The sequence below is a fragment of the Hydrogenimonas thermophila genome (assembly GCF_900115615.1).
GTDB lineage: Bacteria > Campylobacterota > Campylobacteria > Campylobacterales > Hydrogenimonadaceae > Hydrogenimonas > Hydrogenimonas thermophila.
In genome coordinates this window covers 1-115,343 of sequence record NZ_FOXB01000003.1, presented here as the reverse complement: position 1 = coordinate 115,343, position 115,343 = coordinate 1, and the positions used below count along the sequence as shown (strand labels likewise).

General features: G+C 34.4%; 114 protein-coding genes and 1 tRNA gene (1 of these 115 running past the window's edge). 52 read left to right on the top strand and 63 right to left on the bottom strand.

The annotated features are described in order from the left end of the window. From BM227_RS01925 to BM227_RS01890, 8 genes are all read right to left on the bottom strand, one after another. A protein-coding gene (locus BM227_RS01925) for an OprD family outer membrane porin (protein WP_177201946.1) crosses the window boundary here: on the bottom strand, positions 1 to 904 show its 5' portion. The gene continues 437 nt to the left of window position 1, outside the view; the window shows 904 of its 1,341 coding nt (coding positions 1-904); it begins with the start codon at positions 902 to 904; its stop codon lies off the left edge, out of view. Positions 905 to 1,256: 352 nt separating this feature from the next. Further along, a complete protein-coding gene (locus tag BM227_RS01920; RefSeq protein WP_245756999.1) occupies positions 1,257 to 1,811 on the bottom strand; it encodes a TetR/AcrR family transcriptional regulator in 555 nt (184 codons plus the stop codon). A 40-nt stretch (positions 1,812 to 1,851) separates the two neighbouring features. Next, positions 1,852 to 2,454 carry a TetR/AcrR family transcriptional regulator gene (locus BM227_RS01915; RefSeq protein ID WP_092910595.1) on the bottom strand — a complete coding sequence of 201 codons (603 nt, stop codon included), beginning with the start codon at positions 2,452 to 2,454 and terminating at the stop codon, positions 1,852 to 1,854. 24 nt (positions 2,455 to 2,478) lie between these two features. Then, entirely contained in the window at positions 2,479 to 4,359 is a 1,881-nt protein-coding gene (locus BM227_RS01910; protein ID WP_092910591.1) for a hypothetical protein, read from the bottom strand. Then, the gene (locus tag BM227_RS01905; RefSeq protein WP_092910588.1) at positions 4,356 to 4,901 is read right to left on the bottom strand and encodes a HyaD/HybD family hydrogenase maturation endopeptidase; all 546 of its coding nucleotides are present in this window, start codon (positions 4,899 to 4,901) and stop codon (positions 4,356 to 4,358) included. Before BM227_RS01905 ends, BM227_RS01910 begins: the two co-directional genes overlap by 4 nt. 155 nt (positions 4,902 to 5,056) lie before the next feature. After that, the gene (gene cybH, locus BM227_RS01900; protein WP_177201945.1) at positions 5,057 to 5,746 is read right to left on the bottom strand and encodes a Ni/Fe-hydrogenase, b-type cytochrome subunit; all 690 of its coding nucleotides are present in this window, start codon (positions 5,744 to 5,746) and stop codon (positions 5,057 to 5,059) included. Positions 5,747 to 5,757: 11 nt separating this feature from the next. Further along, positions 5,758 to 7,494 (bottom strand): nickel-dependent hydrogenase large subunit, encoded by a 1,737-nt coding sequence (locus BM227_RS01895; protein ID WP_092910585.1) that lies wholly within the window; start codon positions 7,492 to 7,494, stop codon positions 5,758 to 5,760. Between the two features lie 3 nt (positions 7,495 to 7,497). Then, a complete protein-coding gene (locus BM227_RS01890; protein WP_092910582.1) occupies positions 7,498 to 8,649 on the bottom strand; it encodes a hydrogenase small subunit in 1,152 nt (383 codons plus the stop codon). A 414-nt stretch (positions 8,650 to 9,063) separates the two neighbouring features. Between BM227_RS01890 and BM227_RS01885 the strand changes: the two genes are divergently transcribed. From BM227_RS01885 to BM227_RS01870, 4 genes are all read left to right on the top strand, one after another. After that, positions 9,064 to 9,672, top strand: coding sequence for a TetR/AcrR family transcriptional regulator (locus tag BM227_RS01885; RefSeq protein WP_092910578.1), 609 nt, complete (start codon positions 9,064 to 9,066; stop codon positions 9,670 to 9,672). Continuing rightward, positions 9,647 to 10,537, top strand: coding sequence for an NADH-quinone oxidoreductase subunit B family protein (locus BM227_RS01880; RefSeq protein ID WP_245756996.1), 891 nt, complete (start codon positions 9,647 to 9,649; stop codon positions 10,535 to 10,537). The genes BM227_RS01885 and BM227_RS01880 overlap by 26 nt, the downstream gene beginning before the upstream one ends. After that, positions 10,530 to 11,828: a nickel-dependent hydrogenase large subunit gene (locus tag BM227_RS01875; RefSeq protein WP_092910575.1), complete on the top strand. Its 1,299-nt coding sequence runs from the start codon at positions 10,530 to 10,532 to the stop codon at positions 11,826 to 11,828. The genes BM227_RS01880 and BM227_RS01875 overlap by 8 nt, the downstream gene beginning before the upstream one ends. 163 nt (positions 11,829 to 11,991) lie before the next feature. After that, positions 11,992 to 12,663 (top strand): transposase, encoded by a 672-nt coding sequence (locus BM227_RS01870; RefSeq protein ID WP_092910572.1) that lies wholly within the window; start codon positions 11,992 to 11,994, stop codon positions 12,661 to 12,663. A gap of 14 nt (positions 12,664 to 12,677) precedes the next feature. Here BM227_RS01870 and BM227_RS01865 read toward each other — a convergent pair whose 3' ends face one another. From BM227_RS01865 to BM227_RS01820, 10 genes are all read right to left on the bottom strand, one after another. After that, the gene (locus BM227_RS01865) at positions 12,678 to 14,627 is read right to left on the bottom strand and encodes a methyl-accepting chemotaxis protein (protein ID WP_092910569.1); all 1,950 of its coding nucleotides are present in this window, start codon (positions 14,625 to 14,627) and stop codon (positions 12,678 to 12,680) included. Positions 14,628 to 14,700: 73 nt separating this feature from the next. Continuing rightward, complete coding sequence (hypF, locus tag BM227_RS01860; protein ID WP_092910567.1) at positions 14,701 to 16,959, bottom strand: carbamoyltransferase HypF; 2,259 nt, start codon at positions 16,957 to 16,959, stop codon at positions 14,701 to 14,703. Between the two features lie 5 nt (positions 16,960 to 16,964). Beyond that, positions 16,965 to 18,542: a single-stranded-DNA-specific exonuclease RecJ gene (recJ, locus tag BM227_RS01855; RefSeq protein ID WP_245756995.1), complete on the bottom strand. Its 1,578-nt coding sequence runs from the start codon at positions 18,540 to 18,542 to the stop codon at positions 16,965 to 16,967. Then, positions 18,535 to 20,169, bottom strand: coding sequence for a glutamine hydrolyzing CTP synthase (pyrG, locus tag BM227_RS01850; protein WP_092910565.1), 1,635 nt, complete (start codon positions 20,167 to 20,169; stop codon positions 18,535 to 18,537). The genes recJ and pyrG overlap by 8 nt, the downstream gene beginning before the upstream one ends. 45 nt (positions 20,170 to 20,214) lie before the next feature. Further along, positions 20,215 to 20,718, bottom strand: coding sequence for a DUF420 domain-containing protein (locus tag BM227_RS01845; RefSeq protein ID WP_092910562.1), 504 nt, complete (start codon positions 20,716 to 20,718; stop codon positions 20,215 to 20,217). Beyond that, positions 20,688 to 22,307, bottom strand: a complete 1,620-nt coding sequence (locus tag BM227_RS01840; protein ID WP_092910560.1) for a cation:proton antiporter — start codon at positions 22,305 to 22,307, stop codon at positions 20,688 to 20,690. Before BM227_RS01840 ends, BM227_RS01845 begins: the two co-directional genes overlap by 31 nt. A gap of 88 nt (positions 22,308 to 22,395) precedes the next feature. After that, positions 22,396 to 22,788: a DUF6858 family protein gene (locus BM227_RS01835; RefSeq protein WP_092910557.1), complete on the bottom strand. Its 393-nt coding sequence runs from the start codon at positions 22,786 to 22,788 to the stop codon at positions 22,396 to 22,398. A 25-nt stretch (positions 22,789 to 22,813) separates the two neighbouring features. Beyond that, positions 22,814 to 23,998 (bottom strand): NAD(P)/FAD-dependent oxidoreductase, encoded by a 1,185-nt coding sequence (locus BM227_RS01830; protein WP_092910652.1) that lies wholly within the window; start codon positions 23,996 to 23,998, stop codon positions 22,814 to 22,816. A 34-nt stretch (positions 23,999 to 24,032) separates the two neighbouring features. After that, positions 24,033 to 25,499, bottom strand: coding sequence for a cytochrome c oxidase accessory protein CcoG (gene ccoG / locus BM227_RS01825; protein WP_092910554.1), 1,467 nt, complete (start codon positions 25,497 to 25,499; stop codon positions 24,033 to 24,035). A gap of 24 nt (positions 25,500 to 25,523) precedes the next feature. Next, complete coding sequence (locus BM227_RS01820; protein WP_092910551.1) at positions 25,524 to 26,174, bottom strand: recombinase family protein; 651 nt, start codon at positions 26,172 to 26,174, stop codon at positions 25,524 to 25,526. A gap of 199 nt (positions 26,175 to 26,373) precedes the next feature. On the opposite strand from BM227_RS01820, the gene moaC reads away from it, so the two are divergent. The 3 genes from moaC to BM227_RS01805 are packed head-to-tail and all read left to right on the top strand — an operon-like array spanning position 26,374 to position 28,171. Continuing rightward, positions 26,374 to 26,808: a cyclic pyranopterin monophosphate synthase MoaC gene (moaC, locus tag BM227_RS01815; protein WP_092910650.1), complete on the top strand. Its 435-nt coding sequence runs from the start codon at positions 26,374 to 26,376 to the stop codon at positions 26,806 to 26,808. Further along, positions 26,786 to 27,055: an HP0495 family protein gene (locus BM227_RS01810; RefSeq protein ID WP_092910548.1), complete on the top strand. Its 270-nt coding sequence runs from the start codon at positions 26,786 to 26,788 to the stop codon at positions 27,053 to 27,055. Before moaC ends, BM227_RS01810 begins: the two co-directional genes overlap by 23 nt. Positions 27,056 to 27,064: 9 nt before the next feature. Next, positions 27,065 to 28,171, top strand: a complete 1,107-nt coding sequence (locus tag BM227_RS01805) for a DUF6781 family protein (RefSeq protein ID WP_092910545.1) — start codon at positions 27,065 to 27,067, stop codon at positions 28,169 to 28,171. 69 nt (positions 28,172 to 28,240) lie between these two features. Here the strand turns inward: BM227_RS01805 and BM227_RS01800 are convergent, their stop codons facing one another. From BM227_RS01800 to pseB, 12 genes are read right to left on the bottom strand one after another with little or no spacing between them, the layout of a single operon-like run. Further along, a complete protein-coding gene (locus tag BM227_RS01800; protein WP_245756994.1) occupies positions 28,241 to 29,512 on the bottom strand; it encodes a DUF4910 domain-containing protein in 1,272 nt (423 codons plus the stop codon). Further along, positions 29,502 to 30,767, bottom strand: coding sequence for an AAC(3) family N-acetyltransferase (locus BM227_RS01795; protein ID WP_092910541.1), 1,266 nt, complete (start codon positions 30,765 to 30,767; stop codon positions 29,502 to 29,504). Before BM227_RS01795 ends, BM227_RS01800 begins: the two co-directional genes overlap by 11 nt. Then, entirely contained in the window at positions 30,764 to 31,006 is a 243-nt protein-coding gene (locus tag BM227_RS01790; RefSeq protein WP_092910538.1) for an acyl carrier protein, read from the bottom strand. The genes BM227_RS01795 and BM227_RS01790 overlap by 4 nt, the downstream gene beginning before the upstream one ends. After that, complete coding sequence (locus BM227_RS01785; RefSeq protein WP_177201944.1) at positions 30,993 to 32,057, bottom strand: Gfo/Idh/MocA family protein; 1,065 nt, start codon at positions 32,055 to 32,057, stop codon at positions 30,993 to 30,995. The genes BM227_RS01790 and BM227_RS01785 overlap by 14 nt, the downstream gene beginning before the upstream one ends. After that, positions 32,050 to 33,090, bottom strand: coding sequence for an FkbM family methyltransferase (locus BM227_RS01780; RefSeq protein ID WP_092910531.1), 1,041 nt, complete (start codon positions 33,088 to 33,090; stop codon positions 32,050 to 32,052). Before BM227_RS01780 ends, BM227_RS01785 begins: the two co-directional genes overlap by 8 nt. Continuing rightward, entirely contained in the window at positions 33,087 to 34,517 is a 1,431-nt protein-coding gene (locus tag BM227_RS01775) for a class I adenylate-forming enzyme family protein (RefSeq protein WP_092910529.1), read from the bottom strand. Before BM227_RS01775 ends, BM227_RS01780 begins: the two co-directional genes overlap by 4 nt. Further along, a complete protein-coding gene (gene pseI / locus BM227_RS01770; protein ID WP_092910526.1) occupies positions 34,499 to 35,536 on the bottom strand; it encodes a pseudaminic acid synthase in 1,038 nt (345 codons plus the stop codon). The genes BM227_RS01775 and pseI overlap by 19 nt, the downstream gene beginning before the upstream one ends. Further along, the gene (locus BM227_RS01765) at positions 35,523 to 36,164 is read right to left on the bottom strand and encodes a formyltransferase family protein (protein ID WP_092910524.1); all 642 of its coding nucleotides are present in this window, start codon (positions 36,162 to 36,164) and stop codon (positions 35,523 to 35,525) included. The genes pseI and BM227_RS01765 overlap by 14 nt, the downstream gene beginning before the upstream one ends. Next, on the bottom strand, positions 36,161 to 37,075 hold the full coding sequence (gene pseG / locus BM227_RS01760; RefSeq protein WP_092910521.1) for a UDP-2,4-diacetamido-2,4,6-trideoxy-beta-L-altropyranose hydrolase: 915 nt from the start codon (positions 37,073 to 37,075) through the stop codon (positions 36,161 to 36,163). The genes BM227_RS01765 and pseG overlap by 4 nt, the downstream gene beginning before the upstream one ends. Continuing rightward, entirely contained in the window at positions 37,072 to 37,773 is a 702-nt protein-coding gene (gene pseF, locus BM227_RS01755; RefSeq protein ID WP_092910519.1) for a pseudaminic acid cytidylyltransferase, read from the bottom strand. Before pseF ends, pseG begins: the two co-directional genes overlap by 4 nt. Continuing rightward, a complete protein-coding gene (pseC, locus tag BM227_RS01750) occupies positions 37,766 to 38,896 on the bottom strand; it encodes a UDP-4-amino-4,6-dideoxy-N-acetyl-beta-L-altrosamine transaminase (protein ID WP_092910516.1) in 1,131 nt (376 codons plus the stop codon). The genes pseF and pseC overlap by 8 nt, the downstream gene beginning before the upstream one ends. After that, a complete protein-coding gene (gene pseB, locus BM227_RS01745; RefSeq protein WP_092910513.1) occupies positions 38,897 to 39,892 on the bottom strand; it encodes a UDP-N-acetylglucosamine 4,6-dehydratase (inverting) in 996 nt (331 codons plus the stop codon). It lies immediately after the preceding gene. Positions 39,893 to 39,967: 75 nt separating this feature from the next. Here pseB and BM227_RS01740 point away from each other — a divergent pair, with 75 nt between their 5' ends. The 4 genes from BM227_RS01740 to asnB are packed head-to-tail and all read left to right on the top strand — an operon-like array spanning position 39,968 to position 42,953. After that, on the top strand, positions 39,968 to 40,543 hold the full coding sequence (locus tag BM227_RS01740) for a class I SAM-dependent methyltransferase (RefSeq protein WP_092910511.1): 576 nt from the start codon (positions 39,968 to 39,970) through the stop codon (positions 40,541 to 40,543). A 55-nt stretch (positions 40,544 to 40,598) separates the two neighbouring features. Beyond that, positions 40,599 to 40,832, top strand: coding sequence for an AbrB/MazE/SpoVT family DNA-binding domain-containing protein (locus BM227_RS01735; RefSeq protein WP_092910509.1), 234 nt, complete (start codon positions 40,599 to 40,601; stop codon positions 40,830 to 40,832). Continuing rightward, positions 40,819 to 41,166, top strand: coding sequence for an endoribonuclease MazF (mazF, locus tag BM227_RS01730; protein ID WP_092910506.1), 348 nt, complete (start codon positions 40,819 to 40,821; stop codon positions 41,164 to 41,166). Before BM227_RS01735 ends, mazF begins: the two co-directional genes overlap by 14 nt. A gap of 11 nt (positions 41,167 to 41,177) precedes the next feature. Further along, entirely contained in the window at positions 41,178 to 42,953 is a 1,776-nt protein-coding gene (asnB, locus tag BM227_RS01725) for an asparagine synthase (glutamine-hydrolyzing) (protein ID WP_177201943.1), read from the top strand. A gap of 4 nt (positions 42,954 to 42,957) precedes the next feature. On the opposite strand, the gene BM227_RS01720 is transcribed toward asnB, so the two are convergent. Both BM227_RS01720 and dcd read right to left on the bottom strand, forming a co-directional pair. Continuing rightward, the gene (locus tag BM227_RS01720; protein WP_092910499.1) at positions 42,958 to 43,422 is read right to left on the bottom strand and encodes a c-type cytochrome; all 465 of its coding nucleotides are present in this window, start codon (positions 43,420 to 43,422) and stop codon (positions 42,958 to 42,960) included. After that, entirely contained in the window at positions 43,419 to 43,985 is a 567-nt protein-coding gene (gene dcd / locus BM227_RS01715) for a dCTP deaminase (RefSeq protein ID WP_092910495.1), read from the bottom strand. The genes BM227_RS01720 and dcd overlap by 4 nt, the downstream gene beginning before the upstream one ends. A 65-nt stretch (positions 43,986 to 44,050) precedes the next feature. On the opposite strand from dcd, the gene accB reads away from it, so the two are divergent. Together accB and BM227_RS01705 are read left to right on the top strand one after the other, a co-directional pair. Next, positions 44,051 to 44,506, top strand: a complete 456-nt coding sequence (accB, locus tag BM227_RS01710; RefSeq protein WP_092910492.1) for an acetyl-CoA carboxylase biotin carboxyl carrier protein — start codon at positions 44,051 to 44,053, stop codon at positions 44,504 to 44,506. Between the two features lie 4 nt (positions 44,507 to 44,510). Next, positions 44,511 to 45,848 carry an acetyl-CoA carboxylase biotin carboxylase subunit gene (locus BM227_RS01705; protein ID WP_092910489.1) on the top strand — a complete coding sequence of 446 codons (1,338 nt, stop codon included), beginning with the start codon at positions 44,511 to 44,513 and terminating at the stop codon, positions 45,846 to 45,848. A gap of 39 nt (positions 45,849 to 45,887) precedes the next feature. On the opposite strand, the gene BM227_RS01700 is transcribed toward BM227_RS01705, so the two are convergent. Continuing rightward, positions 45,888 to 46,649: a DUF481 domain-containing protein gene (locus BM227_RS01700; protein WP_092910486.1), complete on the bottom strand. Its 762-nt coding sequence runs from the start codon at positions 46,647 to 46,649 to the stop codon at positions 45,888 to 45,890. 23 nt (positions 46,650 to 46,672) lie between these two features. Continuing rightward, entirely contained in the window at positions 46,673 to 47,515 is an 843-nt protein-coding gene (locus BM227_RS01695; RefSeq protein ID WP_092910483.1) for a peptidylprolyl isomerase, read from the bottom strand. A 100-nt stretch (positions 47,516 to 47,615) separates the two neighbouring features. On the opposite strand from BM227_RS01695, the gene gltX reads away from it, so the two are divergent. The 5 genes from gltX (at position 47,616) to BM227_RS13115 (ending at position 51,085) form a co-directional block, all read left to right on the top strand. After that, positions 47,616 to 49,013 carry a glutamate--tRNA ligase gene (gene gltX, locus BM227_RS01690; RefSeq protein ID WP_092910648.1) on the top strand — a complete coding sequence of 466 codons (1,398 nt, stop codon included), beginning with the start codon at positions 47,616 to 47,618 and terminating at the stop codon, positions 49,011 to 49,013. Next, positions 49,006 to 50,286, top strand: coding sequence for a malic enzyme-like NAD(P)-binding protein (locus tag BM227_RS01685; RefSeq protein WP_092910479.1), 1,281 nt, complete (start codon positions 49,006 to 49,008; stop codon positions 50,284 to 50,286). The genes gltX and BM227_RS01685 overlap by 8 nt, the downstream gene beginning before the upstream one ends. A 192-nt stretch (positions 50,287 to 50,478) precedes the next feature. Continuing rightward, positions 50,479 to 50,733 (top strand): hypothetical protein, encoded by a 255-nt coding sequence (locus tag BM227_RS01680; protein WP_092910477.1) that lies wholly within the window; start codon positions 50,479 to 50,481, stop codon positions 50,731 to 50,733. Further along, a complete protein-coding gene (locus BM227_RS13120; RefSeq protein ID WP_143089675.1) occupies positions 50,730 to 50,858 on the top strand; it encodes a type II toxin-antitoxin system PemK/MazF family toxin in 129 nt (42 codons plus the stop codon). Before BM227_RS01680 ends, BM227_RS13120 begins: the two co-directional genes overlap by 4 nt. Positions 50,859 to 50,878: 20 nt before the next feature. Next, the gene (locus BM227_RS13115; RefSeq protein ID WP_143089674.1) at positions 50,879 to 51,085 is read left to right on the top strand and encodes a hypothetical protein; all 207 of its coding nucleotides are present in this window, start codon (positions 50,879 to 50,881) and stop codon (positions 51,083 to 51,085) included. A 303-nt stretch (positions 51,086 to 51,388) separates the two neighbouring features. Here BM227_RS13115 and BM227_RS01670 read toward each other — a convergent pair whose 3' ends face one another. The 6 genes from BM227_RS01670 to rsmA all read right to left on the bottom strand — a co-directional run bounded on the left by BM227_RS01670 (position 51,389) and on the right by rsmA (position 57,753). Continuing rightward, on the bottom strand, positions 51,389 to 52,585 hold the full coding sequence (locus BM227_RS01670) for a replication-associated recombination protein A (RefSeq protein ID WP_092910475.1): 1,197 nt from the start codon (positions 52,583 to 52,585) through the stop codon (positions 51,389 to 51,391). Positions 52,586 to 52,600: 15 nt separating this feature from the next. Then, positions 52,601 to 52,996: a secondary thiamine-phosphate synthase enzyme YjbQ gene (locus tag BM227_RS01665; protein ID WP_092910472.1), complete on the bottom strand. Its 396-nt coding sequence runs from the start codon at positions 52,994 to 52,996 to the stop codon at positions 52,601 to 52,603. Continuing rightward, positions 52,989 to 53,840 (bottom strand): pseudouridine synthase, encoded by an 852-nt coding sequence (locus BM227_RS01660; RefSeq protein WP_092910469.1) that lies wholly within the window; start codon positions 53,838 to 53,840, stop codon positions 52,989 to 52,991. The genes BM227_RS01665 and BM227_RS01660 overlap by 8 nt, the downstream gene beginning before the upstream one ends. Continuing rightward, entirely contained in the window at positions 53,837 to 54,802 is a 966-nt protein-coding gene (locus tag BM227_RS01655; RefSeq protein WP_092910466.1) for a KpsF/GutQ family sugar-phosphate isomerase, read from the bottom strand. Before BM227_RS01655 ends, BM227_RS01660 begins: the two co-directional genes overlap by 4 nt. A gap of 88 nt (positions 54,803 to 54,890) precedes the next feature. Continuing rightward, positions 54,891 to 56,948 carry a ribonuclease J gene (locus BM227_RS01650; RefSeq protein ID WP_092910463.1) on the bottom strand — a complete coding sequence of 686 codons (2,058 nt, stop codon included), beginning with the start codon at positions 56,946 to 56,948 and terminating at the stop codon, positions 54,891 to 54,893. Next, entirely contained in the window at positions 56,923 to 57,753 is an 831-nt protein-coding gene (gene rsmA, locus BM227_RS01645) for a 16S rRNA (adenine(1518)-N(6)/adenine(1519)-N(6))-dimethyltransferase RsmA (RefSeq protein WP_092910462.1), read from the bottom strand. The genes BM227_RS01650 and rsmA overlap by 26 nt, the downstream gene beginning before the upstream one ends. A 104-nt stretch (positions 57,754 to 57,857) precedes the next feature. Here rsmA and hisF point away from each other — a divergent pair, with 104 nt between their 5' ends. The 3 genes from hisF to rlmN are packed head-to-tail and all read left to right on the top strand — an operon-like array spanning position 57,858 to position 60,257. After that, positions 57,858 to 58,619, top strand: a complete 762-nt coding sequence (gene hisF / locus BM227_RS01640) for an imidazole glycerol phosphate synthase subunit HisF (protein WP_092910459.1) — start codon at positions 57,858 to 57,860, stop codon at positions 58,617 to 58,619. Further along, positions 58,616 to 59,203: a 5'-methylthioadenosine/S-adenosylhomocysteine nucleosidase family protein gene (locus BM227_RS01635; protein WP_092910457.1), complete on the top strand. Its 588-nt coding sequence runs from the start codon at positions 58,616 to 58,618 to the stop codon at positions 59,201 to 59,203. Before hisF ends, BM227_RS01635 begins: the two co-directional genes overlap by 4 nt. After that, entirely contained in the window at positions 59,184 to 60,257 is a 1,074-nt protein-coding gene (gene rlmN / locus BM227_RS01630; RefSeq protein ID WP_092910454.1) for a dual-specificity RNA methyltransferase RlmN, read from the top strand. The genes BM227_RS01635 and rlmN overlap by 20 nt, the downstream gene beginning before the upstream one ends. A gap of 66 nt (positions 60,258 to 60,323) precedes the next feature. Here the strand turns inward: rlmN and BM227_RS01625 are convergent, their stop codons facing one another. Beyond that, the gene (locus tag BM227_RS01625) at positions 60,324 to 61,259 is read right to left on the bottom strand and encodes an RluA family pseudouridine synthase (RefSeq protein WP_092910451.1); all 936 of its coding nucleotides are present in this window, start codon (positions 61,257 to 61,259) and stop codon (positions 60,324 to 60,326) included. Between the two features lie 238 nt (positions 61,260 to 61,497). Between BM227_RS01625 and purB the strand changes: the two genes are divergently transcribed. From purB to BM227_RS01590, 7 genes are all read left to right on the top strand, one after another. Further along, the gene (gene purB, locus BM227_RS01620; RefSeq protein ID WP_092910449.1) at positions 61,498 to 62,826 is read left to right on the top strand and encodes an adenylosuccinate lyase; all 1,329 of its coding nucleotides are present in this window, start codon (positions 61,498 to 61,500) and stop codon (positions 62,824 to 62,826) included. Between the two features lie 126 nt (positions 62,827 to 62,952). Next, on the top strand, positions 62,953 to 65,316 hold the full coding sequence (locus BM227_RS01615) for a ribonucleoside-diphosphate reductase subunit alpha (RefSeq protein WP_092910647.1): 2,364 nt from the start codon (positions 62,953 to 62,955) through the stop codon (positions 65,314 to 65,316). A 138-nt stretch (positions 65,317 to 65,454) separates the two neighbouring features. Further along, complete coding sequence (locus BM227_RS01610; RefSeq protein WP_092910447.1) at positions 65,455 to 66,477, top strand: ribonucleotide-diphosphate reductase subunit beta; 1,023 nt, start codon at positions 65,455 to 65,457, stop codon at positions 66,475 to 66,477. Then, positions 66,467 to 67,207, top strand: a complete 741-nt coding sequence (locus tag BM227_RS01605) for a carbon-nitrogen hydrolase family protein (protein ID WP_092910444.1) — start codon at positions 66,467 to 66,469, stop codon at positions 67,205 to 67,207. The genes BM227_RS01610 and BM227_RS01605 overlap by 11 nt, the downstream gene beginning before the upstream one ends. Beyond that, positions 67,200 to 67,835 carry a protein-L-isoaspartate(D-aspartate) O-methyltransferase gene (locus tag BM227_RS01600; protein WP_092910441.1) on the top strand — a complete coding sequence of 212 codons (636 nt, stop codon included), beginning with the start codon at positions 67,200 to 67,202 and terminating at the stop codon, positions 67,833 to 67,835. Before BM227_RS01605 ends, BM227_RS01600 begins: the two co-directional genes overlap by 8 nt. A gap of 61 nt (positions 67,836 to 67,896) precedes the next feature. Further along, on the top strand, positions 67,897 to 68,586 hold the full coding sequence (locus BM227_RS01595; protein WP_092910438.1) for a DUF3972 domain-containing protein: 690 nt from the start codon (positions 67,897 to 67,899) through the stop codon (positions 68,584 to 68,586). Positions 68,587 to 68,616: 30 nt separating this feature from the next. Next, positions 68,617 to 68,694: transfer RNA gene (locus tag BM227_RS01590), tRNA-Pro, on the top strand. Positions 68,695 to 69,405: 711 nt separating this feature from the next. Here BM227_RS01590 and BM227_RS01585 read toward each other — a convergent pair. Genes BM227_RS01585 through BM227_RS01575 form a run of 3 tightly spaced genes read right to left on the bottom strand, consistent with a single transcriptional unit; the run spans position 69,406 to position 70,035 of the window. After that, on the bottom strand, positions 69,406 to 69,627 hold the full coding sequence (locus BM227_RS01585; protein WP_092910435.1) for a hypothetical protein: 222 nt from the start codon (positions 69,625 to 69,627) through the stop codon (positions 69,406 to 69,408). After that, the gene (locus tag BM227_RS01580; protein ID WP_092910432.1) at positions 69,614 to 69,820 is read right to left on the bottom strand and encodes a hypothetical protein; all 207 of its coding nucleotides are present in this window, start codon (positions 69,818 to 69,820) and stop codon (positions 69,614 to 69,616) included. The genes BM227_RS01585 and BM227_RS01580 overlap by 14 nt, the downstream gene beginning before the upstream one ends. Continuing rightward, entirely contained in the window at positions 69,820 to 70,035 is a 216-nt protein-coding gene (locus BM227_RS01575; protein WP_092910429.1) for a hypothetical protein, read from the bottom strand. The genes BM227_RS01580 and BM227_RS01575 overlap by 1 nt, the downstream gene beginning before the upstream one ends. 159 nt (positions 70,036 to 70,194) lie before the next feature. On the opposite strand from BM227_RS01575, the gene BM227_RS01570 reads away from it, so the two are divergent. After that, the gene (locus BM227_RS01570) at positions 70,195 to 70,413 is read left to right on the top strand and encodes a helix-turn-helix domain-containing protein (protein WP_092910426.1); all 219 of its coding nucleotides are present in this window, start codon (positions 70,195 to 70,197) and stop codon (positions 70,411 to 70,413) included. Between the two features lie 330 nt (positions 70,414 to 70,743). Here BM227_RS01570 and BM227_RS01565 read toward each other — a convergent pair whose 3' ends face one another. The 9 genes from BM227_RS01565 to BM227_RS01525 form a co-directional block, all read right to left on the bottom strand. After that, positions 70,744 to 71,013 carry a hypothetical protein gene (locus BM227_RS01565; RefSeq protein WP_092910423.1) on the bottom strand — a complete coding sequence of 90 codons (270 nt, stop codon included), beginning with the start codon at positions 71,011 to 71,013 and terminating at the stop codon, positions 70,744 to 70,746. Between the two features lie 406 nt (positions 71,014 to 71,419). Further along, positions 71,420 to 71,692 (bottom strand): VRR-NUC domain-containing protein, encoded by a 273-nt coding sequence (locus tag BM227_RS01560; RefSeq protein WP_092910420.1) that lies wholly within the window; start codon positions 71,690 to 71,692, stop codon positions 71,420 to 71,422. Between the two features lie 46 nt (positions 71,693 to 71,738). Then, positions 71,739 to 72,965, bottom strand: coding sequence for a DEAD/DEAH box helicase family protein (locus BM227_RS01555; protein WP_092910417.1), 1,227 nt, complete (start codon positions 72,963 to 72,965; stop codon positions 71,739 to 71,741). Between the two features lie 188 nt (positions 72,966 to 73,153). Next, positions 73,154 to 74,377, bottom strand: a complete 1,224-nt coding sequence (locus tag BM227_RS01550; protein WP_092910414.1) for an AAA family ATPase — start codon at positions 74,375 to 74,377, stop codon at positions 73,154 to 73,156. Then, positions 74,377 to 75,417 (bottom strand): hypothetical protein, encoded by a 1,041-nt coding sequence (locus BM227_RS01545; protein ID WP_092910411.1) that lies wholly within the window; start codon positions 75,415 to 75,417, stop codon positions 74,377 to 74,379. The genes BM227_RS01550 and BM227_RS01545 overlap by 1 nt, the downstream gene beginning before the upstream one ends. Before the next feature lie 9 nt (positions 75,418 to 75,426). Further along, entirely contained in the window at positions 75,427 to 75,666 is a 240-nt protein-coding gene (locus BM227_RS01540; protein WP_092910408.1) for a helix-turn-helix transcriptional regulator, read from the bottom strand. A 147-nt stretch (positions 75,667 to 75,813) separates the two neighbouring features. Further along, entirely contained in the window at positions 75,814 to 76,329 is a 516-nt protein-coding gene (locus BM227_RS01535; RefSeq protein ID WP_092910405.1) for a hypothetical protein, read from the bottom strand. Positions 76,330 to 76,402: 73 nt separating this feature from the next. Further along, positions 76,403 to 77,023: a hypothetical protein gene (locus BM227_RS01530; RefSeq protein WP_092910402.1), complete on the bottom strand. Its 621-nt coding sequence runs from the start codon at positions 77,021 to 77,023 to the stop codon at positions 76,403 to 76,405. Between the two features lie 86 nt (positions 77,024 to 77,109). After that, the gene (locus tag BM227_RS01525; protein WP_092910399.1) at positions 77,110 to 78,210 is read right to left on the bottom strand and encodes a tyrosine-type recombinase/integrase; all 1,101 of its coding nucleotides are present in this window, start codon (positions 78,208 to 78,210) and stop codon (positions 77,110 to 77,112) included. Between the two features lie 411 nt (positions 78,211 to 78,621). Here BM227_RS01525 and BM227_RS01520 point away from each other — a divergent pair, with 411 nt between their 5' ends. The 3 genes from BM227_RS01520 to BM227_RS01510 are packed head-to-tail and all read left to right on the top strand — an operon-like array spanning position 78,622 to position 83,901. Next, positions 78,622 to 79,827, top strand: coding sequence for a TolC family protein (locus BM227_RS01520; protein ID WP_092910396.1), 1,206 nt, complete (start codon positions 78,622 to 78,624; stop codon positions 79,825 to 79,827). Further along, the gene (locus BM227_RS01515) at positions 79,820 to 80,833 is read left to right on the top strand and encodes an efflux RND transporter periplasmic adaptor subunit (protein WP_092910393.1); all 1,014 of its coding nucleotides are present in this window, start codon (positions 79,820 to 79,822) and stop codon (positions 80,831 to 80,833) included. Before BM227_RS01520 ends, BM227_RS01515 begins: the two co-directional genes overlap by 8 nt. Further along, entirely contained in the window at positions 80,830 to 83,901 is a 3,072-nt protein-coding gene (locus BM227_RS01510) for an efflux RND transporter permease subunit (RefSeq protein ID WP_092910391.1), read from the top strand. Before BM227_RS01515 ends, BM227_RS01510 begins: the two co-directional genes overlap by 4 nt. A gap of 5 nt (positions 83,902 to 83,906) precedes the next feature. On the opposite strand, the gene BM227_RS01505 is transcribed toward BM227_RS01510, so the two are convergent. The 4 genes from BM227_RS01505 to BM227_RS01490 are packed head-to-tail and all read right to left on the bottom strand — an operon-like array spanning position 83,907 to position 90,076. Further along, positions 83,907 to 86,510 (bottom strand): M14 family zinc carboxypeptidase, encoded by a 2,604-nt coding sequence (locus BM227_RS01505; protein WP_092910389.1) that lies wholly within the window; start codon positions 86,508 to 86,510, stop codon positions 83,907 to 83,909. A 10-nt stretch (positions 86,511 to 86,520) separates the two neighbouring features. Then, positions 86,521 to 88,041, bottom strand: a complete 1,521-nt coding sequence (locus tag BM227_RS01500) for a helix-hairpin-helix domain-containing protein (protein WP_092910386.1) — start codon at positions 88,039 to 88,041, stop codon at positions 86,521 to 86,523. 15 nt (positions 88,042 to 88,056) lie between these two features. Continuing rightward, on the bottom strand, positions 88,057 to 88,968 hold the full coding sequence (locus BM227_RS01495; RefSeq protein WP_342707879.1) for an ATP-grasp domain-containing protein: 912 nt from the start codon (positions 88,966 to 88,968) through the stop codon (positions 88,057 to 88,059). Further along, positions 88,961 to 90,076, bottom strand: a complete 1,116-nt coding sequence (locus tag BM227_RS01490) for a M20 family metallopeptidase (RefSeq protein WP_092910381.1) — start codon at positions 90,074 to 90,076, stop codon at positions 88,961 to 88,963. Before BM227_RS01490 ends, BM227_RS01495 begins: the two co-directional genes overlap by 8 nt. Before the next feature lie 61 nt (positions 90,077 to 90,137). Here BM227_RS01490 and BM227_RS01485 point away from each other — a divergent pair, with 61 nt between their 5' ends. Beyond that, positions 90,138 to 90,755: a hypothetical protein gene (locus BM227_RS01485; protein WP_092910376.1), complete on the top strand. Its 618-nt coding sequence runs from the start codon at positions 90,138 to 90,140 to the stop codon at positions 90,753 to 90,755. On the opposite strand, the gene BM227_RS01480 is transcribed toward BM227_RS01485, so the two are convergent. Further along, positions 90,716 to 91,402 carry a methyltransferase domain-containing protein gene (locus BM227_RS01480; RefSeq protein WP_092910372.1) on the bottom strand — a complete coding sequence of 229 codons (687 nt, stop codon included), beginning with the start codon at positions 91,400 to 91,402 and terminating at the stop codon, positions 90,716 to 90,718. The two genes, BM227_RS01485 and BM227_RS01480, sit on opposite strands and share 40 nt — an antisense overlap. Positions 91,403 to 91,476: 74 nt before the next feature. On the opposite strand from BM227_RS01480, the gene secG reads away from it, so the two are divergent. Genes secG through BM227_RS01450 form a run of 7 tightly spaced genes read left to right on the top strand, consistent with a single transcriptional unit; the run spans position 91,477 to position 96,392 of the window. After that, positions 91,477 to 91,815, top strand: a complete 339-nt coding sequence (gene secG, locus BM227_RS01475) for a preprotein translocase subunit SecG (protein ID WP_092910369.1) — start codon at positions 91,477 to 91,479, stop codon at positions 91,813 to 91,815. After that, positions 91,815 to 92,765 carry a polysaccharide deacetylase family protein gene (locus BM227_RS01470; protein WP_092910367.1) on the top strand — a complete coding sequence of 317 codons (951 nt, stop codon included), beginning with the start codon at positions 91,815 to 91,817 and terminating at the stop codon, positions 92,763 to 92,765. Before secG ends, BM227_RS01470 begins: the two co-directional genes overlap by 1 nt. A 29-nt stretch (positions 92,766 to 92,794) precedes the next feature. Beyond that, on the top strand, positions 92,795 to 93,358 hold the full coding sequence (frr, locus tag BM227_RS12675; protein ID WP_177201941.1) for a ribosome recycling factor: 564 nt from the start codon (positions 92,795 to 92,797) through the stop codon (positions 93,356 to 93,358). A gap of 3 nt (positions 93,359 to 93,361) precedes the next feature. Then, positions 93,362 to 93,970: an orotate phosphoribosyltransferase gene (gene pyrE, locus BM227_RS12670; RefSeq protein WP_177201940.1), complete on the top strand. Its 609-nt coding sequence runs from the start codon at positions 93,362 to 93,364 to the stop codon at positions 93,968 to 93,970. Between the two features lie 9 nt (positions 93,971 to 93,979). Continuing rightward, the gene (locus tag BM227_RS01460) at positions 93,980 to 94,468 is read left to right on the top strand and encodes an RDD family protein (protein WP_092910364.1); all 489 of its coding nucleotides are present in this window, start codon (positions 93,980 to 93,982) and stop codon (positions 94,466 to 94,468) included. Between the two features lie 13 nt (positions 94,469 to 94,481). Next, positions 94,482 to 95,570 (top strand): MFS transporter, encoded by a 1,089-nt coding sequence (locus BM227_RS01455; RefSeq protein WP_092910362.1) that lies wholly within the window; start codon positions 94,482 to 94,484, stop codon positions 95,568 to 95,570. Between the two features lie 54 nt (positions 95,571 to 95,624). Next, positions 95,625 to 96,392 (top strand): TIGR04219 family outer membrane beta-barrel protein, encoded by a 768-nt coding sequence (locus BM227_RS01450; protein ID WP_092910359.1) that lies wholly within the window; start codon positions 95,625 to 95,627, stop codon positions 96,390 to 96,392. On the opposite strand, the gene BM227_RS01445 is transcribed toward BM227_RS01450, so the two are convergent. After that, the gene (locus BM227_RS01445) at positions 96,389 to 97,018 is read right to left on the bottom strand and encodes an NAD(P)H-dependent oxidoreductase (protein ID WP_092910355.1); all 630 of its coding nucleotides are present in this window, start codon (positions 97,016 to 97,018) and stop codon (positions 96,389 to 96,391) included. The genes BM227_RS01450 and BM227_RS01445 overlap by 4 nt on opposite strands. A 10-nt stretch (positions 97,019 to 97,028) precedes the next feature. After that, positions 97,029 to 98,837 carry a translational GTPase TypA gene (gene typA, locus BM227_RS01440; protein WP_092910352.1) on the bottom strand — a complete coding sequence of 603 codons (1,809 nt, stop codon included), beginning with the start codon at positions 98,835 to 98,837 and terminating at the stop codon, positions 97,029 to 97,031. A 160-nt stretch (positions 98,838 to 98,997) separates the two neighbouring features. Between typA and fliK the strand changes: the two genes are divergently transcribed. From fliK to thyX, 5 genes are all read left to right on the top strand, one after another. Beyond that, a complete protein-coding gene (fliK, locus tag BM227_RS01435) occupies positions 98,998 to 100,776 on the top strand; it encodes a flagellar hook-length control protein FliK (protein ID WP_092910350.1) in 1,779 nt (592 codons plus the stop codon). Positions 100,777 to 100,785: 9 nt separating this feature from the next. Continuing rightward, positions 100,786 to 101,457: a flagellar hook capping FlgD N-terminal domain-containing protein gene (locus BM227_RS01430; RefSeq protein WP_092910347.1), complete on the top strand. Its 672-nt coding sequence runs from the start codon at positions 100,786 to 100,788 to the stop codon at positions 101,455 to 101,457. A gap of 5 nt (positions 101,458 to 101,462) precedes the next feature. Continuing rightward, positions 101,463 to 103,049, top strand: a complete 1,587-nt coding sequence (locus tag BM227_RS01425; RefSeq protein ID WP_092910344.1) for a flagellar hook protein FlgE — start codon at positions 101,463 to 101,465, stop codon at positions 103,047 to 103,049. A 56-nt stretch (positions 103,050 to 103,105) separates the two neighbouring features. Then, the gene (gene flgE / locus BM227_RS01420) at positions 103,106 to 105,391 is read left to right on the top strand and encodes a flagellar hook protein FlgE (RefSeq protein ID WP_092910340.1); all 2,286 of its coding nucleotides are present in this window, start codon (positions 103,106 to 103,108) and stop codon (positions 105,389 to 105,391) included. A gap of 149 nt (positions 105,392 to 105,540) precedes the next feature. After that, positions 105,541 to 106,200: an FAD-dependent thymidylate synthase gene (gene thyX, locus BM227_RS01415; RefSeq protein WP_092910336.1), complete on the top strand. Its 660-nt coding sequence runs from the start codon at positions 105,541 to 105,543 to the stop codon at positions 106,198 to 106,200. Here the strand turns inward: thyX and ruvC are convergent. Beyond that, positions 106,197 to 106,664, bottom strand: coding sequence for a crossover junction endodeoxyribonuclease RuvC (gene ruvC, locus BM227_RS01410; RefSeq protein ID WP_092910333.1), 468 nt, complete (start codon positions 106,662 to 106,664; stop codon positions 106,197 to 106,199). The genes thyX and ruvC overlap by 4 nt on opposite strands. Before the next feature lie 141 nt (positions 106,665 to 106,805). Here ruvC and dnaA point away from each other — a divergent pair, with 141 nt between their 5' ends. The 5 genes from dnaA (at position 106,806) to BM227_RS01385 (ending at position 112,877) form a co-directional block, all read left to right on the top strand. Next, entirely contained in the window at positions 106,806 to 108,143 is a 1,338-nt protein-coding gene (dnaA, locus tag BM227_RS01405) for a chromosomal replication initiator protein DnaA (RefSeq protein WP_177201939.1), read from the top strand. Between the two features lie 193 nt (positions 108,144 to 108,336). Next, complete coding sequence (gene dnaN / locus BM227_RS01400) at positions 108,337 to 109,404, top strand: DNA polymerase III subunit beta (RefSeq protein ID WP_092910328.1); 1,068 nt, start codon at positions 108,337 to 108,339, stop codon at positions 109,402 to 109,404. A gap of 29 nt (positions 109,405 to 109,433) precedes the next feature. Then, positions 109,434 to 111,752: a DNA topoisomerase (ATP-hydrolyzing) subunit B gene (gene gyrB, locus BM227_RS01395; protein ID WP_092910325.1), complete on the top strand. Its 2,319-nt coding sequence runs from the start codon at positions 109,434 to 109,436 to the stop codon at positions 111,750 to 111,752. 23 nt (positions 111,753 to 111,775) lie between these two features. Continuing rightward, positions 111,776 to 112,177 (top strand): preQ(1) synthase, encoded by a 402-nt coding sequence (gene queF / locus BM227_RS01390; protein WP_092910322.1) that lies wholly within the window; start codon positions 111,776 to 111,778, stop codon positions 112,175 to 112,177. A 94-nt stretch (positions 112,178 to 112,271) separates the two neighbouring features. Next, the gene (locus BM227_RS01385) at positions 112,272 to 112,877 is read left to right on the top strand and encodes a hypothetical protein (protein WP_092910320.1); all 606 of its coding nucleotides are present in this window, start codon (positions 112,272 to 112,274) and stop codon (positions 112,875 to 112,877) included. Between the two features lie 36 nt (positions 112,878 to 112,913). Here the strand turns inward: BM227_RS01385 and BM227_RS01380 are convergent, their stop codons facing one another. Together BM227_RS01380 and BM227_RS12665 are read right to left on the bottom strand one after the other, a co-directional pair. Beyond that, positions 112,914 to 113,249: a hypothetical protein gene (locus BM227_RS01380; protein ID WP_092910317.1), complete on the bottom strand. Its 336-nt coding sequence runs from the start codon at positions 113,247 to 113,249 to the stop codon at positions 112,914 to 112,916. A gap of 93 nt (positions 113,250 to 113,342) precedes the next feature. Continuing rightward, positions 113,343 to 113,492: a hypothetical protein gene (locus tag BM227_RS12665; protein ID WP_177201938.1), complete on the bottom strand. Its 150-nt coding sequence runs from the start codon at positions 113,490 to 113,492 to the stop codon at positions 113,343 to 113,345. Between the two features lie 186 nt (positions 113,493 to 113,678). Here BM227_RS12665 and BM227_RS01375 point away from each other — a divergent pair, with 186 nt between their 5' ends. Both BM227_RS01375 and BM227_RS01370 read left to right on the top strand, forming a co-directional pair. After that, positions 113,679 to 114,827 carry a hypothetical protein gene (locus BM227_RS01375; protein ID WP_143089673.1) on the top strand — a complete coding sequence of 383 codons (1,149 nt, stop codon included), beginning with the start codon at positions 113,679 to 113,681 and terminating at the stop codon, positions 114,825 to 114,827. Between the two features lie 237 nt (positions 114,828 to 115,064). After that, the coding region (locus tag BM227_RS01370) for a transposase (protein ID WP_177201937.1) at positions 115,065 to 115,343 on the top strand (279 nt) is incomplete at its 3' end.

Here is a 115,343-nt window from a genome sequence, read left to right as displayed (position 1 = left end):
TAGCTAATTTCATAGCTAAATAATATGAGTTAATTTTATCAAACTCTATATTTCCCAAACTTTTTGCTTCCTCTAAAGCATTGCCAATGTTATTCTCTTTAATATATTGAGTAGATGCATTCAGCTTAATTGAGCCTACAAAAAAACTATAATCTCCCTGTAAATAAATAGCATTTAAAATATTATGAACATAATAGTCCCAAATTTGCAACTGCACGTTTTTAAAATCTAAATATTTAATACCTATAAATGTTATACCATTAGTTTTAATGCCTACTGCATATTCACCAATATTTGAAAAAGTTCCCATATCAGAATTTATATAACTATATCCACCTGTAGCTGCACTTATCCCACCTAGATATGCATTAGCAAAAGTACCTGCTGCAAACTTTGTAATATGTGCAAAAGTAAAAGTTATATCTTTTATGTCATTACTGATAAAAAGATAAGCTTCATAAAAATTAGGAATCATACGTATATCATGCTCTCTTAGCATAGGAGTATTTATTTTTTGCCTACCAATTTTTAACATCATATTTTCATATTTATATTTTAAATATGCTTCACCAACAATCGTATAACTACTTAAGCCTTCACCAAAAAGTGTAGGATCTAAAACTTCTCCTGGTAAATTATCTGACCTTATTCCAAAATTGTTAGTAGAATAAAAAGAAATTCCACTACACATTCCTTGAAAAAAACCTGTTTTGTAGTTTAAATATCCACCACTGGCAAATGCTGACTTATGATAATTAGTATGTCCATTATAATTTCTATCAATATAAAATAATCTAAGCTGTCCTCTAAAACTCCCATCTTTTAGAGCTTCAGCAATTGATTTAGAGCCATAAACAGAATTTCCATATATAATAATTACAATTAAAAATAATATTTTTGCCATAAAACTCTTTTGAATTAAAATTATTAATAATACATATAAAATATGCATATTTTTAGTAATTATATGGCTTTTTTACTTAAGAAAGTTAATAAATAACAATAAGATTTAATGTATGAATATTTTTTATTATAGTTATCAAAGGCTGTAAAAGAGTAGTTGCCTAACAAGGAGTGGTAATATTTTTATGGAAGCAGGGATCAGCTATTTCCACATAGCAGAAATTAATGGCTCTTCTTACAACCTTTGATTATGGGATTCATTTTTATTATAGGAGGAGGTTGCATAAATTGATCATTATAAATGAATGCCCATTCAAAATAATATCTCTTAAGAGCTTTTACTTACCTTAAATCTAAGACAATCCTTTATATATTGCATCCGATATTTCTTTCTTATAAGATGAAACATCTCTATCTAAAACATTTTCTCCAGACAAAAACGTAAAAGCTCCCAAAATTCCTGTTAAAACACTAAAAGAGACAAAAAAATCTTGACTTTTACGAAATTCATAGTTTCTAATTCCATACTGGATCAACTCTTCTACCTCTTTAACAAAAGCTTCTGCAAGCTGAAATCCACCATCTTCATTCTCTTCAAAAAGATCTCTATTTGCAAGATATACTCTTAGAAAAAATTCTATAACTTCGGGTGAATGTTGAATTATTTCAAGATAATCTTGAACAAAAAGTTCTATCTTTTCTCTTGCCGGTATATTCTTTTTATTTATATCTTGAAGTGATGATGCTAAAATTCCTGAAGCAAACCTTATAGCACTTTTAGCTAAGTTTATCTTAGAAGGGAAATAATTATATATATTCCCTACACTCATCTTAAGCTCTTTTGCCAAAAGAGGTATTGTTGTATGGTAAAACCCTTTTTTTGCAAAAAGCTTTAATGAACAAGACAGGATTGAATCACGTTTTTTATTACTTTTTATGATGTTTCCTTTAACGTTTACTTAATGCTAAATAGATATTTTCAGCAATATCTGGAGCATATTTTATCACATTTTTTTCAAGTACATTCTCTCCGGTAAGAAAAGTAAAACATCCTAAAGGTCCCATAATCATACTGAAAGCAACATGAAAATCCTGCTTTTGTAAATCGCCAGCAGCAGCACCATTATCAAGTAATCGACCTACCTCTTCAATAAATTCAGAAGCACACTCATATCCATTATCACATCTTTTTGAAAAAACTTCCCTGTTTGCCAGATATACTCGTAAAAAGAACTCTGTCAACTCAGGGAACTTCTCAACAACTTCAAAGTAACCTTTTACAAAATGCTCTATCTTCTCTCTTGTAGTTATATCCATATTATTTATTTCACGCAACTTATTTGCTAAAACATTTGTACAGTATCGAATGGCACACTTTGCCAAATCTTCTTTAGATTTAAAATAGTTATATATATTTCCTGCACTCATACCTACTTCTTTGGCTATGTCAGGAACTCTTGTCGCATAAAAGCCATCACGAGAAAAGAGTCTTATTGCTGCTAATACAATATCAAATTTACGTTCTTCTTTAGCTTTTATATCTTTGGTCATAACCTTTTCCTTCCCGAATTTGTACTAGCGAAGAGTCAGTAATAATGATCCATATGCTATATTTATATCATCAAGAGGCATAGCTTTATTGAAATATACAGAGTGATTTTTTGCAATCAGCATATTACTTTTTTGTAAAATCTTCTTCTCTCCAAAAAGAGAACCACAAAAAACTACGCCATCTAACCCCATATCGGTCTCTATATCGTCTATCATCGTGCTTAAAAACTCTGAAAAGCTCTCTACAACTCCAAATGATAGAGTAAGATCATCTACACCTGCAAGTTTAAAACTCATTGCTGTACGAATGCTCCAAAGAGGATTTAGCTGTCTCTCCTCTTTTAATTTATAGTCTATTCTAGGGCCTTTTTTACCTTTAAACTCTGCAGCATTATCAAGAAGGTTTCTTGCAGCTTCTATATTATCTTCTCCAAATCCAAGAATAACTCCTATTACTCCAAATAGAGTCATTATGCTTGAACCATCTTTTTTAATAGTATTATCTGCTAGCTGTTCCAATCTATCTGGAAATTTCTTTTTAAAGTTAGAGAGAAGTTTAGCTCCGGTTTCATCCATATTTTCTATACCAGAAAAGATTTCATCAAATGTTTGATAATCAAAATCAAAACGAATAAAATCAACCAGACCAAACTTTTGAGAGTGAATCATAATAGCACTATCGTAAGACTTACTTATATATATACCTGCTAATTTCTTATCTAGAAGATTATGCTGCCCTAATACAGAGAAAAATGCTGCATGTCTATGAGAGTAACGAATAATAGGTGCTTTTGTTTCTGGAGCTTCTTCATTTTCACTTACAAGTAGTTCATCAACTTCTATATCTTTTCCAGCTAACTGATCTTGGTGTACAACTTCAGCAAAGTCACCTTCCATTATACCGACATATTCACTACAAAGACTCAAACTTTTTTTACCAAAACCTTTACCTCTCCAAGGCAATATAGTACGTTCACCTGATGCAACAATAGCATTACCTGCATCTGTAACAACAACATTAAGAGGTTTTAAAGAAGGTGTATTTGAACTAAAGGTAAAAGATATTGGCAATGACGGATCAACTCTTTTAGAGATATAAAAGAGTTCATCTCCCATTTTTTTCAATGCTCTCATAAGTAAAAAAAGTACCATATCATCAGGCAGTTTTACATTTGCAAATGCACTGTTAAAAAAAGGATATTTCTCTTTAAGTGCTGCTGTAATTTGTAAACGTATTCTTGGTTTTTCTATGCTTCCTAGTGCAAGTACTTCCCCTTTTTGCATCTCAAAGAAGCGTGATGCTGTATGAACATCATATGTTACTACTTCATCTACAGGAAACTTCACAATATTTTTTTGTGTCAATGCTGAAACAGTTACAGTGCCATTCATTGTAGTTACTGTTGCACATCCGCCATTATGTATGACTTTAGCTAGTGAATCAAAAATTTCATTATGATTCGAGTCTGCTGGAAGTTCTATCTCTTTAGCAAAATTTGTCAATTTTACATTAGCTGGCTCAACAGAATATCCGCATACTTCACAACTAGTAAAGATATTTCCAAACTGTTTACTTTCAGAATTTTCTACATCCAAAAGACATTTAGGACAAGGAGGTATTGCGTCAGGTTTAGAAAATTTATCTTCCCAATCCGGCAATTCTGGTATGCTTTCAACTGCTTCAACACTATAATCTTTCATAAATATAGAGTGAGGAACAGACAAAGCCAGTTCATTTGCAAAGTTTTCAAGCTCTTCTGCACTGTCACTCTCAACATAAAGTTCAGTATTATCATCTTTTCGTATCAAATGACCATTGCAAGACGAGTTTGATAAAGTACGAAGTAAAACTCTTTCTAAAACACCATTTTCTGTAATATTTACAAATTTAAAAACTAAAATCATCTTACTTCCCTAATATATGTCTCTTTAGCAACTTCTTGAAGCAAAGGAGATGCAATCTGTTTTGATTCCACTCCTAAAGTGGCAAGATGATCAATAATTGCTTTTTCCATTGTTTTAGATGCTTCAATAACTTCATTAGTTAATGAAAAAGTTGAATCTTCACCTATTACAAAAGGTACTACACCTACAATTTTTACAGGTGGCAAATCTCCAAACATTTCAATCATTTGCAGAGTTTGAAGCATTTCAACCTCATGTGCACTCCCTTGCCATGTAACACAAGATGGCACAGCATTAAAATCAAAAAAGTATACATCCCCTACTTCACCACCTTCAGTTGTAACACAATCTATAATAATGACATGATCATAATCTGTAATTATAGGAATCAATCTTTGAGCCAGTGTACCACCATCTACTAAATCTATTGTATGTTCATCTGATTTAAACTCATACTTCTTTTCAAGATAGTGCACCATATGTGGTCCAATACCCTCATCTCCAAATAGTATATTACCTATTCCTAAAATTAAAATTTTCATATATAAATATCTCCTTTTTTCTGAAGCAATTCTCCCTTCAGCGAATCAGAAAAAATTTTAAATCTCAAAATCTTTTATAATGCGCAGAAAGGAAGGTACTCCCCAAAAAAAGGGGGAGTAATTTATCGGAAGAATAGCATATGTAGCAGTTAAAATCAATGATCTTCGTGTTTCCACTTCATACCACTGAATACAGCGTCCATAGCCCCTTCTTTACCAAAGACAGCATTATAGACAGCCATATAGATATGTCCAACAACGAATATGATTATACCCCACATAAGAATATGGTGAATTTCACGAACATTTGCTAATCCACCCATCATTACTTCAAGTGAACGCATTGGTCCATAAAGCATATCACCAAGACCAAGATGTGTTGTATGCACATATAAAACAAGCCCTGTAACTATAATTCCAAAAAGCATTAAATAAAAACCTGCATATGCAACAAACTGTATAGGGTTATAAGTCCCTTTCAGCTTTGGATGCTTTGCTATAAGCATATAATATCCAACTTGCTGAATCCATACTTTTGGATCAACCAAATCTTTAAGTGAAGCCATCTCTCCACGATGTTCACGAGTAAATAGGAAAAGATATGACTTAAAGATAAAGACTGCTACCAAAACCCAGCCAATTATTTCATGCCATCCTCTCATTAATGCTTGCTGAAAGTTTGTAGGCTCAGCATTTGGTTCTGGAGTTAGAAAAGGATCCGCAATATAAAACCCTGTAAAGATTAAAGCAACAATAGAGAATGCTCTAATCCAGTGCTGCCATCGATATGAAGCGGAGAACTCTTTCTCACGCTCCATAAGATTTTTGTTTTCATGGTTTGCCATTTTGACTCCTTTCAGACAGAACAAGTGCCATAAAGTGGATCTAGCTTATACTCACTAAGTTTATTTCCTTTAGTATCCATTACATGTACGGCACAAGCAATACAAGGGTCATAAGAGTGGATAATTCGGATAATCTCAAGAGGCTGAGTTAGATCATGTATCTTTAAGCCTACAAGATCTGCTTCATATGGCCCTTGTCTTCCATTTGCATCCATCGGACCTGCATTCCAAGTAGAAGGAACAACTGCCTGATAGTTTTCAACAACACCATTTTTAATGCGAATCCAGTGGCTCAACATACCTCGTGGAACATCACCAATACCACGTCCTTTGTACTCTTTATTTTTATCAATAACATATGGAGCACAAGTTGTTTGGTCAACTTTTAGGTTCTCAACAAGGTTATTGAATGCAGTCAATCCATTTTCAGCAATAATTTTTGCTTGCAACATACGACCTGCTGTACGTCCAAGAGTTGTAAATAGAGCTTCAACAGGTAATCCTGTTCGCTTTAAGAAGTCGTTAACAGCTTTTTGTACTCGCTTATTACCTTTAGCATAGCTAACAACCATACAAGCTAATGGTCCAACTTCCATTGGTTGGCCATCATAGCGTGGAGATTTGATCCAGCTATATTTTTTACTCTCATCAATCAATTTAGAGTGTGCCATTTTACCATCAGGACCGACACTCTCTCCATCTCTCAATCCAGTATAGTTTGGATTTGTCTTTCCATCATATGGATGAAGCGGTTGATTATCTTTATACCAAGAGTGAGTTGCTTCTTCAGTAATCAAATCTTCATTAATATCAAAAGCTTTACTCAAATCTCCATTTAAAACATAACCTGAACTAAACAGATAATCACCACGTCCTATTAGCATATCTTCATGTGCCATGAAGTTTTTAACACCAATAGGCTTAGTTACAGATGGCTCATCTTTATACATTTCAGCTGCCATAATAATATCAGCCTGATAAGCATTAATAACAAAGTTTGCCATCTCCTGGAATTGAGCCATCCACTCACCCATACGTGCAGGATCTTGAAGGTCCATAATACAAGTAACACCACCAACAGTAAGACTTTGTGGGTGTGGGTTTTTACCACCAAAAATAGCCATCATACGTGCTGCTACACGCTGAAGCTCAAGTGCTTTTAGGTAGTGTGAAAGTGCAATTAAGTTTTGCTCAGGAGTAAAGCGATATGTTGGATGCCCCCAGTATGCATTGGCAAATGGTCCAAGACCTTGAGGATTTTCAGCAAATTTTTTAACTTTTTCCTGAACACGAATCAGGTCATTAACACCTGTAGCAATAGGATCATCAGCATATTTAAATGCTAACTCACTAGCTTTTTTAGGATCAGCTTTAAGCGCTGAAACAATGTCAACCCAATCAAGTCCATGAAGCTGATAAAAGTGAACAACATGGTCATGAAGGAAAAGAGAAATATTCATAAGGGTACGGGTTAGCTCAGCATTCAAAGGAATTTTGATTCCAAGTGCATCTTCTACAGCCATTGTACTTTTAAGATAGTGAGAAAATGTACAAACACCGCAGATTCTCTGCATCATAAAAGGTACATCTCTTGGATCACGACCTTTTGCAATTACTTCAAGTCCACGCCAGAGAGTAGAACTTACATAAGCATTTTCTACTACTCCCTCATCATTTACGACAACTTCTGCACGAAGGTGTCCCTCAATTCTGGTAATAGGATCTACTACGACTCTTTTTTTCCCCATCTACTACTCCTTAGGATTTTTAATAGCTGAAATGGCTGCATGCGCGGCAATACCGATACCAACTGCTGTTAAGACACCCATACCTATCTTATCTGCTGTTGCATCAGCTCCAAGACCGCCAAATACTGTTTCATAAAGTCTGTCTGCTAATGGCTCTTCATATGGCCCCATAGTATCCCAGAAATCTGGTTCACTACATCCAATACATCCATGTCCAGCTTGAATTGGCCAAGATGTGTGGTCATTAAATCGTTCTCTTGAGCAGTTATTGAATGTATATGGTCCTTTACATCCAACTTTGTATAGACAGAATCCTTCCATTGCATTTGCATCACCGAACTCTTCAACAAATTCACCAGCATCAAAGTGACCACGTCGTTCACATAGATCATGAATTCGAAGACCATAAGCCCATTTTGGACGATTGAATGCATCAAGTGCTGGAAGTGTTCCATAAAGAATATAGTGTAGAAGTGTTCCTACAATATTTTTCTCACTTGGAGGACATCCAGGAACATTGATAACAGGTTTATGTGTTACTTTACTCATTGGAACAGCGCCAGTTGGATTTGGTGCAGCTGCCTGAATACCACCAAATGCTGAACAAGTACCAATAGCAAAAATTGCTGCTGCATCTTCAGCTGCTTTCTCTGCTGAATGGAGTCCAGTATGGCCATGTGCCCCAATTGTCAAATAGTTACCGTGCATTCCGGTTGGGATACCACCTTCAACCATTAAAATGTAGCGTCCCTTATATTTTTCAATTGCTTGCTCAAGATTATGCTCTGCTTGCCATCCTGCAGCAGCCATAATTGTCTCATGATACTCAAGAGAGATATAATCAAAAATGAGACTGTCAATAGTTGGATATGATGTACGTAGTAAACTTTCACTACATCCTGTACACTCTGCCATATGCAACCAAACAATTGGTAATCTGTCAGCAACTTCTGCTGCTGCAGCTACAGTAGGTGCAAATGTAGCAGGAAGTGACAATACAGCTGTCATTGCACTTGCCCACTTCATAAAGTCACGTCTAGAGAAACCTTTCTCTTCCAATAACTCAGGGATTGATTTATTATCCTGAATTTTAGGAAGCTTTTTCAGCGCATTGATTCTTTCCGAGAATCGCTGAAGCAAACTTGATTCATTCATTGTTACTCCTTATTGAAAGTAGAGCGGCCGCTATTCATAATCATAATATTTAACTCTTAAACTTTCGCAAGTATAAATATTATGACTTTTATATGGCCTGTGAATGAATGATAATTCGTTTGAACTTAAATTTTTATGAATGAATGCTTATTTGCAATAATAATTTTTAAAAATATATTTTTTTGAAGTTTTATTTAAGTAACACTGCTTATTCTTCATTTTTTATTAAATAGTATTTATCGTCTTTGTATATAACATAATTATTGATGGAAATAATAATAAATTTTTTTCTTTATTATATTAATGCAACTCTTTTTATTCAAAATGTTATTTAAAAAAAGAAAAAACTTATTGTTCAAAGAAACAATTTGGTATTATTTAGAGCTAACAATTTTATTGGGATAAGAGACTAATATGAGAAAATCTAAAGAGAGAAAAAAAATAGACATTATAAAAGCTGCTCTTCGACTATTTTCAAGAAGAGGGTTTTATTCAACAACTATACCTGAAATTGCAAAATCATTAGGAATGAGTGCTGGAAATTTTTATAACTACTTCTCTTCAAAAGAGAGTCTGGCGGAAGAGATAATTCGTCATATTTCTGAATCATTGGGGGCAAAACTTCGTGTTATTAATGACTCACCAATATCTACAAAAGATAAAATCCGTAAAATTGTAAATGTCTATTTTCAAACAGCAAAAGAAGAGCCTGAGATGCTTGATTTTTTCCTTCGTGTTTATCTTTCCAATCGTGAAATATACAAAGAGCGGTGTGAAGGAATTACATGCATAACGGCTTTTGTTACAGAATTGATGATCTTTTTTGACAATGGTGTGCAATCTGGAGAACTAAGAAACCAAGACTTTTTCTCTGCATTTGGTCTTTTTATGGGATATCTTGGAGGAATGGTATTTTTAAATGGAGAGGCTATTTTACCCGAACCATTAGAGCATTACGAAGAGTCAATTGCAGAGAATATATATAGAGCTCTAAAAAATGATGAACTACCACAAAAAACCTAAAATTATATGGTTACAAGGTGCAACTTGTAATGGAAACAGTCACTCTTTCTTTAACTATCCCTACCTAAAAACTGTACTTAACTCATTTGACCTTATATATCATCCTATAATTCCTTCACCTATTTCACTTAAAAAAATTGTTAATGATAAATCAATACAATGTGATATTCTTATTATAGAAGGGACAATTGATCCAAATTTTTATAGAGCAGGAATTTCAATTGACAAACTTATAAAAAGATTTGATGGTAAGGTAGATACTGTAATTGCAGCAGGAACTTGTGCATCATTTGGTGGTATTTTCTCTCAAAATAAAAGAAATGCAACTGGAATTTTATTTAGACATGAACAAAAACTAAAAAATCCACATATTTTAAAAAGTAATGTTATTAATATACCTGGATGCCCTATACACCCAAAAAATCTTGCAACAGTTCTAATGGCTATAAAATCAAAACAACCAATTCCTCTTGACAACATGAAACGTCCAAAAGAGATATATGCCCATACAATTCATCACGGTTGCAGTCGTAATGAATATTTTGAATGGAAAGTGGATGCAAAAGATTTTGGACTTAAAGAAGGATGTCTCTTTTACGAGCAAGGGTGCAGAGGACCTATGAGTCGAGGAAACTGCAATATAACACTCTGGAATGAAACTAGCTCAAAAACAAGAACTGGTCAACCTTGCTTTGGTTGCACTGAACCCAACTTCCCTAACTTCTCCTTTTTCTATACTCCTAAAAATATGTCAATTCCAGCAGAAGTACCTCTTGGAGTATCCAAACGAATTTACCTTACAGTTAGTAGTGTAGCAAAAACATTTTCAATTCCTAGGTTAAAAAAGAGGTTACTAGATGATTAAACAATTAGTAGAACATATAGAAGGAGAAGCTGTACTAACTTTTCATAATCAATGGGGGAAAATCAGAGATGTACAGATAGATTTTCCAAATTTCAGAGGCATAGAATTAATTCTTAAAAGAAAACCTGCTCTTGATGCACTAGTAATCTCTCCAAGAGTTTGTGGTATTTGCGGTCATTCTCATCTAATGGCAGCAGTAAGGTCACTTGAATCAATTTTAGAAAACAGCTCTATTACTGTTGATTTAACTCTAAAAGCAAAAGTTATTAGAGATATTACTTTATATTGTGAAATTATACAAAATCATCTTAAATGGTTTTATCTTACTTTGTCTCCAAAACTGGCAAGTCTGACAAAAACTGAACCTCCTTCATATCTAAAAATGCATTATGCCGTTACACAAATTACATCTGTTATTGCCATTTTTGCAGGACAGTGGCCTCACTCATCTTATGCAATTCCTGGAGGGGTAGTATGCGATCCAACACCTCTTGAATTAATGCACGCAGATGCACTTTTATGCAGTGTTATTGAATTTTTCGAAGAAAAAATAATAAAAGATAGTTTAGATAATATCCTAAGTATGAAAAGATGCGAACAACTACTAAGATTAACTGGTGATCTACCTGATATGTTAAGACTATTAGAAAAAGAGGAGTTGGGCACGATTGGCAAAAGCCATGGAAGATTTATAGTATTAGGAGAACACTCTATTTTCTCAAAAGCAAAAATGGCAACAAATATTTACCATAGTTTAGATATTGATAAAATAGAAGAGGAAGAATCTTTATACTATGGAGAAAAGACATTTGCCAAAAAGGTTAAATTTAATGGAAAATTTTATGAAACAGGACCTCTTGCTAGAGCATTAACAAAAAAAGTTGCACTAATAAGAGACATGTTCCGTCGCAATAAAGATACTATAACTACACGCATTACAGCTAGAGTATATGAGATAGCAATACTTTTACATGAGTGCAGACGATTAATTTCCACTATAAATATAGATGAACCATCTTATATAAATCCAAAAATATCTTGGCAATCAATAAGTGGCAAAGGCATTGGAGTTATAGAGGCACCAAGAGGATCTCTTATTCATAAAATTTCAATAGAAAACGGTACAATAAAATCTTCTCAAATAATTACACCTACCCAATGGAACCTTAGCACCTCATCAGTACAAAATCCAGGTATTGCCCAAAAAGCAATGATTGGCTTGAAAGACACTGAAGTTGCAGAATTTGTTTTTAGAACTTTTGATGTATGCTCAGTCTGTACAACACATTAAGATGTATAAAAATGAGAAGATACCCCGGACGCTCGGAACCGTCCAAGGATACGTGCGGTGCTCTACTTTCAATATTGTAATAATAGTAACTTTTGACTAAAAATGAACTGATGAAACACTACTCTTAGCTAATTTCGGAACTAAACTATGTTAAAATGAGGCTATGATCACTCAATGTATATATTGCAATCATACTAAACTGTATAAACTAGCAAATGGTCATCTAAAATGTGCATTATGTAAGCGTAAAATAAGCCCAGCAAAAATTGAAAAAACTAAAAATATTATTAATGCATTCTGTAAAAACTTGACAGCCAGAGAAGCTTCAAAAGAGTGTAAATGCAGCTATATGACTGCTAAAACACATTATGATCAAATACGCTTACTTATAACACAATATTTAGAAGAGCAGTACAACAAACATGCAGGTGAGATTAAAGAATTTGATGAATACTTTTACCTTGAAAAGAGTAAAAAGAAGAGTGAAAATACAATTTTTGATATTCAAAACTTTTTGACATTCGATTATGGTGGAAAGGTTTATAATATCCTTATGCCATCCCTTAGAAAATATCGTACCCATCTTCTTGATGATGGAATGCAACATAAATATTACAATCAGCTTTCACGCTTCATAACCTTCAGGAGGGTTGCAAAACTTGAACATTTAGACAATACTATTATTAAATTCTGGAATTTTTTTGAAGAGAGTATTAAAAGATACAGAGGTGTAGATAAAGAATACTTTATCTACTACCTTAAAGAAGTTGAATTCAAATTTAATTACAATATTGAAGAACAAAAGAATATATTATATTCACTCTATTTAACTTAAAATAAAACTATTTATTAAACTTTAAATTTATTCATCTCAGAATTTAATGCATCTGTTATCTGCTGAAGTCTTTTAGATACTAATTCAAGGTTTTTTGCTAACTCTTCACTACTATTTGCAGCAAGAGATAACTTATCGTTTTCAGAAACTAACTTGTCTAGATTACTATCTACGTTTCTAGTCTCCTCAACAGCTTTTTTAGATAACTCTATAGTCTCCTGCATCCATTTAATGGCTTTTGTACTCTCATTTACGACATTTCCTGTAGTTTCACTTACTAACTCTGCATTATTAGCCATTAAGTTTATCTCTTGTTGAGCCTCTACTACACCTTGAACAATAACAGAAATTGCAGCATCAATCTCTGTAAGAGATTTCTGTGTACGTTCAGCAAGCTTTCTTACCTCATCAGCAACAACAGCAAACCCACGACCATGTTCACCTGCACGGGCTGCTTCAATGGCTGCATTAAGTGCTAAAAGGTTTGTCTGATCTGCAATATCTTTAATAATTTCTATTACCTCTTTTATCTGATTTGTCTGATCAGCTAGAGATGTAACATTTTGTGCTACCTCTTTAGCACCAATAGCATCCTCAACTATTTTGGATGCCATATCATTAAGAGTTTTTTGCATTTTTTCCAAAACAGTATATGCTTCCTCAATATTTTTAGATGTATCCAAAACTGATGTTTCAGCAGTTTTTAAATTCTCTTTAGCTTCTGCCGAAAGCTCTTTAGTGCTGTTTACAATACTGTTTTGTAACAATGTACTCTTAATTGTCTCTTCTGCATCTCTTTTTAACTCCCTAGAAGAACTGAGTGCATCTGTCGATAAACTTCTAATATTTACAATTACATCTTGGACTTTTTTAATAAACTCATTAATAAATGAAGCCGTTTCTCCTATTTCATCATTTGTATCTACTTTTATCCTCTTAGTTAAATCACCATCACCCTGAGATATCTCCCTTGTTCTATCTTTTAACTCATTTACAGGCTTTGTTATACCTTTAGAAATAATTAAAAGAAGAACCAAAAGCATAATAATGTCTGCTATCAACATTATTATTAGCTGATTTATTAATGCACTTGATGTTTCATCTATAATTGACTCTACTGTTTTAAGGTCTACCCCTACAAGAGCGTATCCAACTACAATATTACTAAAATCTTTAATAGGTAATGAGACAACAAAATATTTTGAACTTTTAAAAGTTGGTGTTAATTTTGCAACTGATGATATATCATCTACAAAATTTTTATTGTAAGCTCCATTTTTTGTAACAACTGCGTAACTTCCAAAAAGACTTTTTTGACTCTTTAAAAAGGTAGCAATACTTGAAAACTTTTTATCCATAATGGTAATAATCTCAAATCCATCTTTTCTAGCATCTTTTGAAATAGAGTTTAAACCTTGAATAAACTCTACGCTTCCAAGATAATTACCATTATCAAGAACAGGAGCCAGCCCTCTAAGAACTAAACCTGCCCGCCCTATTTCAATAGCACTAAAAGGCTTATGTGTTCTTTTAATCTCAACAATAGTTTTTCTAAAGCCACTTAAATCATCTCCATATTTTTTCAATTTCCAAAGTCTTGCAAAAGAGTGAAGATCTTTGGTATGAATATGTATTTTTATATTCTTATATTTTGTATAATTTTTGAAGTCATTGCTTAAACTTTTTAAACCATTTATTACTATCTCTCTATTGTTCTCTTTTAATGCTTTTTTTACATATAAATTATTTGCAATATTTATTGCATTTGTTAAACCTACATCTTTCTTTGCTTGAAACTTTTGCTCAAAATATCTAGTTAATATAATTCTCTCTTTTTCAAAGGCCTCTTTTTCAACTTTATTAATGGATATATATGAGTTAACCACAATGATAATTGATGTTGTCAGTATAGCAATAATTAATGGTATATGAACTTTTTGTGCTATTTTAAGATTTTTAAACATTTACAATCTCCTCTTTATCAATTTTATTGACAACATACTTAAATTATCATTAATAATAAATTTTCTTCATATTTTATATTATATACTGGTTTATTCCATACCAAACCTGTCCTAAAGCAACTGCACCATCATTTGGTGAAACTTTAGATGGAAAATAAAACTTTCTACCATCCTTTTTACATCTGGCTAAAATTTTCTCTATAAGTGTTCTGTTTTGAAAGACTCCTCCTGCAAAAAGTAAAGGTTTGTCTGGATATTTTGATGCTATAACAAAAACTATTTCAATAAGTGTTGCTAAAAATCTGGATGCTACAGTTTCTTGATCAGGGTTTTTAACTATTTCACACACCATGTTTTGCCACTTAATCTCTCCATCCTCTATGTTAAACGAATATGGTTTTGCATCTGGCACAGTTGCTGCTGCTTCTATGAGCATACCGCTCTCTCCTTCAAAACCACTTCTTTGACAGATACCGCAAAGACTGGAGATGGCATCAAATAATCGTCCCATAGATGAAGTTTTTGGTGAATTTATTCCTCTTTCCCACGCCTTGTAAAGCATCTTAATCTCACTACTGCTAAAAGCTTTTACTGTAGGCAATGATAATGCTAAAATCTCTTCAAGTGTAAATATTTCAAATAGAAGTGACAATGCTACACGTCTTGGCTCTTTTACAGCTCGATCAGCGCCTATGAGCTTAAATGGTGAAATAGTTGCTATTCGCTCAAAACCTTTTGCATCAGCAAGCATTACCTCACCTCCCCATATAGTACCATCATCACCATAACCGGTACCATCCCAGCAAAATGCCACTACCTGCTCATCATATAGTCCATACTCAGCCATTACCCCTAAAGCATGTGCATAGTGATGCTGTACTTCCAAAATTCCCAAATCTTTACTTTTGCTATTTTGCTCTTTTGCCCACTTAGTCGTCTCATATCCAGGGTGCTTATCGTGAACTATCGTATCAGGAGTAAAATCATAAAAGTTTTTGAAAGTATTGATAGTTCTCTCAAAATAATCCATTGCTTCAATAGTGTTTAAATCACCAATATGAGGAGAGAGAACTATACGATCACTAAAACCAAGTGCAATGGTACTTTTTTGATTGGCACCAACTGCAACTATTTTACGCTCTATTGGCTTTTTCAATGAAAAAGTTAACGGTGCAATTCCTCTGGCAACACGGAGCCACAGTGGTTGAGAACCAGCTACTTGCATTACAGAATCATCACAAGCATTGACTATATCACGATCATGATCTAAAACTGCATCAACAACAGATCCAAGTTTTTCAATAAGCTCTTTTGAATCTCGTATAATAGGTTCATCACTCAAGTTGGCGCTGGTAGCTACAAGCGGAAAATCAATATAATCAAAAAGAAGCTCATGCAGTGGAGTATAAGGAAGCATCACTCCTATTCGATCAATATTGGGAGCGACAGAAGGTGCAAGATTTGAGCCTTCTCTTTTTTTCAACAAAACAATAGGCCGCTCTTTGCTTGTTAGCCACTCTTTCTCTATCTCACTGAAATCTGCCAATATTTTGGCTTCTTTAACACCTTTAACCATAATAGCCAATGGTTTAGATGGTCTTCTTTTTCTCTCTCTTAAAAGTTGTACACTATTTTCATCGCAAGCATTACACATCAAATGAAAACCGCCTAAACCTTTAACAGCTACAATTTCACCATTTTTAAGCCGTTTGGCACTCTCTTTTATAGGATCATCACACTCTAAAATATTTCCAGAATTGTTCAGCAAAGATAGTTTTGGACCACAATTCCAACAACTGATAGGCTGAGCGTGATATCGCCTATTCATCGGATCCTCATACTCTTTCTTGCAGTCAGGACACATTTCAAATTTTGCCATTGATGTATTTGGACGATCGTAAGGTACCGTTTTTGTAATTGTATAGCGTGGTCCACAATCAGTACAATTTATGAAAGGATAACGATAACGGCGATTTGAAGGGTCACGCATCTCATTTAGACACGCTTCACAAAGAGTAACATCTGGACTTACGGAAGTTACTTTTTCATTTTTATCATCAGAAGAGATAATCTCAAATGTCTCAAATCCTGCTAACTCTAACTCTTTTGCAATGATATTTTCCACTTTTGCCAAAGGAGGAGGTTTTTGTTCAAGTGACTCTAAAAACTTATCTATTCTCTCTTTTGGACCCTCTATGTGGATTTTAACTCCCGTTGCTGTATTGCTTACACTCCCTTTTAAGCCAAGATTTTTGGCAACTCTGTAAACAAAAGGACGAAAGCCAACCCCCTGAACTACTCCTGTTACAGTTATATGAAAATGTTTTATCATAGTGTTTATTCTATGTAATCTATAAGAAACTGTATTGATCTTTGGTTATTAAACTCATTTATCTGTAATGTCCCTGTTACATTAACTCTTTGACCAATATCTACCATTTTGTCAAATCCAAACTGGATAGCCTGCAACCTTACATTCCCATCTGCCAATATAAGTCTTAAATGATTTTTATCAGCTCCAATTGCTTTAGACTCAACTACACTCAAATTTTTCATTAGAAACTTAGGCCTGCTGTTTGCCTCACCATATGGCTCAAAACTTGATAAAATCTCCATCAACTCCCAATCAACTTCACTTATTGGAAGCTCTCCCATTATCTGCTCTTTTGGTAAAAACATTTCAGAAGGAAGTTTTGAAGCCTCTTTACATATAGCTTCTCTAAAAAGATCTATCTTTTTAGCCTCTAAAGAGAGTCCGGCAGCCATTTTATGACCACCAAAACCGTCAAGATGCATTTTACATCTATCTAAAAGTTCAAAAAGATTAACATCTCCTATACTTCTTCCACTACCTTTTGCTCTATTTTCTTCTATAGAAAGTACAATAGCAGGCCTTTTAAAACGATCTACCAAACGTGATGCTACTATTCCTACCACCCCTTCATGCCAGCCATCTCCGGCAACTACTATTACCGGGTCTTCAGGATTCACCATAGATATAGCTTCTTCTGTAGTCTCTGATTCTGTCTGCCTGCGTATCTGATTAAAATTATCAAGAATAAGCCAATTGTTACTTGCTTCACTTAAAGTATGAGCTCGTAAAAACCGCAATGCTACAGTAGCATCTTCCATACGTCCTGCACTGTTAATACGAGGTGCTATTCCATAACCTATATCTTCAGCACTAAAATGGCTTTTTCCAAGATATGCCCTTACAGCTTCAAAAGCTGGTCGGTTTGACCTTGAGAGCATTTCAAGACCTTTTTGAACCAAAGGGCGATTAATAGAAACAAGAGGCATAACATCAGCAATAATTGCTAGTGCCAATAGATCAAGGAACTCAGCCATTCTGATAGACAATCCCATCTTGGCTTTAAGGGCTCCAATTAAAAACCAAGCAATCTGCGCTCCGCAAATTTCTGGATACGCAAAACTGCATACAGACTTTTTTGGATTTACTATTGCAAAAGCTTTGGGAAGCATGTCTCCGGGGGTATGGTGATCGGTAATTATTAAATCAATACCGCGCTGTTTACAAATATCAGCTGCCTCATGTGCAGAAATTCCATTATCTACAGTTATTATGACATTAGCCTCTATGCGCTCCAAAATTTTTGGAGAAATACCATAACCATCACTGAATCTATTTGGAATTATAACTTTGACAGGGTAGTTTATGATTTCAAAAAACTCTTCCATCAAAGCTGTTGAGACTACACCATCGACATCATAATCTCCAATCACAACTATTCGTTCTCTATTTTTTACAGCAAGAGCTATGCGCTCACTGGCACGATCCATATCATGAAGTTCAAAAGGGTTGGGAAGCTCTTTAAGAGACTTAAAACCATCGCTAAAACGCGACGCAAGTATAGCGGCAATTTTAGCTTTGGTCAGTCTTTGAAGATTACTCATTATCGGCGTTTTTTGCCGCCAGTGATGCCTTGGCAAATGCAAGAATTGATGGGTTTGGATTTTGTAATCGTGATGTAAACTCCGGATGGAACTGCACACCTAAAAACCAAGGGTGATCTTTAACTTCAACAGCCTCTATAAGTCCATTTGATTCACCTGAAATGGTCATACCAGCTTTTTCAAGACGCTCACGGTAAACTGGGTTTGCTTCATATCTGTGTCTATGTCGCTCATAGATAATCTTTTTACCATTGTAAGCTTCAAATAGTTTGGTACCCTCTCTTGTTTCACACGGATATGCACCCAAACGCATTGTTCCACCCAATGGACTCTTATGTGTACGTACCTGCTTTTGACCTGACTGATCTATAAACTCATCTATTAAATAGATAATTGGCTCTTTTGTTTCAGGATCAAACTCTACAGAGTTTGCATCTTTAATACCTAAAACATTACGTGCATACTCAATTAGACTTAACTGCATTCCAAGACATATTCCAAGGTATGGTATCTTATTTTCACGAGCATGTTGAATTGCCATTATTTTACCTTCAACACCACGCACACCAAATCCGCCAGCAACTAAAATACCGTCTACCTCTCCTATAGTCTCTTCAATACCCTTCTCTTCAATATCTTCACTGTCTACCCAGTGGATATTAATACGAGTATCAAGAGCAGCTCCTGCGTGAATCAGAGCTTCTGTAAGTGATTTATAAGACTCTTTTAGGTTTGTATACTTTCCTACAAATGCTATTGTGATCTCATCTCTTGGTGCAATAATGCGTTTTACCAAAATATCCCACTCTTGCATATTTGGCTCTTTATGGGTTAAGACAAAGCGTTTAGCAAGAGGATTCATAATGCCATCTTTTAAGAAATTCAAAGGAACCTGATAGATAGTTTGTGCATCTACACACTCTATTACACTCTCTAAATCGACATCACAACTCATTGCTATCTTTTTACGAACATCTTTAGGAAGGGGCTTTTCACAACGAGCAATGATCATGTGTGGAGTAATACCAATACGACGTAACTCTTGCACACTGTGTTGCGTAGGTTTGGTCTTCAATTCACCTGCCGCTTTAATAAATGGAATAAGTGTAACGTGAATATTGATTACCCTATCACTGCCAAGTTCGTGTTTGATTTGTCGAATTGTTTCAAGAAATGGAAGCCCCTCTATATCTCCAACGGTACCTCCAAGCTCTACAATCAGAACATCTTTACCTTTTCCTGCTTCAAAAATCCTCTGTTTGACTTCTCCAACGATATGAGGAATTACCTGTATTGTTTTACCAAGGTATTCACCTTTACGCTCTTTTGTCAAAACAGTATGGTAAACCTGCCCTGTTGTAAAGTTATTTTTTTTGCCAAGATCAACATTTAAAAAACGCTCATAATGTCCAAGATCTAGGTCTGTCTCTGCACCGTCTGCTGTAACAAATACTTCACCATGTTCAAGAGGACTCATAGTGCCTGGATCCATATTCAAGTATGGGTCCATTTTCAAAATAGAGACATCAAGTCCCGTCTGCTTTAGAAGTGTTCCTATACTTGCTGCCGTAATTCCCTTACCAAGAGAACTTAGAACTCCACCGGTTACAAAGATATATTTGGTCATGTACGCCTCATCAAAAGAAAGTTTTGTTATTTTAACAAACTACCGCTAAGAGATGCCTTGGACAAATAAAAGCCAGTATACTCCAACCCCCATAAATGATGTTATAGTCATACCTGTAAAAATAAAACGACCTACTACTTTATGATTTATATATACAGATTTTGTCTTAATAAACTCTTTAAAAGATCTAATCGTATGATAACCCCATACAAGTGTTGAAACTAAAGCTATAAATATATGTACAATCATATAAATTGCCATTTTATCTTTGGGAAGAGATGTTTTTTCAATATAAGCAAAATAACCACCATCCAATCTAACACCAATTTCAAAATACAATACTACTATAATTGTCAAAATAAATAGTCCCATCTGTGAATATGCATGAGCTTTAAATAATTTTTTTACTGCCAAAAGTACGGCCATTGCCATTAATACAGGCAATAGTGCAAAATATAGTGTTGAAAGGTCCATATAAAATGGTGCACTTGTTCCTAAAAATCCATTTTCAAACATTTTTATCCTCTCTTTTGTATTTTTAACTGACATCTCATTGCTTCAATTACTAATAACCTTGCCATTTCCCTACTCTGTATTAAAATATGATCTATTTTAAGATCACCTATCATTTCCCTCTCATCTTCACTTCTTAATTTAACAACAATATTTGCATTTGGGGCTACTTGAACCAAAGCTTCGCATATAAGTCGCAAATGTCTTATATGATCTACTGCCACAATGACAGCACTTGCTTTGCTTACATCAAACTGTTTTAAAACATCTTTGTTAGCAGCATTGGCAAAAAAGATAGGTTCACCCATCTTTCTACCACTCTCCATTCTGTGAATATTATGCTCAAGAATAACATAACTGACTCCTTGACACTTTAACTCTGCTGCTACTTTACGCCCCAATGGTCCAAATCCACAAACAATTATGTGATCTTTAAATCCTGTAGACTCCAATTTTGAAACTTCTGGCTCAGGCTCTGGAGTAAAAAGATCGGCTATATCACGTACACGGGCAAGAATAAAGACAGAAAAGATCATAGAGATAACAACTGCACTCAAAAGAATTTGAGACTGTTCATTATCGATAAGAAGATTTGATTGGGCTAGAGAAAAGACAGCCAACGCAAACTCACCTACCTGTGAAAGTGCAAGAGCAGTTTTTAACGCTACACGAGGTCTGGTAAAAAACTGCATAAAAAGTAGTATAATTCCAAACTTTGCAGCCATTACAACAAGTGTAACAAGGAGAATCAATCCAATGTTATCTGCAACAATATTTAAATTAATCTGCATACCTACAGTGGCAAAAAAGAGTCCTAAAAGCAAATCTCTAAAAGGTGCCAATTCTGCTTCTATTTGGTATTTATAGTGTGTCTCTGCAATCATCATACCTGCCAAAAATGCTCCTAGTGAGTATGTAAAACCAAACAGGTGCGCAAGTTCAGCTGATCCTATAACTAAAAAGAGAACTGTTCCTAAAAATATCTCTGATGAATCTGTTCGAGTAACCCACTGTAAAAGCCAATCTATAATATACTTACCAACCAGATAAATAATTATTCCAACTATAACAGCATCAATTGCTATTTTTTGTAACATCATAAAAATATCATTATTATTAGAAGAGAAAATTGTAATCATCAATAAAATAGGAATTACAGCTAAATCCTGAAATATTAAAATTCCTACAGATTTTCGTCCATAAGGGGTTTGTATATCATCATTTTCATTTAAAGTCTTTAGCACTATTGCTGTAGAAGAGAGACCTAAAGCCAATCCAGTAATAATTGCACCCTCTTGCTCCATACCAAAAAAATAGGCTACTGATCCAAAAACAAGAGCAGACAATCCCAACTGAAGTGACCCAAAAACCATTACCTCTTTTCTCATTGCCACAAGCTGACGGAAAGAGAACTCCAGTCCAATAGTAAACATTAAAAAGACAATACCAAACTCAGCAATCTCACTCAATTCATTATTATGATCATGATGAAGGCCAAAAACAGCAGAGATAGCTATACCAGTAGCAATATAACCTATAACAGTAGGAATACCTATTCGCTTAAGAAGTGAATTGATAGCAACAGATAGAAAGATACCTGCCAATATAATCGGTAAATAGGCCATTACCGGTCCTTTTTTTATACCGATTATATCAAAGGCTTGTAAAAAGAAAGAAGTGCCGAAAAGTTTCGACACTTATATTTAGGTTACACTAAATATTTTTAATAGATTTTGCCCAATTCTCCATAGTTTCATTTGCCTGTGGATTTGGAGCTTCCATAAAAATTATTACAAATTTATCTCCAATATCAGTTACACCAATTGAACGAGGACGAACAGCCATTACTTCAGGTGTAGGAAGCTCTTTTCCGAAACAAAAAACTATATTTTTAGCATCTTTAATATTTTCACTTATATTACCTACACTCAATGAACTGGTATGTGCATAGTGATCAAATATAGCAATATAAGCTGTTACCGGATGCTCTTCTATCTTTCCTTTAAAATAGTTTATTATCTCATCAACTGTTTTGTATGTAGTTTCACTCTTATCTATTATCAATTCATAGATAGGATACTTCTCTTTAAAGATTTTTTGTGTCATTCCCCCAACTCCTGTCTAAAATTTATTAAAGTCCTGGTATTCTTGGAATTTTTTCCAATTTTGAGTTTCTGCAATACCAACCCCAAGCCTTCTTGATCCAGTGACCTACAACAGGCATAGGGATCATTTTACCACCTTTGTCATTCCTGTAAACAAAAGCAGCCCCATCACCACTATCCATAACACAAAGAATGTTGATATGACTCATATAACCTTTGCGCTCTTCACTCCCTTTGGAGATAGCATCGATGTTAAACGCTACATTACGAGCCATTACTTCAGCAACATGTCCCTGTTTTGCACGCCAATCAGGACCATCAAGTGCAACAGAGTCACCAATAGCAAAAACATTGTAAAATTCCGGTGATTCATCATAGTCATGAATTACTTCACAATAGTCATTGATCTTAATTAAACCTGCTTCATTAAGTGGCAGATCAGAGTTTTTAAAGACAGGGTGACCATTTCCGGCAGGAATAAACATTGTAAAATCACTTTCTAATTTACTATCATCTTCAAAAATGATCCCATCACTCTCAAAACGTTTTATTTTTTTACCAAAATGGCGTTTGATATCGAGACGTTTGAAAAAAATATCCATCATTTTAAGAGCCTGTTCTCCAAGTCTTGCACCAGGCTTCTCCATAGGAGCAAAAAAAGTTAGTTCAAACTTATCACGAATACCCAGTTTTTTTAGATGGTTATGGACATTAAAAAGTACTTCAAAAGCTGGACCGCCACGAACGTTGCTTGGATCTTTTGGATTACCCCCAAAACCCATAGCAATCTTTCCACCACCCTTTTTTATTAGTTCATCTATACGCTCTTTTATCTTTATAGCCTCTTTTGGCTCCCCGCATATAGAAAGGAAATGTTCACTTCCCTCATGCTTCATTTTACCGCTGCCTATGGCTATTACTAGATATTCACATCCATACTCGCCATTGGCACAAACAACTCGTCGCTCTTTAGAATAAATCTCTTTTACCTCATCTACTATCAATTCAAATCCGTGAACATCTGAAAGCTCTTTAAGAGGTACACAAATATCTTCAAACTCAGCCTCACCTGTTGGGATCCAAATAGATGTAGGATAGATATAAAAATAGTCACGATTTGAAATCATCGTGACTTTAAAACCTTTTTTTCTTAAAAATATTGCTGCCTCAAGACCAGCAAACCCTCCCCCCAGAACCAATACACTCTTCATCTCCATATCTTCGAGTCCCCCTAGGAGTCTTTATCTACTCATCCATATTTTTCAATTTTTTCTGGACGATATCCCATCTTGGATAGACAAAGACAGTATTTCTTTCAACAACAATCTTTTCAGGATCATCAACTGCATATGCTTTTATTGTAACCGGAACAGGTGTATCTTTTCTTGAATCTTTAGCCAATGGTTTTACAGCTTCAAGCTGAACAATCTTTTTAGCTTTTTTACCTGCTGTCAATTTAAATGGCTTACTAGGTTTAATAATTTTAATCTCAGGACGATTCACTACTTCAAAATAGTATTTGTGATCTTTGCTGTCTGTATTTTGGAAAAGGAATGTATAGTCGTTTACTATTCGTCCATCATGAGTAAACCTGTAAAGCTGTGCTGTTTTATTGATGTTTAACAGCATATGCTCTTTCTTTGTTCCCATTACCAACAATGCTACAAAGACTATTGTCAAAGCTACTGAATATGCAATAGTTCTTGGGCGGATAAATTTAGTTTTACCCTCTTGCTTCTCTATCTCTCTTGGACTTGACCATACAACAAGACTCTCTTTGCCAAGTGCACCCATGACTTTAGTACAGGCATCAACACACTCTAAACAGTTAATACACTCAAGCTGCATACCCTGTCTAATGTCAATATGCGTAGGACAAACTTTGACACAACTTTCACAAGCCGTACACTCTGCTTCAGGCTCTTTCTCTTTCAACTCTTTGACACTGTTTACAATTTTTTTAGCATCTTGTCCTTCGTGATCATAAATATGTCCACCACGATGAGTATTGTAGATAGCCATAATTGTATCATCATCATACATAACAGACTGAACCCTGCTATATGGGCAGATATATACACAGAAATTCTCTTTTAACCATACAACATCTACAATCAAAAATAGAGCAATACCAATCCAAAAACCTATAAGAACAGTATGTTCACCTGGATTTTGAATATATTGAAAAAAATCTTCAGGTGGTACAAAATACCATACAAAATCAGCTGCCGCAATAAAAGCTAAAACAGACCACAATAAAATAGCAATACCCTGTTTAGCTCTATTTTGAGGCTTAGACCAGTCTGGTTCTTGCTGTTTATTTGTAATTCGTTTACGAAGATGTAAAAGTTTTGTCTCAAATAAATCACGATATATAACTCTGAAAATTGTCTGTGGACAAGCCCATCCACACCACACACGACCGCCAAGTGTTGTCATAAAAAATATACCCAAAAAGAGAAGCATCAACAAAAATGGCATCAAATATAACTCTTGCATATCAAATCTAACAAACAGAAAATGAAGCTGTTTGTGGTCAAAGTTAAGCAAAAAGAAGTGGTTACCGTTTATTTTTATAAATGGCAGCACAAGAGCTACAATTGTAACTATCCCAAAAAGCCAATATCTTTTTATACGATAAGGTATCCAATTTTTTAAATACTCTTTGGCACCTTTTTTATTTGACGCAGAAGCGCCGGCTGTTGCTTGCATCAGTTGACTCCTTTTAATTTAATTTTAACTTTTCTGTTCAAATGGACATATTAACATTTCATCGCTTATAATATCTGTTTGCAAAGGTTTTCCTATTGCAACAAATGTATTATCAATCAGTTCTTTTAGAGAACGTGACTCTATGTAATCTTTTAATGAACTTCTACTGACATTAAGTTCACGAGCAATAGCACTCACACTTAAACCATCTTTAAGCAGCTGTATAATTTTAGGCTGTAAAGCATCAAATTTTGAGCGTGATTTACTCCCTTTTGGTCTCCCAACACTAACTCTTTTCTCTTCTATTTCCTCCCTCTCTTCATTTAAAAGTGGTAAAACCTGTCCTAATTGCGTCTCTTTGGTAATCAGTATTCCCTGACTAACAATATGAAGGTTTATTTTTCGACTTATGGTGCAACATATTATTTTTATGATTTCATCAACTCTATTACTTAGAGTCCAAATTTCATTAACAATAAGATTATCACCCTCTTTTATTGAATGCATAAACTCTTCAAACTGTTTTCGCTCTTCAATCGGACGGTTTTTACTGGAGTGTTCAACAACCTCTTTGTCTATCTCCAGACCATTTGCCAAAGCATAACCAATGACATCTTTTTGCTGCAGTGTTAGACTTTTGGTTCCAGGTACCTGTCTAAGATATGCGTATGTCATAATCCTCCCGAATATTTTTTATAATCATACACTATAATGACGAAAATAGTCAATTAAATTTTTATTAAATCGTCAAAAAATGTCATAATTTCGTCACAAATAGTAATAAGTAATAAATTTATGCTAAAATTTAAATTAAAAAGGACTAGCAAAAGTGGACTTAAACTTAACACATCTTGATGAAAACGATCGTCCTAAAATGGTTGATGTAGGCTCAAAAGAACCAACCAAACGTGTAGCCGTAGCAAGTGGTATTATTAAAATGAGCCAAGAAGCATTCAATACTGTGGTTAATAATAAAGCAAAAAAGGGTCCTGTATTGCAAACTGCTGTTATTGCTGCAATACAAGGAACAAAAAAGACACCTGAACTCATCCCTATGTGTCACCCTCTTCTGCTTACTGGTATCGATTGTGATATAGAAGAGTTACCTGAGTTACCAGGGTTTAAGCTTTATGTCACAGCGAAACTAAACGGTAAAACTGGTGTAGAAATGGAAGCACTCACCGGTGTAAGCATTGGTCTTTTGACAATTTATGATATGGTAAAAGCTATTGACAAGGGAATGCAGATTTTAAATATACAACTCGAATCCAAAGAAGGAGGAAAAAGTGGTAATTATCAACGACAGTGATAAAAAAGTTGAAATAACCTATCCTTGTGAATGGAAATATAAAGTAATTGGTGAAGATAAAGATAAAATAGAAGAAGCAGTCAAATATGTTATGGGAGAGCGTCCACATACACTTGACTTTTCTAAAACATCTAACAAAGGCTCATACCACAGCTATGAACTTTGTACACTTGTTCACAATGAAGATGATCGTACAGAACTTTTCCGTCAATTAAAAAAACATGATGACGTAAAAATGGTACTATAAGGGAAAAAAATGGAACTTGAATTAAAAAGCTTTTATGATAAAGCAGTTGAAAATGGTAAAAGCAGTGATGATGCAATAAAAGAGGCAATAGAAAAATCTATAGAAAGCTATGTTCATTTGCATCGTGGTATATCTGTTCAAAACCTCAGCGAACAGGTATCTTCTGCACTATATAAAGAGCTTTCACTACTTGGTAAAAAAGATGAAGCACTTTTAAAATATGCATTTGAAATACTCATAGATACAGTCCAAAAGCCAAAAGAGAAAGAGATTGAGAGGCTAATTATTGAAATAGATCGTCTGCAAAGACATTTAAGCACAGAAGAGGAAGAGTTACAACGTACTCTACGTGCTCTATTTGCCGGTATTGAACGCAGTGCAGCTAGACTTGATCCTAACGAACGGGAGCTATGGCAAGAGGCATTAGAAAATACAGAGCTTGAACATGTAGAAGGGTTAGGTATCTTAAATGAAACAGTTGAAGCTGCTCTGATCGCAGCATATGAAGAGGCTGAAGAGATAGAGAGTGCCATTAGAGAAGTTATACGACAAATTACTCATAAAGCATTAAGTGAAGGATTGCTTAGTGCCGCTCGTGTTCGTGCAATCCTTACAACTATTTTAATGAAAGCATCTGAACTTGCAGAAGCAACACCAACCAATGCAAAAGATATTATTCATGGAACAGTTTATGGTATAAATGATGCTCTTATCTCTACTGTCAAACAGTTAAAAGAGCAGTTGAATTTTGCACCTGAAGAGATTAAAACAAGTCACGTAGCAAACTGGGAAGAGTTAATTAAAATGCTCTCTAGAAGTGATGAGCTTTATAAAGAGATCATAGATGATGTAGCTTCCAAAAACTCCACCTTTGTAAGTGAAATACTAACTCAAAGCGCAAATGTTATAGGTGATAATTTTGCCGAATTAAAACGCATTAGCAATGAAACAATAGAGCTCGCAAAGAAAAAATTAACCCTGCTTGCAAAAGAAGCAGCAATCAAAGGTGCAGAGATTAAAGAGCAGTTAACCAGTGAAGCAAAAAAATTAGGTACAAAAGCTTGGAAAAAAGCTATTAAAATGGCAGAAGCTTATAAAAATAAAATAGATAAATAGCTCTTTAGCTACAAGTTAGCCGCAAGGCAGCTTGTTAGCTCTTTTCATTTATGAATAAGCTATTTTTACTCATAAAATAAGCCCATAATTTTTAAATTTTTTTACAATTGGAATAAGAATATAGGCACTTACATTTATAATGTTGGCTATATCTATTAAATCATTTGCACCATCTGCATATGCTAGGAAATTTCGATATAAAAAGGCTTCACTATAGTCTGTATGGTTTGTTGTCATAGATGGGTAAAGTCCTCTTTTGCCTAGTTGTGGTTCTCCTATGGTTGTTGTTTTAAAATAGAAGTTATTTTCTAAAATATCGATCATCTTTGTATAAATATCAAAGCTACCTTCTAAACCTTTTGGAGTTACTAGCTCAAGATTATCAAGAGATGTATGGTACTCTGGAAATTCGGCATACTTTGTTCTCATTATGCTACAAACCGGAAGGTCAACACCCGGAGCACAGTATTGACGCTCATCACTTCCTCTTTTTAAAAAAGAGTACTCTTTAAATGCATCGACTTCATATTTCAAAACATTCACAGCTACTTTGTCAGCTAATGTATTTGCATATCTTGATGAAAGGTATGAATAGTTTCTGTCATCTCCAACGCAGGTTAAAATGAAACCGGCTTTTACTCTTTTCTTGAGATGATCTAAATGACGGCTAAGGTATATTAGTGAACCTATGGTTTCTGGTGCAAAAACAAAGCGGTAGGTATATCGCCTTTTTTCTAAAGATTTAACATATTTTGCTAAAAATGTGGCTAGAACTGGACCGGAGAGTTCATTATTTGCCATTGAAGGGTGGCAAATGTATGTAGAGAAAAATATTTCATCTTCACTCTCTCCTGGAATTACTAAGTCTGCATAGTTTAAAACCCCTTTTTTTAGTTCACTCTTTATAACTACTTTGTATTTACCAGGTTTTAGGTTTTGACGCTCTTTGTGTGATATGCAAAACCCCCATCTTGGTGTATAGTAGCTTGTAACGTAAGGTATGGCTTCTGGTAGTTCAGGCTGTGAGTAGAGATATTCTTGCAACTCTTCTAGCTCTAATTCAAGTTCTTGTGGTGTAGAGTATTGCACTATGTGTAGATTGTTGACGCTGTAGTCACAAATTTTCTCACCATCTGGTGTAATGATGTAAGCCTCTTTACAGTTCCACTCATCAGGTACTGTCCAATCAAAAACCTCTGTTCCACTCTTTATACTGTGAACTTTTAATTCAGGGTTCTCTCTTTGTAAAATCTTTAGAGTCTCTCTTACTCCATCTCCGCTTAGAGATCTGTTTATGGGGAAAAGCTCTTTGCAGAGATTATGCATTTGATTACCAATCATCATTACTCTTTAAATATATGGTACGTTTCAGTGATTTTCCATTTACTAAGTGAGTAATATCCTCAAGTTTTTCAAGGTAAGCGTAGTATCTGTCACCTTTTCTTGCTATTTTTACTACACCTTTTCCAAACTCGCTTTTTATGGAAATTTTATATCTATCTGCCGGTAACTCTTGTTTTTTTACAAACCCCCAGTCACGATTGAAAAAAAAGTTTTTCAACTCCTTGTGTGAGTGGGCTAACAACTCTTTAATACTAAGCTCTTTTTCAATACTCAAAGAGTGTATCATAGGGGTTATATTGATGCAACTATTTTCATTTTCGCTTAATGTAGCTCTGCTTACCCCCCAACGTTCTGGAACAAGAAAATTTCCAAGCCACTCACCTGTTTGCATTTCAAAAACTTCATCAAATCCATTTAGTTCAATATCTTTATATTTTACCCTTCTCTTCTCTTTTTCAATGACATTACAAGCCGGCCCTTTTGCAAGGTAAAAAGGATTGTATTGTAGTTTTTTCATTACAAAGTCAAAGTACTCTTTTGTATCAGCAGCATAAACTCTTGCTCTTCCAAGTGGCGCATATTTCCAAATTCCAGCTTTTTCAGCCTCTCTTCCTGCAATATGCGCATATGGGTAGGACTCCTCTCCAACAAATCTTACACTATAGATCCAAGGGGTAAAAAATTTTTCATTCTCAGTCTGAATATAACCCCAAAAAAGTTTGTCATAACGATGAGGTACTTTTGCCAGATAATCTGCATAATGGATGAATGGTGTCCAGTTTGGTCCTAACCCTATGCTACAGCATTTGCTTTTTGGAAAAGTTACAAACTTTTCAAAAAATGAGTTTTCACCGTAAGATATGTTTGAGATCTCATCTATCAACTCTTTGCAGTTTTTACCAATACAAACTACAGACATAAATGGGTCTAAACTTCTTACAGCATCTTTTTGTTTACGTACAAATTCAGGAAAAGGACCGATTTCAGCTTTGGTTTTCTCTACGTCAAAAACAGCTGGATTACTTGCTGTACTTTTACCAAACGTATATGAGTATGTAGGAACAATGATGTTGCCTTCGCTTAGCACTTCACGTATAGCATCTAGAAAGAGTTCATTCAGTGCATCTTGGCTCTTAATGTTTGATGGAGGCAGACCAACCATACCAAGAGAGGTAGAGAAAAAGACTGTATCATCTTTCTCTAATCCAGCCTCTAAAAGAGCGTTAATAATGTCATCTCTACTATATCTCATAACTCTTTCTTAGTTTCTATAATTTTTATAACACCTTCAATTGTTCTAAACTCTTCACTCTCTGTATCTTCAGGTAGAAGTGATATGCCAAACTCATCTTCTATTGCCATTATAAATTGAATGATTGCGAAGGAATCTAAATGGTTATCAAGATATCGATATTTTAAAAATGTATTATCATCCATCTCAATTGGTTTTATCTCATTTAGATAGTTCCTTAGAAAATCAATAGGCTTCAATCCACTCTCCTCTTTTGTAGCTTTGCATTGCAGATTCAAAAAATTTCAAATTATCGATCGTATGGTCAAGCCCAAAAACATAAGGGTTTTTACCATTTTCGTAAAATGAAGCTATGTCTATATAAAGATTTGCAAATGCTTCTATAAATCCAGCCGGATGTCCCGGTGTCATTCTGTTGTACTTTCTTTTTCCTGCTTCCAATAGATCGCAACTGCGGTTGATTATCTCTTTTTTACCATTATTGTAAGCTATAGTTAACTCTTCAGGGTTCTCTTGTGTCCATTTTGCACCAGCTTTTTCACCGTAAATCTCTATGCTAAGAGCATTGGCATTGCCTAAAGCTGTTTTACTTATCCAAAAGCTTCCTTTAGTGGAGTTTTCATAGCTAAACCATATCTTCATATCATCAACAACATCATATTTGGAAAATTTACTAACTTCTGTAAAAACTCTGTTTGGATTAATTTGAAGCAAAAAGTATGCCAAATTATAAACATGAACACCTAGATCTAGTGCTATTGTAGGAATTTTCCCATCTTGCAAACGCCATTTTTGCGGATATTTGATACTTTTTGGAGGTCTAAAAAATGACTCTTGAGGCATATTTACTATAATATTTTTAACTACTCCAAACTTTTGTTGTTCGATCAATGCTCTAAGCTCTCTAACCATCGGGTAGCCATTGTAGTTATGCGTTACAACTATAAATCTATTTTCATAAAGCTTTTTTATCTCTTCAGCTTCTTGCAGGTTTGATACCAGCGGTTTGTCACATATTACTCCAACATTATATTTTGAGAGCTCCAATAGATTTTGGTAGTGCATAGGCGTAGGCGTAAGTAAAACAACTATGTCAACCTCTTTGCACATCTCTTCCAAAGTGTCAAACTGTTTTACTTTATAAATTTCAGCACTCTCTTTTGAGCGTAAACTATTGTGGCTGAAGATTCCCCCGACTACTTCAAAACAGTTATCCATTTGTGATGCTATAAAGTGTACCGGTCCTGCGATGCTGTCATAACCACCGCCTAAAAATCCAAGTTTAATCACGATTTTTCCTTATACAGTAAAAGACAGTTTCTATTGCCAGATGAGCATGTACTCGAATATAAAAATCATAGTTAGGGTTTAATTCATTAATTAATAGAGGTAATTCCCATAAATCTTCAGGCTTGTGATAAAGAGAAATTGCTAGATTTGGAGTAAAATCTCTGATAATATTTTTTGCACCACAAAGAGCCTCTTTTTCAGCACCCTCTACATCCATCTTTATGTAGTTTGGTTTAAAACTATATACTGTTTCATCTAAACTTGTAACCGGTACAGATACATCACCATCTTTACTAATAGCCGAACCACTGCCAGATAGAGAAAACTTTAAAATCTTAGTTTCAGAGTAAACTCCCATTGGTATAACAACAGTATCAATATTTGGAAATTTTTTTATATTTTTCTGCAAAGTATTCAAATTGTTTGGATCAGGTTCAAATGAAACAACGCTAACTTTTTTGCTTTTTTGTACATTATTATTAATTAATTCAATAGTATCTCCAGTAAATGCTCCACAATCTATAAAACGAAGTTCATCAGTTTCAGGAATTACAGGCACATCTTTTGGAAAGTATTGTTCACTAAGTTTGGAGTTTGGGTATGGATAATACTCCATATTGAAACTTTTTCTAAACTCTACAATTTTGTTAAATATTTCCAAGCTTTCACTATCTTTTAATAGTTTTAAAACTTTATCTAGTTTTTCATCAATCAAACTCTTGGTTTCATCAAGCCATAAAAACCTTTTTTTTCTAAAAACAGAGAAAATTTCTGGAAACTCTTTTAGAGTCTCTGTAAAACTTTTAACTTCAAAACCTTCTGTTTTTAATAACTTTACGATTTCATCATCATGGAAGTGTACGGAGTTATAAACAGTAGCGGTTGGAGCATTTTCCGGTCTAAAAATCTGTTTACCGTATAATTCATCAGATGTAGTATATGCATCTATAAAAAAATCTATGCCTATCTTTTTATCTAAAATTTTAAAAAAGTAACGACCAAACTGACCGGCTCCATAAATAGCTTTTTTCATAATAGCCCTTTTAATCTTCTTCCCAAATCAAGGTTTTTATACTTTTCTTTTAGTTTAAATTTTTGCAGTTTGCCCAGACTGTTTTTTGGTAAAGCATCTACTCTATCGTAAAATAAGGGTTGTTGATAAGACAATAACTTCTCTTTTGCTACACTTCTAATATCGGCAATTTTTGCAGTACCGGTAAATACAGCAATAACAGCCTCTCCAAAGTAGCTGTCCTCTATACCAATAACTGCTACCTCATCCACTCCGTCAACCTCTTTTATAACCTTTTCAATGTCCATAGGATAAACGCTAATACCGCCGGTTTTAATCATCTCTTTTTTCCTGCCGGTATAGTAGAGAAATCCATCTTTTAATACTCCAAGATCCCCCGTTTTAAAGTAACCATCTTCAAAACTTTCATGTGTGATTTCTAGCAGTTCGTAGTACTCTTTAAATTTCCAAGGCGATTTAACTGCAATTTCTCCAATTCCCTGCTCATTTGGATCTAAAATTTTGATCTCAATACCATCCATAGGCTTTCCGACAGATTCAAGATGTTCATTCAAATCTTTTGGGGCTAACTCTGTTACACAGCCAACTTCGCTTGTTCCATAACATTCGTGAATATCAAAATAGTTTAATAGTCTGTTTTTGACTTCTGGTTTTATGGCATAAGAAGAAGAGACCATCTTTTTTATAGAACTTACATTATATTGATCAATGAAATCTACTATACTCTCTAATTGATTTGATACGGAAAAAGAGAATGTTGCACGTGTTAGCTCTATAGTCTCAAGGTATTTAGCAGGTGAAAAACGGTCCATCAGCACTACAGTTGCTCCAAGAGTAAGCCCAAGCAGTACGCCGCGTTGTGCTAGTGAATGGTGCATTGGTGTAGACACTAAAATAGTATCACTGCTATCTAATCCATAAGTTTTACAAGCTATCTCTATGCGTTTCAATTTTATTGACTGGGTTAAGACTATTGGCTTTGGTTCGCTTGTAGAGCCTGAAGTTGAGACTATTATGTAGTTATTGTCTATATCGTCATTTAAAATATCTGTTAGCGGTGGTTTTCTTTCTAAAATTTCAAGTTTTTTAATATCTTTAAAAGAGTGGTCACCTATAAAGAAATCAATAGAGTTTTTTTTAAAAAGGTGTTCAAGTTGAGAGGAACTCATAGTTGCCGGAAAAGGAACAAGGACTGCTCCAGTTTGTGCCGCAGATATGAGCAGTGCTGCAAACTCTATGGAGTTTTCCAGTAAAACTGCTATGTGGACATTTTTAGCATCTTTTATGTTTGCTGAAATTTGACAAACCATTTTTGATAGATCGCCATAGCTTATGGCATTGTCATTAAATATTAGAGCCGTTTTTTTAGGATTTTTTTGGACATTGTGAAAAAATAGTTTGGCTATACTCATTGCAGATGTTCCCATTTGAGTGCTGTTCCTTTTTCTAAATCTAAACGAAACCTTTTTCCAAGAATATCTTTGAAATATTTTGGGTGCAGTCCGAACCCTGGTCTTACAGAGCGTACATTTTTTGAAGTAACTATATTGCCAACTTTTACATCTTCAGCTATATAAAGGCTTCTTGCAAACTGTCTGCTTTTTTTCTTTTTGTCTGTCATAGAGTAGTCAACTTTTCCTAACAGTTTTTCTGTATCTCTTACAGCCTTTACCATTTGGGCAAACTCTTTTTTATCAAGAGAAAAGTCAGCATCCGGTCCGCCTATACTTTTATCAAGTATAAAATGTTTTTCTATTACTTTAGCTCCAAGTGTTACGGCGGCTATTGGAGCGGTTATTCCTAAAGTATGATCTGAAAAACCGGCTATTACTCCAAAAGTCTCTGCAAGGTTTGGAATTGTTCTTAAGTTTGCATCTTCAAGTGGAGCAGGGTAGGCACTGGTACACTTTAGAAGCACAATGTCATTGTTTCCTTCGCTTTTACAGATATCAACGGCATCCTGAATCTCATCAATCGTAGCTATACCTGTAGAGATGATCATAGGTCGTCCTTTTGATGCCGCATAACGAATAAGTTCATAGTCAGTAATTTCAAATGATGCTATCTTATAGGCACTTGGTTCAAACTGCTCTAAAAAATCGACTGCACTTTTATCAAAAGGTGATGAGAAGATATCGATCCCTATTTTTCTTCCATAATCAAAAAGCTCTTTATGCCACTCCCAAGGGGTATATGCTTTTTTGTACAACTCATACATAGTTTTACCATCCCAAAGGGTTCCACCTTTGATAATGAAATCTTTTTTATTACAGTCAAGTGTCAATGTATCAGCTGTATAAGTTTGTAACTTGATTGCATTGGCACCAACTTCTTTTGCTGCTTTAATTGTGTCTACAGCATTTTGTAAACTACCATTATGATTTGCACTAAGCTCTGCGATGATAAATGTCTTATTGCCATTAAGATCAAAATTACCTATTTTCACTGTCAGCCTTTTCGATTTTTAAAATATATCTATGACCATCTATTTCAAAAAAAGCGGGATATTCGGTATTATTGACAATACGGAGTAAATTAAATTGTTCTCTAATTGTTTTATCAATATCTAAACGACTATCTTTTGCTGTTCTTTTAGGATAAAAGGATTCCTCACCAATTTGAGGTTTTGGTGTCTTGTATTTTTCATAATTATTTAAAAATTCAAGGCACATTTCTATAGTAAAATTGGCTTGTTTTTTACGAAGCTCTTCATTTAGCTCAAATCCATCAAGCTGTAACGTCTTTTTCATATATACATCACCATCATCTACACCTGTACTTGCCTCAAACATAGTAAAAGGGATCTCATTTTTTCCTTCTAATATCTGCCAGAACATTGGTGCCCATCCTTTTCCTTTTGGTAGATCGCTTGCATGGATTACAATATTGTGACGATTTTTTTGTAAAATATTTTCAGGAATAATTTTATGGTAACTTAATATAAATAAAACATCAAATCCATCTTCTATTTCTGCATGACAAAAAAGTAATTTTGAATCTTTTATCTGTTTTGATAGTCGTTTGGCATAAGGTATAAACCATTGATTAGGTGAAGTTAAAATTCCAATCTTCATTTTATGCCTTTAATTACATTGGCTAAATATTTTTTTAAAATGGTATCTTCAAATTGACGTAATACAGCATAATTATTTTTTTCAAGGTATCTTGTCATTTCACGCTGATTGTCAGCTGTTTGAATGGCAATAAACGGCAACTCCATAAAAAAGACTTCATTAAGCGTTACGCTTGGAGTAACGATAGCAAGGTCGGATTTTGCCATAAGTTCAGCTATTTTGTCTGTATTTATATGAAGAGTTACATTGTTTTTAGAAGTGACGTACTCTTTTAGCTGCTCCAGATTTCTGTTTGATGTAGTGGTCACTACATTGAATTGTATATCGTCAAACTCTTCTAGTGCTTTGAGTATTTTGCTTGTTATATTACTGTGATCAGCACCGCCCATTGATATGAAGATGTTGAATGTTGAGTGTTGAATGTTGAATTTAGAAAGATTTTTCTTGGCTTCAATGAATTCATCTCTAAGTAGAGTATACTCTTTACCACATCTTAACTCACAATGATCTGGAACAAGGTCTTTGTAGCGGTTTGGATCCGCGTATATGTTATGATTTAGAAGTATGTCGCAGTAGTGTTTTTCATATGTGTCATCAAGTACCATAATCGTAACACCAGTTTTTTGCTTTAAAGCTTTTTCAAAAGTTTCATCTATCTCATAGTTGTCAATTATTACTATTTGAGCATTATATTTTTCAATCAGACCTATGAACTCTTCTAGAGAATTGGTTTTTAAACTTGCTAGTTCATAGCCGGCTTCTTCTATTTTGTAATTAATGTTCCCTGGTAGGTTTCGAGTAGCAAAAATGACTCTTTTATCTTTAAACTCTTTAGCCAAGACTAAGTCACGCATAATATGACCGGCACCAATTGTTGAAGAGCTGTCAGCACGGATTATTACTGATTTCATTGGATTTTTTCCATCTGTAAAATTTTGTATAACTTTTCAGCTCTTTCCCAATCTTCTAATGTATCAATGTCTTGTACTAAATGGCGTGGAAGTATGATAGGAATAGAGTCTTTACCAAATATCGGTTCATCAGATTTTTTGGAAAGCTTTTGCCAATAAAACTGTCCTGCATCCTGGTAAGCCTCTTCTAAATCTTGACTTCTTGCAGAGTAATATTCGGGAAAGAACATTTCACATCGACCATTTTTTGTAATTTTAAAAGTTCTTTGTATTGGGAAAGGCATAGAAGTAACTGAAAATGCATAAACAGCATCAGAGTGTTTCAGCTTTTCATATCCTTCTACTAAGTATTGTGCTTGCAGTAGTGGTGCTGTAGCATAAATTGTACAAACATAATCATACTTTTCACCTATGCTTTCAAGCCAACCAATAGCATGTTTTGTTACTTTGTCTGTTCCACTATAGTCATCTGCCAACTCTTTTGGACGCATAAATGGAACTTCTGCTCCATACTCTTTTGCAATTTTTGCTATCTCTTCATCATCTGTTGAGACGATTATTCGATCAAAAAGCTCTGATTGCTTTGCAGTTTCAATAGAGTAAGCAATTAGTGGTTTACCGTAAAAAGGTTTGATATTTTTTTTTGGAATTCGTTTACTTCCGCCTCTAGCAGGAATGATACATACCTTTTTACACATTCAGAGTCTCCAACAATTTGTTTATGACATACTCTTGGTTCTGTTCTGTAAGGGCTGGATATATCGGTAAAGAGAAGGCCTTTTTATAGTAGTTTTGCATTACTGGGTGTTTTTCATTTCCAAACCCTAGTTTACGATAGTATGGTTGTTTGTTTACTGGAATATAGTGCAGTTGAAGTCCAATACCCTGTTTTCTCATCTGCTTAAATAGCTCTTCTTTTGTTATGTTTAATCGATCAAACTCTACTAAAACCACATACAGATGGTAAGATGATCTATCATTTAATGGGTATAAAGGTTTGATAAAATCACTATTTTTAAAAGCTTTGTCATATCTGGAAGCTATTTTACGTCTTTTTGCAGTGAATTCATCTAACCTTTTTAGTTGCGACAGTGCAAGAGCACACTGAATATCTGTAATTCTGTAATTAAATCCAAGTTCTTGCATCTCATACTCCCAAGGAGCCATATTTTTCTCTTTTACCATACCGTGATTTCGCAAAATTTTAAGTTTTTCATAGAGTTTAAAATCATTGGTAGTAATGGCACCGCCTTCACCTGCTGTTATAGGTTTTACCGGATGAAATGAGAATATAGATAGATCACTGTTTGTGCAACTACCAGTTTTGATTCCATTATACTCTGCCCCCAAACTATGCGCGCAATCTTCTAGTATCAAAATACCATATTCGCTTTTTAGTCTTTCAAGCTTTTCTTTCTCTACTGGATTGCCTGAAAAGTGTACGGCATACAACGCTTTTATGCTATTGTCTTTTTTTAGTGCCTCTTCACACAGATCAAGATCAATATTTCCATTCTCTTGAATATCTATAAATATTGGTTTAGCACCAGCATAAAGTATGGAGTTTGCAGTAGCAAGAAATGTATTTGGTGTAGTTAAAACTTTATCACCAGGATTTAGAAGAGAGAGTGATGCCAAATGTAAAGCAGCTGTACCGTTTGAGACAGCAACAGCATATTTAGAACCGCAATAGTTTGCTAACGCCTTTTCAAACTCTTCTATTTTAGGACCAGTAGTTAAAAAATCTGCTTTTAAAACTTCAACTACTGCTTTTATGTCATCTTCATCAATGCTTTGTTTGCCATAAGGTATAAAACTCATTTACAAATATTCCTTTGCAAGTTCTAAAAACTCTTCATGCGTTAACCATTCACTGTTATTGCCTGAGTTATACTCAAATCCCTGTTTTACAGGCTTACCCTTTTCGCCAAGGCGGTTTGTAGAAAAGTCTGCCTTATCTGCAAACTGAATTGTTGGCTGAATGACATAGTGGTCTTCAAACTCCAGTGTCAAATGGCTGTCATCTGCCGGACACATGATTTCGTGAAGTTTTTCACCAGGTCTTATGCCTATGATTTTTTGCGGTAGATTTGGAGCCATCGCCTTAGCTAATTCTGTTATCTTCATAGAAGGAATTTTTGGAACAAATATCTCGCCGCCTTGCATTCTTTCAAAGTTTTTAAGCACGAAATTAACACCTTGTTCAAGCGTAATCATAAAACGCGTCATATCTGGGTGGGTAATAGGCAGCTCTTTTGCTCCCTCTTTGATGAGTTTTGAAAAGAATGGTACAACTGATCCTCTGCTTCCAATTACATTGCCGTATCTGACAACACTGAACTGAATATCTTGTTCACCTTTTATATTGTTTGCAGCAACAAAAAGCTTATCACTGGCAAGTTTTGTAGCTCCATACAGATTTATAGGGTTTGCAGCTTTGTCTGTTGATAGAGCAATTACCTTTTTAACTCCATTTGCAAGAGCTGCATCAATGACATTTTGAGCACCGTTTATATTGGTCTTTATACACTCCATAGGGTTATATTCAGCAATAGGCACATGTTTTAGTGCGGCAGCGTGTATGACATAGTCTACACCATTCATAGCTTTAATGAGTCGCTCTTTATCTCTTACATCTCCAATGAAGTAGCGCATACAAGGGTGATTAAACTCTTGTGCCATTTCAAACTGTTTAAGTTCATCGCGTGAATAGATAATAATCTTTTTTGGAGTATACTTTTGTAAAAGAATCTTGGTATATTTTTTACCAAAACTTCCGGTACCGCCGGTAATAAGTATGCTTTTATCGCTAAACATATCAGCCCTTCTTGGATAACAGAGTAGGTTTTTAAGAGATACAAGCAAATATCGTACCTAAAAGGAAAATTATTAATGGCTCGAATAGATCAAATACGTTTCTATGAAAATGCCATAAAAAGATATGGAAAAACTGCTAAAGGAGTAGCTTGGATTGATGAAGTTCGTCAAAAGAAGAGATTCAATGCACTTTTAAAGCCAATAAAGAGTATTAAAGAGATTACACTAGTAGATGCAGGATGTGGTTTTGGAGATCTTTACCTTTATATGAAAGAGCATAATCTTTTGCCAAAAAAATATATTGGAATAGATGCTTTGGATGTGATGGTAGAAGAGGCTAAGAATAGAACAGGGCAAACCATTTTAAAGTGTGATCTTTTAAAGAGTCCATTGCCAGAAGCTGACTGGTATGTAGCAAGCGGTTCGTTAAATCTTTTAACACGTTTTGAGACACTTTTAGCAATTAAAAGATGTTTTGATGTAGCAAATAAAGGAATTGTATTTAATCTTTTAAAGGGTAAAGATAGAAGTAAAACATATAACTACTGGATGCCTGATGAAATTAGTAAATCTTGTCGTAAGTTGGGAGATGTGAAGATCATAGAGGGCTATTTAGACGGCGATTTTACAGTTGTTATAAGAAGAGTTTGACAATGCTAAAAATTGCTAGTATTATTTTGTATATACATTTAAAAAAGGGTGGTATATGACAGTAGCATTGAAAAAGTGGGGAAACTCTCTTGCACTACGCATACCTAAAGATGTAGCTAAAACTCTTTGTATAGATGATAATTCTACCCTAGAACTTAAAGTTGAGAGTGGCAAGATTGTACTTGAGCCTAAAAGTAATACTTTATTAGAGAAACTTGTATCTCAAATTAACTCTGATAACTTACATAAAGAGATAGATACAGGCAAGGTAGGCAATGAAGAGTGGTAGTTATATTCCTGATAGAGGAGATATTGTTTGGTTAAATTTTACACCACAAGCAGGACACGAACAAAAAGGTAAGAGACCAGCTTTAGTAATATCTCCAAAAATCTATAATGAAAAGACTTCTTTATGTATCTGTGTGCCGATAACTTCTAAAGTAAAAGGTTACCCTTTTGAAGTAAGCTTGCCCAAAAAATTACCTATAGAAGGGGTTATTTTGTCTGATCAAGTAAAAAACCTTGATTTTATGGCAAGAGATGTAACTTTTATATGTAAATTACCAAACAGTGTAGTACAAAAGGTTCAAAAAAATATATTAGCACTTGTTGGAGACTTTTAGAAGGAATTTATGTGTGTGGAATATTTGGAATCATAGGCAAGTATGACAAAACCAAAGCAAAAAAAGCTTACGAAACTCTTTCTCATCGTGGACCAGACAGTTGTGGAGTGGTAGCCAAAGATAATCTTTTTTTAGGTCATTATCGTTTAAGCATTATAGATCCTTTGCCTGAAGCCAATCAGCCTATGCAAATCGATAATACAACCATCTTGATGAATGGTGAAATCTATAATTACCGTGAACTAAAGAGCAAGCTTGACACAGCTTTTAAAACCCAAAGCGATACAGAAGTTGCAGTAGCTGCATTTAAGCAGTGGGGTGAAAAGATGCCAAAACATCTTCGTGGAATGTATGCCATAGCAATCATAGAGGATGGTTTAGTGCATCTATTTCGTGATCCTTTTGGCAAAAAACCACTCTATTATGCAAAAATGGAAGATAGCTTTATATTTGCTTCTGAAATAAAGGCTATCCTTGCAATGTACCCTCAAATTAAATGGTCTAGAGATAGCATAACTTCCTATCTTTCATATCAATCCACAATCAGTCCAAATACATTTTTTAAAGAGATTCATCAATTAGAACCAGGTAGCTATCTTAAGTATGATGGCAAAGAGATTTATGTTAGTGTTGATGAGGAAGATATCTTTACATATGGAAGTGATAAATTAGATATTGATCAGCTTGAAAAACTCTTAATAGAGAGTATCAGATACAGGCTGGTAAGTGATGTAACCATCGGTGCACTTTTAAGCGGAGGTGTTGACAGTTCACTTGTTGCGGCATTGGCTTGTAAGCTTTCAAAAGATCCTCTTCCGACATTTACAGTAGGGTATAAAGGTTTTGAAAAGTATGATGAACGCAAGTTTGCTGAAATAGTTGCAAATCATATTGGAAGTGATCATCACTCATTTGAGATGGGAATGGATGACTTTTTGGAATCTAGCGAAGAGTTAATTTCGCATATGGATGAACCATTTGGCGACCCAGCGGCTATACCTCTTTGGTTTTTAACCAAAAAGATAAAAGAGCAGGGTGTTAAAGTAATTCTTAGCGGTGATGGAGCAGATGAACTCTTTTTTGGATATCGTCCATATTATGAGATGATCGACATTGAAAAGGCAAGAGATTTAAAATATAAAAACTGGCTGCGTAACTACTTTAGAAGCAATTACAGCCCAAACAGAGAGTGGGAGTGGTATAAACGCATTTTTGATGACTCAATTCTTTTTAGATCTTCAGCAGAACTATTTACAGATTTACAGCAAAACAGGCTTTTAAAGCAAAATGTAAAAGATGATCAGTCTCTTTTGTGGATAGAGCATTATGCTAAACGATCCAAAGAGGTGACTGGTCCCTGGTGGTATAGCTATATAGATATTAAAGTTCAACTTGGAGAGGTTTTTTTAAAAAAGCTAGATAGAGTTAGTATGGCACATGGTATAGAGGCAAGAAGTCCTTTTATGGACAGAGTGCTTGTTCAAAAACTCTTTTCTTGCGATCCTAAATGGCGAATTGGTGAAAAACCAAAATGGCTTTTAAAAAAGGTAGCAAAACGATACTTACCTATAGAGATAATAGAGCGAAAGAAAAAAGGATTTTCCTATCCTTTTATAGAGTGGCTAACTGCTGCTGGAGAGTTGGATAAGCTAAAACAAATTAATGCAAAACTGAAGCTTTTTGACAGTGAAGCTCTAAAATTTATGATAGAAAAATCAAAAAAGGGACGTTTTAAACACCACCTTTATGCGGTTTGGTTTCTTTGCCGGTGGATTGAAAAGCATTAGTTTTTCAGCGGCGTTCTATGCCAAGAAGAGTTTCTCTTGTAAGATCAGGAAATGTGCCGTGAATACCTTTGCCATCTTCGCCGTGGCACCCTCCGCAGTTGCTTATGTAGAATGTGTGTCCCTCTTTAACCCATTCTGGATGTGTTGGTTGTTTGCCAGAGAGTGTTACGACATAAGCTGCTATCTTTTTGGCAGCATCTTTGTCGGCAAAACCTGCTTGCATATCTCCATATGCAAATCCAAGTTTTTGAGATGAGCCGTTATTTATGACATCCTCTATATAGGATTCTAGATACTTTACTGAATGTATATCTTCAATCTTTTCTTTACTATTTTGGTGTAAATGTTTCTCTTTTTTATGGTCAATATGATTAAGGTTGCTTTGTGTAGTATGCAAGCGTGATCGGTTGATGAGGAATGCGACAGTAGCAAATAATATGATGAAAATTAGGATGAGGTTCTGTTTCACTCCCCATCCAAAATACGAGGCAGTGTAATGCCTGTTTGTGCTTGATATTTTCCTGATTTGTCTTTATAGCTTACTTCACACATCTCATCACCTTCAAAGAAGAGAACTTGTGCTATACCTTCATTAGCATATATTTTTGCCGGAAGAGGGGTGGTGTTTGATATCTCTATCGTGATGTGGCCTTCAAATTCTGGCTCAAATGGAGTAACATTGACAATGATTCCACAGCGTGCATATGTGCTTTTGCCCAGACAGATTGCCAATACATTTCTTGGAATTCTAAAGTATTCAACAGTCCTTGCTAAAGCAAAAGAGTTTGGTGGTACTATGCAGACATCACCTTTAAAATCAACAACATTACGCTCATCAAAGTGTTTTGGATCAACCACTTCAGCATTAACATTGGTAAAGATTTTAAACTCATCACTTACACGAATATCATAACCGTAACTGCTGAGTCCGTAACTAACTACACCTTTACCTACCTGATCTTCACAAAATGGTTCGATCATCTTCTCTTTAAGCGCAATTTCTCGTATCCAGCTATCGCTTTTAAGACCCATCAATTATCCTCTAAATTAAATTGTGATATTATAGTACACCTTACTTTAATTTTTGGAGAATGTTAATGAATTTGAAAGAGATAAAAGAGCTTATAAAAGTATTTAATAGTAGTGATTTGAGTAAATTGAAAGTTGAAAATGGCGACTTTGGATTGACTCTCGAAAAGGGTGGTGTAGCAGTTGCAACAGCACCTGTGCAGGCTGCTCCTGTTCAGCAAGTTCAAGCTTCAGCTCCTGTTGAAGCACCTGTAGCAGAGGCTGAAAAGAAAGTTGCAGACAATGCTGACAAAATAACTTCACCTATGGTTGGAACATTTTATCGTGCACCATCTCCAGACTCACCTCCATTTGTAAATGTGGGAGATACTGTTAGAAAAGGGCAGACTCTCTGTATTTTAGAAGCAATGAAGATTATGAATGAGCTTGAAGCTGAGTTTGATTGCAAAATTCTTGATATTCTTGTTGAAGATGGTCAGCCAGTTGAGTATGATATGCCACTCTTTTTAGTAGAGAAGGTTTGAGCCTATGGCTGAAATCAAACGTATTCTAATCGCCAACAGAGGTGAGATTGCACTACGGGCTATCCGTACAATTAAAGAGATGGGTAAAGAGGCAGTTGCAGTCTACTCTACTGCCGATAAAGATGCATCATATCTTCATCTTGCAGATGCAACTATCTGTATAGGTGGACCAAAAAGTAGTGATAGTTATTTGAACATTCCAGCCATCATAGCTGCAGCTGAAGTTAGTGAATGTGATGCGATCTTTCCCGGTTACGGTTTTTTAAGTGAAAATCAGAGTTTTGTAGAAATCTGCCAATATCATAATATAAAATTTATTGGTCCAAGCGTTGAAGTTATGGCTCTTATGAGCGATAAATCAAAAGCAAAACAGGTTATGAAAGAGGCTGGCGTACCTGTTATTCCAGGAAGTGACGGTGCTGTTAAATCTGTTGATGAAGCAAAGAAACTTGCAAAAGAGATGGGATTTCCTGTCATTCTTAAAGCAGCAGCAGGTGGCGGTGGACGTGGTATGCGTGTTGTTGAAGATGAAAGCTACATCGAAAATGCTTTTTTAGCAGCTGAGAGTGAAGCTATTACTGCATTTGGCGATGGAACTATCTATATGGAAAAATTTATTGAAAATCCGCGCCACATAGAGGTACAAGTACTTGCTGACAGTCACGGAAATGCAGTACATATAGGTGAACGGGATTGCTCTATGCAGCGTCGTCACCAAAAACTCATTGAAGAGTCACCAGCTCTATTTTTAGATGACGAAACACGTGCCAGACTACACGAAGCAGCAGTAAAAGCAACCAAGCACATAGGTTATGAGAGTGCAGGAACATTTGAGTTTTTGGTTGACAAGCATAAAAACTTCTACTTTATGGAGATGAATACACGCTTGCAGGTAGAACACTGTGTCAGTGAAATGGTAAGCGGTATCGATATTATTGAATGGATGATCCGCATTGCTGAGGGTGAAAAACTTTTTGATCAAAGTGCTGTTTGCTTAAAAGGGCATGCTATTGAGTGTAGGATTACAGCAGAAGATCCTGTAAACTTTATGCCATGTCCTGGAAAGATCAATAAATGGATCGCTCCAGGAGGAAAAGATGTTCGCATAGACAGCCATGCACATGCAGGTTATATCATTCCTCAGCACTATGACTCTATGATAGGCAAAGTAATTGTTTGGGGTGAAGATCGTGATCGTGCCATTAAAAAGATGCGTCGTGCAATGGATGAATTTGAGATAGGCGGTGTAAAAACTGTAATCGATTTTCATCGCCGTATGATGAGAAACCCTGATTTTATAGAGAATCGTTTCGATACAAAATATTTAGAATCTCACCTTTAATAAAAAAGCCCGGAAATCATCCGGGCTTTTAAAATAGTCCTAAAATTTCCACATAAGAGCTGTTTTTTGCGTTACATCATAATTTTTAATATCTGAGAATTTTGGTGGTCTTGAGTCATAGTTGGCTTTAATGCTGACTACAAGATGAAAGTTTTTATATATTGGAAATTGTACTTCTGCCATAGATATAATAGTATAGTCAGAAAATTCATTAATACATGGCTGATAGTAAGCAAATGCATTAAAAGTAGCTTTAGACTCAAACTTTTTAGTATAAAAAAGATAAGTACTTAAGCGAATATTATCTTCATTAGGATCAATTTGCGGATTTTTATATCGAATAGTTTCAAGTAAAGTACCTAAGCTTATGTAACCTTTTCCATATTTTGAGCTTGAAAAGAAGCGGTAACGTGCATCTGCTCCTATGAGTGAACGATTTGAAAGGTCTTTAAACTTATCCTGCTCTGTCTGGATAAATGCTTCGCCATAAAGCTCAGGTGTTAACACATGCAAATAACGCATATGTGCAAATGAACTATTTTCTATCTCAGTATCATGTGCCTTTGCATAATTATATCCACCAAAAAACCATAGAGCATATGTGCTATTACTATCATATCGTATATCTGCATCTACTGTATACTCATTAGTTTCCACATTGCCACGTTTAGTAGATAAAGAGAAAGCCAGTGAACCAGTAGTACCTGGCTCTTCTCCAACTTCAATAGGTGTTACATTTATATAAGCAAAAAGAGGAACAGCTACAAGCAGTGGGGCAATAAAACGTGTTAACTTTATCATTTACTATTTCCTGCTATCTTTTCTTAAGGCATTCTAAGTACTTTTATATTTGCAGCAGCACGCATCTTCTCAAAGTGGCTCTCTATAGCCTCTTTTCGTTTCTCTTCCATCCACTTTGCATAAACACGTTCTTTAACCTTCTCAAAAGGAATAGGCTTTTTGTTTACAAAGTCTTGAATAAAAAAAGTAACAAACTGACCACCTGCTGGAATGATTTGTGTAAATTCTCCTTTTGGAGTCTTTGTCAGCATAAATAGAAGTTGTTGATTTAGTTTTTCAGATGGAATCGTTTGTGCTTGCTGTGTAACTCCAGGAACAGACGCCATAGGGTTTTGCATAACCTGCTGTAAAGCTTGTCTGCTTGGTGCTGAATATTGTATAACATTTATTGCTTCAGGTATGGAAAACTCATCTTTATGGAGCTGATAATACTCTTTAAGAGTCTCTTCACTAGGTTGTTGTATTTTTGTACTTAAAATCTTTTGATAGAGACGTTGTTGCTGAAGTTTCTCTTTAATGCTTTGTTTGTATTTATCCCAGTCTACGCCTTTGTTTACAAGGATTGTTCTAAGCTTCAGAGAGTCTATTCCATTTTGCTGTGCAATACGCTCAATTTCCTGATTTACATCAAAATCATCAATCACAATTGCTAGGCGTTTAAGCTCTTTATCTTTAAGACGCTCTTTAATTAAGTACTCTACAGCTTTCTCTTTTGGCAATCCTGTCTCTTGTCCTGTTTTATAAACTTCATAAAGTGTAATTGGTTCACCATCAACTACAATACTAACAGCATCAACAAGCCCCCCAAAAGAGGTTGTAAATCCAAAAAGAAGCGAAATCGAAAAGAGTTTCAAAGTTTTTTTCATAATGATATGAACCTTTCTTGAATATATGAAAGATATTGTATCAGCTTTTTATCTAAAAAAAACTATAATGGAAATAATTTTTTTAGATGGAGAGATTAATATGGTTGTAACACGTTTTGCTCCGTCACCGACGGGATTTTTACATATTGGTGGACTAAGAACTGCACTATATAACTACTTGTGGGCACGCAGAAATGGTGGAAAGTTCAAACTTAGAATAGAAGATACAGACCAAAGCAGAAACTCTGCTGAAGCTACAAAAGCCATATTGGAGGCATTTGACTGGGTTGGAATGAATTATGACGGAGATGCTGTTTATCAGTCTGATCGTTTTGAGCTGTATAAACAGTATATTCAACAATTGTTGGATGAGGATAAAGCTTACTACTGCTACATGACAAAAGAGGAGCTTGATGCTTTGAGAGAGGAGCAGATGGCACGTAAAGAGCGCCCAAGATACGATGGTCGTTACAGAGATTTCAAAGGAACACCGCCTGCTGGAGTTGATCCTGTTGTTAGAATCAAAGCACCTTTAGATGGAGAGATTGTCTTTGAAGATGGTATAAAAGGAACCATTACCATAAAAGCAGATGAAGTAGATGACTTTATTATTGCCAGAAGTGATGGTACTCCAACATACAACTTTGTTGTTGCAATAGATGATGCGCTTATGGGCATGACAGATGTCATAAGAGGAGATGATCATCTCTACAATACTCCTAAACAAATAATTGTATATGAAGCTCTTGGCTTTAAGTTGCCGCGTTTTTATCATGTACCGATGATACTAGGTGAGGGCGGTAAGAAGCTTTCCAAACGTGACGGAGCGGCAGATGTTATGGATTATAAGCGTATGGGGTATCTGCCTGAAGCACTTTTAAACTTCCTCGTCAGACTTGGATGGAGCCACGGAGATCAAGAGATTTTCAGTATGGAAGAGATGCTTGAACATTTTGATCCATGTGACATAAATGCTTCTGCTTCACAATATAACCCTGACAAACTTCTTTGGCTGAACTCTCACTATATTAAAAATAGTTCAAACGACAGACTGGCAAAGTTACTGGAGGATTTTGGATTATACCTTTTAAGTCATGACAAACGAGAGATTTTGCTCGATATATTTAAAGAGAGATGCAAAACTTTAAAAGAGATGGCAGAGCAGATTAAAGAGGTGCTTGAAGCTCCTGAAAGCTACGATAGTAAAGCAATCAAAAAGGCTATGAAAGGTGATGCTGTTCAGATTCTTGATAGCTTTGTAAAAAAGCTTGAAAATGCAGAGACTCTTCATCTACCAACTGATTACCATAAAGTTTTAGAAAATTTTGTAAAAGAGCAAGAGATTGGATTTGGAAAAATTGGTATGCCTCTTAGAGTAGCTCTAATTGGTCGCCTTGGAGGTCCTGATTTGAGTGATATTATGAGTATCATAGGCAGATATGAAACAGCAGGAAGAATAAAAAATTTATTAAATTATATGAAGGAAACCAGTGCCTAATAACATAACTAAAGAAGAGGTACTAAACTACCATAAGGGCGGTAAAATAGGTATTGCCATAACAAAACCGTGCGATACTGCACGGGATCTCTCTATGGCATATACACCAGGTGTGGCAGATCCTTGTTTAGAGATAGAGAAGGATTCCTCCTTAGCCTACTCTTATACAAACAAAGCAAATCTTGTTGCTGTTATAACAAATGGTACAGCTGTTTTAGGTTTGGGCGATATAGGGGCAGCTGCCAGCAAACCTGTTATGGAAGGAAAGTCTGTACTCTTTAAAAAGTTTGCAAATGTAGATGCTTTTGATATTGAGATAGATGAAAAAGACCCCAAAAAACTGATAGAGATATGCAAAGCGCTTGAACCTACTTTTGGCGGTATTAACCTTGAAGATATCAAAGCTCCTGAGTGCTTTGAGATAGAAGAGAAGTTAAAACAGATAACAAATATCCCTGTTATGCATGATGATCAACACGGTACTGCCATCATTACAACAGCCGGTCTAATGAATGCATTGGAGTTGACTGGCAAAGATATCTCTAAAATGAAAATAGTTGTTATTGGTGCTGGAGCTGCTGGAATAGCTTGTGCAAAAATGTACAGGCTGCTTGGCGCAAAACATATTGTAATGCTTGATTCTAAGGGAGTTATTCATACCGGACGAAATGATTTAAACCCTTATAAAGCACAATTTGCACTACAAACAGATGACAGGACTCTTGAAGACGCAATGAATGGAGCTGATATGCTTCTTGGGCTCTCTCGTGCTGGAATTGTTACCAAAGATATGGTTGCTTCAATGGCTCCAGACCCTATTATATTTGCATTAGCCAACCCGGTTCCTGAGATTTTGCCTGAAGAGGTTGCAAAAGTAAGAGATGATGTAATGATGGGAACTGGTCGCAGTGATTATCCTAACCAAGTAAACAATGTTTTAGGGTTTCCTTTTATCTTTCGTGGAGCATTAGATGTAAGAGCAACAGCCATAACAGAGAAAATGAAGATGGCAGCTGCAAAAGCATTGGCAGACTTAACAAAAGAGCCTGTACCGCAATATGTTAAAGATGCATATAATGGCGAAGAACTAGTTTTTGGACCTGATTATCTAATACCAAAACCATTTGACAAACGTGTTTTACTATGGGAATCAGCAGCTGTAGCAAAAGCAGCAGTAGAAGATGGAGTAGCACAAATAGATAACTTTGATTACTGTAAATATAGAGCAAAGCTAGCAGCTGAAATTGGTCTAGTTTTAGCAGGACCTTGCTAATCTTATTTATGTACGTTTTTTTGAGTAATCTTTTTTGATCTACTCATCTAAACGTTTCTCAAAAGATTTCCCCTTAGTGCTATATTTTGTAAACATTACTATTAATCAACATTGTACATTCTTTTTTTATATTTTCTAAAATAGTGAATAAAAATAGTATGATATAAAAGTATTTAAACAAAGGAGATAGTTATGATAGTAATAAATTCAAGTGACTTTATAAAAAAGCCATCATACATAACTAAACCAAAAGATATCATCTTCATTGAAGATTCAAAAAAGCATATTACAAAAAGTGTAGTATTGCCTTATGAATTCTATGAGATTGTAAAAGAAAAAATAGAAGATGAGCTATATCTTTATCAAAATAAAAAAGCATTATCCAAAAGTTCTCAAGATGAGTTCTTAGAAATTGAAGAGAGTTTTTGTGAGGATATTGTTAAGTGAAACGAGGTGAAATTTATCTGGTAAATTTCGGAAAAAAGTACAATAGTGAGTTTGGAAAAATTAGACCGGCAGTCATCATTCAAAATGATGTTGCAAATAGACAAATAGAAATATTGATAAGGTAGAGTTTAAAGGTGTTACACTATTGCCACTTACTACAAATATAGCAGGTGGGACCATAAGAGTTTTAATAAAAAAAAGAGAGCATTTAGAAAAAGATAGTGAAATATGTGTAAATGAGTTATGTACACTTGATATAAGCAGAATAGATTTCTCTAAAATACTTACTGTTTTAACCTCTGATGAAATGAAAGAATTGGAGATGAAGATAAAAGTTCATCTAGGGTTATAATGTTTTAAATTCTAATTTTCTAAAAAAGAAATATTTATTGTTACGGAATGGAATATTTACCAACTAAGCAAACTTTCCTTAAACGGCTAAATGCTACGATGTAACAGGCTTAAGAAAACTCTACAAAAACCCCTTAAAATGCTAAAAATTGCACTAAACTTTAAATAATCTGGTCAAAATATCATTGAAAACTCATATTTTCAAAACTTTTTAATATTCCATTTTAGAACAAATTATTGTTTATCAGAATATAAAATATAGTAAGACTACTTTGTAGGTTATAACTATGATTCATCAGTTCTATTAGGAGCGTTCTCTTCTAGTAATCTTTTCGATCCACTCATCCAGCCGTTTTTCAAAAGCCATACCTTTGGATTTGTAGAAATTCAAAGGTTTTGTCAGGTATTCCTGTTTTACCCATCCGCCAAAATCGTGCGGATATAGATACCCTTTATGCAAAGGGCTTTGCAGGTGTTCAGGCACTGGTAACAACTCCCCTTGTTCAACACATTTTATAGCTTTATTAATAGCTGTATAAGCAGCATTGGATTTAGGAGAGGATGTAAGATAAACAAGGCATTGAGATAAAATAATACGGGCTTCAGGGTAACCAATGCGACTTACAGCTGTCATTGTATCAACAGCTATACCTAAGGCATTTGGATTGGCATTTCCAATATCTTCACTGGCAAATATCACCATACGGCGTGCAATAAACTCAGGCGGCTCACCTCCGACTATGAGTCTTGCCATATAATATAGTGCTGCATCTATGTCGCTTCCGCGCATACTTTTAATCATAGCGCTAATTAGGTTGTAGTGGGTATCGCTACTGTTGGAGCTATCATGAAAAGAGACAGGACGCAGTTGTTTAAGAGTTTCGACTTCAATAGTTGAATTTATAGAGCTTGCGGCATCAAGCAAATTTAACATTGCACGCATATCTCCACCGCTTGAATCAAGAAGATACTGCTTTGCATCCTCACTTAATGTTAACGCTTCATTTGAAGTTACTTTCTCTAGCATTATTTTTAAATGATCTGTTGTAAAAGGTTTAAACTCAAAAAGCAGAGATCGTGAACGCATAGCTGCAGTTAGTGAGAAGTAGGGGTTCTCAGTCGATGCTCCAATAATAAGTGCATCATAACGCTCCATAAAAGGTAAAAGAACCTCTTGCTGCGTTTTAGTCAACCTGTGTACTTCATCTATAAAAATAAGTGGCTTTTGAAGTGCTTGACTATATTGCTTGAAGATAGATCTCAGTTCATCAATTTTAAGTGTTGTAGCATTTAACTCATAAAAGGGTCTATCAAGCTTATTGGCAATTATACGGGCTAGGGTAGTTTTTCCTACACCTGGTGGCCCATAAAAAAAGCTATGTTGCAAAGACTCTTGTTCCATAAGAGCACGCAGTGGAGCAGACTTTCCAAGCAGATGCTCTTGACCAATAAAATCATCTAACGATTTTGGTCGATAGAGTAGGGCAAAGTTTCGATTCAAACAGCAATTCCCATTTTAGCCGTTGACAACCTGTACAATTACTTTGCGTTCTCGTGGACCATCAAATTCACATAGAAAGATTCCCTGCCATTCACCAAGCTGAAGTTTTGCATTCTCCATTGGAACAACAATTCTAGCACCACAAAGAGCTGATTTAATGTGAGCTGCAGCATTTTCTCCCTGATGGTGATACTTGATATCAGCCGGTGCGACACGTCCTAATGCAGCAAGAAAATCTCGTCTAAGCTGTGGATCAATATTTTCAAAAAGAATAATGCTAGCTGTAGTATGTGGCACAAATACCGTAACTATACCGCTTTTTATTCCTTTTTTAATTACCGCTTCGTGAACCATTTCGGTAATATCTATCATCTCTGATGTGTGTTTAGTCTGTACAGTAAGTTCAATCATTTAGTTCATCTCCTCGAATTTGCTTCCCATCTTTTTTAGCAAAGTACTCTTTCTCCTGCTGTGCTTTAATAAATGCATGCAAGTCATCATACTCTTTTTGGCTCAAAAAGCGGGTTTTTCCTTTTGGCAGATTGTTAAGACTTATACCGCCAAAACTGACACGATGCAAATCTAGCACTTCACGATCGAAATATCCAAAGAAACGGCGTAGTTCTCTGTTTTTTCCTTCACCTATTGCTACACGAATTTTTGAGTAATTAGACTCATTTTTTATAATTTGATAAGCAAAGAAAGGTGCAAACTCCATCTCTTCAATCTTACTCTTTTCGTGTGCCCCTTTTTTGCTGCGGACTTTCATTCCCTCCTGCATCGCCTTTTCCATAGCTTGAGTAATGGATCCTCTTATTTTAAGATTATACACACGTTCAAGATTGCTGTTCATTAAAATATCTGCAACACGTGGTGAGTCTGTTAAAAGCAAAAGACCTTCACTTGCAAAGTCTAGTCTACCAATAGGTACAAAGTGTGCAAATTTTTTAGGCAATGTATCATATATTGTCTTGCGACCTTTAGGATCTTTTTTTGTTACAAGCTCACCTTTAGGTTTGTGATATACAATCACAGTCATCTCATGCATAGATTTAGGCTTGATATATCTACCATTTAATTTAACTTTATCATCCGGTTTTACTTTATATGAAAAATCAGTAACAACCTTCCCATTAACTTCAACACGTCCAGCTTCAATCAATTTATCAGCTTCACGACGTGAATACTTGGTATTGTGAGAGAGAAATTTATTTAATCTCACCTCATTTTTGGTATTAGAGCTATATTGGCTCATCGTTTAATTCCTGCTTCTACCAGATCGTGCAGGTGTAATACACCTTTTACATGTCCCAATTCATCAACAATTGGGAGCATCTGGATTTTATAATTTTCTATCATTTCCAATGCCTCAGATGCAAGCATCCTCTCATTTTGGCATGTTTTTGGTGAAAGATTAGAGTATTTGATTGCTTCGGTGTCAATTGAAAAGTCTGTTTGCATTAATGCACGTCTAACATCACCATCACTAAGTACCCCTATTAGAGTATCATTTTCATCCACAATTAGTACATTCCCAAGCCGTCCTTCACTCATTACAACCACTGCCTCTTTAAGAGGTGTATCTGGTTTGATTTTTGGAAGATTCTCTTTTCTCATTAAATCTTCTATTTTGACAAAAAGACGCTTTCCAAGCGATCCACCAGGATGAAAAGATGCAAAATCTTCAGCTTTAAAGTTTCGTTTTTTCATTAGTGCCACAGCCAATGCATCACCCAATGCAAGAGTCAATGTTGTAGAAGATGTAGGAGCAGCACCTAATGGACATGCCTCTTTTTCTACTTGAATAGATAAAAAGACATCACCATATTTAGCCAGGGTTGAATCATCTTTGCCAGCCATAGCAATCAATGGAATATCAAATCGTTTGATATGCGGTAAAATCTTGATCAACTCTTCACTTTCACCGCTATAACTGATTGCAAGTACCGAATCTTGTGGTCCTATCATACCCAAATCACCATGAAGTGCTTCAGTAGGATGAATAAAAAAACTTGGCGTTCCTGTACTGGCCAATGTTGCTGCAATCTTTGCACCAATGAGGCCAGACTTTCCTACTCCTGTAATAATGCATTTGCCTTTTGTGTTATACATAATTTCAACTGCTTTATCAAATGCATCATCAATAAGTTTTACTGCATCTAGTAGAGTTTTAGCCTCAGTTTCCAGTACCTCTTTGGCAATATCCTGCGGATTCATATCTTTCCTTGAAGAGATTGTACTCTCATTCTATATTTTAAATTCTATCATAAGTGAAGCAGGATGCAAACTGCATCCTAAAAAACTTTTATATGACATAAATTGTTGGGACAATTAGAGGATAGCGTTTCATTTTACGAAGAACATGTTTGCGGACAGCTTGTCGAATATCATTTTCTATTGTTCTAGTATCAAGATTTTCACTCTCTTCTTTATGAGTCATATATGTCTCTATAATTGCTTCTATCTCTTTGGCAAATTTTTTGTCATCTTTATCAGCTACAATTCCAAAACTGCTTACACGAGGGTGACCAACCAATTTATGCTCTCTTTGATCTATTTGGGCAACAATCATTATGATTCCCTCTGTTGCCAGTTTCTGACGATCAAGAACAATGTCATTCTCTATTTCACTATTTGCTTGATTGTCAATATATGTTTTTCCCGTTTTTACAGTTCTTACTTTTTTAAGATATTTTGGTGTTATCTCAATTTGATCACCATCACTCATTAAAAGAATATTACGCTCATCAACACCACACTCTACAGCAGTTTTAGCATGACGTGCAATATGATTATATTCACCGTGAACAGGTAAAAAGAATTTTGGTTGAGTAAGTCTTAACATAAGTTTTTGCTCTTCTTGAGCAGCATGTCCTGAAACATGAATTTCACTAAAGTCTTGGTAAGCAACAGTAGCGCCAGCTCTCATTAAATGATTCATAACACGAGAGACACTTGCCTCATTTCCAGGAATAGCTTTAGCAGAAATAATAACAGTATCGCTTGGCTTGATTTTAATGTGGCGATGCTCATCTGTAGCCATACGATAAAGAGCACTCATAGACTCACCCTGACTACCTGTTGTAACAATAAGCACTTCGTTATCATTGTATCGAACAACTTCATGCGCATCAATAAAAATATCTTCAGGTATATCTATATAGCCCAGTTGTCTGGCTGTTTCCAAGTTTCGCTCCATAGAACGTCCAATAACTGCAACCTTTCGGTTATATTTTATGCCGTGTTCTATGGCTTGATATACACGGTGAATGTTTGATGAGAAAGTTGACATAATGACCCGTCCCTTTGCTTTAGAGAAAAGGTGATCAAAAGTAGGTCCAACTGTCTTTTCACTTCGTGTAATGCCTGCTTTATGTGAATTGGTACTATCTGAAAGAAGACATAAAACTCCCTCTTCACCATATTGTGCCAATCTGTGCAAATCAGCAGGGTAGTTGTCAACTGGAGTGTGATCTATTTTAAAGTCGCCTGTATGAATTATAACTCCTGCAGGTGTTCTGATAGCCAAAGATGACGCATCAATAATAGAGTGTGTCATATGCAGCCACTCAACTTCAAAATCTCCTATTCTTATTGGTCTTCTCTTCTCAATGAAGCGAAAATATTTTTTATCATTTTTCAAACCATGCTCATCAAATTTGTTGGAAATCATTCCAAGAGGAAGAGGTGTACCATATATAGGAAACTTCAACTCTTTAAAAAGATAAGGAACAGCTCCAATATGGTCTTCATGTGCGTGGGTAATAACAATACCGTCTATTTTGTCTTTAATTGTATGAAGATAACTGAAATCAGGAACTAAAATATCAACCCCATGCATCTCTTCTGTCGGGAAGCTCATTCCCACATCAATAACAATAGCACTATTTTCTGTTTCAAGTACAGCCATGTTGCCGCCAATTTCACCCAAACCTCCAAGAGGAGTAAAACGGACACGTGCTTTATTATTAATATCAATTTTTGCTGCTGTGTTAAGACGCTCTTCGTGCATAGCTTTATTTGCAGCAATTGCCTGATTTATATCGGTGTAAATACCATCACTACTACGCTGTACATTTGAAGGAGTTCTGTAGTGAGATTCAGGGTTTCGCCCATTACTTCGTCTGCCGCGCTGATTACTGCGCCCTTTTTGATATGTGTTGCGTTGTGTATTTCGTGTGCGATTTACATTATTTGATGCATTATCATTACGTGCAGAGGTAGAGTTGTTTTTTTCACTGCTTTGTTGTTGGGTGTTACTATTTCTTGGTCTTCTTGGTCTTCTATTTTGTCTATTGTAATTATTTTGTGATTTGTCATCGCTATTATTTGTTTGATTATCCTGATTTTTCTTCTCTTCCATCAATATCACCTTTTAAAATTTTATATAGGTGGTGATAGAGGGATGTTTCCACTTCATGTGGACGAACAGAAGAACCCAAATCCAAAGAATCAAGAGCTGCTACTACATCTTTTTTGCAAAACGCACTCGAAAGATTTTTGGCAAGTGTCTTGCGAGGCTGAGCAAAAGCCGTCTTTAAAAAGATTTCAAATGCCGGATCGCTAAATGTCTTTTTCTTGACAATTCGAAGTACTGACGACACTACTTTCGGTGCAGGTACGAAAGCTTCAGGAGGTACATCAAAACATAATTGTACCTCACCCGTACTTTGTGCCAATACAGCAAGAGCTGAAAAAGATTTTTGCCCAGGTTGAGCACTAAACTTTTCAGCAACCTCTTTTTGCACCATGACCAGTAAACTTTGACAATTATGGTCTTTCAGCGCACGCAATATTATATTTGTCGCAATGTAATAGGGTAGGTTTGCAACCATATGGTAAGGCTGATCACCTAAACTCTCTTGATCCCAATGGATTAGAACATCTGTGCAACGAAGTGTAAGCCTACCATTTTCTATGGCTACTTTAAAACGCTTGCGCAAATGCTCACACAGGTCTTTGTCCACCTCATAAGCGGTGACATCCTTAATCTCAACCAGATATCTGGTTAAATCACCTAATCCAGGCCCAATCTCCACAATAGGTTTATCATCATTGGGCATCGATTCGATGATCTGATGTAAAACAGTTTCATCTTTTAAAAAATTTTGGCCAAATTTCTTTTTGGCAATTTTTTCACTGTCTATATGAGCATTTCGGTTTATCATACTGAAACTTTTCTTAAAAAGAGATTTATATTTATATACTAGGATGCGATATAATGCGATTGTTATTATACACAATTTAAATTCTTTCAAAAAAAGAGATGACCTTGGAAACATTTGCTAAACGTATAATCCCTTGTTTGGATGTTAAAGATGGGCGTGTAGTTAAAGGTGTCAATTTTGTTGGACTAAAAGATGCCGGAGATCCGGTAGAAGTTGCAAAAAGATATAATGAAGAGGGTGCAGATGAAGTAACCTTCCTTGACATTACTGCCAGCCATGAAAATCGTGACACTATTGTACATATTGTCAAAGAGGTTGCAAAAGAGGTTTTTATTCCTTTGACAGTTGGTGGTGGTATTCGTAAACTGGATGACATTTATGCACTTTTAAATGTGGGATGTGACAAAGTAAGTATCAACTCTGCAGCTATTAAACGACCTGACTTTATTGATGAAGGAGCTAAACGTTTTGGTTCGCAATGTATTGTAGTTGCTATAGATGCCAAACGTGTTGGACCTGAAAAGTGGAATGTTTTTATTAATGGTGGACGCATTGACACAGGTATTGATGTTTTAGAGTGGGCAAAAGAGGTTGTTGATCGTGGAGCAGGGGAGATACTGTTAACATCTATGGATGCTGACGGAACAAAAGCAGGATATGACAATATTTTAAATAGTGCTGTAAGTAAATCTGTAAATGTTCCTGTAATTGCCAGTGGAGGAGCTGGGACAATGGAGCATATAAAAGATGCTTTTGAAGCTGGAGCTGATGCTGCACTTGCAGCTTCTATTTTTCATTTCCGTGAAATTGACATTATGGATCTAAAAAATTACTTACATAAAAACAATATTCCGGTGAGACTATGATTATCTGCGCAGGTAACAATGAAACATTTCCTTTTGCAACTCCAATTGGCATGGGGCTTTGTGAAAGTGCAGTAAACCTGACCAGGTTGGTTCTAATGAATCCACCTGAGTTTCTACTTTTTGTAGGAAGTGCAGGAAGTTATGGAAAATTTAATATTTTTGACATTGTAGAATCAAAAGCAGCCAGTCAAATAGAACTCTCTTTTTTACTAAAAAAGAGTTATACTCCATTAGAAAACAATGTAATTGTTTCAGATGAAAATGTTTCACGTGAAACTCCACTTGCAAAAATTGCAAATGAAGGCAGACCTATTATTGTCAACTCAAGCAATTACATTTCTACAGATTTTCATTTGTCACAAAATTTTAACCGCTTGGGAATAGGGCTAGAAAATATGGAGTTTTACTCTGTAATGCAGGTTGCACAAAACTTCAATATTCCTTGCGGGGGAATATTTGTCATTACAAATATGTGCAATGAAAATGCTCATAATGACTTCCTAGCCAATCATAATGAAGCAATGACAAAACTAATTGAATATCTTAAAAAAAGGATACCAAACCTTGAAACCTTCCATTCTTGATTACACACAAACTGAACTTGAAAAGATATTTCCTCCAAAGTTTCGAGTGAAACAGATTTACAATTGGGTATATCAACACCATATTGACTCTTTTTTACAGATGCAAAATATTCCAAAAAAACTTCGTGAAGAGTTAGAAAATAATTTCCTAATTTCACCTATGAAAATTGTCCAAAAACAGAAAAGCAGTGATGGGAGTATTAAATATCTTTTCGAACTTCAAGATGGACATACTGTTGAATCTGTACTTTTAAAAATGAAAGATGCAGAGTATGATGAAAAGGGTGAACTGATTCATCATGCAAAATATACAGTTTGTGTATCTAGTCAAGTAGGATGTAAAGTAGGGTGCTCTTTTTGTCTTACTGCAAAAGGAGGATTTATTCGAAACTTGACTGCAGGTGAAATAGTAGGACAGGTGCTTGAAATAAAAAAAGATAATGACATTGCAAGTAACAGAAGAGTCAATATTGTTTATATGGGAATGGGTGAACCACTTGATAATCTAGAAAATCTTGCAAAAGCTATTCAGATATTTGGTAATGAAAATGGTCTTAGTATTTCACCTAAACGTCAAACAGTATCAACAAGTGGTATAAGTACAAAGATAAAAAAACTGGGAGAAATGGAACTTGGTGTACAATTGGCAATAAGTTTACATGCTGTTGATGATGAGTTAAGAGAAGAGCTTATTCCAATGAATAAAGCTTACAATATTGCATCAATCATAGAAGCTGTCAAAGCATTTCCTGTAAATACAAGAAAAAGAGTAATGTTTGAATACTTGGTAATCAAAGATGTCAATGATGACATTAAAAGCGCAAAAAAGCTAATAAAGCTTCTAGAGGGCATAAAAGCAAAAGTAAACTTAATATATTTCAACCCTTACCCAGGATCTGATTTTAAACGTCCAGAGCCTGAAAGAATGAGGCAATTTCAAGAGTATCTTCTAAGCAAAGGACTTCTTTGTACAGTACGTGAATCAAAAGGTCTTGACATCAGCGCAGCTTGTGGACAGCTGCGCGAGCAAGAATTATCAAAGGAAGTCTCATGAGTTATTTAGATTACGGAATGGTACTTTTTCTAGTACTAGTTGTAATCGCCGGCGTAGGCGGTTTTATTATGGCAAACAAAAGCTAAATCGGTTTTTTGGTTTTACAATCAAGCTCTTTAAACTTTCAAAGTCGAATTTTGAATTAAAATTATATGACACTCCTTGGTAGTCAAACGTCAATGTTTGAGCATGAAGCAGTAAACGTTTGGCTCCCATGTAGTACAATCTCTCTTCTTCTGTAATCTCTTTGTCCAGATACTTAATAGCAATCTCTGTAGGAACTCCATAGATTGGATCTCCAATTATCGGATGTTTCACGTGAAACAGGTGTACTCTGATTTGATGTTGTCTTCCTGTATGTGGAAAAGCCTGTATTAAAGTTGCATCATGAATTTCATCATACTCAATAGGTTCAAAATATGTCAATGCATCTTTACCATCTGGATCAACAAGAACTTTTAGCTTAATAGTAGAAAAATCATCATTCCGTTTTAGTGGTACATTTACTTTGAAAGGCTTATCTATTTTTCCTCTTACCCATGCCAAATAGCTCTTTTTTACATTTCGACTTTCAAACATAAGTTTTAGTCTTCGCTCAGACTCTTTGTTTCTACTTACTAAAAGTAAACCACTTGTCTCTTTATCAATACGATGTATTGCATTGGCATCTTTGCCATAAACATGACGAATATCATCTAAAAGAGAGTAGTTTGTAAATCTGGTTCTTGGATGTACAAGTACTCCACTTGGTTTATCAAACAGACCAAAGTCAGGAGTTGTAAATATAGGTTCAACTCCTTTACTTTGAGGAACAAACATCTTTACTTCTACGTGACCTTGGATTTTATGTCCACTTCGTTCCCAAACTTTACCATTTACAAAAAGTCTGCCTGTAGTGATTATTCTTTGTGACTGACCTTGTGACACACCTAACTGCTTCATTAAAAAAAGGAAAGCAGGAATCGGCTCTTCTACATAATAATATCTTTTTATAAATCCCATAGTTTTAATACCATAATTTTTTTACCTCTTTTTAACGCACTATTTTATAAAATATATCTCTTAAAAAAATAGTGATCTTACGCATATGTCGTTACATTCTTCGATATCAACATTACGGTATTTCTAAAAACTAGACTGTTTTTAGACAACTTTGCCTATATTTGAAAATAAAATCGAATCTGAACATGCGATATATACGTAAGTTCAAAAGTAATTTTACCCTAATAAAAGGATTAACATGGTCGAACGATATGCCAGAGAAGAGATGAAGTCGAAATGGACAATGGAAGCTAAATATCAAGCATGGCTTGATGTAGAGATTGCAGCAGTAAAAGCTTGGAACCGCCTTGGCTTGATTCCTGATGAAGATGCAAAGAAGATAGAAGAAAATGCATCATTTAATATTGAAAGAATTGATGAAATTGAAAAAGAGACAAGACATGATGTCATTGCATTTTTAACTTCTGTTGCTGAAAGTTTGGGTGAAGAGAGTAGATGGGTTCATTATGGAATGACAAGCTCAGACACAATAGATACAGCAGTAGCTCTTCAAATGAGAGACAGTCTAAAAATCATCATTGAAGATGTAAAAACTGTCATGGAGACAATCAAACGAAGAGCAATGGAACACAAACTTACTCTAATGGTAGGGCGAAGTCATGGTATTCATGGTGAGCCTATTACATTTGGTTTAGTGCTTGCTATCTGGTATGATGAGATGAAGCGTCATCTAAAAAACCTTGAAGAGACATATGAAGTAATCAATGTAGGAAAAATAAGTGGTGCTATGGGTAACTTTGCTCATGCTCCAATAGAACTTGAAGAGTATGTTTGTGAAGAGCTTGGACTTAAACCGGCACCTGTCTCTAACCAAATCATACAGCGTGATCGTTATGCTAGATTGATGAGTGCACTTGCATTAATGGCATCTACAGTTGAAAAGATTGCAGTGGCAATCAGACACTTTCAAAGAACAGAAGTTTATGAATGCGAAGAGTATTTCCACAAAGGACAAAAAGGAAGTTCAGCAATGCCACATAAACGAAACCCTGTTCTTAGTGAAAATATTACAGGTTTGGCAAGAATGGTTCGAAGCTACTGCATACCTGCTATGGAGAATGTGGCTCTTTGGCATGAACGTGACATTAGCCACAGTTCTGTTGAACGTTTCATTTTGCCTGACAGCTTCATTACAGCAGACTTTATGTTGATGCGTTTAAACGGATTGCTTGACAAACTTGTTGTCTATCCGGAAAACATGATGAAAAATCTAAACCTAACTGGTGGTTTGGTTTTCTCACAACGCGTTCTTCTTGAACTACCAAAACGTGGTGTAACTAGAGAAGATGCTTACAAAATTGTTCAGCGTAATGCAATGAAAGTTTGGGAAGATCTTCAAAAAGGAAAACCTGCTTTAAATGAGAAAGGTGAGAGTCTTTACTTGCAATATCTTCTTTCTGATGAAGAGCTTAGAAACAAACTAAGTGAAGAAGAGATTCGTGAATGTTTTGATTATGGATACTATACTAAAAATGTTGACAGAATTTTTGAAAGAGTTTTTGCATAATTTTAGAATCAAAAACAAAACACTAGGCCAATACTAAATCTGATTTAGTATTGGCACTGCCAAAAATAATTTTCTTCTTTGGCACTAATATTTGATAAATAGGGAGAGAGTATGTCATTGGGAGTGTTGACAGTAATTAAGCGAAATGGAAGAGCCGAACCGCTTGACATTACAAAAATTCAAAAATATACATCGGCAGCTGTCAAAGGATTAGACGGTGTAAGCCAAAGTGAACTTGAAGTTGATGCTAAAATTCAATTTAGAGATCGCATAACAACTGAAGAGATACAAGAGACACTGATCAAGACTGCCGTTGACAAAATCGACATAGACAGACCAAACTGGACTTACGTAGCAGCTCGTCTTTTTCTTTATGATCTATATCATAAAGTTAACGGATTCACCGGTTATACACATTTAAGAGAATACTTTGAAAAAGGTGAAGCAGAAGGGCGTATTGTACAAGGTCTTAAAGAGAAGTATGATCTTGATGATTTGAATGACTATATTAAACCTGAGCGAGATTTACAATTTACATATCTTGGAATTCGCACTCTTTATGACAGATATCTTCTAAAAGACAGAAACAATAATCCTATTGAATTACCGCAACACCTCTTTATGGGTGTGGCAATGTTTCTTGCACAAAATGAACTAAACTGTCAAGAGTGGGCAAAAAAGTTCTATGATGTAATTAGCAAATTTGAAGTCATGGTTGCAACACCAACTCTCTCAAATGCCAGAACACCAAGACATCAACTCTCCTCATGTTACATAGGAAGCACTCCTGACAAAATTGAAGGAATTTTTGATGCCTACAAAGAGATGGCACTGTTAAGCAAATATGGTGGAGGTATTGGCTGGGACTGGAGCAAAGTCCGTGGAATGGGAAGCTACATTGACGGTCATAAAAATGCTGCTGGAGGTATTGTACCTTTCTTGAAAATTACAAATGACATTGCCATTGCTGTTGATCAGCTTGGAACACGAAAAGGTGCAATTGCTGTCTACATAGAACCATGGCATATTGACATTTGGGATTTTATTGATTTAAAGAAAAACTCTGGTGAAGAGCGTCGCCGTGCTCATGACCTTTTCCCTGCAATTTGGATCAATGACTTGTTTATGAAAAGAGTTTTAGAAGATGGTGTATGGACACTGTTTGACCCATTTGAAACAAGTGACTTGACAAACCTTTACGGTGAAGAGTTTGAAAAAAGATATATCGAATATGAAAATGATCCAAATATATTAAAAGAGCATGTCAAGGCAAAAGAGCTTTGGAAAAAGATATTAATGAGCTATTTTGAGACAGGAAACCCTTTCCTATGCTTTAAAGATACTGCAAACAGAGTCAATCCTAATGATCATTGTGGAATCATCAGAAGCTCTAATCTGTGTACGGAAATTTTCCAAAATACAGATCCAAACTACTACAAAGTACAAGTAAAATTTACTGATGGCAGTGTTGCTTACTTTGATGAAGAGGATGATGTAACTGTTGATAGCGGTATAACAAAAAAAGCTAAAAAGATTACAGCTCTTGACTCTATAGACGGAAAAGATATTTACATTGTAGAGAAAGTTGGAGAAGCTGGTAAAACTGCTGTATGTAACCTTGCAAGTGTGAACCTTTCTAAAATTAACACCAAAGAGGATATAGAGCGGGTTATTCCTATTGCTATTAGAATGCTTGACAATGTTATAGACTTAAACTTCTACCCTCTAGAAAAGGTTAAGAAAACCAATGAGCGTTCAAGAGCAATTGGTTTGGGTGTAATGGGTGAAGCTCAAATGATAGCAGAGAAACAGGTTAAATGGGGCAGCAGTGAACATCTTAACCTAATAGATGAAGTAATGGAGATGATCAGCTACAATGCTATAAAAGCATCATCTAACCTGGCTATAGAAAAAGGGAAATATCCTGATTATGAAGGCTCTAAGTGGAGCAGGGGAATTCTTCCTATTGACAATGCTAATGAACAAGCCAAAAAATTGACTGACCGTGGCGGTCTCTTTGGTTATATATATGACTGGGATGCATTACGCAAAAAAGTCAAAGAAGATGGTATGAGAAATGGTTACTTAATGGCTATTGCTCCAACAAGTTCCATCTCAATATTAGTCGGTACTACCCAAACAATAGAGCCAGTTTACAAAAGAAAATGGTTTGAAGAGAACCTAAGTGGGCTTATTCCTGTTGTTGTACCAAATTTAAGTCCTGATACATGGGAATACTATACACCAGCGTACGAACTAGACCAAAAAATTCTTGTACGAGCTGCTGCTGTACGCCAAAAATGGATAGATCAGGGACAGAGTTTAAATATCTTTATGTCACTTGACAAAGCTAGTGGACGATATTTACACGAAATATATACAGAAGCTTGGAAACTTGGTATTAAATCTACTTATTATCTAAGAAGTCAGTCTCCTGAGATGGTAGAAGATGTCGCAGACCGCAGTATGGAGTGTTTAGGTTGTCAATAAGAGTTAACAAGAAGGGTAAATAGATACCCTTCTTTTATTTAAAAAAACCACATTATTGCTTCACCTTTCATTAAACAATTATAGGTTAAAATCAACCCTAATTAAAAAACTTTTTTATCAAAGAGGTAATACAAAACAATGAAAAAGAAACTCTACAGCACAGAATGTGACACTACACGTTCAACTACCTCTATCATCAATGGCTGTACAGCTGGTATTATCAACCTTAATCGTTGTGCTTATCCGTGGGCTTATAATCTGTGGGAAGTTATGATGGCAAATACCTGGTTCCCAAAAGAAGTTGACTTGACAGAAGATGCAAGAGATTACAAGCATTTATTACCAGCAGAGCGACGAATGTATGACAAAGTCTTAGCCCAATTAATCTTTATGGACTCTATACAAACAAACAACACAGTTGATAATGTCAATACATGGATTACTGCACCAGAAGTAAATATGTGTCTTGTACGTCAAGCATTTGAAGAGGCTTTGCATTCACAAAGCTATGCTGTTATGGTTGACAGTATTTCTATTAATACAGATGAAATTTACGATATGTGGAAGAGTGATACTGAACTACTAAGAAAAAACTCTTTCATTGGAGATGTTTACGAAAAGTTTGGTGAAAAAGCACAAGATGATGATGAAGCAAAACTCTATATGCTGGTTGCAAATCAATGTTTAGAAGGCATCTACTTCTACAGTGGTTTCTCTGCTATGTATGCATTGGCTCGCAGTGGTAAAATGCTTGGCTCTGCACAAATGATTCGTTTTATTCAACGAGATGAAGTAACACATTTAACACTTTACAGCAATATTATTAAAGAGATTAAAAAAGAGTATCCTCATCTTTTCAATGAGCGCATTGTCAAAAATATAAGAGAGATGTACAGACAAGCATATGAGCTTGAGCGTAACTGGGGATGGTATGTAACTGAAGATCAGATTTTAGGTCTTAATCAACAAATCATTGATCAGTATGTACAGTACTTGACAGACAAAAGACTCAAAGCAATTGGTTTAGAACCTATGTTTGGAGCGCAAAATCCTATAAAATGGGTTGACAGCTTTTCAACTTTTAATGATCAAAAAACCAACTTCTTTGAAGGCAATGTTACAAACTATTCGAAAGGAAGTATAAGCTTTGATGACTTCTAATACAAAATGGAAAACCTTTGCCATTCAAATGGCAACCAGTGAAAACTTTGATGAAAATATTGCTCATCTTTTAGAGACTATTGCCAATCTTCCCAAACACTCAATAATCGTAACACCTGAAGTATGTCTTACAGGTTTCGCTTACGATAGAATGAATGAAGCGCATGAAGCCAGTCTTTATGCGCGTGAGCAGATAAAAAAGATTAGTGATGACAAAATCATAACATTGACAACAATTTCCAAAGATGGTGAAGACTTTGTCAATCGCACAGATGTAATATATAATGGCGAAATTGTTCATACACAGCATAAAGTCAAACTATTTCCTCTTGGCAATGAACACCATCACTTTAAAGCAGGTAATGAAGAAGAGATTAAAATTTTCGAGATTGATGGCATTAAAATTGGGATCATTGTCTGTTTTGAACTTAGATTTACAGAACTTTGGCTTAAATTGCGTGGTGCCGATATCATTCTTAATCCATCTCTTTGGGGTAAACCACGTAAACAGCACTATGAAATTTTGACAAGAGCACTTGCTATAACAAACCAATGCTATGTAATTGCTGCTGACAGTGCAAATCAGGATATGGCTAGAAGTAGCGCTATTATTGATCCTAATGGCAAAGCAATTAGCGATGATTATACGGAAATTATAGAAGGCACATTCGATCCAAGAGAGATTAAACGTATACGACGATATATAGATATGGATATTTTTCATGGATAAAGCAAAACAGATCAAGCTTCAGCGTTTTGCTGATGAAATTGCTACTGAAGTTGATCTAACACTTGGCATATATAAAGCTTTTTCATCTATAGAACGTGAAATATTTGTCCCACAAGGTTTCAGACATTGGGCTTACAAACTTGATGCACTTCCTATTAAAGCCAATCAATGGATAAGCTCTCCAATTACTGTAGCTAAAATGACAGTCTACTTGGAACCTGAAGGAGCTGACAACGTATTGGAAATTGGTTGTGGTAGTGGTTATCAGGCTGCAATACTCAGTAAACTGTTTAGACGTGTATTTACAATAGAACGTATAGAAGCCCTTTTAAAAGAGGCTAAAGAGCGTTTCAAAGCTTTAGAGATTGACAATATTCATACACGCTTAGATGATGGTCAACGTGGATGGAGACAGTATGCTCCATTTGACAGAATACTTTTTTCTGCTTCAACAAAGAAAATTCCTGATACAATTTTTAGTCAACTTGCAGATGGAGGAATTCTTGTTGCACCAATTGAAAAAGGGAATGAGCAGATAATTACCCAATTTATAAAAAAAGGTACAGATATTACAGAGATTCCTAAAGAGAGCTGCCTTTTTGTACCTGTAAAAAATGGTATTGAATAGACATAATTAGTTGACACTTTTTGGTATAATGGAGATAAATAGTCAATAACAGGGTTAATATATGCAACAACTTATCAAACCTTCTGAATATGCTCAAATGCATGGACTTTCACGTCAAAGTGTCTATGCTAAGATTAAAAGAGGTACTCTGCCTGCTAGAAAGATTGATGGGCGTTATTATGTAATTGTTGCTACAAATATAGAATCAGAGATTGATGAGCCTAAAGAAAAAACAGTTAATGAAGAAGAGAAGATTGAGCATGTTTCATTGATTGATGAGTATAGAGAAATTATCAAAGCTAAAGATGAAACGATAGCTGTACTCAAAAGTTCAATAGAAGATCTTAAAGAGGCAAATAAACAGATAACAAAGACTCTTCAAGAAGAGATTGCTTTACTAAAACAAGCATTTCATGAAATGCGTGCTATCTATTTGACAAATTATCAAATTACTCATCAGACAGAAACAGAAACTACTATTGACATAGAAACTGAAGAAGAATCAACAGAAAAATCAATCAAAAAAGACAATTCAGAAATTAAAACAGAGACAAAAAATGATCATGATACTGAAGAGTGCTGGATTCCTCTAGGAGACTTGATTCAAAGACAACAGTACAACTACAATAAAGCAAAACAGGTAGTAAAACGTTTCAAAAAAGCATATAAAAGAGGGGATAAACGAATTAAAAAACAAAATGGTATATACTTCATATCTTGTTACGATTTTTATGAAGATATACTAGAATAATTTTTGATATAATTGCTCCTCTTAAACTTTCGGGGTGTGGCGCAGCCTGGTTAGCGTGCTACCTTGGGGTGGTAGAGGTCGCGGGTTCAAATCCCGCCACTCCGACCATTAATAAACTCTCTAAAAACCCCTAAATACTGGACTTTGCATAGCCTTTTAAGAAAACAGATAAAATAGCTTTGCTACCCTATTGCTACCCATTTTTAAAAAGCTACCTTTTTGCTACCCTGTAAAGATAGATAATATCCTGATGAGGTTAAGCGGGTATCTCTCATACTGTTACAATGTAGCATTATCATTTAACGGGCGTAATTTTGAGCCGGTTAACTCTCCATAATTTTGTGGTAACGTCAGCATAATTTTATGCTCACGTTCTATCTGCTTTTAGTGGACGCTCTAAGTTTTGCTTAGGTCGTTTATCTACTTACTAAGGGTATTGTGCTTTCTACTATGGGTATTAATGCCTTTCTTTTAGCTGTAAAAGCGTTTTAAATGGTCTGGGTATAGTTTGGTATGGCTGGAGTAATAAAAGCTAAAATTTAAGCTTTTAAATTCTACTAACAATATTTAACGATTGAGTGGTATAAGTTGCAAAAAGTTTCAAAGATAAAGTTGCAAAGTTTCCAAAAGTTACCACTTAAAAGTTCCCACTTTTAGAAAGTTAACAAAAGTTTACAAGCTATTGGATGTCAACTTTTAAAACTAAACATATAAAAGTCACCATAAGTCACCATCTCTGAAAGCGTAAAATTACGCTCTCTTTTACTGGGCTGAAAATTATGCTTAGTAGGCGGGTACATATGCCCCGCTATTGATCTATTATTTTTTTGATTCACGCATTAATTCGTGATACTCATCAAAGAGTGCCTGGAATATTTCCTGCTTAGTGTGAAGTAAGTCTGTTATCTGGCTAAAAGCGTTCTCATCACTTTGACTTGTTCCAACTGTATTGATTCTATGTCCTACGCTCTCAACTAATACCGCTATACCTGCTAGATCGTGGATTGCTAACTCATAATCTATTGGATCATACTTTTTCATCTATTACCCCTTTGATTTGAATTTGAACTTTGATATCTTTAAAAAATGCCATTGGATTACACTCCGTAAAACTCCCATCATAGATAGCCTCTGCAAATTTAAAGAAGTTATCTGAAGTCATAGAGATAATCACCTCTTTAGCCTTTTCCTCTCTGGCTCTTATTGCCGTGATAAATAACTCTGCTACATCCATTAGTTAGCCTTTATAGTCTGTTTTATAAGTTCATGTACCTTTTCAGCATTCTCAACTATCTTTAGTAGGTCTTGATGTAAGAGTATTAAAGAGTCCTCTAACATCTCCTCTACATCCAGTGATAAAAAGTAAAGAGTGTTTGCCACTCCCTTGATACGGTTAATGTCATTTTCAAAATCAGTTAAACGGATCTCTTTTACTGGGTTAGTTTTCATCTTCTGCCCCTTTGGAATGGTTTTTGCTTATTACTCATATGTGTAATAAATTGGCTATTATTATAATCATATTTGTAATTTAATGTCAATAAAAAAATTACTCATATGTATAAAAAATGCTACAATTTTATTGATAAAATAGTAAGTAAAGGTTTGTCTATGGATAAAGAGACTTATAAAGCACTACTTAAAAAAGCTAATCTTACCAATAAAAAATTGGCTGAACTGCTTGGAACTCATCATCAAACGGTTAATAATTGGACTGCAAGAGGGTATCCTTACTGGCTCGAATCTTGGCTTAACAACTACATCAAAGCTAAAACGCTTGATAGTGTTAAAGATGTTATCTGTACCGATAAAAAGGCGGGTGATGAGTAGGGTTGAAAATGAATGAATTGATCTTTGATAAATTGGCTGATAAGTTCTAAGCTCTCCACTGCGTAACCTCATCATTCTTTTGGTTACGCTGTCTTAAAAAGCAAATCCATTTAAGAATTAAAATCTTATGAAAAATTTAACTATTTGAAAATCCTGATTTTCAATACTTTTTTACTACTATTTTATATCACTTTATACCACTTGATACGACTTTAAGGAATAGTAACCTTAAATGAGTGATTATCTTAACTCTATCTTAGATATATGCTGATTTTATTTAAGGTTTGGTGTTTAATCGTCTATTGTGGTATCTAAACTTAAATTAATAAACTAATCTAAGATTTTATCTTTCTTTCTACTCTTTACAATTTTATCAATGGTTTTATAGCTTTTATTGAATCTCTTTGATAGTATCTTCACTGCTTCACTATGCTTCATTATCTTAGCTTCCATCAACTCTTTGTACTGGTCTTTAATCTCTTTATACTCTAAAGGCTTTGATGGAAAATAGACTAAATTACCATTGCAAAACTCCCATATCTGCTTTACTGTTTCGGGTGGTAGGATAGTAAGTAAATGTTCGGGGGTTAGTAGTGTCATAGCTACCCTTTAAAAAGAGATAGCTAATGATAGAGTGCATAATTATCAAAGCTTTAAAAATCTGGGTCCTTGTAAAAGGTTCGGTTTTGGGGGTAGTGGGATACCCAATATCTTTTTAGCTACAAGGTTTAAAAGGTTGGTCAACTTAGTCAACTTTATAACTTAAGTTTTGAGTAAATACCGATTTTATGGTACTTAAAAGAGATTAACCAAGAGTTGACTAACTGGTTAATTTTGGTCAACTTTCAACTATCACTGCAATCTCCACCTTTTATAATTTACCCTTTTGTCCCAAAATCAACAAACATTAAAGGTGTCTTCATTATTTTGAGAATATGAGACAAAGAAAAAAAATGTTTTTGTGTACGTTTTCTGCGGTCACGAGCACCCGCATAAGCTTTTAGCCTTAGAAGGACCCGCTTAAACACTTAACTACATCATCCTTACTATACGCTATAAATGCTATACCGCCTGACGCTCTTATCTGCTCTATTTTGGCTAATTGTAGGGGCGTGGGCTTGTTACCCTTGCGTTTAACTTCAATAGCGATAAATTTACCATCTAAACAAGCAATTATATCGGGCGTTCCTGCTCTGTTGGTCCTAATGGTCTTGATGGTATACGCTCCTATAGATTCAAGATATTTGATGATCTCTTTTTGTATCTGCTGTTCTGTCATTGTTTAACCTTTGTAAGTGAACGCTAAAATAACGATAATTAGGGCTTTATCTTGCATAAGTGAACGGTTTATAAGGTGTGTTCACTTTTGACATAAACATTCTGGCTTTAAAGTCCTGGTGTTTAAGTGCTACGATTTTATAAACTGCTTCGCTTACCTGGTCCTTACTCATTAAAACGTGTACTTTAATAGGGGTCTTTCGCTTGACACTGGCTTGACGTGCATTGCGTTGCTGGTATCGTGCTGTTGAGTAATCAAGGCTTGATATTATGAGATGTTCAACGTGGCTTAATTCTACCCCCTCTGCGTGGCTATGACTGCTTAGAATCAATGCGTTTTTAAATTCTCTCTCCATTATCTGACGCTCTCCAACCCAACGGGTCATAATCGCTACATCTTTAGTATCTCCAAAATTAGACTTAATAAAGTTGATATGCTCACGGTTTCCCATATCGTGATAAATGCCATCTACAAGTAAAGCCCCGCATTCTAACTGGTACATTCCATTTATCAACTTTACGGGCGTATCTGCTATGAATGTACGCCCTAATACTCGATCTCTTTTCAGCTTCTCAATTAGTGCTATTGTGCGGGGGTCTAAGTCTATATATACGGGTACTATGGATGGCTGAAATTTAATGCCCGTCTCTTCTCTTTTTATTTGGATGAGGTGGGGTCTGATGTACTGCATGATCTGATCTGTTTTAGCATTGCTATAATCTTTGACTGTACCGTGTCCGTAACTCTTTAACTCGATATTTACAAACTTATTAGCCCACTCATAGAAGTTTTTAAACTGGCTAAATGGATGATGACTACTTAGCCACATAGGATGGAACCATTGACTAGCACTCTCTGGTGCTGGTGTGGCTGATATGTAAATCTTTGGCACGTCTAACCAATTATCTCTTATTAGCTTTGCTTTAGCGGGCGTTTTTGGAAATGAAGATATAGAGTAGTGAAATTCATCGATAATGATTAACTCTGGCTTGATAGCTACTTTATGCAAACTTTCGTAATTGATAACTTCTATTTCAATTCGTTTAATAGATTGAAAGTTATCGTTATAGAGTTTAAGATCATCTTTCCAACCATCAATCGCTTTTTTCTTAGTGATGACTAATACCCTGCTAAAAGGTAGGTTTGCTATAGCGTCTATAGTCATAAGAGTTTTACCGCTTCTCTCTGGAGCTTGTACGATTGCCATCATCTTATCTTTGATGAGGTGTTGGATCTCTTTGCTTCCACGCTGTTGATGTTGCATAAGTTGCATTGTATTTTTCCCCTTTAAAAAGATAGTCTTTAAATTGCCAACATCACCAACGGGACACGGGGACACCCCTTATAGGGGTGTGTCCCGTCCCGTCCCGCTTGATGTGTTTTGTTCAGCGGGACAAAATTTCTAAATGTCCCGCTTTGTCCCGTATGTCCCGTATGCTTTTAAATCCCTAAATTGTGGACTTACTCGCCTTTTATAGGTTTTTGTCCTTGCTTGTCCCTTTGATATTTACGCTTACAGTCTGACGGAACATAACACCACTCATCATAAATAACCACTTTGTCCCGCTCTTTTAACTCTTTTCGTACTCTTTGAAATGCTTTTTTCTTAGCTTCCATTTTTGATTTTTCATCATCTGAATCAACATCTATCACTTTATAGGCTTCATCTCTCCACTGCTCCAACTTAACACCTCTACCCTCTATAAAACCCTCACGCTCTTTTATCTCGGCTGGTAGTTCCCGCCCATCGTTTTTGATTGCAAGTCTCAAAGCTGATAAAACATCTTTTTGACGCTTTGTAAGTGGCTTATCCTTGGTGGTGCTTCCTGTTTTATCTGTTTTGACTGGTACTAATGATCTGATCTGCTCGTTTGTATCTGGGTTGATTAGTTCAGTCTCTATAGATTCCATCTCAAACATCATAGGCTTTGGCTCTTCAGCGTCTTTCATCTTGGTACACTTCATCTCTATAATATTGCTGTCATCATCTCTTTTGATGAGGTAACAAGCGTCCAATGAGGCGTAACGTGCAGATGTTCCCCTGCTTCTCTCTTTTGTACCGTGTCCTGTATGGTGTACCCACATTATTACCTTTGCATAAGGTGCTAAATATTTATCAATATTCTTTAGTACCTTTGCAAAATCTTTTGCACTGTCTTCGTCTGACTCCCCGCTATTTCTATGCAGTGTATCAATGATTACAAGCTGAATATTTCCTATTTGCTTTAAGTACTCGCTAATTTCTTGCAACTCTTTTTCATCACTCAAATTTATAGGTTTTTCTGATCTATAAAAACCATCTGGAGGTTTTCCATAATGTCTTTGGAGTGCATTTACCCGTGATATAAGCCCGTGATGTCCTTCCCCTGCAAAATAAACCACATTACCCTGTTTTACTTCGTGTCCGTGCCAACTTATGCCCGTTGATATGCAGTATCCAATATCAAGCACAATAAAACTTTTAAAGCTTCCACTCGCCCCAAAAAACTCTATAAGTCCTTGATTTGGTATGATTCCTTTTACTAACCATTTAGGGGGTTGATAGTCTTTTATCAATGCCGTAAATGGCTGTAAAAATGGCTTTGGCTGTGTCTCTTTTTGTGGTACAATTGCATTAATTGGTTTATCTGTGTTTTGGCTTTGGTTTAGCCTTGTATTTATGGCTTTCTCTATAAGGTCGCTCATTATGCTACCTCCGCTAAAACTGGTATTACATCTGCACTAACATCATAAAAAGGGTAGCCCGTTATAAAATCATTCAGCATTAACTCGGCTACCTTTAGGCTCTCGCACCACATTACAAAATCGTAAAAGTCATAACCCTTTGGTAACTCTTGATCAAAGAGTAGTTTTTGAAAGTCGATCACTATTACTGCACTATTGCTAAAATATGCACTTATCGGCTCTATAGTTTCAAAGCAGGATGTATCATTATCAAGTAACAATATGAGCGTTCTATCTGCTACCGCTTCTTTAATTTCTGCTCCCTGTGGGCTGTTTGCTATTCCTTTAGCCACTGAATCACTTTGAAAGCCGATATAAGGCTCTTTCCAACTCTCCATTATTAGTATCTCTTTCATTCCAAAAACTACAAAAACATAAGGCTTTAGAGTTACCCTGTAAGGGATATAGGACTTTTTGCCGTATGTCTTCCATTTAGTACCGTCTTTGGTTCTTTGGATAGTTACCGCTTTAACCTCATCACCTTTAAGTAAAGAGATGGTAAAGCTTTCGTTGCGTTTGTCATAGCCGATCATCTTTTTTAAACTGGTGTGTTCTGTCTCGGCTAATATTGACTTCGGAATTAAGTCATTATAGAATTGATCCAAAATCTTTACTCCTAAACTCTCTTTTTGGCTTTTAAGGCGTTCATACATCTTGGTAATGTCATACTTTGGCTTTGGCTCTTCCTTTGGTTTAGGGGTAAATCTGGGGGCTTTTTTAACCTCAACATCTACACTTGATAAACCTAAATAGTTAGCTACATAATTAACCGCTTCTTTAAATGTCATAGAGTGATACTCCTGGAGTAATGCAAAAATATCACCGCTCCAATCACTGCCAAAATCTTTGATAAGTCCATCACGCCTGATACTGGCTGACGGGGTGCGTTCATCTCTTAGCCTGAATTGTCCTACACGGTTAAACTCATAGCCTAATGATTCTAAAATATCCCGTACTACCTGTTTATCAAGGTAAGCTTTTAGCTCTTTGATGTCCTGCATTAAGCTACCTTATGCTGTCTTGATAGTCTGTGCTAAAAAGTTTGCTACATCTACAAGATTAAATACCACTCTCGCATTATGTGCTGTACCTAGCTTTTTATATGGTGGGATTCCAAAACCTCTGTGAATGTAGTTATCGATAGTAGAAAGAGATACGCCTAATTCTTTAGCTAAATCTTTTTTACCTATAACCGCTCTGTTGTAACGGCTTCTTAAATCTTCATAGATTAACTTTGCTGTGGTTTCCATAATCTCACCTCCGTTTTGTGTTTGTTTGGTGAAATTATGGAATGTTTAGGGGTCTCTGGGTACGGAAATAAAAGTAAAAGTTTCCGAACGGTGATAAAATCCCATAAAGTAGGGATTTGATGAGGTTATTTTTAAGATTTTATAGAGTTAAGAGGCTATTTTAAAAGAGTATCTAAGAGGATTAATTATTGGCTCTGGTGGTTCTTTCATTGGTTCATTTGGTAATTTTGCATTTTTAGGAACTGGATAAAATAGATGTTCTATTAGCTTTTTAATATGCTTGTATTCAATCTTCAATTCCCTACTAAATAAAGAGGCTAAATAATGCCTTTGTTTTCCTATGGTTTTACAGTTAACTAAATAGATAACCGCTCTTTTATCTGTTTCATCTAATCGATTAAATATCTCTTTAGATTTTTCACTGTTTAAAATCTCATAATATCTACTCCATAAAGCCTCTATAAATGGCTCTTTGATGTATGCAATAGTTTTAAGCTCAAAATAAAGCATATCTGCAATTACTGGATAAAAGATTTTACCCGTTTTTTCATCTTGCATTATGTACCCTACATTAGCGTTATCTATCCATTTTAAAAGCTCTTTGAGTGGTTTATATGCTCCGTCTTTGGTGCTGTTTATCTTTTTGTCTAAGGTATCAAGCAAATCTGTAGCCTTGTCTTTTATAGGGCTGTTATCAAGTGATTCAATAATTGATTTGATTATCTTTATCGTGTGGTTAAAGTCCGTCCTTTTTCTGATCTAACGATAGATTATCGTGAGTTCCTGCGTCTTTGTAGTCTTTTAGATATTCTGATAAGACTCTATACACTGTTTCTATTACATCATCTTTAATGATTTTGATGATTTCATCTAATTCTTTCTCAATTGTAATTACTATCATATCTCCGTCTATATCTCCATCTGATTCATAACATTCAAATATAATCTTATTATCTAATTCTTTTATTTCAAAACCTATAACATAACTACCAACTATTTTTCTCAATATTTCTGGTTCATTCTGTACATAATCGGCTAAATAATCAAAAAAATCATTTTTTACTTTATCACTAATATAATCACAATTCCATTCAATGATTTTATTAATAAAAGTATCTTTTTCAATATTGTAATATTTTCTTATTATTTTGTAGATGTTTATCAATATTTTGTTAACTGTATTATTAACTTCTCCAAAATCTTCAATATAAAAATCTTCAAAAAATATTGTGTTTATATAGTCCTCTGGATATTTAAAGTCTTCTTTTATCTGTCTTTTTAGTTCATCTAAATTTATATATTCTGCTAACTCTTCAAACTGTTCATCTGTCAATTCAAAACCTAAAACCGTCTTCATTATATTACCTCGTATAAAAGACTTTACACGATATTACACAATATTACTTTAACTTTTATAGAATGAATATTTTAAAATGTTAACTTTTAAGAAAAAAATAAACCTTTAACCGCTTCCCGTCCGCTATCTGGTGCTAACTTTGCATACCTCAACGTCATATTTATATCTTTATGATTCATAAGCCTTTGAATTGTGTATATTGGAGTTCCATTAATAGCTAAATGACTTGCAAATGTATGTCTTAGCGTGTGTATAACTACTCTGTTTTTACGGTCGTTTGGCTTCAATCCTTTATTAAAGAGATTATCCAATATTCGTTTTAATGGTACTTGTATCTGTCGTGCTGTTAGTGGTTCACTATTGCCACTTAAAATATAATCATTTGCTTTTAGTTTTGGTAGTAAGTCACCTAATAAAGAGTGAAGATTATTATTTATAAATCCTGTATAGGTACTATTGTTTTTAAAGTCTTTTAGCTTTATTGTCCCACTGTTTAGATCAATATCTTTTTTTTGGATTGCAAGTATTGTTTCAAGTCGTCCACCTGTTGATAATGCAAGATTACAAAAAAGATAAATCATTGGATTGTCTTTAACTGTATCAAGCAATAATTTAACCTCATCAACATTCAAAAAGCGTTCTCTTGCATTGTCCACTTTAAGGCGTTTAACTTTTTTAGCTGGGTTGTTACCTTTAAATAGCTCTTTCTCTATAGCTACATTAATGATAGTTGATAGTAAGTTGATTATATGATTTACAGTTTTTAGACTGTATCCCTCATCTATTTTTTGTTTTTGTAGTTTTTGTATTGCCTCTGGAGTTATAGAGGCTATTGGAATAGCTCCAAATGTTGGTTTAATATGATTCTCATATCTGGCTATTTCATCGTGTAATGCTCTATTGTGTAGCTCTCTATCTTTTATATAGAGTTGATATGCATCATCCAAAACCTTACTTTTACGTATCTTTTTTGCTTCTAGTGGGTCTTCACCTAATCTAATTTTATTAATATACTCATTCCTTTTATTGTAAGTGTATATTTCAGTAATACCTGCTGATTTTTTGCCAACTGTTACCCATACTTTTTTACCCCCTTCATCTTTGTAAGTGAATGAATAGCTAACATCTCCATTTGCTAACTTGTTAAGATATACTCCCTGATACTTCTTGCTTTTTACCCTTGCCATATTATCCCCTTTAGCCTTTGAGTGCTTTATATTTTGCTACCCTATTGCTACCCAAAATATAAATTACTTGCTAAAAGTATAGAAAACTTTATATAATAGCAAGGTTAACTAAATGCCTTATTTTAGGGATTATTACAAATAAATAGATAACATTAAGAAACTTTAGAATATCATTCCTTTAGGGTTCAAATCCCGCCACTCCGACCATTTCTTCATCTACTTTAAATCCATGCAAATTTACTACTTCTTATATTTATACAAATTAAAACTTGACCATTTTTATAAGATTAAAAAATTTTCATATTTCTTTCATATTCAAATAATCTTTCTATTTCATAATCATAGTGGTAAGAGAGCTATTCCTACTCCATTTTTGCTCCTTGCCAAATATTAATTGAAGGATACTCAAAATTGACAAAAATAGTAAAAAGTTTTGCTCTATTTATCATCATACCTTCTGCTCTATTGGCTTCAAATTCTATTGTTGAGTATGTAAAAACTGCACAAAAAAGATTGTCATTAGAAGATCAAATTCAAATGATCAACAAAGAAAAAAATCTTAGAATATCAGCTAAAAAACTTCAGAGTTTTGCCAATTTTTCAGTAGATATCCAATATACACAAACAAAAGATCAACTCCTGCCTAATTATTTTCATACAATAGATTATTCATTAAGTGACAACATTGACATATTTAATAAAAATAGTCTGATTATAGAAAAATTGTATCTTGAATCAGAAAAGTCAAAATATCTTATTTGGCAGAGAAAAGAGCAACTCTTTTTATCACTTGTTAATATGATTGCTGCTTATCATCGCATACATAAGTTGTTAACACTGCATCAACGATTTTATAATGAACAAAAAGAGATATTGACAAAGCTTACAGAAGCATATAAAGCAGGTGCAATACCTAAAATTGAGAGTGAAAGATTTGCCAATGCTCTTACACTTTTTCATGGACGTATCGTTCAAGAAGAAGAGCTTGTTAAAAACCTTAGCCAACGATTGAATCTTTATGTCCCTGATCAACCAATTCCAAATTTTGAAGAAGTATCTATTCATACCGATATTTCAAACTTCATTAAACAAAATCCACTTCTTAGGTATAAAAAAATTGAAAGCAAAATTGCAAACAAAGAGGCAGAGTTTATTAAAAAAAGCTGGTTGCCTGATGCTGTAATAGGTGCGGCTTACCAACAAAACAGTGATCCCACTGCAAATGGTAACAATTACTCATTTTTTACCGGTATTCACATGAACTTTGACAGTGGATTAAAAAAAGAGGCTGAAGCTGCAAAAGTACAGGCTTTAAGAGTAAAAAGTGAAGAAATTTCTCTAAAAATTAAAGAACAAGAGCGTTATTTAGATTATCTTGGAAAAATTCAAGCAGCTAAACGTAAAGAGAAGATACTTAAACCAGCACTACAACGTGCATTATTGACAATGCAAAGAGTTAAAACAGCATATTTGAAACACTATATTGACTTTAACAGTTACCTTCAAACACTTCAATCACTACTCTCAATTCAAGAAGAAGAGATAGATGCTCTCATTACAAAGCAAAAAAATATTGTCATTCTAAATACCCTAAGCACAGGAAAAATATATGAATAATCCTCAATATATTCTCATTTTAATTCTTACATTTTGCAACACGCTTTTTGCACTATCGTCACATCATGTAAAAGTAAGTGTTGTTGAACCTAAAAAAGCTGAACTGCCAATAGAAGTAAAGGTAAGAGGCATTGTAGAGGCTGAAATGGCATATGGTGTCAATACACAAGCTGAAGGTATTTTACATAACCATGTCATAAATGCACAGCAAGTAGAGAAAGGTAATGTTATTGCAATACTAGAAAACCCTCAGTTAAAAAAGAGTATCGGTCGTTTAAAAGAGCAGATCGAATTAATACAAAATGCCATTAATATTGAAAATAAAAAACTAAAAAGTGCAAAAGAGATGCTAGATCTTGGCATTATCAGCAATAATGACTACTTATCTCAACAAAACAGACTAAATAGTAAAAAATTGGAGTTGACAAAAGCTAAAAACAAACTTGAAAAGATGACTATACAATATAAACAACTTGTTATAAAAGCACCATTTTCAGGCTTTGTAACTGAATTAAAAGCAGATGGTAGCTATATTGGATATGGAGGTTATGTTTGTAAAATTCAAAGCCAAAATATGCAAGTAAGACTCTTTGTACCTCATCTATTTGCTAAAAAACTGTACACAGGTGAAACAGTCTCTTTAAAAGTTGATGATCAAACCATAAAAGCTAAGATAGTTGAAATCCTTCCAAAAACAACTGACAACCTTGTCAATGTTATTGCAAAACCAAACAAACCGTTACCTGCCAACTTAAATATTGAAGCAGATATTATGACTAAAAAAATTAGCGGATGGATTATTCCAAAGCAATCTATAGTTCTAATAGAAAACAGACCGGCAATTTTTATAATAAAACAAGGTATTGCCAAACTCCACTTTATAACTATTCAAAAAGATATGGTAAGTAGAGTGCTTGTAAGCGATAGACTATCACCATCCGATAAAATCGTACTTAAAAATGCTTATATGCTTCATGACGGTATTGCTGTGGAGATTGTTAAATGAGCAAGTACAATACCAAAGGTAGAGAATTTTTTCTATATATTCTTAAAAACAAACTAGCTATTTTGCTGATTATCTTCTTATTGGCAGGTGTCGGTTACAGACTCTCATACTCTATTCCAAAAGGCGTTTTTCCAAACCTATTTTTCCCCCGTATTGAAGTTAGTATTGACAATGGATATACACCAATTCAACAAATGCTCTTTTCTGTTACAAAACCAAGCGAAGAGGCGCTTAAAACAATACAGGATGTTGAAAAAATAGTATCTTCAACATCTATTGGCTCGACTAATATAAGCATATATTTTAATTGGAATATTGACCCATATTTAGCCTATCAGTTGGTACAGGCAAGGGTGGCAGATATTAAAAACCGAATTCCTTCTAATGCTAAGATTACCATACGGCAGGCTACACCAAGTATATATCCGGTTGCCATTTATGCTATTGGCTCAAACAGTATCTCACGTGCAAAGTTGAGTGAAAAACTATATTATGAACTAAAACCTGTTTTTCTATCTATTCCAGGTATTTATGATATAGAGATGAAAGCACCTGAATGGAGTGAATATAAACTTCTATTAGATACCAAAAAAATGCACGGATACAACCTTGACGTGCAAACAGTTATCGATCAACTAAAAGCACAAAACATCATAGAGTTTTTAGGATTGATAGAAGATTATCATCGCCAATATGTGTTATCACTCTATCAAAAGAGTGATGATGCTTCAAAGCTCCTCAATCTTGATATTGCTTTACCAAATGGACATGCTATTAAGCTAAGTGATATATCACTTCTTGTAGAGCGTACAGCTCCTATAAAAGCTTTTAGTGCCACAACAGGATTTAAAAACAGTGTTGTATTTAATCTTCTGCGTCAACCAAATGCAAATGCTATTGATGTTGTCAATGCCTTTAATGCAAAACTAAAAGAGCTTGCTCCAAAACTGAAAAAAGAGGGAATAGAAATAAGATCTACATATGATGGCACAGACTTTATTAAAGAAGCCATTCATAGTGTTCGAGATGCTATTATTTTAGGTGGAATCATTGCTGTACTCATTGTCTTCTTTTTCCTTAGAAAAGTAACACTCTCTTTAGTCTCTTTATTGATTATTCCTATCACATTTCTCATTACAATGATTGGTATGAAGCTTGCAGGGATCGATTTCAATATCTTTTCATTAGGAGGAATGGCGGCAGCACTTGGAAGTTTGATTGATCATATGATTATTGTCATAGAGAATATAGAGCGACACTTCAAGCAAGGAGTTTCAAAAAAAGATGCTGTCATAGAAGGCTCAAAAGAGATTTTACCCATTATGACTGTCGCTACACTTTTGGCAATACTTATTTTTCTACCACTACTGCTTGTTAGTGGAATTGTAGGACTCTTTTTCAAACAATTAGCATTTGTACTGGTTGTAACATATATCATATCTCAACTTATTGCTGTCTTTCTTACACCAATCATTGCATTCATAGCACTGCCGGACAAAAAAGATGAAAAGACAAATATAATGGATGCAATGGTTCTGAAATATAAAACCTTTTTAAATCGTTCAGTACATTATGCTTGGATCTCAATTCCTATGATTTTGTCAGGATTTGGATTGAGCTTTTATCTGTACAAAACAACACCTTCAACATTTCTTCCAAAATGGGACGAGGGAAATATTGTTGTAGATATTGTATTGCCACCAGGAACATCACTGACACAAAGTCAAAAAGAGTTTACAGCCATCAGCAATATTATTGAAAACATACCAGAAGTTGATCAGTGGACAATGCGCATAGGCACATCACTCGGACAAATATCCACACAATCAAATGAAGGAGACTTTTTAGTCACACTCAAAAAAAATCGAGAGCGAAGTTCATTTGAAATAATTGAAGATTTACGTAAACAGATCGAAGCTGAAGTACCAAATCTTGAAGAGCTTGGACTCTCTCAAGTTCTCGAAGATCGCCTTGGAGATATTATGGGAGCTGATGCTCCCATTGCTGTAATGCTTTTTAGCTCCGATCCAGATGAATTGATGCAACAAGGCTATCGGCTAAAAGAACTTTTAAAACCTCTAAAAGGTGTTGAAGAGGTTAATATTCTTACATCTTACGCTTCACCATCTATCAATATCCGTCTTAAACCAGATTCCAAAGCTATCTATGGCATTGATGAAAAGAGTGTTGCTACACAGATTAGAAGCCTCTACTATGGTAAAAGTGTTGCTTCTGTAGCTCAAGGCGAAAAGCTAATCAATATAAGAGTATTAATGAGTCGTACCGATAGAGACCCGATTGACTATTTGCAAAAAGAGCTGTTTATCTACTCTCCTTTGCTTAAAAAGAGTATTCCACTTTTTAAAGTCGCTGATATAAGCTATCAAAACAGAGTTGCTGAAGTCACCCATTTTAACCTATCACCTGTCTGCATTTTGGGTATCCGTTTTATGGGTAATAATATGTCCAGTATTGTCCATTCTATCCAACAAGTTTTAGCACAAGCAAATTTACCTTCCAATATTACAACTGATATTAGCGGTTTTTACAAAGAGCAGCAAAAGTCATTTAAAGAGATGACCTATGTCATTATTTTTGCGATTCTCATTATTTTTACAGGTTTACTGCTCCACTTTAGTGATATTCGCATAGCTTTCAATATTTTGACAGCTATGCTTTTAACACTCAGTGGTATATTCTTAGCACTTAAATTAACAGGCAAACCACTTGATATTACTGCTTTTATGGGTATGCTTATTGTACTTAGTATCGTCATTAACAATAATGTACTAATTTATGATTTTTACAAAATGCATACTGATAAGGATAATGATGAAATGAAACGCCTCATTGATGCCATTGGAGTAAGAGTACGTCCTATTTTAATGACAATGCTCTCTAATGCCTTTGCAATGCTACCGATCGCTTTGGCTATTGGTAGCGGTACAGAGGTGATACAAAATTTAGCCATAGCCATTATGGGTGGACTCTTCTTTGCAATTATTGTCAATCTCTATGTAATGCCTCTATTTTTTATATTTTCTATTAAAATATTGCCAATTAAATAAGATTATCAACCACTGTTTTTGGGCTGATACTCTAAAATAACTGGCTCACTGAAATTTGGTACATCATCATAAGTAAAAACTGCATAGTACTTTTTCACATCTAAAGCTCCAAAATCATCATATGTCCATTCATCAGGACCACCATATAGTTTATCTCCATCATAAGGAGATATTGGCTTTCTAAATCTATTTTTTATAACAAAAACCCCTTTGAAGTCTTTATCTTTTGGATTTTTCCAACTTAAACGCACTTTTCCATTTTCAATTTTAAAGCTAAGGTTTGTTACAGGTGATACAGGTCGTCTTCGTTTATGAAGATACTCTATTACCAATTTTGGAGTAAACTCAGGATGAGAACTATGCCACTCTATAACAGAGTTTCTCGTCAGTTTTTGTGCACTACTTGGTCGAAGTAAAAATGCAATAGATTTTTTATCTCTTAACCTATTGCCAAACTCTTGAATTGCATATGTATCAAAAACAAAAACCTGCTCTTGATTTTTTAATTCACTCACACTGACATCATAACCTATATTTTCTATTATGCGACGTGCTTTAATAGCTTCATAATCTCGTTCTGCATCTGCATCTATCATCTCCAAATGAAAACGTATGTTATCTTTGGCATACACTTTTATTGGGTTTAAAACTACATAAGCACGAGTAATCTGCATAAACTCCCAGTCTGGAAGAGAACCTAATTCAAAATCAAATGTAGCATAAATCTTTTTACCATTGCTGTCAAAACCACTTAAGATTTTTCCATCTTCAATGCCATCTGCACATACTGTAAAACTTTGTTTTGGAAAAAGTTCCATTCTATTTGGTTCAAGCGTATAGGTAATTTCAAGATGAGGTCTAAAAGCTAATCCTCCACCAAACTTTCCATATCCTATATCCCACTGCATCATTTGAGAAGTACGGCCTATACTTAATGTTTTAGGACCTTCAATTCTAAAGACAACCTGTTCATTGGTAATCTGCTCCTGCAGTGCTTTGCACTCAACCTCGCTAAATTCCCAACTTCGCCAAATTCCTTGTGTCAAATGATTTGAGAGAGTAGGGCGACCGACATATGAACGAATTTTCATTGATTCAACATCTTTAAAAGAGGTTAAATCTTTAATACTCTCAGGATCTACAATGCCAATATCCCACTCTCCAAACTTCTCTACAGTTACACCTACACGATTCATAGGGTAAAGACGCAAACGAGCCCGTTTTATAACAGCATTTTTTGGAATTGTTTTAAGAGGAATTGTAATAACAGAGTAACTTATACCTTTAGTCTCATTTATACCTACAAAAAGTGAATTTACTCCAAAATGTGATGCATTATCTTTTGACTTTTGTGCAACATAACCGGTTTTATCTGGAGTAGGAAAATAGGTACGGTGAAATTCATCATCATCTACATGTGTACGTATTGCCAATACAGGAGCAAATGGTGACTTTTGTCCACTCTTTTTATTTACAGCTCGAATATGATAAAAGTATGGTGAATCACTTTGCAAGTTACTATCTGAAAAACGGTTTGCTTGTGTAAGTCCTATTAGGTTAAAAGGGCGACAATATGACTTTTCACGTCTGCTTCTGTAAATCTCAAAATAGATTTCATCACTCTCTTTACAACAAGAGTATGGCTCCCACTCAAGAGTTACATTGTCAATACCGACATATGTGGCACGAAAGTTTTCTGGTCTTGGCATAACAGTCTCTATTGCATAGTTTGGAACCTCTTTAAGGCAAGTCAAGAGTGCCGGTATATGCTCTCTTATATGCTCTATCATATCATCAAGATAGTCAGAGATATTTCTTGTTCCTACTTCTACAACAGAAGCTATTATACCTTTTGAGTAGTAAAATTCACGTCCACTACCACTAATAAGCTTTGTCGGTGGTTTGCCTTGATGTATGCCATACTCTCTGTCACTTATCTTTCTAATCTCTTCAGCCATATTGGCACAAAGTACATTCATATCTGTCGTATCTATTGTATCTTCATGCCTAAAATCGTGAGCAGGGAAAAATACATTTCCTTGTGAATGATAATCGAGTGCAATTGCAATATTTTTATGACTCTCTACAAAGTCACGAATAGCTCTTGTTTCAGGTTCGCTAAAAGGTGCAGGACCTCCATAAACATTTGATGACGGATTATTACTTTTAACAAAACCTACTGGAAAGTTTCTGTTAAGATCAACTCCATAACTGCCATCTGCATTTTGTCGACGATTTTTACGCCAAAATGAGAAATGATTTCTAGAATACTCAAATCCATCAGGATTGGCGCATGGAACCATATAAATAGTTGAGTTTTCCAATGCTTCCTGCACTATATGATCATAAGCTATATTACGATCAACATATTGTGCAAACCCTATAGCTAATTCCAAACCGATCCACTCTCTAGCGTGAATAGTACCTGTAAAAAATAGTGCCGGTTTTGTATCAGCAATTTCAATATTTTGAGTGATAGTAACAGCTATAATTTCACGTTTTTCCCAAGTTTGACCTATTACTTCAGTACGAAAAAGATCTGGTCTTCTAGACTCTAACTCTTTAAATAGTGCTACCGCTTCATCATAAGAGTGGTAAAGTTGTTTCAATCGATATCCTCTATTTTATAGCAATATGGTTACGAATTTTATCAAGTTTCTTTTTACCAAGACCTTTTATTTTCAACATATCTTCCAATGTCTCAAAAGGACCATGTTTTTCTCTAAACTCTACAATTTTTTCAGCTAACTTTTTACCAATTGCTTTTATCTTACTCAATACTTTTACACTAGCTCTATTTACATCTGCCTTACTGTGTAAATCTTCTGCCCACACTTTTAGTGTTTGTTTATCAATACCTTCAACTTCAAGCAATTCATCAATGCTTTTCATATCATGGCTCTGAATATATTTTATAACTTCAACTGCAATCTCCTCTTCCATTCCATGAAGTGTCATTAACTCTGTCAATGTCACGCTTTCAAGTGACATTTCATTATTATCAAGAGTGCTATGCTTTTTCTCTCCACGTTTTGCTTCATCTTTAACAACATCAGGAAGGTCTGCTTCATCTTTAATATTTTCCAAAAGATGACTATTGTCAGGTATGTCTTCCGGCTTACTCTCTTCTGTCAACTCTATATCCCACTTTCCATCTTTGTCGTTAAGATAATATGCTCCGTCAGCAGATGGAATATATTTGCTAAACTCAATATGACGCATAGTGCGAAGTAAAGATGAGTTGATTTTTCCAAGCTCTTCCCAGCTATAGAGTGGAATATGTGGTTTTTTGAAGTATCCATTGCTAAAATCCCACATAAGATACTGTCCTATCCAATCACGAAAATATGGGAAAGCTGCAAATGCAGTAGCACACTCCAAAATATAATACTTTCCATCATATTCAGCAATATCACAGGCCCAATACTCAGCTTTTGCAGCTTTTGATGCTTCTACTGCTAACTCAAGTGCACCCATAGGAACACCATCATAAGTCATATATCCACCTTGAGAAGTATTGGTAATCTCCATATCTTCACCTGCAACACGCCAAAAAGCACAAGCAGGTTTGTGACCAATTAACATAACACGAATATCTGCACGAAGAGGTATGCACTCTTGAATATACATAGGCATATACTTCTTCTCATCAAAAAGTTTTTTTGCTTCCTCTTTTGACTTCACTTTGTGAACATAGTAACCACCATAATTAGAAGGACCGTAAGAGCGTTTTACAATAATAGGATATTCACACTCTTCAAGATACTTATATCCTTTTTCTTTGTTATAAAAGATTTTTGTTTTAGGATGAGAAAGATTATGTTTTTCACAAAATAGAGTAACATTCTCTTTTGATTTATTGGCAAATTGTGTCTCTAATGAAGGAACAAATCTCACATGTGGCAACTCTTTTGCAATCTCTCTAAATGTTTCATATGCTGTTGCCGGAATATTTCCTATAAGAATATCTATTTTTTTACGTTTTACCTCTTCTATAAAACGATCTTTATCATTTCCCCAATGGTAAACTACCTGCTCAATTTTGTCTGGCCAGCCTTTAAAGTTTGATCTATCAAAAAATCGTAGAACATAATCTAAATATAGAAGCCCAAGTTTTGGAAGCTTTTTTCTTTTTGCCATCTTTTTTCCTTTTAACTATTTTTTCACTGTAGTTTTTTTATCAATCAGATCAACTATTTTGTCAATCTTTTTATTATTAAAATCTAGTCCCATCTTCTCCTGCTCAGGAGTAGCAAAAGCTGGAATACCATTTACTTCAAGAACTAAATACTCCTTTTTCTTTTTATCATATATAATGTCAACACCTGCAATCTCAAGTCCCGTAATTTTTGCAGCACGTTTTGCCAAATCTACAACCTCTTCATTTGCCTCTCGCAAAAATACACTGCCTCCACTTGTAACATTGGTACGCCAATCTGATCCATTTGCCTTTCGTCCATAACATCCGACAAACTCTCCATCAACAATGTCTATGCGAAAATCTGTCTTATCATAGTCTATAAACTTTTCTACATAGAAAAAGCGTAAATCCATCTGATTTAAAAATGGAAGAAGAGTATCTAGTGTTGCTTCATTATCAATCTTTGTTAATCCAACACCACCCCAGCCATCTGTAGGTTTGTAAACCATCTGTCTCCACTTTTTAATAAACTTCTTAAGATGTTTTGAGTCATCTCTGTGACATAGTCTAAAATCTGGTGTTTTTATTCCACTGTTTCTTAATAGATAGTTTGTTTGAAATTTATCTTCTGTAAGCTCAAAAGAATCAAAATTATTGATGCAAGGGATTATGTTGTTCAATGCTTTGTATAGATACATCTGATACTGTGTCTGCTCTCCTGCATTATAGCTGAAGAACAGATCAAGCTCATCCATATTTACACCATTACATTTAATATGCTCACCTTTAACATAAGCATCACGCAGATTTAATCCTGTTATAGCTTCTATATTTCTCTCTTTCAGCTTTTTGACTATCTTTTTTTCAATCTTGTCACCACCGCCATTTTGATACATCCATATTCCAACTCGTCTCTTCTTACTCACAGATTCGCCCCTTTCGTTGGTGATATATTAATACCTTTGTCATTAACTCTATTCGTTCATCAAAACTACTTTTCAAAGCCCTCTCTTTTGGAGTATGATCTCCATCACCAAAAGGACCTAAACCATCAATAGTTACAACCCCACACGATGCAACAATATTGGCATCACTTACTCCTCCACGTTTTTCGGTTGGTAAAGTTTGTCCTGAAATATGTTCCATTGCTTTAACAAGTTTGATTTGACTACTATTTGGCTCCATAACATCACGTTGTATTGATCCACTTAATCTTGCATTTGTTCCTTTAACAAAACTTGTCTTGACTATTTCATCTAATGCATTGATCAAGCGTTTTTTCTCACTATAATCAGCATAACGGAGTTCTAGAAGTAGTTTTGAGTAGGGACTAATTGTATTTGCGCCTATACCACCTTCAATTTTTCCCACATTGACCGTTGAACCTTTTTGTAAATCAGTTAATGAGACAAGTTTTTGAAGTTTTATTGCAGCTTCAAGGTTTGCGTCATACCCTTTTTCATAACTTGTACCCGCGTGAGCAGCTTTACCGTCAATAGTAATCTCAAATGTTCCAATTCCTTTACGACCGATTACAACATCCATATCTTTACCGGCCGCTTCAAATACAAAACATTTGTCATACGACTTTGCAATCTCTTTTGTCAATTGTTTAGAATCATCACTTCCTGTCTCTTCATCACTGACTAAAAGAAAGTCAATATCTTCAATATAGCCAAGTTTTTTATATATTGTTCTAAGTGCCTCAATAGCTACAATATTTCCACCCTTCATATCACAAACACCAGGTCCATAAACCCAATTTTCATCTTCAGTAAATCCTTCAAAAGTACCGGGCGGGAAAACTGTATCTAAATGTCCAAGAAGTAAAATTTTTTCTCGTTTATCACTTTTTTTGGAGAGAAAATGGAGATGATCACCAATCAATTCACGCTGATAAACTTCTGTTTTAAAGCCTATCTCTTCTAACCACTTTCTAAAAAGATTACCTGTATTATCTACGCCTTTTTTATTAGCTGTGTATGAATTAATACAAATAACCTCTTTTAAATCTTTTTTCCATCTTTTTTTCACATCATATGTCCAAAAAATAATTTAAGTAGATAATAGCATAAAAATTGTTATAATTTAAAGTATGAAAAGCATTATTTATTCAATTGTTATACTACTTTTTGTTACCGGATGTTCTTCAAAATACCCAATGGGAGTGGATGAAGATACTTGGAAAAAGCTCCCTCCAAAAACTAAAGCAGAATTACTTCAAAAAGAAGCTGATCAAAGAGCTAGACAAAGAGAGTTAGAAGAGAAACTTCGTCATCAAGAGAGAATGAAAGAGCTTGAAATAGCAGCAAAAAGAGAAGCAAGACTAAACAGAATTTTAAAACTTGCAAAATATGGAGATATAGTAAGAGTTAATATATCTGGCGGATGCATACATATATTTAAAAATTGTGAACCATACCGTCCAATTTCACTTCTTTTAGTAAGAGGTGAAACTAAACATACTAAACTTATTATGAACTATAGCAGTCTTGAGTTGTGGGTAAGGTATGATCATCAAGGCATAACTATTGATGATGATCAAGACTTGGATGATTTTGATGCTGCTGTATATCTGCCTGAACATTGGGAGAGAGGTAGGTATTATCGTTTAAATCTAAAAGAACCTTATCAAAAAAATCCTGTCATACAAAATGCTAAAGTTTATATACGTTATCTTCCAACAGCAAGAACAACTTCAAATTGCAAATAAGAGAGAGGATAATTTCTTAAAATCTTTCTTGTTTGTGTAATACTAAGTTTACGTTTACCACCACTTACACCACTTTGTTTAATATAGCGCAACATAGAGAGTCTATCGCTAAAATATAGCCTAAACTCAAGAGTATCGATTTTCACATCAAAATGCTTTTGCAGTAATCTTACTGTCTCATCTTTTGATCTTATGGGTGAAGATATACCGGCAATTTTATGGAGTGTTTTAAATGTACCTGATGTAAAGAGCGATAATGCAACAGGCTTTTTAAAAGATGCTATTTGAGATAGTGTCCAATCAAGATTTTGACTCCATTGAAGAGCAGAAGAAGAGACTATTAGATCAAACTCTCTTTTTTTCAATACTTCAAACAGTTTTGGATCATTAAAGTCACCAACCATTGTTTCAACACCATTTGCAGTTGGATGAATTGCCGTCATTTCAGGTGCAATGTCTATTGCCAAATAACTCATAAACGGTTTTTTATAGGCATTAAAAAAACCACCACTACCACACCCAAGATCTACAATATGAGAAAAACTACCGGAAATTTTACTTGCAAGTGCTTCTGCTACACGCGCTTGAATTAGACTATAACGACTGTATGTTTTAGCAAATCTTTGAAACTCTTTATGTGAAGTCATATTTACTTTCTATAATGTTTAGGATATAATAGCGCGCTAATTATACACTACTTTTTACAAAGGCAATTTCTACAATGATTACCGTTTTATTTGTATTTCAAATCGTACTGGCTGTCATATTGACTATTCTTGTTCTGCTTCAAAAAAGTTCATCTATTGGTCTTGGTGCATATAGCGGATCTAATGAGTCAGTGTTTGGTGCAAAGGGTCCTGCTGGATTTTTGGTTAAAGCTACTTTTACCATTGGACTCATCTTTATTTTAAATACAATAGCATTAGGCTATATTTATAATAAAAACTACAACCAATCTGTTGTAGATAATTTGCCATCACAAAGCAGTGTACCAACACCTCCTGCTGTACCTGTAGCACCTGCTGTACCATCAGCTCCTGAAGCTCCAACAGAAAAATAATGCGCCTATGGTTTTGGCTCAGTTGCATTTGCCTGAGCCTGTGGGCAGATGCCCACATCTTCGTTTATCACCGTTTTGGAGATATAAAACATCAGTCTACAAATACATCTATTGAAGTTTTAAAAAAAGAGTTTGAATATTTTAAAGAAAATGGATATAAAGTTATTACTTTATCCAAACTTGTAAAAGCTATAAAAGATGGTAAAACTATTCCAGATAACTGGGTAGTTTTGACCATAGATGACAGCTATAAAAGTTTCTATAAAAATGGATTGCCTGTTTTTAAAAAATATGGGTATCCATTCACACTATTTGTTTATACTAAAGCAACTGAAGCGGGTTATGGTGATTTTATGACTTGGAAACAGATAAATGAAGCCAAAAAATATGGAGAGTTGGGGTTTCATTCACATACACATCCACATATGGTTTCAAAGAGTAGTAAAGATCTAAAAAAAGATTTTGCTACCGGTATTGAACTAATGCAAAAACGAATAGGAGTAAAACCAAAATATTTCGCTTATCCTTATGGTGAATATGATGATCGTGTAAAGAAGATAGCAAAAGAGTATAATTTTGAAGCAATTCTGAACCAAAATGTAGGTGCTGTTTCAAAATTTTCTGATATTTTTGATATTGACCGCATAGCACTAACAGGTAGTACAAATCTAAAAAGTAAATTAAAAATAAAATTCTTACCAGCAACTTGGATAGAGCCTAAAAACTATCCAAAAGATGGTATAGTAAAAACTATTCACATAAAAATAGATACACCTGTAAAAACAAAAAAAGCACAACTTTATATTACAGGTTATGGATGGCAGTTGGTAACTATAAAAAACAATAGAGTAAAAGTCAAACTGGATAAACCGCTTAAAAATCGTAGAAGCCGTCTAATTTTAAAGCTTGATAACGATAAAATAAGTACAAAAATTTTGGTAAAACCATAATATTACCGATTAAAAAAAGGAGCAAAACAATGGAAGAGCTAAATAGTGTTTATGATTATGCCAAAGAGCATATGGAAAAGAGTTTAGAAGTCTTAAAAAAAGATTTCACTACAATCCGTACAGGTCGTGTCTCTACACATATTGTTGACAACATAAAAGTTGACTACTACGGAACTCCAACTCCTCTAAATCAGGTTGGCAGTGTTATAGCTACAGATGCACAGACTATTACTATCAGTCCTTGGGAGAAAAACCTTTTACCAGATATTGAACATGCTATTCAGCAGGCAAATATTGGTGTCAATCCTAACAATGATGGTGAAACAATCAAACTATTCTTCCCTCCTATGACTGTAGAGCAGAGACAAGAGAGTGCAAAACAAGCAAAAGGAATGGGTGAAAAAGCAAAAATTGCTATTAGAAATATTCGTCGTGATGCAAATGACAAAGTAAAAAAACTTGCTAAAGATAAAGTTATTACTGAAGATGAAGAGAAAAGAGGGCTTGATCAAGTTCAAAAAATTACTGATGACTACATTAAAAAAGTTGATGAACTTGTAAAAGCTAAAGAAGCAGAAGTCCTAAAGGTTTAAGCTGTGGATATCAAACAGATCTATATGGATGCAGAGGCACTATTACACGGTCACTTTAAGCTAAGTTCAGGTAACCATTCAGAGTACTATTTGCAGTCAGCCAAAGTTCTTGAAGACCCAAAAACAGCTAAACTTCTTGCTGAGTCATTGGCTGAGCAGATTAAAGAGTATGGTCTTGAAATTGACACAATCTGTTCACCTGCAATCGGTGGACTTATCGCAGGCTTTGCATTGGCAACTGCACTTGACTGTCGTTACATCTTTACAGAACGTGTCAATGGCACAATGACATTGCGTAGAGGTTTTAAAGTAAAAAAGGGTGAAAAGATACTAATTTGTGAAGATATCATCACTACAGGTGGTTCTGCAATGGAAGCAGCTGCAGAAATTGAACGACTTGGAGCAGATATTGTCGGTTTTGCAGCACTGGCAAATAGAGGATTCTGTAAACGTGTAGGCAGTGATTTAGCTGACAAACCTAACTGTAAACTTCCTAAAGATAAGCCTTTCTTTGCACTGGCAGACTTCGATTTTCCTATGTATGCACCAGAGGAGTGTCCAATGTGTAAAGAGGGAAGTGAAGCAATAAAACCAGGTAGCCGCGGTAATTAAGGGGAGAGAATGGGGCGCTGGCGTAAAGTAAAACAAGGTAAGATTGAGTCTATTAAAAAAGAGAAAGAAGAGATTTTAGAATCTGTTAAATCTTTACAATGCGCTCCTGTTACACTGCGTCTTAAAGCACTGTTGACAGATACCTTTATGATTACAATGCCTGTTTTATACATTGTCATATATCTTGTTATGGGTGACAGAGAAGGATTTAAAGAGCATATGGGGCAAGGGTGGTTAATAATTTTAACAGTTCATATGATAATTACCCTTGCATTTTGGAAATTAAAGGCTCAAACTCCTGGTATGAAAGCATATGACCTATATCTTATAGACCCACAAACAGATGAAAAACCTGGCATTGTAAAATTAGTCTTGCGTTATATAATGCTACAAACTTCCATTCTCTCATTTTTTGGTATCTTATTACCATTTATAATGAAAGATAAAAAGGGGTTACACGACCTCGTTTCTGGTACTTGTATCGTCTATAAACCTTAACAGAGGACCCTGAATGTTCTGGCGTCTTTCAGCTTTCTACTTTTTCTATTTTGCAATTATCGGTGTTTATGTAATCTTTTTTCCAAAAGCATTGCAAATGGTTGGCTACTCAAGCGCTCAAATTGGCATATTACTTTCAGCTGCACCTCTAATGCGTTTTATAATGCCATTTTTCTTTTTAAAACATGTAGAACTAGATAGAAAAAGCTATACACTTTCTCTTCTTATTTTATCAATTTCTGTAACTCTTTTTTATCCGGCATTAAATAGTTTTGAAGCACTTTTGATCGTTAATCTCCTATTTGGAGCATCTATTAGCATATCTCTTCCATATGTTGAAGCTCGTGCATTAGATGTACTTAACAGGTCAACTTATGGTAAGTCAAGACTTTTTGGCTCTATAGGCTTTATGCTTATTGCACTGTGGCTTGGTAAAGTTCTTGATACTCCAATAGATGCAATTAACTATCTTCTTGGTACAACACTCTTTACAACACTAAGTGGACTTGCAATTGTATACGGTATAAAACAAAGCGTACCTAAGGAGAAAAAAGAGGAGGGGAAAGCTAACTTTTCTATTATTGGTTACTGGCCTCTTTGGCTAAGTTTCTTTTTGATGCAGGTTAGCTTTGGAGGATTTTACAACTTTTTCACAATATATGAAACAAGTCACGGAATCAGCCTTGAAATGACTAGCTGGCTTTGGAGTTTCGGTGTTATATGTGAAATTATAATGCTCTATTTTCAAGGACCGCTTCTTAACAAAAATCTATTTACTATTATACAGGTTACCATTGTTCTTACAATATTAAGATGGCTGCTTCTATGGCTATTTCCTGATGACTTGACAATTACTTTTGCAGCCCAAAGTCTACACGCATTTGGATTTGCTCTTTATCACACTGCTTCAATTACACTTCTTCACACTCTTTACCATCAAAAAGCTCTAGCACAGCAGTTTTTCCTTGGTATCTCTTATGGTTTAGGTGGATTTATTGGAGCAATTATTGCAGGACAGGCGTATGGTGAGTACCTTTTTCTTGTTGAAGCATTAATTGCTACAACTGCATTTTTAGTTCTAAAAATACAAAAAGAGAGATAACTATAGAGTCAATTTTGTCGATATGAATAAATACAAATTAAAAAAAGGACTACAATGAAAAAAGTTTCACTTATTACTTCTGCTGTTATAGCACTTACAACCTCTGCAATGGCAGATAACATTGGAGGAGAAGTAGCTATTGGTTTATGGAATCACGATCCAAGCGGATGGATTCAAAATCCAGCAAATACTTCAGATACAAACAAAGTTGATCTAGATAAAGACTTAAACTTAAACACAAAAAGCGAAGTTTATATTCGTGCTAAAATAGAACATCCAATACCACTTTTCCCAAACATCAGAGTTGCATATACACAAGTAAACAGCAATGGAAATACTGCTGATTTAACAAAAACTTTTAATTTCGGTAATAAAACATTCACAGTAGGTTCAACTATTAAAACTGATATTCAACTTAATAGTTTTGATACTTCACTATATTACGAAATAATTGACATTGGTTTTGATGCCGATCTTGGTATAACATTTCGATATATTGACGGATATACAGAGATATATGCAATAAATAATAATTTAAATCAAAGAATTGATACTCAAGTACTATTTCCTATGATTTATGCAAATGTACGAGTACCTTTACCTTTTTTAGATAATCTTTCAATAGGAGCAGAAGGAAATTACATAACTTATGATGGCAGTATTATATATGACTTGCAAGCTGATGTCAGATATGAATTTTTTATGGGGCTTGGAGTTGAAGCAGGATACAGAGCTCAAAAATATAAGTTTGATGATATAGATAATACCAGCAGCGACATAGATATAGAAGGATTCTTTATCGGTGCTGTCTGGGATTTTTAAATATACTCGACAATTTTGTCGAGTGATAGTCTAACCTTCTTAGTAACTTCATTTACCCGGTAACCAAAGGCAATAATGAGTGCTAACTCTTCCTTTGTCGGGTCCATATTGAGTAAACTTTCTATTTTCTCTTTTTCAAAGCCTTCTATTGGACAACTGTCAATACCCATTGCAGCTGCTCCTGTCATCATATTTGCAGCTGCAATATAGCATTGTCTGCTACTCCAGGAAAAGATGCCTTCACCAGCCATTTTAGCCGTTGCAAACTTGTCATAGATATCAAAATAGGCTTCTATTCTATCTTTTGGTAAATCACGGCGTGAAAGCATATCGCGACTATATTTGCTACCTGGAGCAAGTGGAGAGATAACTGTTTTAATCAGTACAAGATCACTGCACGTCGTAATTTGCGGCTGATCCCAACAAAAAGATCGCAGCTTCTCTTTCATCTCCTGGCTTTGAACTACAAGAAAACGCCAAGGCTCCATACCAAATGATGAAGGACTTAAACGACCATACTCTAAAATCAGCTCCAACTTCTCTTTAGAGATTCTTTTTGTTTCATCAAAAAGCTTGCATGCATGCCTTCTTTGCATTGCATCTAAAAAGTTATCAGAACTAATCATCACTACCTACTTACTTTTTCTGTTTTTCCATACGTTTACGAACATGTGGATCAAGATATCTTTTTCGTACACGAATATTTTCAGGTGTCACTTCAACAAGCTCATCATCTTCAATCCACTCCATAGCACGTTCTAGAGTCATTTCACGAGGTGGGACAAGAACAATAGCATCATCTGCTCCTGAAGAGCGTACATTTGATAGTTTTTTACCTTTAATCGGGTTAACTTCCAAGTCATTAGGACGAGAATGTTCACCTATAATCATTCCTACATAAACTTCTGTTTGAGGTTTAATGAAAAGTACTCCTCTATCTTGCAAGTTATATAAAGAGTAACCAAGAGCTTTACCATTCTCCATAGAGATAAGTGCACCATTAGCACGATGCTCAACCTGTCCTACAAATGCACGATACTCAAGGAATGAATGGTTCATAATGCCTTCACCTTTTGTATCGGTCAAAAATTGTGTTCTAAATCCAATTAGTCCTCGTGCAGGAATCTCAAACTCAATGCGGGTCGTACCATCTGGCATAGGGTTCATAGTTGTCATCTCAGCTTTGCGGCGTCCAAGTTTTTCAATAACAGAACCACTAAACTCTTCAGGTACATCAATAACAAGATGTTCATATGGTTCAAGACGTACACCATTCTCTTCTTTTATGACAACTTCCGGACGAGAGATCAAAAACTCAAACCCTTCACGACGCATATTTTCTGCCAAAATAGAGATTTGAAGCTCTCCACGTCCAGAGACTTTAAAACTTCCTTCTCCAAGCTGTTCAAGGCGCATTGCAATGTTGGTTTCCATCTCTTTTTCAAGTCGCTCTTTAAGTTTGTTTGCAGTAACAAACTTTCCTTCACGACCTGCAAATGGACCATCATTTACGCTGAAAATTACTGAAAGAGTTGGCTCTTCAATGTGAAGAGGATCAAGAGGTTGCGGATCGTTAGGATCAGTAATAGTATCACCAACATCAATCTCATTAAAGCCAGCAATAGCAACAATATCACCTGCTTCAGCTTCATCTATCTCTATGCGTTCAAGTCCTAAAAATCCAATAAGCTTACTGATGCGTCCTTTAACTTTTTCACCATCAGATTTTGCTAGTAAAACCTGCTCACCGGCTTTAATACGACCATTAAAAATACGTGCAACGCCAATACGTCCTACATAGTTATCATAATCCAAAGTAAAAATTTGTGTTTGAAGAGTATTGTCAGGGCTTCCATCAGGAGCTGGAACATGCTCTAAAATTGCATCAAATAGCGGTGTTAAATCTTTGTTTTCATCATCCATATTCCATTTTGCATACCCATCACGAGCTGCAGCATAAAGAACAGGGAAATCAAGCTGTGTTTCATTAGCATCAAGAGCAACCAACAAGTCAAATACTTCATCAACAACACGATCAGGCTCAGCAGCCGGTTTGTCAATTTTGTTGACAACAACAATAGGGCGAATTCCCAACTCAATAGCTTTTTTCAAAACAAATTTAGTTTGAGGCATAACGCCTTCTTGAGCATCAACCAAAAGAAGAACACCATCTACCATCTTCAAAACACGCTCAACTTCGCCACCAAAGTCAGCGTGACCCGGAGTATCGATAATGTTAATTTTGTAGTCGTTGTAACGAATTGCTGTATTTTTGGAAAGAATTGTAATTCCACGCTCTTTTTCTATGTCATTGCTGTCCATAACACGCTCAGCAATCTCTTTATGAGCTTCAAAAGTTCCTGATTGTTGAAGCAAACCGTCAACCAATGTTGTCTTACCGTGGTCAACGTGTGCAATAACGGCAATATTACGAATATTTTGCATTGTAGTGTAGTCCTGTGAAAGTAGTTATTTTGCGCATTATATCTAAAAGAGAGAAGAAAATGAAAACAGTATGTTGAAAAATAGAATAAATATATTTTTATATTGAAATGGAATACTTTTTGCTTGTTAGTTTAATATCTAGATAAATAAGGCAGAAAGTATGGTAACACAAACATTAGAAGCTATTCAAAATAGTAATCTGTCAAAAAATAGTGATAAAGTAAAATCAGCTAAAGACGAAAGCAATGAGTCCTCTTTTGAAAAAATTTTACTAAGTATAAAAGATAATAACGAAAATGATGATACTGAACTGCTAAATAAACTTACTAAATTACAAGAAACTGATAACCAAGATAGTAAAAACAGTGATAAATTTAATATTTTAAAAAAACTTTCATCAGAAGAGACAGACACATTAGCTGAAACTTCTGATATTGAAAATGAATCTATTGAATTACTAAATAAAAAAATAGCTGACACTAAAAACAATAATGAGACTTTTGTAAAAAATTTATCGTCAAAAAATATAAATACATTAACTGAAACTATAGAAAATCTTGATATCGAAAATAAACCAATTAACAATATAGAAAAAGTTATATTTGAAAATAGAGAATTACAAAATGAAAAAACCAATTTACCTACTAGTAAAAATCAATCTAATAGTAAAACACCATTAGAAAATGAAAACTTTCTATCTAATATCAGTAACACTATTAAAACAAATAATGAATTAAATATAGAACAAATAAACTCACCCTCTAATGATGATAATACTGATAGACAAGATGATAAAGAAAAAAATAAAGAAAGTTCAATCTCAAATCTTAAACTATCAACACTTCTTAATAATAATTTTGAATCAAATGAAAACAAAATAGAAAAATCAAATTTAGAAAATAAAGAAAAAGAGTTAAAATATCAAAACTATACTTCACGCACATTTCTATCAAAAACAGAAAATATAGTAAAAAATGAACATGAAATCAAACAATCCAAAACGCTTAATGAAATTATCAATACAGCAAAAAAGCATAACTTAAACCCTCAAAAAATAGAGATAGAAACAAAAAAACAAGATAAATCTACAAATAAACAAAATTTACAGTCTCAAACATCTATAACATCAGCTAAAGCTATATTAAATTCTCATCCTCATATTTCACAACATGTAGCTGCTTTAAATCTTGAAGTTGATGAAAGTAAAAAAAACTTAGATAAAAAGACATCTATCTCTTTGCAAGAGTTATTACAAAAAAGCAATACAGATAAAACAGAAAATATATCACAAAACTCAGTTACAAAATCTTCAAATACAGAACAAGAAAACAGCTTAGCTAAAATGCTTAGCCAACTACAACAAAATAGTTCAAAGCCTAATTCAAAAGAAAATATATTTACATCTAAATTAAAAGAGATAGAAAAAAAGAGTATAACAAACACTAAAACAGAAAAAACATTCACAAAAGTAGATTTAAATGAAATGGTCCACAATGATAGCATCAATAAAAGTAGTGAACAAATTAGTCAAAGAATTATAGATGCCAAACAGACAGTACGTCATTTTGCTCAAACACTGCAAGAACAGGTTGAAAACTATAAACCGCCATTTACACGTATGCAACTATCTTTAGATCCAAAAGATTTAGGGAAAGTTGAAGTAACACTAATTAGTAGAGGTAATAATCTGCATATTCAAGTCAATTCAAATCCAACTGCTATTGGAGTAATGGCTATACAAGGAAATGAACTTAGAAACCAACTTACCTCTATGGGATTTACAGATGTACAAATGCAATTCAATATGAACCAGCAACAGCAGCAACAGCAGCAGCAAAATAACAGAAGACAAATGTATTCATCAAATGAATATATAGATATTGATGAAATACCAGAAAATTATGAATCACTAGAGATAATCATCCCACAATACGTATAAGGAGAAATTATGGATGTTACCAGTACATATAACACAACAAGTTCATTAGGCAGTACAACTAGCGACATTGCAACCAATCCTGACTCAGTTTTAGGTAAAGATGATTTCCTAAAACTACTATTAGTAGAGTTAGAGTATCAAGATCCTACAGATCCTACAGATACTGAAAAGATATTAACACAGACATCTCAACTTGCAGCACTGGAAGCATCTGATAATACAAATAAAGCTCTTGAAGAGTTAAGCAAAACTCTCTCTTACACTTCTCAACTCTCTACTGTTTCAGCAATTGGAAAAATGGGATCACTTGGAACAAACTCTATATTACTAGAAGAAACTGGTGATCCAGAGTTTGAAATTTACTATCCAGATGATGTTGCAGCTGGAACAGTAACAATCAAAGACAAATATGACAATATTGTTAAAACATTTGAAATATCTGATCTACCTGCAGGAGTGAACTACTTTACTTGGGATGGAACTAGTGATACAGGAGAACGTTTAGAGCCAGGAGGTTATTCTATTGAATCATCATTTACTACTCCAACAGGAGAGGAAAAAACAACAGCATTTGGTGTTTACCCAATTGAATCAGTACGTTTTGATAACAATACTACATACTTAAAAATGGGTTCATCATATTTTCCATTAGACCAAGTAGTTGAAATTTATCAAGGATAAATAAAATGAATACATCATTTTATAATGGCATATCGGGGACTATTTCACACCAATATAGTATAGATGTAATTAGTAATAATATAGCAAATATAAATACTGTTGGGTATAAAAGTAGTGAAGCTGAATTTTCATCTCTATTTTCAAAAATGTTAAGCCAATCAGAGACACTTCCAACTACAAACCAAATTGGTTTAGGAAGCAGAATAAATGCAACAGCTTTAGATATGTCACAAGGTTCTTTACAAAATACTGACAGACCATTTGACCTTGCAATAGGTGGTGATGGCTGGTTTGCAATAGATTATAATGGTGAAACACTATATACAAGAAATGGTGGATTTTCTTTAGACCAAACAGAATATTTATCAGACAATAATGGAGGTTACCTTCTTGGTGCAACTGCAGATAATATAATAAAAACTAACGATGGAAAATATACTATTAATACAGTAGATAGTATTCCACTTACTTCTACCGTTGAGCTAAAAAAAATATTTATGCCTACTGAATTATCTATGCCTGCTGAACCAACAACTTATGTAAAAATAAATGGAAATTTAGATAGTTCAAAAAATTTCAATTTTGTAACAGTTGAATTAAACAATCCACAATATAATGAGAGTATAAATGATACAAAATTCTCAATAAATGGAAGTGTAACAGCTGATAACATAGTGTTAGATCCTAAAGAAGGTGATACTATATTTGTTACATTGACAAATAGTGATGGAAAAGAGATAGTACTTCAAACCCAACTTGATAAAGATCTTAATTGGTCTATTAATGATGCTGATATTTCGGAGTTGGATCCAATAAATAAATCTCCAATTACTGTTGAGAAAATTGAGATAAATACTTATCAAGAAGTACCTAACGAAGCACACTTTGCAACTCCTTTAATTTTAGAAACAGGAGAAAAAGGTGTTTTAGATATGAATTTTACAAAAGTAGTACCGCAAAGTGAAAGTGGAGTTATTTGGAATGGTACTATGAAAATTCTTGATAGTAATGGAAACGTGATAGATTCAAAAGATGGAACTTTGACATTTGATAGCAATGGTGCATTAATTTCAAATAGTTTTGCACCTTTACAACGAGCAGATGGTGGAACTATTGATGTTATTCTTGGAACACCATACAATGAAAATATTGAATATAGTGGGTTTGATGGTGTTGTATCACTTGTAAGTTCTTCTTCTCTATATGAAGAAGAACATGATGGCTACTTTGCGGGTGAATTAAAAGAGTATGTAATAGAAAATAATGGTATTGTTTATGCCATATTTGATAATGGTAAATCATCTCCAATAGCAAATATTCCAGTTTACCATTTTCAAAATGATCAAGGACTTGAAAAAATTGGCAGTAACTACTTTCAATATACTCCTAATAGTGGAAAAGCTTTTCTTTATACAGATGAAAATGGTGAAGCTATAAAAACTATTTACTCTAACAAATTAGAAAATAGCAATGTAGACCTCAGTCAAGCTTTAACAGAGCTAATAGTTATGCAAAAAGCATTTGATGCAAATGCAAAAAGTATTACAACAAGCGATCAAATGATTCAACAAGCAATAAATATGAAAAAATAGGAACGAAAAATGCTTACTGATATAAAGAGTAAAAATCAATATCAAAGGATAGCCTCATGATGCGATCACTTTGGGCAGGAGTCTCAGGACTGCAAGCACACCAAATAGCAATGGATGTTGAAGGTAACAACATTGCAAATGTCAATACAACAGGATTTAAATACAGTAGGGTAAACTTTTCAGACCTCTTAAGCCAAACAACAAAAATTGCTACAGCACCACAAGGAGAACTTGGTGGTAAAAACCCAATGCAAGTAGGACTTGGCTCACAAGTTGGATCAATTACAAAAATTTTTAAACAAGGTTCTATTCAAACCACAGATAAAAATACTGATATGGCAATCCAAGGAGATGGCTTTTTTGTTGTAAGTCCAGATGGAGGGGCTACATACAAATATACAAGAAATGGTGATTTTGTATTTGATGCAGATGGAAATTTTGTAGATTCTAATGGATATGTTGCTCAAGGTTGGGTAAGAGATCCTGTAACAGGAATTATTGACTCTACTGCACCAATACAAAATATACAAATTCCACCAGGGTTAACTACTCCTGCTAGGGCTTCCTCAGTTGTAACATTAAAAGCGAACCTTAACTCTGGTGATACAATAGTAAATAAAAGCCCTATTTATCAACTTGACTCAAATAGAAATTGGGTTGATAAAAATGGTGACGGAATACAAACGAGTGATGAAATTCATGATGAAAATGATATAGGTGATACTATATTTGATTTAGATGAAAATATTTATGAGCAAGGACAAGACTTTGGTTCACTATTTAATGCAAATGGAGAAGCTTTTGCATTACAGGAAGGTCAAGGTATCTGGATCAGTGCAGCAGATGCAACAAATAGTCAAAATATAAATGCCGCTGCTGCAACTAAATTTCATGTAAAACTTAATGGAGTTGAAATAAACGTTGACTTAAACGGTACTGATGATGAAAAGATGTCCCAAATAGTAAATGCTATAAATGAGTATTCAAATACTACAGGTATAAGAGCATCAGCAAGTGGAACAACATTAAATTTACTTAATGACAATAAAACTGGAACAGAAGCAGACTCTAAAAATATTAAACTTGAAGTACAAGCAGATGATGATAGTGCTATAAGCAGTGTATCTGTATATACAGCTTATCAATATGTTTATCAAAAAACACCTGCAAGTTACTCTCCACCAAGTAATGATAGTACTAAACAATTTTTTAATACAACTGAAGATTTAAGACATGCTATACAAACCAACTTCAGACTTCATACTGACTACTCTGGAGATGGTACGATAGATGCTACTGATAAAAATGATGGAGTTGAAGTTACAATTAATGAAGAGGGAAAATTCCAAATAGCAAACCCAACAGGGGATGCATTCAATGCTGATGATGGTGATGAAGTTGTAGCTGATGGAGTAGATAGTGATGGTGATGGCAATGATACAAACCAAGCAGATACTAATGCTAACGATTGGGATTTAGCAATTTCAATTACATCATTAACAAATGCAACAGAAAATATTTCAAGTAATACTAAATTTACTGATGCTTTTGCAGCACTTCAAGGAAACCTTCCAAGCGGAACAGGTTTTAGAACTTCTCAACAAATTACTGCTGCTTCACATGCTGCAAGTATTGATATATTCGATTCATTAGGAACAAAACATACTGTAAGATTTGAATTTGTTAAAGTAGGATATACAGAAGATGGTGGTACAGAGTGGCAAATGAAAATATCTGTACCAAAACCTGGCGATATTAATGGAGGTATAGAACCAAAAAATATTGCAATGGGATATGTAAAATTTAATTCTGATGGATCACTGCAAAACTATTCACCAACAAGTGTAACCTTTACAGCAAACAATGGTTCTACTCCTAATCAAAATATTAATATAAATCTTGGAGACTTTGGTGCTTTCAATGGTATGACAAGTTTTGATAATCCATCTACAACATCAGGAATAAGTCAAGATGGTTATCCTGGTGGAGACTTAAATGGAATTCGTATTGATGAGACAGGAACAATTATTGGAAGTTTTACTAATGGTAGAAGTTTTGGACTAGCTCAAGTAGCTATGGCAAACTTTGCAAATAATGAAGGTTTAGAGAGTGAAGGAGGAAATACATTTATACAGACTTCAAACTCAGGAGACCCTATTATAGGTGCAGCTGCAACTGGTAAAAGAGGTTTCATACAAGCAAGCTCTCTTGAAATGAGTAACGTGGATCTTAGCCGTTCTCTAACACAGATGATTATTGTGCAACGTGGCTTCCAAGCAAACTCAAAAACTATTTCAACTTCTGATCAAATGCTACAAACACTATTACAGCTTAAACAATAAATCTATTCAAGTACCGTAATTCGGTACTTGATAAATATTTTAACATTCACTTTCACTCCTTCTAAATCAGTAATAAAACAAAGTATACAACTAGCCTTTGATATAATAGCAATATTTTGTTTGTCTATTGTCAAAAGGAGATTTTAAATATGAAAATTACTCTATTACAACATACACCTTTGGAAGTGTGTGCACATGCCATAAGAACATGTTGGCAAAGTTTTGATAAAAGTGATTCAGGAGGAGAAAAAGATAAGGAATTAATTGATCGAGTAGGAAATAAGTTTAAACATGCAAGTACTCTTGAACATCTTATATATACATTTTATATTCAAGGTATCAGTCGTGCAGTTCTTCAAGAGCTTGCTAGACACAGAATAGCTAGTCTTAGTGTAAAAAGTACAAGATATACTTTAAAAGAGTTAAAAAATGAAGATACATTTTTAAGTAGAGAGAAAAGATCAAATGAAAATGTAGGAGAATTTTTTATTTTAGCACCTGATCTAAAAAGAGCTAGTAAGTATATAGTCTTAACAGATAATGATGAAGTAAACAAATACAGCGTTATGGCTCTTGAAAATCTACGTCAACTTTTAGTAGCTGGTATTCCAAACGATAAAGCCAAATATGCTTTGCCTGAATGCTATAAAACTGAACTAACCTGGACAATAAATGCAAGAAGCCTTCAAAACTTTTTAGAGTTAAGAAGTGACAAATCAGCTCTTTGGGAAATTAGAGATTTGGCATATGAGATATACAATACACTACCTAATGATCATAAATATCTTTTTACAGTAAAAACATATTAGTTCACTCTATGAGCATGTGTAATAGCCACAGCCATTGCATCTGTAATATCGAGCGGTTTAATCTCTTTATTAATTTTTAATATCTTTTTTACCATAAAAGCAACCTGTTCTTTGGCTGCTTTTCCATTTCCTGTCAATGCTTTTTTCACCTGCAGAGGTGTATATTCAGCAAAATTTCCTATCTCTTGCAAAATTTTTAGACTTAAAGCACCCCTAAATTGAGCAAGTTTCAAAACTGTTTTTGGATTGAATGCAAAAAATATATCTTCTATTGCAACCTCATCAACAATATTGCCTTTTAAAATCAAATCCAACCCTTCAACAAGTTCAACAATTTGATGCTGAAGTTCACGTTCACGTATCTTTATTAAACCTGCTTCTACAAGATGTAAAGATCGACCATCTTTTTTTATTATCGCATAACCACAATTTCTGCTTCCAGGATCTATTCCTAAAATATTCACACTATTCACCTTTTTATTCACACTGTGAATAACTCTATTTTCACACTCTTACAACCGCATTTTAGCGAAAATGAGATAAAATATTCTCAACTTTTCACATACTTTATTCACATAGTGAAATATCAAATAAATGGGTAGATTATGCTAGTTGATAAAATTTTAGACCTTTTAAAACAGGAAATTCCTCAAATAGAATTTGAGCGTTACATAAAACAGCTCTCTTACGATGAAGAGGCTTCAAGATCGGATATTGCTATATTTTATGCACCAAATCCACTAGTAGCAAGATGGGTAAAAACCAGATATGGTGATAAACTATCTCACCTATTTGAACTTAAAACTGGGATTAAACCTCAAATAGTTGTTGAGGTGAAAAATAGTAAAAAAAGAGTACCAGTTCAACAAACCAGTGAAAACAGTACAGATACAGGAGTATCAAAAAACTCTTCAAAGAGTACTATTCTAAACCCATCATATACATTTGAAAGCTTTGTTGTAGGAAGTTCAAACCAGTTTGCCTATACAGCTGCTCTTCGTGTAGCAGAAAAGCCAGGGGTTCAGTATAATCCTCTATTTATTTATGGTGGAGCAGGTTTGGGAAAAACACACCTGTTGCATGCTATAGGAAATTTCAACCTTGCACGCAACAAACAAGTAATTTTCACATCATTAGAGCAGTTTATGAACCAATTTACCCACCATCTTAGAAACGGTACAATGGATCGTTTTCGTGACAAATACCGAAGCTGCGATATTCTGCTACTTGATGACATACAGTTTCTAAGCCGAAAAGAGGAGACACAAAAAGAGCTATTCCATACATTTAACGAACTTCACGGAAATGGAAAACAGATAGTCATGACATCTGACCAACACCCAAAAAAGATTGCAGGACTTGAAGAGAGACTTAGAAGCCGCTTTGAATGGGGACTTATAGTAGATATTCAACCGCCTGAACTAGAAACAAAAATTGCAATCATAAAGAAAAAATGCGAACTTAACGGTATTCATATTGATAATGAAATTGTCAACTATATAGCCGCAAATATGGGAAATAATATCCGTGAAATTGAAGGTATAATCATACAATTAAATGCATTTGCAAATATGATGAACCAAAGTATTACATTAGAATTCGCCAAAAATGTAGTTAAAAACCAAATTAAAGAGCGTTCTGAAAATATCACAATAGATGACATTGTAAAAGTAGCTTCACGTGAGCTTAATGTAAAACCAAGTGAAATAAAAAGTAAAAGCAGAAGTCGTAAAATTGTTGAAGCAAGACGTATTGTTATATATTTGGCAAGATCACTAACACCAAACTCTATGCCAAGCCTTGCTCAATACTTTGGAATGAAAGACCATACTGCTGTAAGTCACGCAATGAAAAAGATAAATGAAATGATAGATAAAGATGAAAATTTCAAGGCAAAAATAGAAGAATTGAGCCACAAAATTACATCTGCAACAGTAGAATAGCGCATTAAACAGGCATTCTATTCTTTTTGAGGTAAAAAAAAGATATAATAAATAGAAGTGAATAAAAGTGAAAAATCTTGCTTTTGAATATATTGAAAGAAATCCCTCTATTTGGTCGACAAGCAGCATTTTTCACATAAACACGGCAAACGACTACTGCTACTAAGAATATTAAAAATATAAAGGAGTTCCGATGAGACTTGCTGTAGCTAAAAGCACGCTTGAATCTCTGCTGATAAACCTTCAGCCATTTCTCGAAAAAAAAGACACATCACAGATAACTTCCCATGTGTTACTAATAGCAAATGAAAATAAAATGGTTGCAAAAGCTACAGATCAGGAGATCGGACTACAAGCTACTACCGAACATGTAGATATTCATATAAACGGCAAAGCAACAGCAAATGGGAAAAAACTACTTGACATTGTAAGAATTCTGAAAGAAGATGACATCATACTTGAAACAATAGAAGAGACTCTCCATATTACTCAAGGAAATTCTAAGTTCAAACTACCAATGTTTAATGCAGAAGAGTTTCCAGAGTTCCCAGACTTAGACGATCTACCATCCATCGAGCTAAACTCAATGGAACTCATTCAAATGTTTAAAAAAGTTTCACCAGCTATTGATACAAACAATCCAAAATATGAACTAAATGGAGCACTCCTAAATATTAAAGAGAATGAAATAGATATTGTAGGTACAGATACTCGTCGTCTTGCAATAGGAAAAATAGAAAACAGCAATGACAAAACACTCTCTATGATAATTCCAAAAAAAGCAATTATAGAAATACAAAAACTATTTTTCGATCAAATAGAGATATTCTACAATGAAACAAACTTAATAATAAAAACACCTAATTACTACTTCTATACACATTTAATCAATGGAAAATACCCAGATTACGAAAGAATAGTTCCAAAAAGTCTTAAGCATTCAATTATATTGCCAAAAAGTAAAATTATTGAATCAATTAAACAAATTACAACTATCTCTCAAGAGATAAAAATGACTTTTAAAAACAACTCTATAATATTTAAAAGCTTAGGAGAAGAAAACTCTGAAGCTGAAACAGAGATGGAGTTTAACACAGGATTCAATGAAGAATTCGTATTGGCAGTAAATAGCAAATATTTACTTGATTTTCTTGGTCAAATAGACAATGAAGAGTTCAATATGGGATTAAATGAACCAAACTTACCATTTATTGTTCAAAGTGGCAACTTCTATACCGTTATTATGCCAATTATCATATAAGTTATAACAAACATAAGGAAATATAGCAAATGAGCAACCAAAATTACGGCGCAAGTAATATTAAAGTTTTAAAAGGTCTTGAAGCTGTACGAAAACGACCTGGAATGTATATTGGAGATACATCAGTAAAAGGTCTCCATCATCTTATATATGAAGTTGTAGATAATGCTATAGATGAAGCTATGGCAGGTTACTGTGATCAAATAAAAGTTACACTCAAAAAAGATGGTAGTGCTGTAATCAGTGATAATGGACGCGGTATTCCTACCGACATGCACCCAACAGAAAAAATACCTGCTGCAACAGTAGTTTTAACTGTTTTACATGCAGGAGGAAAATTCGATAAAGATACATACAAAGTTTCAGGTGGTTTGCACGGTGTTGGTGTCAGTGTTGTAAATGCACTAAGTGAAAAACTTCATATGACAATTTATAGGAATAAAAACATCCATGAACAAGATTTTGAAAAAGGTATACCAGTAAATGAGCTTACAATTACTGGAAATACAAGAAAAACTGGAACAACAATTCAATTTTGGCCTGATCCTACAATTTTTGAAACAGTAGATTTTAAATATGAGATTCTTTCAAAACGTTTCAAAGAGTTAGCATACTTAAATCCAAAAATTACTATAACATTTGAAGATGAACGAATAGGAAAAAAAGAGGTTTATCACTTTGAAGGCGGTATAAACCAGTTTGTTCAAGATATGGCAAAAAAAGATCCTATTTGCCAAGTTATTAGCTATTCTGAAAGAGTAGAAGATATTGAGGTTGATATAGCGTTTGAGTATACAACCGCTTATGATGAAAAGCTTTTAAGTTTTGTAAATAACATAAAAACTCCTGATGGTGGTACACACGAAAGCGGATTTAGAGCAGGTTTAACACGTGCAGTAAGTCGATACATCCAAGAAAATGCAAATGCAAGAGAAAAAGATACAAAAATCAGTGGTGATGATGTAAGAGAAGGATTGGTTGCTATTGTAAGTGTTCGTGTTCCAGAACCACAATTTGAAGGTCAAACAAAAGGAAAACTTGGAAGCAGCTATGTAAAACCAATTGTTCAAAAGTTAACATATGAAAGACTGTTGAAATATTTTGAAGAGAATCCAACAGATGCAAAAGCGATAATGCAAAAAGCATTATTGGCAGCAAAAGGACGTGAAGCTGCTAAAAAAGCAAGAGAGCTTACAAGAAGAAAAGATGCAATGACAGTAGGAACACTGCCTGGTAAGCTTGCAGACTGTCAAAGTAAAGATGCATCTATCAGTGAACTATACCTAGTTGAGGGAGATTCAGCAGGAGGTTCAGCAAAACAGGGACGAGATCGTGTATTTCAGGCAATTTTACCACTAAAAGGTAAAATTTTAAATGTTGAAAAAGCTCGTTTAGACAAAATATTAAAATCTGAAGAGATAAAAAATATGATCACAGCACTTGGCTGTGGAATAGGTGAAGAGTTTAACCCTGAAAAGTTACGTTATCACAAAATCATTATTATGACGGATGCCGATGTTGATGGTAGCCATATTCAAACACTACTGCTTACATTCTTCTTCCGTTTCCTTCGTCCAATCATAGAAGAAGGATACCTATATATCGCTCAACCTCCTTTGTATAGATATAAAAAGGGTAAACAAGAGATTTACCTAAAAGATGACAAAGCAATGAGTGAATTTTTAATAGAGAGAGGCATTGATGCACTTGAAGTTCAGGGAATGGGCAAAAAAGATTTAACTGAACTTTTTAAACTAGTAGCTTTTTATCGTATGACTCTAAAAGAGCTTGATAAGCGATTTTCACTAGTTGAAGTTATTAGATACTTGATAGAAAACCCTGATGTTTTGGCTCTTGACAATCAAGCACTTTTTGAAGATATCAAATCTTATTTGGACAATTTAGGCTATAACATCCTAAACAAGCATGTAAGTGAAGATGTCATTCATCTATATGTACAAACAGATGAAGGATTAGAAGAGATTATCATTGATGATGAACTATTTACAAATCCTTTCTATAACGAAGCAAGATATATATTTGACAAAATCAGTGAAAGAGATTTAACTATTTTTGAAGGAAAAGATCTGCTTGAAATGCTTGATGAGATAGAGAAAAGTGCTAAAAAAGGTGCATATATTCAGCGTTACAAAGGTCTTGGTGAAATGAATCCAGAACAACTTTGGGAAACCACTATGAATCCTGAAAATAGAAGACTTTTAAGAGTTTCCATTGAAAATGGAGAGTCTGCTAGTGATGTATTTACTCTATTTATGGGTGATGAGGTAGAACCTCGTCGACAATATATTGAAGAACACGCCAAAGATGTCAAACATTTAGATGTCTAAACATAAACAAAACAGGAGTAGCGGTGAAATACGGTGAAGAGATTATTGAGAACTTTAATATCGATAAAGATTTAGAAATTTGGCCAAACAAATTTCAAAAAAACTATAAAATTACAATTACTCTGCCAGAATTTAGCTGTTTATGCCCAAGAAGCGGTTACCCAGACTATGCTACTTTCAAACTTGAGTATATTCCAGATCAGTGGGTAATAGAGCTTAAAGCTATCAAGCTATATATAAACTCTTTTAGAAACAGACATATAAGTCACGAAGAAAGTGCAAATGAGATATATGATGTACTATATGAAAAACTCAAGCCAAGATGGATGAAACTGACAGCTGATTTTAATCCAAGAGGGAATGTTCATACTCTAATAGAAATAGACAGTGATCTGATAAAAAAAGAGGTAAAATGTGTTAAATGAAAGTGAACTGCTTCACTTTCATAACATTTTACGAGTTTTTGGTATGCACACTTGCATCCAAAAACTCTGAGTACCGATGATTTAGGAATAATAAATGTATTTTTTGCGTAGAATTGTTTTATCTATTGCAATTATATTGTCAATTACAGGCTGCCAAGATAGTGGTCAAAAGCCCAGACTTATAGATCAAGAAAACAGTAAAATAGGCTATGCTCAAACAATTCTTGGAAGCAGCTCTAAACCAAAAATCTCTGATGAAAAAAGACTTGAACTTGAATCTAAAAAAGAGATTGCAAAAATTGAGATGCAAAAAGCTATTGCAATTGAAAAGTTAAAAACAGAAGCATTGAAAGCAAAAACACTTAGTGAAAAAGAGATATCATTAAAGCAATTAGAGTTGCAAAAAAGCAAGATAGAAGATTCTAAAATATTTAATAAGTGGATAATTTTAATAACTATCTTTGCTTTTATTACAATTGTTTGGCTTATATATAAGCTATTTAAACATCACCAAGCTACAAAACTAAAAATACATAGAGAGAAATTAGAAGCAGAAAAAGAGTTAAAAGAGAAAGAGTTGCAAGTACGAGTTGTTGAAAAGATGATTGATGCTATGAGTGAAGGAAAACTCAGTGAAGAGCAACAAAAACTTCTTTTAGAATCAATTAATAAAAGTAATAAAATATTACCGCATAAATAAGTGGTGGAGCATAGCAGAATATGACTCTATCTATACTTATATGCATGTTAATAAATAATGTTCATCAACTTCAAATATAACTTTTTCTTGTCTTAGTTTAAAATCTTTTATGATTAAATCTTTATGATTTTTAATTACATAACTGTTCGAATAAACTACAAATTCATTTTTATTTTGATTATAAACAACTCTTCCCCTGTTAATCTCTTCATATTCATATAAATAAAACTCTTTAAATTTCTGTTTAAACTCTTCCCAGACTTCGTAATGTGAAAAATTACTATCTATAAATCCATTTAATGGTGATAAAAACTTTATTGATTGTTTTTTAGAGTAAATTTTATCTTTGTAAATCCAAAAAACTCCAACCATTACATATACCTTACTTTAATCAAAAATTCCTCAACTATTTCAAAAAATTTAACCCTATCTATGAATATTTTTCTACTATCTAATCTTTTTAATCTATAATAAATATTTAGCAAACTCAGCTATATATCTATTGTGATGTATATAATTCATATCAAGAGTTTTAAACAGCCAAATAATAAAAAGAGATTTTGGATCTATATCTATAAAACTAATGTCGTTGAATATATTAGATTTAAAATACATTCTAATCCTTTGTTTTTTTTGAGATTATAATTAAAATTATAGTTAGATTATGTCTGTTTTACAAGCAGACATAATCTATCCACTTAAAACTGTAAAATTATTGAAAAAAAATACAAGGAGAAAGATATGCCACACATTACCCATCCTGTGAAAGGAACACTTATTGGTGTTAGAAGAGTAGAAAGATTGCCTGAAAAAGTTTTATTTTACAGTAATGATATAGATTTTGTTAGAGAAATTTTTAGAGATAAAGAGAGTATAGTTAATAGTTGTGCAAGTGTTTTATATTTAAGCGATCGTATTTTTTCTACTTTAAAAGATGAAGAATGGACTAGAAGACTTCTTGAAAAATCAATTAAATTGTCTAAAAATAGTAGTGAAAAAATTGCTATTGCTAAACGATTTATACAACAGCTTAACGATAAAGAAATGGCAAAAAAGCTTTACAAAGAAGCAGAAGAAATTGTTGATGGGGATTTTAAATCATATTATAAATTAGCAAACGACATCTTATTTGTTTTAGAAGATGAAAAATGGGCAAAACAGTTGTATAAAAAAACAGAAAAGTATGCTAAAAATAAAGATGACTATTTTTTACTTTTTAAAGATATTGAAAAAATAGATGAGAATTTATGTGATAAATTATTTAAAAAATATTTAGAATCTTTAAAAACATATAAAGATATTGAAGAGGTTTTAAGCTTTGATATAAAATATTTTTCAGAAAATAAAAAATTACTAAAAAAGGTATATGAAAAAGCTATAGAGCTTGCGAGAATAGATAAGGATAGATTAGAGCTTTTGTTAAATATTGCTACATATTTTGGGACAAGTGATATTGAATTATTAGATAAAATATTAACAAAAAAAATTAACAACATTGCACTTTTAAGAGAATATGCATTAAAATCCATAGATGTTTCAAAAGATAAATATTTGGCTAAAGAATTATTTAAAAAAGCTTTAAAATCTATTAAAAATAAAGGTTTTAAAACTGATGATTTGTTTGAAATAGGTAGATTGTTAGATGATATTATAGAATTGGGTGACAATGAATTTGTCAAAGAGGTAAATATTTTGTATTTTATAGAAAAACTTCTAAAAAAACAACCAGATTATTTCCATAGAAACAGTAGATTTTCTTTAGGTGGACGACTTTTTAACAGTATTATGACAAATTTAGAAGATAATGAATTGGCTATGAAAGTTTGTAAATTAATAGAAGATAATTCGATTTATGAATGGGAATATTCTGAATTAGTAATTTATTATTTACGATTAGATGATAAAGAAGCAGCCAGAAGGATGTATGAAAAGTATAAAAAATTAATATAATAGTAGTTTTGAAGTATTAATGAAGCTTGGATATAACATTAATTTAGGTTAAATTTGTTTAATTTTAATGATGTTATAAATTTTTTGAATTAACTTATAACTTTTATCAAGAGCACATCTGTTATAATGGTAAAATTTAACTACAAATAAATTGTTTTTATATGTCTCTATAAATCTAGGGAGTGTTAGAAATTTTGTGTCAATCCGATAGAATAACATATTCTAAAGGAAAGACACATGAAAGAGACATTTGATTTAAATGAAGCACTTGAGCAGATAAAAAGAGGTGCAAAAATAGATGGAAAAGATGGAGTGCTTGCTCCACTTATAAAACAACTTACAGAAGCTGCTTTAGAAGCAGAGCTTGAATCACACTTATCCAAAGAGATAAAAAATCGTAAAAACGGTAAATCTTCAAAAAAGATGAAAAGCTCCGTAGGAGAGTTTGAGTTAGAAGTTCCAAGAGATAGAAATGGAACCTTTGAACCCCAGTTAGTAAAAAAACATCAAACCCAT

Bases quoted from the DNA above. Each gene is read 5' to 3' on its own strand.
- BM227_RS01575 (WP_092910429.1), bottom strand. From the start codon at position 70,035: ATGAAAACTAACCCAGTAAAAGAGATCCGTTTAACTGATTTTGAAAAT.
- dcd (WP_092910495.1), bottom strand. From the start codon at position 43,985: ATGGGTCTTAAAAGCGATAGCTGGATACGAGAAATTGCGCTTAAAGAG.
- BM227_RS01655 (WP_092910466.1), bottom strand. From the start codon at position 54,802: ATGAATCCGCAGGATATTGCCAAAGAGGTACTGGAAACTGAGGCTAAA.
- BM227_RS01610 (WP_092910447.1), top strand. From the start codon at position 65,455: ATGAAAAAGAAACTCTACAGCACAGAATGTGACACTACACGTTCAACT.
- BM227_RS01915 (WP_092910595.1), bottom strand. From the start codon at position 2,454: ATGACCAAAGATATAAAAGCTAAAGAAGAACGTAAATTTGATATTGTA.
- gltX (WP_092910648.1), top strand. From the start codon at position 47,616: ATGGTTGTAACACGTTTTGCTCCGTCACCGACGGGATTTTTACATATT.
- rsmA (WP_092910462.1), bottom strand. From the start codon at position 57,753: ATGATAAACCGAAATGCTCATATAGACAGTGAAAAAATTGCCAAAAAG.
- BM227_RS01595 (WP_092910438.1), top strand. From the start codon at position 67,897: ATGCAACAACTTATCAAACCTTCTGAATATGCTCAAATGCATGGACTT.
- BM227_RS01800 (WP_245756994.1), bottom strand. From the start codon at position 29,512: ATGATTGGTAATCAAATGCATAATCTCTGCAAAGAGCTTTTCCCCATA.
- BM227_RS01775 (WP_092910529.1), bottom strand. From the start codon at position 34,517: ATGGGAACATCTGCAATGAGTATAGCCAAACTATTTTTTCACAATGTC.
- BM227_RS01425 (WP_092910344.1), top strand. From the start codon at position 101,463: ATGAATACATCATTTTATAATGGCATATCGGGGACTATTTCACACCAA.
- BM227_RS01445 (WP_092910355.1), bottom strand. From the start codon at position 97,018: ATGATTAGTTCTGATAACTTTTTAGATGCAATGCAAAGAAGGCATGCA.
- ccoG (WP_092910554.1), bottom strand. From the start codon at position 25,499: ATGCAAGCAACAGCCGGCGCTTCTGCGTCAAATAAAAAAGGTGCCAAA.
- BM227_RS01830 (WP_092910652.1), bottom strand. From the start codon at position 23,998: ATGAAGAGTGTATTGGTTCTGGGGGGAGGGTTTGCTGGTCTTGAGGCA.
- gyrB (WP_092910325.1), top strand. From the start codon at position 109,434: ATGAGCAACCAAAATTACGGCGCAAGTAATATTAAAGTTTTAAAAGGT.
- BM227_RS01560 (WP_092910420.1), bottom strand. From the start codon at position 71,692: ATGACAGAACAGCAGATACAAAAAGAGATCATCAAATATCTTGAATCT.
- BM227_RS01885 (WP_092910578.1), top strand. From the start codon at position 9,064: ATGAGAAAATCTAAAGAGAGAAAAAAAATAGACATTATAAAAGCTGCT.
- BM227_RS01910 (WP_092910591.1), bottom strand. From the start codon at position 4,359: ATGATTTTAGTTTTTAAATTTGTAAATATTACAGAAAATGGTGTTTTA.
- fliK (WP_092910350.1), top strand. From the start codon at position 98,998: ATGGTAACACAAACATTAGAAGCTATTCAAAATAGTAATCTGTCAAAA.
- accB (WP_092910492.1), top strand. From the start codon at position 44,051: ATGAATTTGAAAGAGATAAAAGAGCTTATAAAAGTATTTAATAGTAGT.
- BM227_RS01895 (WP_092910585.1), bottom strand. From the start codon at position 7,494: ATGGGGAAAAAAAGAGTCGTAGTAGATCCTATTACCAGAATTGAGGGA.
- mazF (WP_092910506.1), top strand. From the start codon at position 40,819: ATGAAGAGTGGTAGTTATATTCCTGATAGAGGAGATATTGTTTGGTTA.
- BM227_RS01430 (WP_092910347.1), top strand. From the start codon at position 100,786: ATGGATGTTACCAGTACATATAACACAACAAGTTCATTAGGCAGTACA.
- BM227_RS01735 (WP_092910509.1), top strand. From the start codon at position 40,599: ATGACAGTAGCATTGAAAAAGTGGGGAAACTCTCTTGCACTACGCATA.
- BM227_RS01585 (WP_092910435.1), bottom strand. From the start codon at position 69,627: ATGAAAAAGTATGATCCAATAGATTATGAGTTAGCAATCCACGATCTA.
- dnaA (WP_177201939.1), top strand. From the start codon at position 106,806: ATGCTAGTTGATAAAATTTTAGACCTTTTAAAACAGGAAATTCCTCAA.
- secG (WP_092910369.1), top strand. From the start codon at position 91,477: ATGATTACCGTTTTATTTGTATTTCAAATCGTACTGGCTGTCATATTG.
- BM227_RS01545 (WP_092910411.1), bottom strand. From the start codon at position 75,417: ATGCAGGACATCAAAGAGCTAAAAGCTTACCTTGATAAACAGGTAGTA.
- pyrG (WP_092910565.1), bottom strand. From the start codon at position 20,169: ATGACCAAATATATCTTTGTAACCGGTGGAGTTCTAAGTTCTCTTGGT.
- BM227_RS01665 (WP_092910472.1), bottom strand. From the start codon at position 52,996: ATGATTGAACTTACTGTACAGACTAAACACACATCAGAGATGATAGAT.
- BM227_RS01840 (WP_092910560.1), bottom strand. From the start codon at position 22,307: ATGGCCTATTTACCGATTATATTGGCAGGTATCTTTCTATCTGTTGCT.
- BM227_RS01650 (WP_092910463.1), bottom strand. From the start codon at position 56,948: ATGGAAGAGAAGAAAAATCAGGATAATCAAACAAATAATAGCGATGAC.
- BM227_RS01700 (WP_092910486.1), bottom strand. From the start codon at position 46,649: ATGATAAAGTTAACACGTTTTATTGCCCCACTGCTTGTAGCTGTTCCT.
- BM227_RS01890 (WP_092910582.1), bottom strand. From the start codon at position 8,649: ATGAATGAATCAAGTTTGCTTCAGCGATTCTCGGAAAGAATCAATGCG.
- BM227_RS01525 (WP_092910399.1), bottom strand. From the start codon at position 78,210: ATGGCAAGGGTAAAAAGCAAGAAGTATCAGGGAGTATATCTTAACAAG.
- BM227_RS01580 (WP_092910432.1), bottom strand. From the start codon at position 69,820: ATGGATGTAGCAGAGTTATTTATCACGGCAATAAGAGCCAGAGAGGAA.
- BM227_RS01765 (WP_092910524.1), bottom strand. From the start codon at position 36,164: ATGAAGATTGGAATTTTAACTTCACCTAATCAATGGTTTATACCTTAT.
- BM227_RS01660 (WP_092910469.1), bottom strand. From the start codon at position 53,840: ATGAGCCAATATAGCTCTAATACCAAAAATGAGGTGAGATTAAATAAA.
- BM227_RS01820 (WP_092910551.1), bottom strand. From the start codon at position 26,174: ATGACATACGCATATCTTAGACAGGTACCTGGAACCAAAAGTCTAACA.
- BM227_RS01845 (WP_092910562.1), bottom strand. From the start codon at position 20,718: ATGTCAGTTAAAAATACAAAAGAGAGGATAAAAATGTTTGAAAATGGA.
- BM227_RS01705 (WP_092910489.1), top strand. From the start codon at position 44,511: ATGGCTGAAATCAAACGTATTCTAATCGCCAACAGAGGTGAGATTGCA.
- BM227_RS01600 (WP_092910441.1), top strand. From the start codon at position 67,200: ATGGATAAAGCAAAACAGATCAAGCTTCAGCGTTTTGCTGATGAAATT.
- BM227_RS01455 (WP_092910362.1), top strand. From the start codon at position 94,482: ATGTTCTGGCGTCTTTCAGCTTTCTACTTTTTCTATTTTGCAATTATC.
- BM227_RS01500 (WP_092910386.1), bottom strand. From the start codon at position 88,041: ATGGCAAAAAGAAAAAAGCTTCCAAAACTTGGGCTTCTATATTTAGAT.
- BM227_RS01530 (WP_092910402.1), bottom strand. From the start codon at position 77,023: ATGAAGACGGTTTTAGGTTTTGAATTGACAGATGAACAGTTTGAAGAG.
- hypF (WP_092910567.1), bottom strand. From the start codon at position 16,959: ATGATAAAACATTTTCATATAACTGTAACAGGAGTAGTTCAGGGGGTT.
- BM227_RS01565 (WP_092910423.1), bottom strand. From the start codon at position 71,013: ATGACACTACTAACCCCCGAACATTTACTTACTATCCTACCACCCGAA.
- BM227_RS01875 (WP_092910575.1), top strand. From the start codon at position 10,530: ATGATTAAACAATTAGTAGAACATATAGAAGGAGAAGCTGTACTAACT.
- BM227_RS01680 (WP_092910477.1), top strand. From the start codon at position 50,479: ATGATAGTAATAAATTCAAGTGACTTTATAAAAAAGCCATCATACATA.
- BM227_RS01480 (WP_092910372.1), bottom strand. From the start codon at position 91,402: ATGACTTCACATAAAGAGTTTCAAAGATTTGCTAAAACATACAGTCGT.
- BM227_RS01870 (WP_092910572.1), top strand. From the start codon at position 11,992: ATGATCACTCAATGTATATATTGCAATCATACTAAACTGTATAAACTA.
- moaC (WP_092910650.1), top strand. From the start codon at position 26,374: ATGGTTGATGTAGGCTCAAAAGAACCAACCAAACGTGTAGCCGTAGCA.
- BM227_RS01625 (WP_092910451.1), bottom strand. From the start codon at position 61,259: ATGGGATTTATAAAAAGATATTATTATGTAGAAGAGCCGATTCCTGCT.
- pseF (WP_092910519.1), bottom strand. From the start codon at position 37,773: ATGTGTAAAAAGGTATGTATCATTCCTGCTAGAGGCGGAAGTAAACGA.
- BM227_RS01835 (WP_092910557.1), bottom strand. From the start codon at position 22,788: ATGACACAAAAAATCTTTAAAGAGAAGTATCCTATCTATGAATTGATA.
- BM227_RS01380 (WP_092910317.1), bottom strand. From the start codon at position 113,249: ATGGTTGGAGTTTTTTGGATTTACAAAGATAAAATTTACTCTAAAAAA.
- BM227_RS01550 (WP_092910414.1), bottom strand. From the start codon at position 74,377: ATGAGCGACCTTATAGAGAAAGCCATAAATACAAGGCTAAACCAAAGC.
- flgE (WP_092910340.1), top strand. From the start codon at position 103,106: ATGATGCGATCACTTTGGGCAGGAGTCTCAGGACTGCAAGCACACCAA.
- typA (WP_092910352.1), bottom strand. From the start codon at position 98,837: ATGCAAAATATTCGTAATATTGCCGTTATTGCACACGTTGACCACGGT.
- frr (WP_177201941.1), top strand. From the start codon at position 92,795: ATGGAAGAGCTAAATAGTGTTTATGATTATGCCAAAGAGCATATGGAA.
- BM227_RS01385 (WP_092910320.1), top strand. From the start codon at position 112,272: ATGTATTTTTTGCGTAGAATTGTTTTATCTATTGCAATTATATTGTCA.
- BM227_RS01470 (WP_092910367.1), top strand. From the start codon at position 91,815: ATGCGCCTATGGTTTTGGCTCAGTTGCATTTGCCTGAGCCTGTGGGCA.
- cybH (WP_177201945.1), bottom strand. From the start codon at position 5,746: ATGGCAAACCATGAAAACAAAAATCTTATGGAGCGTGAGAAAGAGTTC.
- BM227_RS01805 (WP_092910545.1), top strand. From the start codon at position 27,065: ATGGAACTTGAATTAAAAAGCTTTTATGATAAAGCAGTTGAAAATGGT.
- BM227_RS01695 (WP_092910483.1), bottom strand. From the start codon at position 47,515: ATGAAAAAAACTTTGAAACTCTTTTCGATTTCGCTTCTTTTTGGATTT.
- BM227_RS01740 (WP_092910511.1), top strand. From the start codon at position 39,968: ATGGCTCGAATAGATCAAATACGTTTCTATGAAAATGCCATAAAAAGA.
- BM227_RS01450 (WP_092910359.1), top strand. From the start codon at position 95,625: ATGAAAAAAGTTTCACTTATTACTTCTGCTGTTATAGCACTTACAACC.
- BM227_RS01485 (WP_092910376.1), top strand. From the start codon at position 90,138: ATGAAAAGCATTATTTATTCAATTGTTATACTACTTTTTGTTACCGGA.
- BM227_RS01510 (WP_092910391.1), top strand. From the start codon at position 80,830: ATGAGCAAGTACAATACCAAAGGTAGAGAATTTTTTCTATATATTCTT.
- BM227_RS12665 (WP_177201938.1), bottom strand. From the start codon at position 113,492: ATGTATTTTAAATCTAATATATTCAACGACATTAGTTTTATAGATATA.
- BM227_RS01540 (WP_092910408.1), bottom strand. From the start codon at position 75,666: ATGGAAACCACAGCAAAGTTAATCTATGAAGATTTAAGAAGCCGTTAC.
- BM227_RS01780 (WP_092910531.1), bottom strand. From the start codon at position 33,090: ATGAAAAAAGCTATTTATGGAGCCGGTCAGTTTGGTCGTTACTTTTTT.
- BM227_RS01605 (WP_092910444.1), top strand. From the start codon at position 66,467: ATGACTTCTAATACAAAATGGAAAACCTTTGCCATTCAAATGGCAACC.
- purB (WP_092910449.1), top strand. From the start codon at position 61,498: ATGGTCGAACGATATGCCAGAGAAGAGATGAAGTCGAAATGGACAATG.
- BM227_RS01905 (WP_092910588.1), bottom strand. From the start codon at position 4,901: ATGAAAATTTTAATTTTAGGAATAGGTAATATACTATTTGGAGATGAG.
- thyX (WP_092910336.1), top strand. From the start codon at position 105,541: ATGAAAATTACTCTATTACAACATACACCTTTGGAAGTGTGTGCACAT.
- BM227_RS01555 (WP_092910417.1), bottom strand. From the start codon at position 72,965: ATGCAACTTATGCAACATCAACAGCGTGGAAGCAAAGAGATCCAACAC.
- BM227_RS01570 (WP_092910426.1), top strand. From the start codon at position 70,195: ATGGATAAAGAGACTTATAAAGCACTACTTAAAAAAGCTAATCTTACC.
- BM227_RS01865 (WP_092910569.1), bottom strand. From the start codon at position 14,627: ATGTTTAAAAATCTTAAAATAGCACAAAAAGTTCATATACCATTAATT.
- BM227_RS01880 (WP_245756996.1), top strand. From the start codon at position 9,647: ATGATGAACTACCACAAAAAACCTAAAATTATATGGTTACAAGGTGCA.
- recJ (WP_245756995.1), bottom strand. From the start codon at position 18,542: ATGAGTAATCTTCAAAGACTGACCAAAGCTAAAATTGCCGCTATACTT.
- pseG (WP_092910521.1), bottom strand. From the start codon at position 37,075: ATGAAATCAGTAATAATCCGTGCTGACAGCTCTTCAACAATTGGTGCC.
- dnaN (WP_092910328.1), top strand. From the start codon at position 108,337: ATGAGACTTGCTGTAGCTAAAAGCACGCTTGAATCTCTGCTGATAAAC.
- pseB (WP_092910513.1), bottom strand. From the start codon at position 39,892: ATGTTTAGCGATAAAAGCATACTTATTACCGGCGGTACCGGAAGTTTT.
- BM227_RS01635 (WP_092910457.1), top strand. From the start codon at position 58,616: ATGATTATCTGCGCAGGTAACAATGAAACATTTCCTTTTGCAACTCCA.
- BM227_RS01515 (WP_092910393.1), top strand. From the start codon at position 79,820: ATGAATAATCCTCAATATATTCTCATTTTAATTCTTACATTTTGCAAC.
- pseC (WP_092910516.1), bottom strand. From the start codon at position 38,896: ATGAGTTTTATACCTTATGGCAAACAAAGCATTGATGAAGATGACATA.
- BM227_RS01795 (WP_092910541.1), bottom strand. From the start codon at position 30,767: ATGAGATATAGTAGAGATGACATTATTAACGCTCTTTTAGAGGCTGGA.
- BM227_RS01460 (WP_092910364.1), top strand. From the start codon at position 93,980: ATGGGGCGCTGGCGTAAAGTAAAACAAGGTAAGATTGAGTCTATTAAA.